This is a genomic window from Pseudomonas pharyngis (assembly GCF_021602345.1).
GTDB lineage: Bacteria > Pseudomonadota > Gammaproteobacteria > Pseudomonadales > Pseudomonadaceae > Aquipseudomonas > Aquipseudomonas pharyngis.
Genome location: NZ_BQID01000003.1, coordinates 114,983 through 230,325 on the forward strand (window position 1 = coordinate 114,983; position 115,343 = coordinate 230,325).

Below are 115,343 nucleotides of genomic sequence, written 5' to 3' on the forward strand. Positions count from 1 at the left end.
TAAACGTGGCTGCCCGGGTACGGGTAGTTACCGGCGATGGAACCGAGGTTGATGATGCCGGCCCCACGACCGTGGGCGATCAGGCGAGGCAGCAACAGGCGAGTGCTGTACATCAGACCTTTGACGTTGGTGTCGACCATGGTGTCCCAATCGTCGAGGTCGCACTTCGGTGCAGGGTCCACGCCCAGCGCCAGGCCGGCGTTGTTGATCAGGCCGCGCAGCTTGGCGAACGATGGCGGCAGATTGGCAATCGCCTCCTCCATCGCCTTGCGATCACGCACGTCAAGCACCAGGCCATGTACTTCGGTTTGTTTCGACAGCTCGGCGCACAGCGCATTGAGGCGTTCTTCACGACGACCGGTCAGCACCAGTTTCCAGCCGGCCTCGGCAAAACGACGGGCACAGGCTTCACCAAAACCGGAGGTCGCGCCGGTGATAAACAGGGTGTTGGACATCGTGTTCTCCTTGCTTCGGCCGCCCGGGCAGCCATTGGAATAGAAAATCAGCGGGCAGCATGCCCGGCCCCGCTTTAACCGGCAACCATCGAATCCTGCTCATTAATTGATCAACGGCCGCTACGCCATATGCGCCGTGGCCTGGAGCCATGTGCACGCACGTTATCCACAAGCCCTTCCACAGTTTCCGGGGGCAAGTGGAAAAGCGCAAAGCCGCGCCACACAAGGCTTTGCGGGTGATCTGGAAAGTTTTTTGCTTGACCCTGAACAACCAGTTGTGCCGGGCAGGGCATTTTGCACGACCGGCCGGTCATGCCCATGATTGCGCGAGGCCAGCAATTACGGCCCTCAGCCGAGTCTTTCCAGAGTTTAATCACAGACTTATCCACAGGATTGACCACAACGATCTGCACCTTTTTGTACCCTATAAAAAAGGTTGACAAACAGGCCTGCCCTTCAGCAAAAACGCACTGCTCAAAAAACAACCACACCCCTGAAAGCCTCGGTTTACAAGGCTTTCAGCGAGCTACACCCACGTTATTCACAGCCAGCTCCACAGCAAACGGGGACAAGTCAAAACTGTGGAAAAACAGCCATTTGCAGCGTCTATATGTCGCGCTTTGGCAGGTTGGCGATTTTGTTTTCCACAATTTCCCGAATGTGTCTGTCTTCGGTGAACAGGCAGGCGCAAAAAAGCCCCGACACTTTCGCATCGGGGCTTGTGGACAACTTCAACCGATCAGTGACCGCCGAGGTAAGCGTTACGCACCTCCTCGTTCACCAGCAGTTCCTGGCCGGTACCCGTCAGGCGGATCTCGCCGTTGACCATCACGTACGCCCGGTCGGACAGTTTCAACGCATGGTTGGCATTCTGCTCGACGAGGAAAATGGTCATGCCGGTTTTCGCCAGTTCCCGCAGGGTGGCGAAGATCTGTTTCACCACGATCGGCGCCAGACCGAGGCTCGGCTCGTCCAGCAGCAACAGCTTGGGCCGGCTCATGAGCGCCCGGGCGATGGCGAGCATCTGCTGCTCGCCGCCGGACATGGTCATGGCCCGCTGATTACGGCGCTCCTCGAGCCGCGGGAACAGCTCGAACATGCGCTGCATGTCTTCCTTGGCGTACTTGTCGCCGATCGGAATGGTGCCCATCAGCAGGTTTTCCTCGACGGTCATGTCGGGGAACACCCGCCGCCCTTCCGGCGATTGCGCGATGCCGTTGGAAGCGATGTAGTGCGATGACTTGTGGGTAATGTCCACGCCCTGATAAAGGATCTGCCCGCCCGCCGCCCGTGGCTGGCCGAAGATCGACATCAGCAGCGTGGATTTGCCGGCACCGTTGGAGCCGATCAGGCTGACGGTTTCCCCTTCGTTGATCTGCAGCGAAACACCTTTGAGGGCCTGGATCGGGCCGTAGAACACGTCCAGATCCTTGAGTTCGAGGATGGGTTGCGTCATACGACTTCCTCTTCGTCGGCGCCCAGGTAAGCGGCGATCACTTTCGGATCGTTACGAATGGCATCCGGTCCGCCCTCGGCGATGACGATGCCGTGGTCCAGCACCACGATGTGATCGGAAATGCTCATTACCATGCCCATGTCGTGTTCGATCAGCACCACGGTCAGATCGTGCTCGTCGCGCAGCAGCCGGATCATCGCGCTCAGCGCTTCGGTTTCCTGAGGGTTGAGGCCGGCGGCCGGTTCGTCGAGGCAGATGATCTGCGGCCGCGTGCACATGGCCCGGGCGATTTCCAGACGGCGTTGCTGGCCGTAGGAAAGCTCACCGGCCAGACGGTTGGCGCAGTCCACCAGATCCACCACTTCCAGCCAGTAGAACGCGCAGTCCAGCGCGTCGCTTTCGGCCTTGCGGTAGCCCTTGGTGTTGAGGATGCCGGCCAGCATGTTGCGGTTGACCCACATGTGCTGGGCCACCAGCAGGTTTTCCAGCACCGACATTTCCTTGAACAGACGAATGTTCTGAAACGTCCGGGCCAGGCCCGCGCGGTTCACCAGGTGGGTGCCGCCGAACATCTTGTAATACAGGCGACTGGCAAAGTTTTTCGGCGAGACGAAGTCGGTCGGCTTGAACGATTCGCCCAGCAGCTGAATGACGTTGGTCTGCCGGCCGCGCACGTTGAGTTCAATCTTGCCGCCGGAGGCCTTGTAGAACCCGGTCAGGCAGTTGAACACCGTGGTCTTGCCGGCGCCGTTGGGGCCGATCAGGGCGAAGATCGAGTTGCGCTTGACCTTCAGGCTGACGTCGCTCAAGGCCTTGATGCCACCGAAGTGCATCATCAGTTTTTCAACAGAGAGTACGACTTCACTCATGGCGCAGTCCTCTCATAGTGAATGGCACCTTTGCGTGGAGTGACCCCGGTGCGGCTGATGCGGATCAGCCCGCGAGGTCGCCAGATCATCATCAACACCATCAGGATGCCGAACAGCAGCACGCGGTATTCGGCGAAGCCGCGCAGCAGTTCCGGAGCAACCGTCAGCACGAACGCTGCAATCACCACACCGATGGTCGAGCCCATGCCACCGAGCACAACGATGGCGAGGATCAGCGCCGATTCGAAGAAGGTGAACGAGGTCGGGTTGACGAAACCTTGATAGGTGGCGAAGAACACACCCGCCAGACCTGCCGTGGACGCACCGATGGTGAACGCCGAGAGCTTGACCAGCACGTGGTTGAGGCCCATCGAGCGGCAGGCGATCTCGTCTTCACGCAGGGCTTCCCAGGCGCGGCCGACCGGCATCTTCACCAGACGATGCTTGATGTACAGCACGGCCAGTACCACCAGGAACAGCACCGCATAGATGAAGTAGTACTTCACGTCCGGGTTGTAGGCGATGCCGAAGAACTCGTGGAACGGCACCCCGCCATCCTTCGCCCGCTTGCCGAACTCCAGACCGAAGAAGGTCGGCAGTGGCGCCGGCATGCCGTTCGGGCCGCCGGTCAGGGACAGCCAGTTGTTGAGCACCAGACGGATGATTTCACCGAAGCCCAGGGTCACGATCGCCAGGTAGTCGCCGTGCAGGCGCAGCACCGGGAAACCGAGGATGCAACCGGCAAGGCCAGCGGTGATCGCCGCCAGTGGCAGCACGGTCCAGAAGCCCAGCCCGAGATACTGATACCCGAGCGCCAGACCATAGGCGCCGATGGCGTAGAACGCCACGTAACCCAGGTCGAGCAGGCCGGCCAGGCCTACCACGATGTTCAGTCCCAGCCCCAGCAGCACGTAGATCAAACCGAGGATGACCACGCCCAGCAGGTAGGAGTTGGAGAAGAACGGCAACGCCACGGCGATGGCGATCATCAGCGGGATGATCCAGCGCAGGCGCGATTTGTAGTCCGGGGCCAGCACATGTACGCCGGAACCGGTGCTCTCGAATCCGTCGAGAATGCGCAGGCCCTTCGGGGTTTGCAGGAACAGACTGAGGGCAAACCGGCCGGCCATGACGATGGCAATGATCCACGCCACGCGGGTCGGTTCGAGGTTGAAGCTGTAGCCGTCGAGTACGACGCCGACAATCGGCCCGAACACGATCAGGGCAATCAGACCGGCGAGAATCGCCTCAACCAGGCTTTTTTTGACATCAATGGATTTTGCAGTGGTTGAAGACATCGCTTACACCTTCGACACAAGAGGACGGCCCAGCAGGCCCTGAGGCCGGAAGACCAGAACAAGTACGAGCAGCGAGAAGCTGAACACGTCTTTGTAGTCGGAGTTGACCAGGCCCGAGAACAGCGACTCGGAGATCCCGAGGATGATCCCGCCGAGCATGGCGCCAGGCAGCGAACCGATCCCGCCCAGTACTGCCGCGGTAAATGCCTTGATGCCGATGATGAAGCCGGCATAGAAGTCGAAGGTGCCGTAGTTCATGGTGATCAGCACGCCGGCCAACGCCGCCATGGCCGCACCGATGATGAACACGTAGGAAATCACTCGGTCGGTGTTGATGCCGAGGATCGAAGCCATCTTGCGGTCCTGCTGGGTCGCACGGCACATGCGCCCGAGCTTGGTGTACTTGATGACATAGGTCAGCAGGCCCATGCCGACGAATGCGGCCACCAGGATGAAGACTTTGGTGTAGGTCAGCTGCACGAAGCCGGTACCGACTTCGACTCGCCATGCTCCGGTCAGCAGGGTGGGAACGCCCTGTTGTTTGGCGCCTTGGGCGATCTGTGCGTAGTTCTGCAGGATCAGGGAGATGCCGATGGCGCTGATCAACGGTGCCAGTCGGGTGGAATTGCGCAGGGGTTTGTAAGCGACTCGCTCGATGACCCAGCCATACACCGCCGTGATCACGATGGTGAATACCAGGGTGCCGAGCATCAGCAGCGGGAAGGATTCAATACCGAAGTAAGCCAGCAGAGCCAGACTGATTGCCGCCAGGTAAGCAGAAATCATGTAAACCTCGCCGTGGGCGAAGTTGATCATGCCGATGATGCCGTAGACCATTGTGTAGCCGATGGCGATCAGGCCATAGACCGACCCGAGGGTCAGGCCGTTGACCAGTTGCTGCAGGAAAATACCATCCATAACGCAATCTCACGCAGTGAGAACCTGCACACCCTGAGGCGCGCGGTTCTTCTAGGAAAAATACAGATTTACGTCGGAGCAATGTCAGAGCGCATTCAGCCCGACCACCACAGGATCCTGTGGGAGCGAGCCTGCTCGCGAAAGCGGTTGATCATTCAACAGCGATGTTGCCTGTCAGTCCGTCTTCGCGAGCAGGCTCGCTCCCACATGGAACAGTGGAGGTCAGCCGATCGCGTCAGCCCTTACTTCTGTTTTTCCAGCTGGTGATATTTGCCGTCCTTGTCCCACTGGTAGACCACGTAGTCGGAGACCTTAAGGTCGCCTTTGGAATCCCAGGTCTTCTCGCCCATGACGGTCTTGACCGGGTTCTTCTTCAGCCAGGCAGCGGCCTCCTCGCCCTTGTTCGACTTGGCGCCGTTGAAGGCGGCGGCCAGGGTCTGAACCGATGCATAGGCGTACAGGGTGTAGCCTTCAGGCTCGGTGCCAGCCTTGCGGAATGCATCTACCACGGTCTTGCTGTCTGGCAGCAGGCGTGGGTCGGCACCGAAGGTCATCAGCACGCCGTCGACGAACTGCGGGCCACCGGCGGTGGTCACCAGTTCGTCGGTCACGATGCCGTCGTCGGACATGAACTTGACGTCTTTCAGGCCTTGTTCACGCAGTTGGCGAACCAGCGGGCCGGCTTCCGGGTGCAGGCCGCCGAAGTAGACGACATCGGCACCGGCGCCACGGATCTTGGTGACGATGGTGCTGAAATCTTTTTCGCCACGGGTCAGGCCTTCGTACAGCACTGGTTTCACGCCGCGTTTTTCCAGCTGAGCCTTGGTGGCATCGGCCAGGCCCTGACCGTAGGTGTCCTTGTCGTGCAGCACGACGACTTTCTTGCCCTTGAGCACGTCGACGATGTAGTCGCCGGCGACGATGCCTTGCTGGTCGTCACGGCCGCACATACGGAACATGGCGCTCAGGCCGCGCTCGGTCACTTGCGGGTTGGTGGAACCCGGCGTGATGGCGATGATCCCGGCTTCGTCGTAGATCTCGGACGCAGGAATGGTGGAGGACGAGCAGAAGTGGCCGACCACACCGGCGACTTTCTGGTTGGTAAGGTCCTTGGCGACCGTCACCGCCTGTTTCGGCTCGCAAGCGTCATCGCCCTTGACCAGGACGATCTTCTCCCCGTTGACGCCGCCCGCCGCGTTGACCGCGTCGGCCGCCGCTTGTGCCCCTTTCATGTATTGCTCGCCAAATGCCGCGTTGGCGCCCGTCATCGGACCCGCCACACCGATTTTCACATCAGCTTGTGCAAACGCAGAAACACCCAGCGCAGTAGCCACTGCGAGGGCCAGAAAGCCTTTCTTGTAAAACGTCTGGGACATGAGGTGGTGCTCCAAGGTTTTTTTTAGTTGGCACTGCGACTTCACTTGAATGCTCAGAGCAAGGGCCGTGCCATCGGTTTTTTATTCTTCAAAAAGTCGCTGCTTTCTTGTTATTTCGACTGTTTCGTTCCCATTTTCATTGGGCGTGCAACCGTCTAAACCGCGGAAGGTGAAACCATTTATTTTTTCAGGCGCAACCCGCACGCGCCATCATTGCAACCGCGGCGCCAAACGACGTGCAACCAGCCTGTAACAGCCCGCGTCACCGAACTGCACACTGCTGGTGCGGGACTGCTACAACCCGCACCATTACAGGCTAGTCGCTACATCGAAAAGCGCCGCTTCCGGCAACATATTTCAACACTCAGATGACGATCCGCAGGCACTGGCCCGCGTGATACAGCGAGAACCCGGCCTCGTACAGACAACTGCGCAAGCCAACTCCCGCCAGCGGCTGCATCGGTGCGAAGGGAATCGGCAATGCCTGAGGATTTCCGTTACACAGGTAATCGGCGAAGGCCTTGCCGACCACGGTGCCGGTAGTCACGCCCCGGCCGTTGTAACCGGTGACGGCCACCAGTCCCGGCGCCGGTTCGAACAGGCGCATCAAATGATCAGGGGTGAACGCGATGCGCCCGGTCCAGGTGCATTCCCACTCCACGGGTTTCAGATTGGGGAAGTAATGCTGCTGCACCCGGTCGGCCCAGGCCTTGAGGAACCAGGTCGGTTTCTGATTGCCGTTGCCGAGGCTGCCCAGCAACAAACGCCCGTCCTTGTCGCGGCGGATGCTGCTCAGCACCTGGCGGGTATCCCACGAGCCCTGCCCGCCCGGGAGGATTTCCTGGGCGGCGTCTTCGGTGAGCGGCACCGAAGCGACCTGATAGTAGTAACCGGGGAAGAAATTGCGCTTGAGTTCGGTCCAGTCGCCTTCGGTGTAGGCGTTGGAGGCGATCACAACTTGTTCGGCCAGCACCGAACCCTGCTCGGTCTGCACCGACCATTTCTGCCCTTGCCGTTCAAGACGCGCGACCGGGGAGTGATCGAACATCTGCCCGCCAAGGCTGATGACAGCGTTGGCCAGGCCGGTAACGTAGGCCATCGGATTGAGCGTACCGGCGCGCCGGTCGAGCAGCGCGGCGGCGATTTTTTGCGTACCGGTCGCCTGCTCGCAGGCCTTGCCGGTCAGCAGTTCGACCGGCGCACCGCGGCGCTTCCATTGTTCTTCGCGACTGCGCAGATCCGCCTCACCCTTGGCGTTATGTGCCATGTGCAGGGTGCCTTCGCGGCGCAACTGGCAATCGATGTTGTATTTATCCACAAGGCTGAACACCAGCGCCGGCGCCGCCCCGAGCATGCGGTTGAGCTGACTGCCGACCGCCTCGCCGAACCCGGCCTCGATCTCGTCCGGCGCAATCCACATCCCGGCGTTGACCAGCCCGACGTTGCGTCCGGAGCCGCCATGCCCCGCGCGATGGGCTTCGAGCACACAGACGCTCTTGCCCTTTTCCAACAGATGCAGCGCCGCCGACAGCCCGGTAAACCCGGCGCCGATCACGCAGACATCGACTTTGACCTCGCCCCTGAGCGCCGTGTTATCCGGTCGTTGCGGCGTGAGTTTTTCCCACAGACATTCTTCGCGTAACGGCATTGCCAGACTCCAACAGAAACCTAACAAACACTGCATACCCTGTGGGAGCGGGCTTGCCCGCGATTGCGTCAGTCCAGTCAGGGGTTAGTTGGCTGAAAGATTGCTATCGCGGGCAAGCCCGCTCCCACAGGTTTCTTCGTCGCATCGATTACTCTGTCAATCGAACGTAATGCCCTGCGCCAGCGGCAACTCCAGCGAGTAGTTCACGGTATTGGTCTGCCGGCGCATGTACGCGCGCCATGCATCCGAGCCCGACTCACGACCACCGCCCGTCTCTTTCTCGCCACCAAACGCGCCGCCGATTTCCGCGCCGCTCGGGCCGATGTTAACGTTGGCGATGCCGCAGTCGCTGCCGACCGCCGACATGAATTTCTCGGCCTCGCGCACATCGGTGGTGAAGATGCACGACGACAACCCTTGCGGCACGGCGTTGTTCAGACGCAGCGCCTCTTCGAAATCGCTGTAGCCGACCACGTACAGGATCGGTGCGAAGGTCTCGCTGCAAACCACGTCGCTCTGCTCCGGCATTTCAACGATGGCCGGCGACACGTAGTAGGCGTTAGGGAATTGGTCTTCCAGTTGGCGCTTGCCGCCGAACACCCGACCGCCCTCGCTCAGCGCCTGCTCCAGCGCATCCTGCATGTTTTCGAAGCTGTGCTTGTCGATCAGCGGCCCGATCAGATTGCCTTCCAGCGGGTGACCGATACGGACTTTGGAGTACGCGGCTTTGAGGCGGGTGACGATTTCTTCTTTCACCGATTCATGGGCGATCAGGCGCCGCAACGTGGTGCAACGCTGACCGGCGGTGCCGACGGCGCTGAACAGAATGGCGCGCACGGCCATGTCCAGATCGGCGCTCGGGCCGAGGATCATCGCGTTGTTGCCGCCCAGTTCGAGAATGCTGCGAGCGAAGCGTGCGGCAACTTTCGGCGCCACTTCGCGGCCCATGCGGGTGCTGCCGGTGGCGCTGATCAGCGCGACACGCGGGTCATCCACCAGCGCTTCGCCGGCATCGCGACCGCCGATGATCACCTGGCTCAGGTGCGCCGGGGCATCGCTGAAGTTCTTCAGTACGCGCTCGAACAGCGCCTGACAGGCCAGTGCGGTCAGCGGGGTTTTCTCCGAGGGCTTCCACACCACCGGGTTGCCGCAGACCAGCGCCAGCGTGGTGTTCCACGCCCACACCGCCACCGGGAAGTTGAACGCACTGATCACGCCGACCACGCCCAGCGGGTGCCAGGTTTCACGCATGTGGTGGCCCGGGCGCTCGGAGGCGATGGTCAAACCGTACAACTGGCGGGACAGGCCGACGGCGAAATCGCAGATGTCGATCATCTCCTGCACTTCACCGAGGCCTTCCTGGGTGATCTTGCCCGCTTCCCAGGACACCAGCTCACCGAGTTCGGTCTTGTATTCACGCAGCACTTCGCCGAACTGACGCACCAGTTCGCCACGACGCGGGGCCGGCACCTTGCGCCAATGTTCGAACGCATGATCGGCGCGACTGATGTGCTGCTCGACTTCGGCCGGGCCTTCCCAGTTCACGGCGCCGATGCGGCTGCCGTCGATGGGCGAATGCACCGGCACTTTGCCGTTCTGGTACAGGGCCGGGTCCACACCTAGACGATCAAGCAATGCAGCAACCATGGGTCACTCCTCAAGCAAAAAACTGAATGTGTGCGGGCGCGTTTTCACGACCGGGCAGACCTTTAGTTGTAGCGTCAGGAAGGCTGTGCAACAAACGACCTTTACGCGAGATATCATTCCGTTTATTCATGCTGCGCAGAAAGACAAGAAAAGGATCGCCCATGCTGAACAAACGCCACTTGCCGTCGATCACCGCGTTGCAGTGCTTCGAGGCCGTGACCCGGCACCTGAGTTTCACTCGGGCCGCCGAGGAACTGAACCTGACCCAGAGCGCTGTCAGCAAGCAGGTGGCGCAGCTCGAAGAATTGCTGCAGCACTTGTTGTTCCGCCGGGTACGCCGGCGTTTGCAGATGACCCCGGCCGGCGATCTGTACCTGGTGGAAGTCAGAAAAATCCTGACCCAGGTCGAGATGTCGACCCATTACCTGCGTTCCTACGGCGGCGAAACCGAAGTCCTGCGCGTCTCCACGCCCTCGACCTTCGGCGCCCGCTGGCTGGTGCCGCGCCTCAAGGGCTGGCGCCTGCGTCACCCGTCGATTCACCTGGACCTGTGCAACGAGCAGGAGGCCGATGACCTGCTGCAAGGGCGCAGCGACCTGGCGTTCTATTTCGGCCAGGGTTCACGCCCCGGCACCGAATGCCTGAAGCTGTTCGGCGAAGAGCTGGTGCCAGTCTGCGCGCCGAGCAGCCTCCCAGGCATTCCGTTGACTGATCCAACGCAACTCACCGATCTGGTCCTGCTGCAGAATGCTTCGCGCCCGCAAGCGTGGCACGACTGGTTCGACAGCCAGGGCTACCAGACCGAACACAGCTACCACGGCCCGCGCTTCGAAACCTTTTATATGTGCATCCGCGCCGCCCAGGTCGGCTGCGGCGTCGCCCTGCTGCCGAGGTTTCTGGTGGAAGAGGAATTGGCCGACGGCAAACTGGTCATTCCCTGGCAGCATGCGATGCCCAGCACCGATGCGTATTACCTGGCTTATCCGGAACACGCGGCGGAAGTGCCCAAGGTACGGGATTTCGTGAAGTGGATGCTGGAGCAGATCGACAGTACTAATGCCGACTGACCTGAGTGAAAACGCGTTGTATTGCGCCGGCTCGGCGAATCGTCACGCAATTACAAACAGGCCATCAACAAACTTGGTTTGAGTGAGTCGCGCGCGCAGGTCGTCATCGATAACCGGATCATCAACGTCATAAAGTCGCACCCGGCGATAAGCATCGATCCGATTGATTTCCGGTCCAAGATACTCCCAAACGACCCGCGAACAAGCCGGAGCACGATGGTCAGCGGCGGACACACCCATTTTCAGACCGTTGAGCCGTGTGATGCAGCTTTTGAAGCTTGGTATGAGAATAGTTTGGCTGATCTCGTTCGAGGTCAGCGACTCGTAGTCGATAAGAAACAAGCGATCTCTCAGGTAGTAAGCGAACCCAACGTATTGATACCGTTCAAATTCGCCTTCGGTACCCGTGATCTGTAAGCGCTCGTTTCGCTCATAGACAATGTCTGACCCATCTTCTCGGACGTGCACCAGTGAACACAAAATCGAGCCAGGCTCCGTCATAGCGTGGTAATACTCATAGTAATACCCGATGTGCGCCTTGAGCTCCGGCGAGGACCGTTGACGCAAGTGTCCTAGCATTCTCTGCGGTGCCGTTTGTTCATCGACGGTGCTGGTTTTCCTGGATTTCACGCCAATCAGTGTGATGAATTGCTCGGTTGGAAGAGCGATTTCAAACTCTTCAACCCCGAAAAAATCGCAGATTCTTTTCAGGTTGAAGGCTGTAGGAATGCTGTTACCGCAAAGATACTTATTGAATTGCCCACGATTAATCGGAATCCTCCTACAGACTTCCGCGACAGATCTGTAGTGACTGCACAAAAGCCTTAAGTTAGCTGGAAGAGACTCCCACATAAATATCCTTGAAACTGTTTTAGAAGGCGCAACCATAGCAGCAACTCGCATCACTTTTAAGCAAGTTGCGAAATTGCGCCCGGCGAAATATGGCTGGATATTACGAGCCCTGAAAGGTTTCAGGACTTGACCAGCTAATAAAAAACGCCAGCACTTTCAATAGCAAGGAGCTTTGAATGCTAGACATCATCAACGACTTTCTTACGGGAAAGGTTTTGATCCCTGTAGTCCTTGGACTGGGTAGCTATTTCACCATCCGATCACGGTTTGTCCAGTTCAGATACTTCATGCACATGTTTACCGTTCTACTGGGCAGTTGGCGCAGCGGCAGCCACCATCTGAGTTCGTTTCAGGCATTGACCCTCAGCCTCGCTGGGCGGGTGGGCACGGGGAATATCGTCGGGGTCGGAATTGCTGTGAGCATGGGAGGCCCAGGCGCAGTGTTCTGGATGTGGATGACAGCCTTGCTCGGCATGTCGAGTAGCTTCTTCGAATGCACACTGGGCCAACTCTACAAACGTAGCGATGGGAATGGCCTGTTCCGAGGCGGCCCCTCCTGGTACATCGAGCACGGTCTGGACAAACGCTGGCTCGGAACAATTGCAGCGCTTCTACTGCTAGTGACGTTTGGCTTTGCAATCAATGGTCTCGAATCGCATGCAGTCTCACATTCGCTGAAAGACGCTTTCGGTCTGGCGCCCATGTGGTCAGGACTCACATTGTCCCTGCTGCTCGGGGCAGTTTTTATTGGTGGGATAAAACGAATAGCTGCCGTAGCCGACTTGTTGGTGCCGTTGAAGGTTCTCGCTTACGTCGGCGTGACGAGTTACGTGATCGTGCTGCAGTTCGATCAGGTTCCACCAATGCTGATGACTATCATCCAAAGCGCGTTCGGTCTGGATCAAGCCTTTGGTGGATTGATCGGCAGCGCAATCGTCATGGGTGTGAGACGTGGTGTGTTTTCCAATGAAGCGGGCCTGGGCAGCGCTCCCAATGTCGCGTCAGTGGCGAAAATCGACCATCCGGTGGCCCAAGGCGTCGTGCAGGCATTCAGCGTTTTCATCGATACGTTCGTGATTTGTACCTGCACGGCACTACTCATTTTGCTTTCGGGTTTCTACGCGCCGGGATTTGAGGGCGACGGCGTTGCGCTGGCACAAAACTCGTTGGCAGCCGTGGTCGGTGAATGGGGGCGAATGTTCATCAGCGTGGTGCTGGCGCTGTTCGTCTTCACGGCGATGCTCTACAACTACTACCTGGGGGAAAACAGCCTTCGGTTCATGTTTGGCGAACCCCGAAAAACGCTGTTTTTCTACCGTTCGCTGGTATTGGTTTTGGTGTTCTGGGGGGCGGTAGAGGACCTTTCGACCGTGCTTGCTTTCGCCGACATCACCATGACGTTGCTGGCGCTGGTCAACCTTGTAGCCATGGCAATGCTGTTTAAAGTTTGTCTCCGGATCTTGCGAGATTACGACGAGCAGCGTCGTGTCGGAATCAATACGCCCATTTTCGATTCCAGCAAGTTTCTTGATCTTGATCTCGACCCGTTGGCTTGGCCGCCGCAACCAAGAGAACTACAAACGATGAATCGCAGTTTGTCATCGGTAGCCAACGAAGCAACTACACAATCAGCTTAAATAATTAAGCCGAGCGCTGAGCCATTCGACCCCGCAATGGCTCAGCAAACCAATACTTAAGCCCCCACCAAATTGGCTGGAAAAACAAACAGCTCTTCTACTAATTAAGCCAAAAACAATTATCAGGACGCGTCCGATGAATCGTTATTCCCCACTTAAAGCCAATGCGACCAACAGTCCAACTTACTTAATAGACACACACGCCGCACCCAGCCAGTTGTTCGAAGATGCCTGCTTCAGAATCCGCGCTGCTGTCAGCCTTCTGGAGACCCTGACATCCGTAACCATCAAGGACATCAATGACTCAGATCTGTACCGACTGATACTTCCCGTTTATGTATTACTTCAAGATGGCGTTGACACACTCGACCAGGTTTCCTTCAAGGGAGACTTCACTCATGGCTGAAAAAGCAACCTATGCAATGCTCAGGGCAGCAATGATCAAAGCGGTTGAAACCAACCTCATCCCTAGACATTCGCGTCTCGCAGAGTACATAAAAAGTTGGGAACGACTTGAGCTGGTCATTCAAGCCTCCCTCGATGTGTATCCCGAACAAAAAGCTGCTGCAGGAAAAAAAAAGCAAAAGCCGTCAAAAACAAAAGCAGGCCACCGAACAAAAAATCTCTAGCAATCTTCATCCAGGATATGCGCCACTAGCGCCATTGATTGATACCGCGCCCACCGCGCGGTCCGCCTGGAGACCCCTTTATGAGCGAGAGTGTGTTTGCCGATCGCATCGTGCAGAACCTGCTCGACACCGACTTCTACAAACTGACGATGATGCAGGCGGTGCTGCACAACTACCCCAACGTCGAAGTCGAATGGGAGTTCCGTTGCCGTAACAGTGAGGATCTGCGCCCTTATCTGGCGGAGATCCGCTTCCAGGTCGAGCGTCTGGCCGAGTTGAGCCTGAGCGCCGATCAGTTGAGTTTTCTCGAGCGCATCTCGTTCCTCAAGCCGGATTTCCTGCGGTTCCTCGGTCTGTTCCGTTTCAACCTGCGCTACCTGCACACCGGCATCGAGAACGGCGAGCTGTTCATCCGCCTGCGCGGGCCGTGGCTGCATGTGATTCTGTTTGAAGTGCCGCTGCTGGCGATCGTCAGCGAAGTGCGCAACCGCTATCGCTACCGCGAAACGGTGCTGGAACAGGCCCGCGAACAGCTGTATCGCAAGTTCGACTGGCTGACCGCCAATGCCTCGGCCGAAGAACTTTCGCAATTGCAGGTCGCCGATTTCGGCACACGCCGCAGGTTTTCCTACCGCGTGCAGGAAGAAGTGGTAAACGTGCTCAAACACGATTTCCCCGGACGCTTCGTCGGCACCAGCAACGTGCATCTGTCCCGCGAACTGGACATGAAACCGCTGGGCACCATGGCCCACGAATGGATCATGGCCCACCAGCAACTCGGCCCGCGACTGATCGACAGCCAGATCGCCGCCCTCGATTGCTGGGTCCGCGAGTACCGCGGCTTGTTGGGGATCGCCCTCACGGACTGCATCACCACCGACGCGTTCCTCGGCGATTTCGATCTGTTCTTCGCCAAGCTGTTCGACGGTCTGCGCCACGACTCCGGGGACCCGGTGCTGTGGGGCGAAAAATGCATCGCCCACTATCACAAGCTCGGCATCGACCCGATGAGCAAGACGTTGGTGTTCTCCGACAGCCTGACCCTGCCCAAGTCGCTGGAGATCTTCCGGGCCCTGTGCGGCCGGATCAACGTCAGCTTCGGCATCGGCACCAACCTGACCTGTGACATTCCGGGTGTCGAACCGATGAGCATCGTGCTTAAAATGACCGCCTGCAACGGCCAACCGGTGGCGAAGATCTCCGACGAGCCGGGCAAGACCCACTGCAAAGACCCGAATTTCGTCGCCTACTTGCGACACGTTTTCCAGGTTCCTGCCGTTTCCAGCCTTTCCAGCAAGGAGTGAATTCATGCAAGCCGTACAGCGTGAGATTGCTGAACAGCTCAACGTTCAGCCGCCGTTCGCCGATTACCAGGCCCTCGAAGCGGAAGTCGCCCGCCGCATCACCTTCATCCAGGATTGCCTGACCAGTTCCGGACTCAAGACCCTGGTGCTGGGCATCAGCGGCGGGGTCGATTCGCTGACCGCCGGCCTTTTGGCCCAGCGCGCCATGCGTGAACTGCGCGAGCGCACCGGTGACGAGGCCTACAAGTTCATCGCCGTGCGCCTGCCGTACGACGTGCAGTTCGACGAACACGACGCCCAGGCTTCGGTGGACTTCATCGCCCCGGACGAGCGCCACACCGTCAACATCGGCCCGGCAGTAAAGTCCCTGGCCAGCGAAGTCGCAGCCTTCGAAGGCAAGCACGCGGTGTCGGTGGATTTCGTGCTCGGCAACACCAAGGCGCGGATGCGCATGGTCGCCCAGTACACCATCGCCGGCGCGGCCCACGGCCTGGTGATCGGCACCGACCACGCGGCGGAAGCGGTGATGGGTTTCTTCACCAAGTTCGGTGACGGCGCCTGCGACCTGGCCCCACTCAGCGGTCTGGTGAAAAACCAGGTCCGGGCCATCGCCCGCAGCTTTGGCGCACCGGAATCGCTGGTGGAAAAAGTGCCGACGGCGGATCTGGAAGACCTGTCGCCGGGCAAGCCGGATGAAGCCTCCCACGGCGTGACCTACGCCGAAATCGACGCTTTCCTGCACGGCGAGCCGGTGCGTCAGGAAGCGTTCGACATCATCGTCAACACCTACAAAAAGACTCATCACAAACGCGTGATGCCGTTTGCGCCTTGAATCCAGGGCATAAAAAAAGCGTCCTTCGGGACGCTTTTTTTGACCGTGTGTTGCTTACTTCAGGGTCACGGTGCCTTTCATCATCGAGATGTGGCCCGGGAACGAGCAGAAGAAGCCGTACTTCTCGTCAGCCTTGAGCTTGGACACGTCGAAGGTCACCGAGTCGGTTTCCTTGGCGCCGATGATCTTGGTGTGAGCGATGACGCGCTCGTCACCGTCCTTCAGGTAGTTCTTGTCGATGCCGGCGGCCAGGCCGTCGGTGGCGATCGGCTGCATGTCGGCTTCTTTGCTGATTACCAGGTTATGGCCCATGACGTTCTTCGGCAGGCTGCCGGAGTGGGTCAGCTCGACGGTGAAGGTCTTGCAGCTCTTGTCGATTTCGATGGCCTTGGTGTTGAAGGACATCTGGTCGGTGGAATCAACGGTGGTTTTGCACTCGGCAGCCATCAATTGGCTGCTGGCCAGCGCCAGCAGGGATACCGCAACAACTTTGGAAAACATGGTGAATCTCCAAGGCAGGGTTAACAAAACACGAATGGTTGGAAGACTGCCTGAAATCTTCGCAAGTTCCTATGACTTGAGTCAAAAATTGTATACAACTTTCAGGCTATGACACTCATCGAAACAATCTAACAGCCAGACGTTTGGCCGGGCCGTATCTTCAGGGCTCGACACTCATCTGGAGCATCCGTCATGTCCTTCAACAGCCTGTTGTGCAGTCTGCTCTCTGCTTACGCCTGTGGCGCCAGCGGTACCTGTGAAACCCCGAAACGCGAAGTCTAGCCCTTGGATCAAGACGTGCCAGCCATTACCCTGTGACCGATTGACCCAGGAGGAAGGCATGTCTCTCACATCCGTTTGTGTATTTTGCGGTGCCAACGCCGGCACCACTCCGGCGTACACCGAAGCCGCCATCGCCCTCGGCACAGCTATCGCCGAGCGTAAGCTGACGCTGGTCTACGGCGGTGGCGCTGTCGGCCTGATGGGGATTGTCGCCGACGCTGCACTGGCGGCCGGTGGCGAAGTGATCGGCATCATCCCGCAGAGCCTGATGGACAAGGAAATCGGTCACAAGAGCCTGACGCGCCTGGAAGTGGTCGACGGCATGCACGCCCGCAAGGCGCGAATGGCCGAACTCAGCGATGCGTTCATCGCCCTGCCCGGTGGCCTCGGCACCCTGGAAGAGTTGTTCGAAGTCTGGACCTGGGGCCAGCTCGGCTACCACGGCAAGCCGCTGGGCCTGCTGGAAGTGAACGGTTTCTACAGCAAACTCACTGCATTTCTCGATCACATCGTCGGCGAAGGCTTCGTTCGTGCGCCGCACCGTGACATGCTGCAAGTGAGTGAATCGCCGCAAACGCTGCTCGAGGCTCTCGACCACTGGAAGCCCACCGTCACGCCCAAGTGGGTCGACCAGAAACCCGATTAACCGCCGGGCACCGATACAGGGCAGAATACGCGCCGCTCAACCTCACCTTCGACCCCAGAGGATCGCCCATGGCCAAACCCAATTACTCCTTCGCCAAACGTCAACGTGACTTGGCCAAGGAACAGAAGAAAGAGGAAAAGCTTCAGCGCAAGAAACAGATGGCTGAAGAGGCGGCACTGAACCCTGACGGTGAAGTGGCGACTGAAGATGATGATGTTGAGACACCGAAAGACCCGGCGCCCGACGCCTGAGCAAATTGCTGAAACCTTGAACACAATCCCTGTGGGAGCGGGCATGCTCGCGAAAGCGTCGTGACATTCACTATGGATGTGACTGAAAAATTGCTTTCGCGAGCAAGCCCGCTCCCACATTTGATCTTCACTCCTCCAGTGGCAACACGGTGACGCGGACTTCCGGGTCGTGATTGCCACCACCCAGAATCACCCCGCGCAACGGCGAGACATCGGAGAAATCCCGGCCCCAGGCCAGGGTGATGTGCTCCAGTGCCGGCTGCACATTGTTTGTCGGATCGAAATCCACCCAGCCCAGTACCGGGCAAAACACCGAGACCCAGGCATGGGACGCATCGGCGCCGATCAACCGTGGCTGCCCCGGCGGCGGCTGGGTCAGCAGGTAGCCGCTGACGTAACGCGCCGCCAGCCCGCGTGATCGCACACAGGCGAGCATCAGGTGCGCGAAGTCCTGACAGACCCCGCGCCGGCGCTCCAGCACTTCCACCAGCGGCGTCGCGACTTGCGTCGCTTCGGCATCGAAGGTGAATTCGCTGAAGATCTTCTGCATCAGGGCCTGCACACCCAGCATCAACGGTCTGCCGGCCGGGAAACAGCTCTCCGAAAACTCGACGAAGCTGCGTTTGAGATGCACGTAGGGCGACTGAAATCGATAGCGACAGACTTCCAGCAACGAAGCGGACAGCGGCTGGCTGCTGTAGGTCAGCGCGTTGCGGGTCAGTTCCCAGGCCGGCGACTGCTGGAAATCCACCACGGGCCGCGCCAGCACTTCGACCGTCAGCCGTGCGTTGACCTGCAATTCATCGTGGGGCCGTTCGAAGGCCAGGCGGGTCAGCGGATTGCCGAACACATCCTGCTCGTCACGGCGGGTGGTCGGCTGCGGGCTGATCAGCAATTGCTGCTCGGTGCAGCGCTGCCAGTCGCACTCGCGCGGCCACAGATGCGCCAGTTGCTGGGCCAGGGATACCGGGCTGTCGTAGCGATAGCAGGTGTCGTGAAAGATCTGGTAATGGGCGCTCATCAGACGGACACCGTACGCTGGCTGACATCATCGACATGGGCGAAATGGCGCAGGGCCAGACGGTCCGACACCTGACTGCTGGCGTCGGCGATCTCCTGCAGCAAATCCGCCAGTCCGTCGAGGGCCGCACGCACGCTGGACTCGCCGAACAGGGGATTTTCCAGACAGCTCAGGTCGAAGCGCGCCAGACGCTCGACCAGCGGCGGCAATCCTGCCTCCCTCGGCATACCGAAGTCATCATTCAGCCGCTTGAGGGTGCGGGTCACCAGCTTCAACTGGAACAGCACCGCATGGGGGTTCTGCTCGTCCAGCAGCAACAGGTCGAGCACCGGAATCAACTGCGCCACCGCCAGATAACGCGAGCGATAGGTGATGCTGCTGTTGCCCAGCTCCAGCAACCACTCAAGCCCGGCCTGATCGAACGCCCCGGCGCCCCGCAGGAAACCCGCGAGACTGCCGCTGAGAAATTGCAGGCGTTCGATGCGCCGGCCGATCATCAGGAAGCGCCAGCCTTCGTCACGGGTCATGTCGTCGAGGGCAAACCCGGACAGCGCCGCCAGCGACATCACCAACCGGTTGAGAAAATCCAGCAGCTCGCCGAAGTCAGGTTCGTCGGTGTCCAGCTCCGAAGCCTCGCGTTGCAGCTCCACCAGCGCCTGCCAGTTTTCCCGGGACAACTTGCCGCGCACTTGCGATGCCGCCCACTGCAAGCGCTGCAGGTTGGAGCGCAGGCTGAACGACCAGTCCTCGCCGAGCAGCGCCGCAAGCAAGCGTTCCGGCAGTTCACCTTCGTCCGGCAGCAGCATCAGTCGCTCGCCCAGATCCACAGCGGCCTGCAAGGCTTGCGGGTCATCGCCGTCGACGTAGCGCGCGAGCATGATCCGCAGCAGCCGCGCGCTGTCGTCGCAGCGCTCGCAGTAACGGCCGAACCAGAACAGGTTTTCCACCACCCGCGACGGCAGGTACGGATCGCGGCGCACCAGATCGGGCACGCCGATATTGCGCTGGGCTTTCCACTGTTCCCCGCTCGGCGGCCGATCCCCCAGCACCCAGGTGTCCTTGCTCGCACCACCGCGCTGCATCGACACCACTTCGGCATCGGCTTCGGCCGCGACCCGGGTCAGGCCACCGGGCAACACCCGATAACCGTCGTGACTGGCCACCGCGTACATGCGCATGCCGATTGCCCGGGGTTGCAGTTGCCCGTCCTCGGGCTGCCAGATCGGCGCCTGGGACAGCTGCGCGAGTTCTTGCGCGACATAGGCATAAGGGCGGGCCTGCATGCGCGCGGCGAGACTTTCACGCTGTTTTTCGCTCAGATCCCGGCCAAAAACCGGAGGGAAGCTTTGCGAGGGGAACGCCGGCTTGATCAGCAGCTCCGGCAGTTTCTCCAGGGCCTGGGCCAACACCGGCGCTTCGCCGCACCACCACGTGGCAATGGACGGCAGAATCAGATCTTCGCCGAACAGGTACTGATTGATCTTCGGCAGAAAACCGAGCAGCCCCGGCGACTCCAGTACGCCACTGCCCAGTGCATTGGCCACCAGCACCCGGCCCTGACGCACCGCGTCCAGCAATCCGGGAACGCCGAGCGCGGAATCGGTGCGCAATTCCAGCGGATCGCAGAAGTCATCGTCGAGCCGGCGCAGGATCGCGTGCACCCGGCGCAGGCCACTGAGGGTTTTCAGGTAGACCGTGGCATCACGCACCGTCAGGTCACCGCCCTCCACCAGCGGATAACCGAGCTGGCGGGCAAGATAAAGATGTTCGAAATAGCTCTCGTTGAAGCGCCCCGGGGTCAGCAACACCACCAGCGGCGCGTCATCGTCGCAGGGAGCCTGACGGGCGAGGGTTTCCTGCAGGGTGCGGAAGAATCCGGCCAGATGCTGCACTTTCAGATCCCGATACAACTCGGGGAAGGCGCGGGACACGATAGTGCGGTTTTCCAGCGCATAACCGGCGCCGGATGGCGCCTGGGTACGATCCGCCGTCACCCACCAGCGTCCGTCCGGCGTGCGCGCCAGATCCACGGCATACAGGTGCAGAAAGGCCCCGTCCGGCGGCGCAATGCCCTGACAGGGCCAGAGGAAGTTGTTGTGGCCGAACACCAGCTCCGCTGGCAGCAGCCCTTCGCTGATCAGCCGCTGCGGGCCGTACAGATCCGCCAGCACCGCATTGAGCAGCCGCGCGCGCTGGGCGATTCCGGCGGACAGTTGCTGCCACTCGTCAGCAGCGATCACGTGGGGCAGCAGATCCAGCTCCCACGGACGATCCGCGCCTTTCGGATCCGCATAGACGTTGTAGGTCACGCCGTTTTCCTGAATCTGCCGGGTCAGCAATGCCTGACGCTGCACCAGGTGCGCTGGGGTGCTGCGCTGCAAATGGTCGACCAGTCGCCGCCAGTGCGGGCGCACCGCCCCGCTGTCGTCGAGCAGTTCGTGATAGGTGCCCGCAGTCAGCGGGTAGCGGTCAAGCAGGTCAGGCATGGAAAGCTCGGCAGCCGGCAGGGAACGGTCAGACTAACGCAGGCACATGACACCCGGATATACGAAAAATCCGGGCGTCGTGTACGAATCAAAAACGTCGTAAATCGAGAGTCATCGGCAGTTCGTCGGAGATAGTCAGGTTCGGTACAGGAAGTTTCCCCGGCGTGTGTCCGATGCGGAAGAACCGCGCCATGCGCCGGCTCTCCGCTTCGTTGGCGTTGACCGGCAGCGTCTCGTAATTGCGCCCGCCCGGATGGGCGACGTGGTACTGACAGCCGCCCAGCGAACGCTGCATCCAGGTATCGAGCAAGTCGAACACCAGCGGCGCATGCACCGGGATCGTCGGTTGCAGGCAGTTGGCCGGTTGCCACGCGCGAAAACGTACGCCGGCGACAAACTCGCCAACCCGTCCGGTCGGTTGCAGCGGCACCGGGATGCCATTGCAGGTCAGCAGATAGCGCTGCGGCGGCAGCCCCGTAAGCTTGACCTGCAAACGCTCCAGCGATGAATCGACGTAGCGCACCGTGCCGCCCGCCGCGCCCTCCTCTCCCAGCACGTGCCAGGGTTCGAGAGCCTGGCGCAATTCCAGCTCGATACCGTTGACGGCGTAATCGCCGACCTTGGGGAAACGGAACTCAAGATGCGCCGCAAACCATTCCGCACGCAGGGGGTAACCGGCATTGTTGAGTTCGACGATGACGTCGGCGAAGTCCTGTTCGATGAAGTGCGGCAACATGAAGCGGTCGTGCAGCTCCGTACCCCAGCGCGCCAGTTTCGGCGGCGCATAGGGCTCGCGCCAGAACCGCGCCACCAGCGCTCGCAACAACAGCTGCTGCGCCAGGCTCATGCGCGCATGGGGTGGCATTTCGAAACCACGCAACTCCAGCAAGCCGAGGCGCCCGGTGGCGCCGTCCGGTGAATACAGCTTGTCGATGCAGAACTCGGCGCGGTGGGTGTTGCCGGTGACGTCGATCAGCAAATTGCGCAACAGGCGATCGACCAGCCACGGCGGGCATTCCTCTCCCGGCGCCGGCATTTGTGCGAAAGCGATTTCCAGTTCATACAGCGCGTCGTTGCGCGCTTCGTCGACCCGCGGCGCCTGGGAGGTCGGGCCGATGAACAGACCGGAAAACAGGTACGACAGTGAAGGATGGTTATGCCAGTAACTGATCAGGCTACGCAGCAGGTCCGGACGGCGCAGAAACGGTGAGTCGCCCGGTGTCGCGCCGCCGAGCACGAAATGGTTACCACCGCCGGTGCCGGTGTGCCGCCCGTCGACCATGAATTTCTCGGTGGACAGTCGGGTCTGGCGCGCTTCTTCGTACAGAAACTCGGTGCGTTCGACCAACTCGTCCCACGTCGCGGACGGCTGCACGTTGACCTCAATCACGCCGGGATCCGGGGTGATGCGGAAATTGCTCAGGCGCGGATCGCTCGGCGGCTCGTAGCCTTCCAGCAACACCGGACAATGCAGCTCTTCGGCGGTGGCTTCGATGGCCGCGACCAGTTCCAGATAATCCTCGACCCGCTCCAGCGGCGGCATGAACAGGTACAACCGGCCTTCCCGGGCCTCGGCGCACAAGGCGGTGCGGGTCAGCCAGTCGGCGGACTCATCGATCTTCGGTACACGCTCGTCTGCCGGAGCCGGCTCACGGTGATCGTTGAGCTGCGCTGTTTCGGGCAGCTCGGGGAAATCCTGGTTCGGATCGTTCGGATGAATGAACGGATACTCCGCTGCCTTCACCCAGGGCTGCGAGCCCAGCGGCAGGCGATAGCCCAGCGGTGAATCCCCCGGCACCAAGCGACAATGCTCATCGCGCAGATACCAGCGCCCGCTCTGCCACTGATCGCCCTTGGCGGTGCGCGCCAGCGGCAACACCTGGCCGATGATCTTGTCCAGCCCCTGACTGAACACCTTGCGCAGTCGCGCACGTTCCAGCGGCTCCTCCAGACGCGAGTCTTCGGCGCTGACGTTGCTCGGCAAGGCGCCCTCGCGCCAGAGGTAATAGAAGTTGTCTTCGTAGGCCGGGAACACGAAGCGTGTCGGCACTTTCAGGCGCTCGGCGACACTCGCCAGAAAGCGCCCGGCCAGCTCACCCGTAGCGCCGTAATCCTGCTGCTCATCGGCGATCAGTGCGTTGTTGTGCCAGATCGGCACACCGTCGCGGCGCCAGTAACAATTCAGTGACCAGCGCGGCAGTTGCTCGCCTGGATACCATTTGCCCTGGCCAAAATGCACCAGCCCCTTGGGCGCGTAATGCTTGCGCATGCGCTGGAACAGTTCGGCGGAGAGCCGGCGCTTGTCCGGACCCAGCGCGGCGGTGTTCCACTCGGCGCCGTCGGGGTCGTCGATGGACACGAAGGTGGGTTCGCCGCCCATGGTCAGGCGCACATCACCTTCCAGCAGATCGGCATCGATTTGCCGGCCCAGCGCCTGGATCGCCAGCCATTGCTCATCGGTGTAGGGCTTGGTGACCCGGGGTGCTTCCCAGATCCGCTCTACGGACATTTCGTGGCTGAACTCGCACTCGCAAGGCTCCACCAGACCACTGATCGGCGCCGCCGAGGACGGATCGGGACTGCAGGCCAACGGGATGTGCCCTTCCCCGGCGAACAGTCCGGACGTCGCATCAAGACCAATCCAGCCTGCGCCGGGCAGGTACACCTCGCACCATGCGTGCAGGTCGGTGAAGTCCACTTCGGTGCCGGACGGGCCGTCGAGGCTTTTCACGTCGGCGGTCAATTGAATCAGGTAGCCGGAGACGAAACGCGCCGCCAGCCCGAGGTTGCGCAGCAGTTGCACCAGCAACCACGCCGAATCACGGCAGGAACCGGAGGCATGTTCGAGGGTGTGCTCCGGGGTCTGCACACCCGGTTCCATGCGAATCAGGTAATTGATGTCTTCGCTCAGACGCTGGTTGAGCGCCACCAGGAAATCCACGGCCGGCAACGGCGTGCGGTCGATGGCGTCCAGATAGGCCTTGAATGTCGGCGTCAGCGGCAGGGTTTCGAGGTACGGCGCCAGTTCCTTGCGCTCATCGGCGGCGTAGGCGAAGGGGATTTTCTCGGCGTAGGGCTCGAGGAAAAAGTCGAACGGGTTGAACACCGCCATCTCGGCCAGCAGATCGACCTCGATCCGCAGTTCGGCGGTTTTCTCGGGGAACACCAGCCGGGCGAGGTAGTTGCCCTGAGGGTCCTGCTGCCAGTTGATGAAGTGCTGCTCGGGCGAGACTTTCAGTGAATAGGACAGAATCCGCGTACGGCTGTGGGCAGCCGGACGCAGACGCACGATCTGCGGGCCGAGTTCGACAGCGCGGTCGTAGCGGTAATGCGTGACGTGATGCAATGCGACATGAATCGACACGGCGTGCCTCCTGCGAGCCCAAGCGTATTCGAAAGCGCGCAAGACTTATGCCATGCAGAGGCTTGGGCGCTTTCCCGGAATGCTTAGGGCAGTACAGCACCAAAATCGGGCGATGCGGTGAAATGGTTTGGCACAGTTGCACGCAAATGTTGCGAGGCACAACGCAAAACGCCAACCCGAAGGTTGGCGTTCTGTTCAGCTCAAGTGCGTTTCAGCGCGGTACGACCGGCTTGCGTGCCGGTTTCGGGCCTTTGCCTTTCGCCGCTTCCTTGCGCTCCTTGGCGGCCTGCTGGTTGCGGGCGAATGCCGCGGCCTTGGCCTGTTCACGCTTGTCCCAAGGATTGCCGCCGTCACTGGCGCGCGGAGGCAGACCGGTGTGCTGCGTGAGGATCTTGGTGGTCTTCTCTTTCGCGACCTTGTGGCTGCCGGCCGGTGTCGAGTTTTTGCGACGGGCACTCTGATAGCTGTCGGTGGCCGGCTGGTGCAGCGGGATCAACTGGTTCTTGCCCGGCCCGATCAGGTCGGCACGGCCCATGCGGGTCAGCGCTTCACGCAGCATCGGCCAGCCTTTCGGGTCGTGATAACGCAGGAACGCCTTGTGCAGACGACGCTGCTCTTCGCTCTTGACGATGGTCACGCCGTCGCTCTTGTAGGTGACCTTGCGCAGCGGGTTCTTGCCCGAGTGGTACATCGCGGTGGCGGTGGCCATCGGCGACGGATAGAACGCCTGCACCTGATCGGCGCGGAAGCCGTTGCCCTTGAGCCACAGGGCCAGGTTCATCATGTCTTCGTCGGTGGTGCCCGGGTGCGCGGCGATGAAGTACGGGATCAGGTACTGCTCTTTCCCCGCCTCCTTGGTGTACTTCTCGAACATGCGCTTGAAGCGATCGTAGGTGCCGATCCCCGGTTTCATCATCTGGTTGAGCGGACCTTCCTCGGTGTGTTCCGGGGCGATCTTCAGGTAACCGCCGACGTGGTGGGTCACCAGCTCCTTGACGTATTCCGGCGACTCGACCGCGAGGTCGTAACGCAGGCCGGAGGCGATCAGGATCTTCTTCACACCCGGCAACGCACGGGCGCTGCGGTACAGCTGAATCAGCGACGAGTGGTCGGTGTTCAGGTTCGGGCAGATGCCCGGGAACACGCAGGACGGCTTGCGGCACGCGGATTCGATTTCCGGGCTCTTGCAGGCGATGCGGTACATGTTCGCGGTCGGGCCGCCGAGGTCGGAGATGACGCCGGTGAAGCCCGGCACCTTGTCGCGGATCTCTTCGATTTCGCGAATGATCGACTCTTCGGAACGGTTCTGGATGATCCGGCCTTCGTGCTCGGTGATCGAGCAGAAGGTGCAGCCACCGAAGCAGCCACGCATGATGTTCACCGAGAAACGGATCATGTCGTAGGCAGGGATTTTTTCCTTGCCGTACGCAGGGTGCGGAACACGTGCGTAAGGCATGCCGAACACGTAGTCCATTTCTTCAGTGGTCATCGGAATCGGCGGCGGGTTGAACCAGACGTCGATCTCGCCATGCTTCTGCACCAGCGCACGGGCGTTGCCCGGGTTGGTTTCCAGGTGCAGCACGCGGTTGGCGTGGGCGTACAGAACCGGGTCGTTACGCACCTTTTCCATCGACGGCAGGCGGATCACGGTCTTGTCGCGGGTCATTTTCGGGCTGGCCAGGATCTGTACGACCTTGGCTTCTTCCGGGTCTTCAACCGGGCCCTTCTCCTGCTCGATCGCGCAAGCCTGAGTGTCCTGGGTGTTGACGTACGGGTTGATGATCTTGTCGATCTTGCCCGGACGGTCGATGCGCGTGGAGTCGACTTCGTACCAGCCCGCGGGTGTGTCGCGACGGATGAACGCGGTGCCGCGCACATCGGTGATGTCTTCGATCTTGTGACCGTAGGACAGACGCTGGGCGACTTCGACAATCGCCCGCTCGGCGTTGCCGTACAGCAGGATGTCGGCGCTGGCGTCGATCAGGATCGAGTTGCGCACGCGATCCTGCCAGTAGTCGTAGTGGGCGATGCGGCGCAGGGAGGCTTCGATACCGCCGAGCACGATCGGCACGTGCTTGTAGGCTTCCTTGCAGCGCTGGCTGTAAACCAGGCTCGCGCGATCGGGACGTTTGCCGGCCATGCCGCCCGGGGTGTAGGCGTCGTCGGAACGGATTTTCTTGTCCGCGGTGTAACGGTTGATCATCGAGTCCATGTTGCCGGCCGCGACGCCGAAGAACAGGTTCGGCTCGCCGAGCTTCATGAAGTCGTCTTTGGACTGCCAGTTAGGCTGCGCGATGATCCCGACGCGGAAGCCTTGCGACTCCAGCAGCCGGCCGATGATCGCCATGCCGAACGACGGGTGATCGACGTAGGCATCTCCCGTAACAATGATGATGTCGCAGGAATCCCAGCCAAGCTGATCCATCTCCTCCCTGCTCATCGGCAGGAACGGCGCTGGCCCGAAACATTCGGCCCAATATTTTGGATAGTCAAATAACGGCTTGGCTGCTTGCATGTCGATAACCGGTGTTGGCTTTCATTGAATTCGCGGGCGCGGAATATAGCACAAATTTTGACCAATTCCGACGACTGTGGTCGGTTTCTCTCAGCCTCGTCCACGGCCAAGCACTTTGTTCAACAAATGGGTTCACGACTTATTCAAGGATGAATACACATGCCTGTAAAACCACCCTCCAGAGGCGTCACCACCGTCGAAGTTCACAATCCACCTTCGACTTCAGCGACCAACCGTTCACCACAGACCCCCGCTTCGCCTCTGATTCCCCCGGTCGTACGCCGCCCCCCTTCTCAACCTGCACCGGACAGGACTCCGGCATTTGCAGACCCGGACACAATCTCTCCCGCACCAGCCGTGACCTTCGACGAAATCCATTCCTCCCCGAGGGCAACACCGGTACGTCCTTCGTTTGATACCTATCGCATCCGTTTCGGGTCGCAACTGCCAGAGGCCGATGCGCAAGGCTTCAGAAACTTCAAGGGGCGGCTGTTCGTCGATGCGTACGATGGCAGCGTCCTGCAGGTTGGCCTGGACCCTGACAGCCGACTTTACCGGGCAAGGCTGAGCAGTGAATTGAATCCCTCGGGCCCTGTTCTCGTTCAGGATCCCCAAAACAAGCGATGGCATCCGGTGGATGATTTCGAGGCTGAACCCATTGCGTTGACTTCCAGTCGACTGGAAGCGTTCAGGACGCCTCTGAATTTCGTCGGTGTCGCGCCGGACAGTGACGGTCTGCACAGCTTCGAAGGTAAGCGCTACGTGATCATCGACAGCCAGGCCTATCAAGTAATGCAGGATGTCGATGCATCCTCTCCCGCACACAAGGTCTGGCGGGTGGTCAAGCCGAAAGATCCTGTCGCCACTGACAGCGAAAACATCTACCGCGCCAGTCGGGGCGGTGAAACGCTGGCCATTGCCCGCACGTCCGACGGTTTTTGGGGGTTCAGTCTCGACGGACTAAAGGGTGGCATGCGTCGCAACGCGCAAGCTCAGGACAGCAAAGCCTATCTGCTTCAACGGCATGAATTCATCAGGAACGCCTTCGATGCCCTGGCCGCATCCAACAGGCGCTATGGCGAACTCTGGGCCAGCGCCGAACACCTGCCTGAGGGAAGTGACGCCGAGAAAGCCGCGCTGATCGAACTCGAAGTGCATTTGATCAAATACACAAGAATGCAGGCCGATTACGTCAAATCACTGATCGATAACAAGGACTGGTTGCTACTGCTCAAGGCTGGCGGGCTCTACAAAACCGAGCTTCATGCTCAGCAGATCAACAGAATCGACTACCTCAACAAATTGATTGCTGTCATGGATCGCAGGGTTCTGCCAACCCTGGATGTGATTACCGTCGAGTCGCTGAAGCGCAACCTTGTCCATCTCAACAAAAAGCTGAAGATCATGGACGATCGCCAGGCTGTGATGGATCAGATTCTAAAAGCTGATCGTAGCGCCCAAGGGGAGCTGGATGACATGAATCGCGGAATCCCCACTGTTGACCAGATCAACACCAGTAAATACAACATTTTCCTGCGCCTGATTTCCGACGATCCACAAAACCCGTCAAATCATGGCATGCGCACTGCCATGTCGATGCACTTGCTCAAACATGACCTGAACGAAGTTTCCGGATATCCCGAACCTCTCGCGCTGCAACTGGCGATCGAGAGCATCAAAAGCGACAGGGCCGGATTGTTGGCATTGATCACTTCGACACCCCCTACAAAGGCAGAGTACGTCAATCAGGCACTGTCACTGATGGATACCTTCGAATCGAAAATCGAAACCCGGCTGAATGAAATCTATGATCGGGTTGGCAGCAACAACGAACTGCCTGGCGACGATCATGATATCGACTTCGACTTCCTCCCGGCGCAACCTTCAGGAGCCGCCGAAATCGCAGCGCCGCGAAAGTTGTTCCGAACCCGTCAACATGGCACCTACCGGGTACTGGTGGGCGTTCAGGACACCGCTGCGGACGGCAGTGTCACGCTCAATGTTCCCGACATCTTCAAACCGAACGATCCACCTCAACGGTACGAGAAGAGAGAGGGTGAATGGCGGCCAGTGCGCCCCGCCCCGGCACCGGTTCCCAAACCTCAGCTGATGAACGAAGCCACAGCACGCCTTGGCAATGTGGAGGCGCATCTTGCCCAGGCAAGGATGATGGAAAACCGAAGGGACAACCCGACCACCATTGTCGAATACCTGGGGGCCGAGGTGGATCGACTCACAGATCTGGCGAAACGCCTCGAGACCCTCGATCAAATGGCAGTAGACGCTGAAACCACAGGTTTGATCGGGCGTCTGAAAGCTGCCGGTGACTCAATGGACGCCGAAGGCCAGGACATTCTGATACGGATGTATAAAAACAAGGATGTGCTGGACGTCCCGCGCCTGAGCTTCCTGCTCGATCACGCCCAGCTCAAGGTGGTCAAAACGGTGGCGCGCAAGCAACTGGGCAAGGGCAAAGACAGGTCATTTCTCGACGTCTATTCGATCATGGACCGCTCGGACAACACACCATTGTGGGAGGCCCACTTTCATTACGACAGGCAAGACCGCGCTGCGCTGGATTACACCGTCAAGGGTGCACATCTGAAAACGCTGGAGCAGCGCCTGCTCGGCAGCTCGTTTCAACAGCGCGAAGAACAGGCTGGGCGGCCCCACCAACGGATCTGGCGAGAACTCATCAGCCCAAGGGTTGCCCAGAAACTGTTTGATCATCTGGCGTGATCAATTGCGTTACTCGTCGTCGTCGAAGTTGTAACTGCCCGGCGCGAGGTTTTCGAAACGCGTGTACTTGCCGATGAAGGCCAGGCGGATGAAGCCGATCGGGCCGTTCCGCTGCTTGCCGATGATGATTTCGGCGATGCCCTTGTGTTCGGTTTCCGGGTGATACACCTCGTCCCGGTACACGAACATGATCACGTCGGCGTCTTGCTCGATCGCTCCGGATTCCCGCAAGTCGGAGTTCACCGGGCGCTTGTTGGGACGTTGTTCCAGGGAGCGGTTGAGCTGCGACAGAGCAACTACCGGGCAGTTGAATTCCTTGGCCAGGGCTTTCAGGGATCGGGAGATCTCGGAAATCTCGTTGGTCCGGTTGTCGCCGCTGGAACCCGGGATCTGCATCAGCTGCAGGTAGTCGATCATGATCAGGCCGATGTCGCCGTGCTCGCGCACCAGACGCCGGGTCCGGGCACGCATCTCCGACGGGCTGATGCCGGCGGTGTCATCGATGAACAGCTTGCGGTCGTTGAGCAGGTTGACCGCCGAGGTCAGGCGCGGCCAGTCGTCGTCTTCCAGCTGGCCGGAACGCACCTTGGTCTGGTCGATACGACCGAGGGACGACAGCATACGCATGATCAGCGATTCGCCTGGCATCTCGAGGGAGTACACCAGCACGACCTTGTCGCTGCGCAACACGGCGTTTTCCACCAGGTTCATCGCGAAAGTCGTCTTACCCATCGAAGGACGGCCGGCGACGATGATCAAGTCGGCCGGTTGCAGTCCGCTGGTTTTCTCGTCGAGGTCGGTGTAGCCGGTGGACAGGCCGGTGATCGAGTCGGCGGTGTTGAACAGGGTATCGATGCGGTCGATGGCCTTGGTCAACAGGTCATTCACCCCCACCGGGCCGCCGGTTTTTGGCCGGGCTTCGGCAATCGCGAAGATCTGCCGCTCGGCTTCGTCGAGGATTTCCTCGGCGGTGCGACCTTCAGGGTTGAAGGCGCTGTCGGCAATTTCCGTGCTGATACCGATCAACTGACGCAACGTCGCACGCTGGCGGACGATCTGCGCATAGGCCTTGATGTTGGCGACGGACGGCGTGTTTTTCGCCAGTTCGCCCAGGTAACCGAGGCCGCCGACTTGCGAGGTCTGTCCTTCCTTGTCCAGTTGCTCGGCAAGGGTCACGACGTCGATCGGCAAGTTCTGATCGGCCAGTTTGGCGATCGCACGGAAAATCAGACGGTGGTCATGTCGGTAGAAATCGCCGTCGGAGACTTGATCGAGCACGCGTTCCCAGGCGTTGTTGTCCAGCATCAGACCACCGAGCACGGCCTGTTCGGCCTCGATGGAATGCGGCGGCACCTTCAGCGCAGCGGTTTGCAGATCGTATTGCTCGGGAGCGGAGATTTCGTTCATGGCCACTTTTTAATCAGGAAAAGCAGGGAGTGCAGAAAGACAAAGGGCACGACCTGTAAACAGGATCGTGCCCGATGTTAACCGTCTGACGGACAGGCCGCCAGTCGATCAGGGTGTTGCTTAAGCTGCTACCACGACAACGCGCACGGTGGCTTCAACTTCGGCGTGCAGGTGCACAGCCACGTCGAATTCACCCACGTTGCGGATGGTGCCGTTCGGCAGACGAACTTCGCTTTTCGCCACTTCAACGCCGGAGGCGGTCAGTGCGTCAGCGATGTCGTGAGTACCGATCGAACCGAACAGCTTGCCTTCGTCGCCAGCGGTGGCAGTGATGGTCACTTCCAGCTCGGCCAGTTGGGCAGCACGGCTTTCAGCCGATGCTTTACGGTCTGCGGCGGCTTTTTCCAGCTCAGCGCGACGCTCTTCGAACGCAGCCAGGTTGGCAGCGGTCGCAGCGGTGGCTTTGCCGAAAGGCAGCAGGTAGTTACGGCCGTAACCGGCCTTAACGTTTACTTTGTCGCCCAGGTTGCCCAGGTTGGCGATTTTTTCCAGAAGGATCAGTTGCATGTGGAAATCCTCTTAACTTTTAACCTTCACCGTTCGCGTTATCGGTGTCTTTCGACACCCGACCGCGAAAATCAATCAGGCTGTCGACAATGGCCAGAACCACGAGCAACGGATAGATCAGCTGCATGAACAGCAACAGCGTCACGTACAACCCCACCAGCCAGAAACCGGCCAGTCGCCTTTGCGCCACCAGCCCGTGAATCAGGGCCAGCCCGGCGAACACCAGCGGCACACTGCACAACGGCGTCAACATGGCCATCTGTGCACCGAGATTCGGGCCCAGAAGCATCAACGCCAGCAGCAACATCGCCGGTCCCAGCGGGATCCGGATGGCGCGAAACTCGCGACCAAAACCACCCGGGTTGTACAACAACGCCTGCCAATAACGCCCGACAATCAGGCTCAGCACGCTGACGATCTGCAACAAGGCCGCAATCAGGCCGGTCAGGACCGGTGCGATCAGCGACGCGAAACGCGCCTGCTCGTCTACCGACAATTGTTGGTAGGCATCACCGAGAAGCGCGGGCATGACCTTTACCAAGGCCTGCGCCAGCATCTCGATCTGGGGCGCGAACGCCGCCCCGAGCACCACTGAAAACACCAGCCCCATGGCTACGCTGACCAGCAGCGTACGGACCCAGGACTCGCTTGCGCGCAACACCAGCGCAAGCCCCGAAGACCCCAGCAGCACCAGAAGTGCCCGTGGGTCATCGGCATACAACCACCAGATCAATGCCGGCAGCAGTCCCAGCGACACGACGCCCAGGGCGTCGGCCAATCCGCGCCGCAGAAGCACCAGGCTCCCGGCGGCAGCACCCAACCAATACAACAACGGCAATGTTGCACACCCGGCCACTACGAGAGTGGCCTGCATACGGCCGCGCATGATGAACTCAGCTAAGGCACGCATGCATTCAATCCTTTGCTACTTGTCGACTGCCCGGTCTCAGCGGCCGTGGCTGTCGGTGTAGGCCAGCAGGGCCAGGAAGCGGGCGCGCTTGATAGCGGTGGCCAGCTGACGCTGATAACGAGCTTTGGTACCGGTGATGCGGCTTGGAACGATTTTGCCGGTCTCGGATACGTAGGCTTTCAGAGTGTTGAGATCTTTGTAGTCGATCTCCTTCACGTCTTCAGCGGTGAAGCGGCAGAATTTACGACGACGGAAGAAACGTGCCATTTGATAGGCTCCTTAAAAGGTCCGTGGATTACTCGTCAGCGTTATCGCTGTTGTCGCTGTCGCTATCGCTGTCATCGCCATCGGCGCTGCCATCGTGCTCAGGACGTTCGCGACGCTCACGGCGCTCACTGCGGTTTTCTTCAGCCTTGAGCATCTCGGACTGGCCGGTAACGGCTTCGTCGCGACGGATGACCAGGTTACGGATCACAGCATCGTTGTAGCGGAAGTTGTCTTCCAGCTCGGCCAGGGCCTTGCCGGTGCACTCAACGTTCAGCATCACGTAGTGAGCCTTGTGAACATTGTTGATTGCGTAGGCCAGTTGACGACGGCCCCAGTCTTCCAGACGGTGGATTTTGCCGCCGTCTTCTTCGATCAGCTTGGTGTAACGCTCAACCATGCCGCCGACTTGCTCGCTCTGGTCAGGGTGGACCAGAAAGATGATTTCGTAATGACGCATGAATGCTCCTTACGGGTTGTAGCCTGCCGCTCAAAAACGGTCAGACAAGGAGTGAATGACACTTATGGACTTGCTGGCGCGGGGCACATGCATGCCTGCCGCCACAGCAAGGGGCGCAATTGTAGAGAAGGGACTGAAGAGGTGCAAGGCAATTGGTGATTATTTGAACAGCCACACTTTCTGCCACACCAGAAAACACTGTGGGAGCGAGCCTGCTCGCGATGAAGGCTTAACATTCGACATTTATGCTGAATGTTTCACCACTATCGCGAGCAGGCTCGCTCCCACATTTATGACGCCGTGAGGCTTAAGCCTTTTTGGCAGCCGCCTTGGCCTTGGCACCGCGCTGACGCTGGGCTTCGAACAGGCACACGCCGGTCGCAACCGAGACATTGAGACTGCTGACGCTACCGGCCATCGGCAAGTGCACCAGGTAATCGCAATGCTCGCGGGTCAGGCGGCGCATGCCTTTGCCTTCGGCACCCATGATCAGGATGGTTGGGCCGGTCAGGTCCTGGTCATAGATGCTGACTTCGGCCTCACCCGCCGTGCCGACAACCCACAGACCACGCTGCTGAAGCTTTTCCAGGGTGCGCGCAAGGTTGGTGACGGCCACCAGCGGAATCACTTCCGCCGCGCCGCAAGCCACTTTACGTACGACAGGCGTCAGGGTGGCCGACTTGTCTTTCGGCACGATGACCGCCAGCGCACCGGCAGCGTCCGCCGAACGCAGGCAGGCGCCGAGGTTGTGCGGGTCGGTCACGCCGTCGAGCACCAGCAACAGCGGCGCGCCTTCGGTGCGATCGAGCAGCTCGTCGAGCATCGCCTCGCCCCAGACCTGGCTCGGACTGACGTCCGCCACCACGCCCTGGTGCACGCCTTCAACCCAGGCGTCCATTTCGCGGCGCTCGGCCTGACCGATCTGGACCCGGTTTTCGTTGGCCAACTCGATCAGCGTTTGCACGCGCGGATCGTTGCGACTCTCGGCCAGCCAGATCTGCTTGACGCGTTTAGGGTGGTGACGCAGCAACGCTTCTACCGCGTGAACGCCGTAGATTTTTTCCAACTGACTCATGACTTCGCCTTCGGTTTACGCGCCCCGCCACTTTTGGCTGGAGCGGAACCCGCTTTCGGCGGGCCTTTACGGTGTTTGCTCGGTTTGGCTGGCTTGCCGCCGGAAGCCTTGTCAGGCGCCGACCGTCCGGCCTTTCCCCCGGACGCCGCTTTACCACCGTTTTTGGCATCGGCCAGCAAGGCCTTCTTCAATTCACGGCTTTTGCGCAGCTCGGCGTTTTTCGCCACGGCATCGCTCGGACGATAGGCCTCGACAGCCTTCTCCTTGGCCGGACGACGGCTGGCGGTTTTTGCCGGAGCCTTTTCTTCCACAACCTTGGCTGCAGGAGTGGTCGTCTCGGCGCCACGCTTCTTGCGGCCGATCGGCGCGCTGATGGTTTTTTCAGCCATCTCGAAGTCGATCTTGCGCTCGTCGAGATCGACGCGCATGACGCGCACTTCAACGGTATCGCCAAGACGGAAGCTGCGACCGGTACGCTCGCCCGCCAGGCGGTGGTGCACAGGGTCGAAGTGGTAGTAGTCGCCCGGCAGTGCGGTGACGTGCACCAGACCTTCGACGTAGATATCGGTCAGCTCGACGAACAGCCCGAAACCGGTCACGGCAGTGATCACGCCCGGGAACGATTCGCCCACGCGGTCTTTCATGAACTCGCACTTGAGCCAGTTCACCACGTCGCGGGTCGCTTCGTCGGCACGGCGCTCGCTCATCGAGCACTGCTCGCCGAGTTGCTCCAGCGCTGCTTCGTCGTACGGATAGATGCGCGCCTTCGGAATGGTCATCGCACCGGCACGACGAACGTGCGGGGTGTCCTGTTTCGAATGGATCACGCTGCGGATCGCCCGGTGCGTGAGCAGGTCCGGGTAACGACGGATCGGCGAGGTGAAGTGGGTATAGGCTTCGTAATTCAGGCCGAAGTGGCCTTCGTTCTGGGCGCTGTACACCGCCTGGCTCAGGGAGCGCAGCATCACGGTCTGGATCAGGTGGAAATCCGGACGATCCTTGATGCTGGCCAACAGTGCCTGATAGTCCTTCGGCGACGGGCCATCCTTGCCTTTGTGCAGGGACAGACCGAGTTCACCCAAGAACGCGCGCAGTTTTTCCAGACGCTCCGGTGGCGGGCCGTCGTGGACACGGTACAGCGCAGGGATCTCGTGCTTCTTCAGGAATTCGGCGGTGGCCACGTTGGCCGCCAGCATGCATTCCTCGATCAGCTTGTGCGCGTCGTTACGGGTGGTCGGACGGATTTCGGCAATCTTGCGCTCGGAACCGAAGATGATCCGGGTTTCCTGCGTTTCGAAATCGATCGCGCCACGCACATGACGGGCAGCCAGCAATACCTTGTACAGCGCGTAGAGTTGCTTGAGGTGCGGCAAGACATCGGTGTATTCACCGCGCAGCTTGCGCCCTTCTGTCGCTTTCGGCGTTTCCAGCATCGCGCTGACCTTGTTATAGGTCAGACGGGCGTGGGAATGGATCACTGCTTCATAGAAGCAGTAGTCGGTCATTTCGCCGGACTTGGAGATGGTCATCTCGCAAACCATGGCCAGACGATCGACATGCGGATTCAGCGAGCACAGGCCGTTGGAGAGCTGCTCCGGAAGCATCGGCACCACGCGCTCGGGGAAGTACACCGAGTTGCCGCGCACCTGGGCTTCGTTGTCCAGAGCCGAACCAATCTTCACATAGCTGGAAACGTCGGCAATCGCCACGTACAACTTCCAGCCGCCGGAGAACAGCCGCAGTTTGCCCGGCTTGGCTTCGCAGTAGACCGCGTCGTCGAAGTCGCGGGCATCTTCGCCGTCGATGGTGACGAACGGCAGATGGCGCAGGTCGACGCGTTTCTCTTTGTCTTTTTCTTCGACTTCCGGCTTGAGCTTGCCGGCTTCCTTCAGAACGGCTTCAGGCCAGACGTGCGGAATGTCGTAGGTGCGCAGGGCGACATCGATTTCCATGCCCGGCGCCATGTAGTTGCCGACCACTTCGATCACATCACCTTGCGGCTGGAAGCGCGGCGTCGGCCAGTGAGTGATTTTCACCTCGACGAACTGACCGATCTGGGCGTTGGCGTTACGGCCCGGCGTCACCAGCACTTCCTGCTGGATCTTCGGGTTGTCCGCGACGACGAAGCCGATACCGCCTTCTTCGAAGTAGCGGCCGACGATGCTTTCGTGGGCACGGGACACCACTTCGACGATCACGCCTTCGCGACGACCGCGACGGTCCAGGCCGGAGACACGGGCCAGGGCACGGTCGCCGTCGAACACCAGACGCATTTGCGCCGGGCTCATGAACAGGTCGTCGGAGCCATCATCCGGCACCAGGAAGCCGAAGCCGTCGCGGTGACCGCTGATGCGACCGAGGATCAGGTCGAGCTTGTCGACCGGTGCATACGTGCCGCGGCGGGTATAGATCAGTTGAGCATCGCGCTCCATGGCGCGCAGGCGGCGGCGCAGGGCTTCAATCTGGTCTTCTGTGGTCAGACCAAACTCTTCGACCAGTTGCTCGCGGGCAGCAGGCGAACCTCGATCAGCAAGGTGCTGAAGGATCAGTTCGCGGCTGGGAATAGGGTTTTCATATTTTTCCGCTTCACGAGCGGCCTCGGGATCGAGGGACTGCCAATCGGCCATTAGAGAGTTTTCACCTTGTCTATATGCGGGTTAGTTTGGCATAGGCGCCATCAAACGGGAAATTTCAGACTATAAAGGCCTTTCTAAAGCCCTCTATCGACGTTCGAAAGCCGTTTTGAACACCGCTGGTAAAAAAAATCATTTTTTTTGCCGGCAGGGGTTTACAGTTAAAAAGTCGCTCCGTATAGTGCGCGCCATCGACGACGTACACACGTTGACGAGATGCCCAGGTGGTGAAATTGGTAGACACGCCAGCTTCAGGTGCTGGTGACCTTACGGTCGTGGAAGTTCGAGTCTTCTCCTGGGCACCAATTTCGAGTTTGAGACTAGATCAGTTTCAAGACTCACACAAAAACCCGCGAAAGCGGGTTTTTTGCATTCTGCGCCCCGCTTTTTCTGAAATTGATTTATTAAAATCAAATCAGGGGTTTACAGATCAAAAGGCGCTCCGTATAGTGCGCCACATCAACAGCGGCGACGCTGAAGATGAAGCCCAGATGGTGAAATTGGTAGACACGCCAGCTTCAGGTGCTGGTGACCTTACGGTCGTGGAAGTTCGAGTCTTCTTCTGGGCACCAATTCAAATTCAAGGTCACGATCTTGAATCTCACAAAAACCCGCGAAAGCGGGTTTTTGCGTTTCCGGGGTTTGGAAAACCTGAATCCCAACGCCTATCAGACCCACCCCTCCCCTGCAAGGCGCACTTGAGAAACAATATCGTTTATCATTGTTGCAAGTTTTTGCAATGCGACAGTGAGGAACCCTGCGAATGATGTTTCGAAATACCCTGCGCCGCGGCTTGACCTTCACCCTGCTCGGCCTGGCCCTCGCCACTCCCCTCGCCCAGGCTGCCGACACGGTTTCCCTGACGCTCTACAACGGTCAACACAAGGAAGTCGGCGACGCGATCGCCAAAGCTTTCGAAGCCAAGACCGGCATTCACGTCAATGTGCGCAAGGGTAGCAGCAACCAGCTCGCCAGCCAGATCATCGAAGAAGGCGACCGCTCACCTGCCGACGTCATCTACACCGAAGAATCCCCGCCGCTGAACAACCTCGGCGAGCAAGGCCTGCTGGCCAAGGCTGACGATGCGACCCTGGCCGTTCTGCCGAAAAAATACGTCGCCGGCAACGGCACCTGGATCGGCGTCACCGCCCGGGTTCGCGTGGTGGCCTTCAACCCGAAACTGATCGACGAAAAAGATCTGCCCAAATCGGTGCTGGATTTCGCCGATCCGCAGTGGCAAGGCAAGGTCGGCTTCGTCCCGACCAGCGGCGCGTTCCAGGAACAGGCCGTGGCCATCATCAAAAAGCACGGTCGCGAAGCCGCCGAAGAATGGCTGACCGGCCTGCGCGCCTTCGGCAAGACCTACAGCAACAACATGGTCGCCCTCAAGGCGGTGGAAAACGGCGAAGTCGCCACCGTGCTGGTGAACAACTACTACTGGTTCGCCCTGCAGCGGGAGAAAGGCAAGCTTGATTCCAAACTGCATTACTTCACCGGCGGCGATGTCGGCGGCCTGATCACCGTGTCCAGCGCAGCCGTGCTGAAATCCAGCAAACACCCAAAAGAAGCCCAGCAATTTCTCGCCTACATGGCCAGCGAAGAAGGCCAGCGCGTGATCACCCAGACCACCGCCGAATACCCGCTGCACAAAGGCATGGAGTCGGATCGCGGCCTCAAGCCGTTCAGCGAACTGGAAGCGCCGGATGTCACGCCTGCCGATCTGGGTAATGCCGAAGAGGCGCTGGAGCTGGAACGCGAAGTTGGCCTGAACTGATGACCGCATCGTTATCCGCCACCGCTACACGCGGGGGTTACGTACCACGGCGCAAACGGCCGTCGATCTGGCTGGTGCTGCCGGTTTTGCTGCTGGTGGTCATGAGCCTGTTGCCGCTGGCCTACGTCGGGCTCAAAGCCTGGCAGGCGGGCTGGACCGAAGCGCTGCATTTACTGTGGCGCCCCTATGTGTTCGGCCTGCTGCGCAACACGCTGGCGCTGATGGTTGGCGTAACCGTAACTTGCGGCGTGATCGGCCTGTCGCTGGCGTGGCTGCTGGAGCGCAGCAACTTGCCGGGCCGACGACTGTGGGGCGTGATTCTTTGCCTGCCGTTCGCAGTGCCAGCGTTTGTCAGCAGCTTCACCTGGGTGTCGCTGAGCGCACAGTTTGAAGGCCTTGGTGGAGCGATCCTTGTGATGAGCCTGTCGAAGTACCCGCTGATCTTTCTGCCGGTAGCCGCCACGCTGCGCAATCTTGATCCTTCTCTTGAGGAGTCCGCTCGCACCCTGGGACAGAATCGCTGGGGCGTGTTTTTCCGCGTCACCCTGCCGCTGCTCTGGCCTTCCTTGCTGGCCGGTTCGCTGCTGATTGCGCTGCACATGCTGGTGGAATTCGGCGCACTGTCGATCATCGGCCTGCAAACTTTCACCACCGCGATCTATCAGCAATTCGAACTGGAATTCAGCAATGCCAACGCGGCGATGCTGTCGGCGGTATTGCTGGCGCTGTGCCTGATGCTGTTGTGGCTGGAGTTGCGGGTGCGCGGCAAGGGACGACATGTACGTACCGGCCAAGGTGCGGCGCGTCGAGCTGAACAAGTGCGACTGGGCCCTTGGGCGATCGCCGGTCAGCTGTATTGCCTGATGCTGGCGATTGTCGGCAGCGGGATTCCGCTAGGCATGCTGGCCTACTGGCTCGCCGTGGGATCGTCAGCGGCATTCCCGGTTGCGGCGATCACTGAAGCTTTGCTGTCTTCATTGGCGCTATCGCTGGGTGGCGCTGGATTGTGTCTGGTGCTGGCAGTGCCGGTCGGGTTGCTGGTGGTGCGCTACAAGGGCCAACTGGCGATCTGGGCCGAGCGCCTGCCCTATCTGCTGCACGCCCTGCCGGGATTGGTGATCGCGTTGACGCTGGTGTATTTCGCCCTGCATTACGTGCCGGCGCTGTACCAGACCTCCGCGCTATTGCTGATCGCCTATGCCCTGCTGTTTCTGCCGCTGGCTCAGGCGCCGATCCGCACGGCGTTGAACAAGGCCGCGCCGCAACTCGAAGAAGCCGCCCGCACCCTCGGCGCCTCTTCGTTCACGGCGTTCTGCCGGGTGACTTTACCGATCATCTTCCCGGCACTGGGCGCAGCCTTTGCGCTGGTGTTTCTGGATGCCATGAAAGAACTGACGGCTACATTGCTGCTGAGTCCGACCGGGCTCAACACATTGGCGACTGAAGTCTGGGCGCATACCGCAAATGTCGAGTTCGCAGCCGCAGCGCCTTATGCGGCGTTGTTGATTGTGGTGTCGGGATTGCCCGTCTACCTGCTGACAACCCGGATGTATTTGAGCCGATAAAAAAATCGCAGCCGAAGCTGCGATTTTTTTTGCCCGCACTATCAGGCCCGGAACTGCCCCAGACTGGCCTTGAGCTGCGCCGCCAGACCATCCAGCACCTTGCCGCTGGCCGTGGTCTCGACCACCGCCTGTGCAGCTTTTTCGGCCTGGGCATGAATCGTTTCGACCCGCCCACGCACAGCCTGCGCGCCCTGCGCCTGATGCGCCGCTGCCTGAGTCGCCAGGCCAATCGCCGCATGCACCTGCTCGACCGACGCCTGCACCGACTGCTGCAGTCGCGCGCTGTCACGCAGCACCAGCAAACCTTCGCTCGCTTGACGCCCGGCCTGACCAATCGCCTCCACCGCCTCACGGGCGCCCTGCTGCAGGGCCACGATGTGCGCCTGAATGTCGCCGGTGGAGCTTTGGGTCTTGCTCGCCAGCGCCCGCACCTCATCCGCTACTACCGCAAACCCGCGGCCGGTTTCGCCGGCCCGGGCCGCTTCGATGGCCGCGTTGAGCGCCAGCAGGTTGGTCTGCTCGGCGATGCCGTGAATCACGGTCAGCACCACTTCAATCTGCTCGCTCTGCTGCGCCAGCCGTTCGATGACTTTCGCCCCGGTATCGACCTGCCCCGCCAGCGCCTCGATCAAGCTGCCGACCCTGGCCGAGGTGCGAGTGTTCTCGTCGGTGGCCTGACGAATATCCACCACCTGCTTCAACGCCGCCTGCATCGCATGGCTTTCCGACTGAGCCTCATCGGCCATTTGCGACAGCGCTCGCAGGCTTTCGGCCACTTCATCACGCTGCATCCCGGCCGCTGCGTCGGCCCCGGCGTTGCGCAGGGTCATAGCGCCGATTTCCACACCGGTGCGCTGAGCCACATCCCCGGCCTCGCGCACGATCGGCTGCAACTTGTCCACAAAGCGGTTGACCGCCGAGGCCATGTCGCCGATTTCGTCCTTGCTGTTGATCTGTACGCGTTTGGTCAGATCGCCCTCGCCCGCTGCCAGATCATCCATGGCGGCGTTGAGCATTTTCAGGCGATTGACGACCCGATGACCGAGCACCACCGCCAGCAGCAACAGCACCCCGGCCCCCACCAGCGCCAGGCCCATGCCGATACGCCAGCGCAGCGTTGCAGCAGCATCCTGCACGGTACTGGTGGTGTTGGCTTTCATCTCGGCAGCTGTGGACTGCGCCGATTGCAGGCGAGCCTGCATGGCGGTGGCGCTGTCGGCAGCGGCGCCCTTGAGGCTGTCACCGACCAGTTGATCGCTGCTGGCAATCAACGCCGAGAAGCGCTGGTCGAGGGCCGCCAGATCGGTTTCAACCGAAGCGGTCGAGACCCCCATCAGCACCTTGCCGATTTCCACGCCATTGGGGTTGATCGAGGCTTCCAGGTAGTAGACCGACGGATCGTTCTTCGCCGCATCCAGCACCTTGTCCAGCGCCCGCTCGCCCTGGCCTTTTTCCAAAAGGGCCTTGTTGATCGGGTTTTCGCGGTTGAGGTAGCGGGTCAGATGCTGGCCAGTGGCGTCGTCATACACCACGAACAGCACGTTGGGATTGCGCTGGGCCCGGCGGGCGAATTCGGACAGGGTCGGCACGTCGCTGTCCCACATGGCACGGGGCGCCACGGAGGCCAGCAGTTGGGCCATGTCATTGGCCGAATCCTTCAGGTCTTTTTCCAGAGTCGCACGCAGTTGCGCCTGCTCTTCCTTCAGACGCGAGGAAAGACCGGCGGTAAGGCGCTGACGGGTACTTGAGGAAAGGTTGTCGAGACTCGACGTGACTTCACGTCCGGCCTGCTCCAGCTCACCGGACAACTTCTGGCTGTCGGCGCCCAGGCGAGTGCCAAGATCGGCTTCCAGCGCGGTGACGGTGCTCCGCGTCAGGGCGACGGCCACCAGCACTTGCACCAAAAGGGCGATACCGAGGGTAACGAACACGGGCCGCAACAGACGGCTTTGTAACAGTGAGAGAACGGCTGACACTTTGAATCCCTCTACTTCTGACGCCATTAATTTGATGGCACTCTTGTAGACAGAATCACAGCAAAGGTCATGCCGTCCAACAGGCATAAACGACAAAGGCCCCGATGAAGGGGCCTTTGTGTTTTTACATCAACGACTTATCAAGCGAACGGATGACGCAGAACGATGGTTTCGTTGCGGTCCGGACCCGTCGAAATAATGTCGATCGGCGCGCCGATCAACTCTTCAACGCGTTTGATGTAGGCACGAGCGTTAGCCGGCAGCTCTTCCAGGGTCTTGGCGCCCACGGTCGATTCGCTCCAGCCTGGCACTTCTTCGTACACAGGCTGCAGACCCACGTAGCTGTCAGCGTCAGTCGGAGCAACGGCATTGCCTTGCGCGTCTTTGTAGCCGGTGCAGATGTTGATGGTTTCCAGGCCGTCGAGTACGTCCAGCTTGGTCAGGCAGATGCCCGAGATGCTGTTCACATCAATAGCACGACGCAGGATAACGGCGTCGAACCAGCCGCAACGACGGGCACGGCCGGTGGTAGCGCCGAACTCGTGACCTTGCTTGGCCAGGTGCGCACCGACTTCGTCGAACAGCTCAGTCGGGAATGGGCCCGAACCTACGCGAGTGGTGTAAGCCTTGGTGATGCCCAGGATGTAGTCCAGGAACATCGGACCAACGCCCGAACCGGTCGCCACGCCACCCGCGGTGGTGTTGGAGCTGGTCACGTACGGATAGGTGCCGTGATCGATGTCGAGCAACGAACCCTGGGCGCCTTCGAACATGATGTCTTTGCCGGCGCGACGCAGGTCGTGCAGCTCGGCAGTCACGTCCAGCATCAGCGGCTTGAGCAGCTCGGCGTATTCCTTGCACTCGGCCAGAGTCTTTTCGTACTCGATGGCAGGCTCTTTGTAGTAACCGACCAGCATGAAGTTGTGGTAGTCCACCAGTTCACGCAGCTTGTCTTCAAAGCGCGGCATGTTGAGCAGATCGCCAACACGCAAGCCACGACGTGCAACCTTGTCTTCGTAAGCCGGGCCGATGCCGCGACCGGTCGTACCGATCTTCAGCTCGCCGCGGGCCTTTTCACGGGCCTGGTCCAGCGCCACGTGGAAGGACAGGATCAGCGGGCAGGAAGGGCTGATGCGCAGGCGCTCGCGCACCGGTACACCCTTCTCTTCCAGCTTGGTGATCTCGCGCAGCAGGGCGTCAGGTGCAACCACCACGCCGTTGCCGATCAGGCACTGCACGCCTTCGCGCAGCACGCCCGACGGGATCAGGTGCAAGACGGTTTTTTCACCGTCGATCACCAGAGTGTGACCGGCGTTGTGGCCACCCTGGTAGCGCACTACGGCGGCAGCATGTTCGGTCAGCAGATCAACGATCTTGCCTTTGCCCTCATCACCCCATTGGGTGCCCAGGACTACGACATTCTTACCCATAACACTTGTCCTCATTCGCGCAAACTTGGTGCCGGCGTCAGCCGGCAGGAAAACTCAAGAAGCCAGTGGCGATACTTGCCAAAGCCCGTTCTGCTGGATCAATTGCCGGTCGCAGTCCGCATCACGGGCGGCGGCCAAAGGTTGTCCAGGCAACGCCTGAACGACACGCTGACCCTCACTGCGCAACTGGCAAACCTGCTGCCAGAGTGCCGCATCCGTACTGTCAGGCATCCAGATACCGCCAGACGGTAGCTCGATCTCAGCACGCCCCAGGGTCACCAGGGTTTTCAAATCGGTGGAGAAGCCCGTGGCCGGACGGGCGCGACCGAAGTCGGCGCCGATGTCGTCGTAGCGACCGCCCTGGGCGATGGACTGGCCAACACCCGGCACGAATACCGCAAACACCACACCGGTGTGGTAGTGATAACCGCGCAGTTCGCCCAGATCGAAGTACAGCGGCAGCTCCGGGAAGCGCACCGACAGACGCTCGGCGATCGCCAGCAAATCTTCCAGCGCCGCCAGTACCGGCGCTGGCGCATTGGCCAGACGCTCGCGGGCAGCGCTCAGCACTTCACGGCCGCCGCACAGGTCGACCAGCGCGCGCAACATGCCGGACAGATCGGCCGGCAGGCCTTCGGTCAAGGTAATGACCTCGTCGATGGCCTTGCGTTGCAATGCATCGAACAACTGCTGCTCGACTTCACCCGACAGACCGGCCGCCTGGGCCAGACCGCGGTAGATGCCGACATGCCCGAGGTCCATGTGCACGTCCGGCACGTCGGCCAGTTGCAGCATGGCCAGCATCAGGCTGATGACTTCAACGTCGCTGCTCGGGCTGGCATCGCCGTACAACTCGGCGCCCAGTTGGATCGGGCTGCGCGAGGACGACAAGGCACGCGGCTGGGCATGCAGCACGCTGCCGGCGTAGCACAGACGGCTCGGGCCTTCGCGCCGCAGGGTGTGCGCATCGATGCGCGCCACTTGCGGCGTGATGTCGGCACGGAAACCCATCTGCCGGCCCGATTGCGGGTCGATGACCTTGAAGGTACGCAGATCCAGGTCCTGGCCCGCGCCGGTCAGCAGGGATTCCAGGTACTCGATATGGGGAGTCACGACAAACTCGTAACCCCAGCTCTGGAACAGATCCAACACCTGACGACGCGCGACTTCAATGCGCGCCGCTTCCGGTGGCAGTACTTCTTCGATGCCATCTGGCAGCAGCCAGCGGTCTACCGTTGCCATTACGCCATTCCCCTTAGATCCGGGCGGCCAGCCCGAGGGCGAGCCTTGAGTGAAGCAGAAAATGACCGGCCCGTTCAAAACGCACGCGCATGAACGACGCGGCGAAAGGCCTGTTACCGGCTTCGCCCATCACTTTCCTCGAAAAACTGTCGGGCCATTCAACCCGATCTTCTGCAACAAAAACAGCAATCAAACGTGCAGACGCAAAAAAGCCGGGAATTTCCCGGCTGCCGCATCATACACACGTTTTCCCAAAGGATCACCCCGCCCGAGGTATTAGCCGCCGGGCGGAATGATTCAGGTCAACGTCGTATCAAGGCTTGGACTTTTCCAGATAACGGAAGAAGTCACTGCTTGGGTCGAGGACCAGGACGTCGGATTTGTTCGCGAAGCTTTCACGGTAGGCACGCAGGCTACGGTAGAAACCGTAGAATTCCTGATCCTGGCCGTAGGCCTTGGAGTAGATCGCAGCGGCCTGGGCATCACCGTCACCGCGAATCTCTTCGGATTCACGATAGGCTTCAGCCAGCAGCACACGGCGTTGACGATCGGCGTCGGCACGGATGCCTTCGGCCAGCTCGTTACCCTTGGCGCGGTGCTCGCGAGCTTCACGCTCACGCTCGGTGCTCATACGTTCGAACACGCTGCGGTTCACTTCTTTCGGCAGATCGATGGCCTTGACCCGGACATCAACCACTTCGATACCCAGCTCTTTTTCCGCCATCTTGTTCAGCGACGCGGTGATGTCAGCCATCAGCGCATCGCGCTCACCCGACACCACTTCGTGCAGGGTGCGCTTACCGAACTGGTCACGCAGACCCGATTCCAGACGACGGGACAGACGCTCGTCAGCGATCTGCTTGAGGCCGGACGTTGCGGTGTAGAAGCGCTCGGCATCTTTCACGCGCCACTTGGCATACGCATCGACCATCACGGCTTTCTTTTCCAGCGTCAGGAAGCGCTGTGTCGGTGCATCCAGCGTCATCAGACGTGCGTCGAATTTACGCACCTGGTTAACGTAAGGCACTTTCACATGCAGACCTGGCTGAACATCAGCCTGAACCACGCGACCGAACTGCAGCAACACCGCACGCTCGGTCTGAGCCACGATGTAGAAACAGTTCCAGCCAACCAGTACCACGACAACGCCAACGATCAGGGCGATCAGCGATTTATTGCTCATCAGCGGGTCTCCCTTGTACGCGACTGCGGCACGTCAGTGACATGCGGCGTGACGTCCGTGTTGTTGCTGGCGGCAGCCGAACCGGTGACCGGTGCATTGCTGCCCGAACTGTTCTGAATCATCTTGTCCAGCGGCAGGTAAAGCAGGTTGCTCTGGCCGTTCTTGTTGCCGGTCACGAGTACCTTGCTGGTGCTGCTGAAGACTTCCTGCATGGTGTCCAGGTACAGACGCTGGCGAGTGACCTCGGGCGCCTTGCGATACTCGGCAACCAGTTTGGTGAAGCGATCTGCCTCACCCTTGGCGCGCGAGACCGTTTCGTCACGGTAACCGTTGGCATCTTCGAGGATGCGCTGGGCCTGACCACGGGCTTCCGGCACCACGCCGTTGGCGTAGGTTTCAGCCTGGTTGCGCGAACGCTGCTCGTCTTCACGGGCGCGGATCACGTCATCGAAGGCTTCCTGCACTTCACGCGGTGCCGCTGCGCTTTGTACGTTGACCTGGGTAACGGTGATACCGGTGCGATAGGTATCGAGGAAACGTTGCAGACGCTCCTTGATCTCGCTGGCCATCAGCTCACGACCTTCGGTCAGCACCTGGTCCATCGCGGTGGAACCCACCACATGGCGCAGCGCACTGTCGGTCGCATGTTGCAGGCTGATTTCCGGCTGGTCGACGTTCAGCACGAAGTCCTGCAGGTTGCTGATCTTGTACTGCACGGTCAGCGGCACTTCGACGATGTTCTCGTCTTCGGTCAGCATCTGGCCCTGCTTGGTGTAGGCACGCTCACGCGTGACGTTCTCCATGTACTTCTTGTCGATCGGCGGGAAGTAGATGTTCAGGCCGGGACCGACAGTCTCGTAGTACTTGCCGAAGCGCAGCACCACGGCCTGCTCCTGCTCGTCCACAACGTACACCGCGCTGTACAGCCAGACGGCCGCCAGCACGACAAGGCCGATGCCGAGCAGGCCGCCGAAGCCGCCGCTCTTGCCCGAGCCACCACCGTCATCACCGCGTTTCTTTCCACCACCGAACAACCCGTTCAGGCTTTCCTGCAGCTTTCGGAAGGCCTCGTCGAGATCCGGCGGTCCCTTGCGGTCGCCGTTGTTGCGACGCTTGCCACCCCAAGGATCCTGATTGTTCGAGTTGCCACCCGGCTCATTCCAAGCCATAGCGCTCTCCATCTGATAAAGCAAAGACGCACCCACGGCGCGCCGACCAATGCTACAGAATGCCTGCCGTTGCGGCACAACCGCTTTGCCAGGCTTTTATTGCAAAGTGTGTTGCTCGATGAACTCCGTCGGCACAACGCCTTCACGACTGACCAGTCGATTGAGCTCCGAGCGTGGCAATCGAACGGCCAGCAAGCTGACCCCTTCTTCGTCGTGTTCTTCTTTCTGTACCGCGCCCAGTTCGAAGAACTGTGCACGCAGACGCGCGAACCGCTGAGGCAGGCGCAAGGTTCCCACGAACAGGTCACTGCCCAACAACTCGGCAATCGCCTGCTCGAGCAATTCCAGACCGGTGCCATCACGCGCCGACAGCCAGACCCGCTGGGGCTTGCCGTTTTCATCGCGCTGGATTTGTGGCTCAACGCCTTCAAGCAAATCGAGTTTGTTATAGACCTCGAGGATCGGCAAGTCCTGGGCACCGATCTCGCCCAGCACCACCATCACCTGCTCGATCTGCAACATGCGATCCGGTTCGGCCGCATCGATCACGTGCAACAGCAGGTCGGAGTTGCTCGACTCTTCGAGCGTAGACCGAAATGCCTCGACCAGTTTGTGCGGCAAGTGGCGGATGAAGCCCACGGTGTCGGCCAGGACAATCGGCCCCAGGTCGTCCAGATCCAGACGGCGCAGGGTCGGATCGAGCGTGGCGAACAGCTGGTCAGCAGCGTACACGTCGGACTTGGTCACGTTATTGAACAGCGTGGATTTACCGGCGTTGGTGTATCCCACCAGAGATACGGTAGGGATATCCGCACGCGAGCGGCCGCGACGCGACTGTTCGCGCTGGCTGCGCACTTTCTCCAGCCGACCCTTGATCTGGCGCAGGCGAACCCGCAGCAGTCGCCGGTCGGTTTCGAGCTGGGTTTCACCCGGGCCGCGCATGCCGATACCGCCACCCTGACGCTCAAGGTGAGTCCAGCCGCGAACCAGCCGGGTGCTCATGTGGTCAAGCTGGGCCAGTTCGACCTGGAGCTTGCCCTCATGGGTACGGGCGCGTTGGGCGAAAATATCGAGAATCAGACCGGTACGGTCGATCACGCGACACTCGAAAACACGTTCGAGGTTACGTTCCTGACTGGGTGTAAGGGTGTGATTGAAGATAACCAGATCGGCTTCTTCGGCGTGGACCAGGTCGCGCAGTTCCTCGACCTTGCCGCTGCCAATCAGGTATTTGGCGGTTGGCCGATGACGCGGCACGTTAAAAAACGCAACGGTCTCGGCGCCAGCCGAATTTGCCAGTTCCTGAAACTCCTGCGGATCTTCGCGCGCCTCAGGGTCCTGTCCATCCAAGTGAACGAGGATGACTCGTTCACCACCACCGTGGCGCTCAAAGAACAAAGGAGACTCCTATCAGGCGTTACCTGGCTCAGCGTCACCTGCTTCGGATTCGGTTGCGCTTGGCAGACGAATTGGACGAACCGGCACGACTGTAGAGATAGCGTGTTTGTAAACCATCTGGCTGACGGTGTTCTTCAGCAGGATAACGAACTGGTCGAACGACTCGATCGTGCCTTGCAGTTTGATCCCGTTCACCAGGTAGATGGAAACCCCCACTTTCTCTTTACGTAAAGTATTCAAGTAAGGGTCTTGTAGCGAATGCCCTTTTGACATGTGCCGCACTCCTTTAAGGATTCAATATAAAAAATAGGTAAACAAATGGCTTTTGCCGCCACACCCCCAAGGATAGACGGCAATTGCAAGGACTCAGCTCAATATGGAGATCGTCCCAAGGTATTTCAAGGCGCGTGGCAGATTGTCGCAATCCAGACTGTCGAGCCAGTGTAAATCTTTCCAGCTGCGCAGCCAGGTGAACTGGCGTTTGGCCAATTGGCGCGTGGCGATGATGCCCCGTTCCTGCATCTCGGCCGACGTCAGCTTGCCATCCAGGTAGTCCCAGACCTGGCGGTAGCCTACCGCACGTATAGACGGCAACCCGGCATGCAGGTCACTTCTATTACGCAGGGCTACGACCTCGTCGATGAATCCCTGTTCCAGCATATTTGTGAATCTTTGTTTAATGCGCTCGTGCAATACCTGCCGATTAGTTGGAGCAATCGCCAGGTTCGCGACAGTATAGGGCAATTGTTGCAGTCCCGATGCGGACGCTTCAGCACTTTGCGCAGATTGTTGCAGGCGCAGCGCAGTCATGCTCTGACCGCTGACCCGGTAAACTTCCAGCGCACGACTCAGTCGTTGTGGATCGTTCGGATGGATGCGTGCTGCAGACTCCGGATCGATGACCGCCAACTGATCGTGCAGGGCCTGCCAGCCAAGGCGTGCAGCCTCTTCTTCGATCTGCGCGCGAACCTCGGGATCGGCCGCCGGCATGTCCGCCAGACCTTCGATCAAAGCCTTGTAATAGAGCATCGTGCCGCCCACCAGCAGCGGAATTTTTCCACGTGCGGTGATCTCGGCCATGGCCTCCAGCGCATCGCGACGGAAATCCGCTGCCGAATAAGCTTCGGCCGGATCGAGAATGTCGATCAGTCGATGAGGGAATTCGGCCAGCAGTTCTTTGGAAGGCTTGGCGGTGCCGATGTCCATGCCGCGATAAACCAGCGCCGAATCGACACTGATCAGCTCGCACGGCAGCACCTTGGTCAGCTCGATGGCCAGATCGGTCTTACCCGCAGCGGTCGGGCCCATCAGGAAAATCGCTGGAGGAAGCTGGCTCATCAACGACCGCGCAGGAACAGTTTGTCCAGATCGTCCAGGCCCAGTTGGGTCCAGGTCGGTCGGCCATGGTTGCACTGACCGCTGCGCTCGGTATTTTCCATGTCGCGCAGCAGGCCGTTCATTTCCGGCAAGGCCAGGCGGCGGTTGGCGCGGATCGCGCCGTGGCAGGCCATGGTGCCGAGCAGTTCGTTCAAATGTGCCTGGATCCGGTCGCTGGTACCGTATTCCATCAAGTCCGACAGGACATCACCGACCAGTCGGTTGGCTTCGGCCTGCTTGAGCAGGGCGGGGATCTGCCGGATCGCAAGGGTTTCCGGGCCAAGGCGCTGCAATTCAAAACCAAGGCGCTGGAACCACGCCGCATGCTCTTCAGCGCAGTCGGCCTCGCGCTGACTGACCGCCAGCGATTCCGGCACCAGCAGCGGCTGACCGCTCAGGCCTTCGCTGGCCATGGCGATCTTCAGGCGCTCATACATGATCCGCTCGTGAGCGGCGTGCATGTCCACCAAAACCAGGCCTTGGGCGTTCTCGGACAGAATATAAATGCCCTTGAGCTGAGCCAGCGCGTAGCCAAGCGGCGGAATGTCTTCCTGACCGGCTGGCAATGCATTGGCATTGGCCTCGGGCAGCGGCGCAAAAAACTCGCGGTACGCGGCCTGGGCCTCGGCTACCGGCACGGTCGATTGCGGACGTGGCGTGTATTGATACTGATAAGCGCCGCCAGCGCTGGCGCCCGACGAGGTATTGAACGCCGGTTGCGCCTGCGGTTGCTCCAGCAACGCATTGGCCGCCAGACGCATTTCGCCCTGCGGCCCGAATTCACCAGCTTCAAGGCCGGTCGGCCGGACGATCGCGGTGGTGACCGAACCGGCAAGCTGATCTTCCGGCCGCACATCGCCGAGGGCACGGTGCAAGGTGCCATACAGGAAGTCATGCACCATGCGCCCGTCACGGAAGCGCACTTCGTGCTTGGTCGGGTGCACGTTGACGTCGACCGCTGCCGGGTCGACCTCGAAAAACAGCGCGAACGTCGGGTGCCGGCCGTTGAACAGCACATCGCGATAAGCCTGGCGCACCGCGTGGGCCACTAGTTTGTCGCGCACCGCACGGCCGTTGACGAAGAAATACTGCAAGTCCGCCTGACTGCGGTTGAAGGTCGGCAGACCGACCCAGCCCCACAAATGCAGGCCATTGCGTTCGATCTCGATCGGCAGCGCCTGCTCAAGGAAGCCCGAACCGCAGATCGCCGCCACACGCCGGGCGCGGGCCGCATCATCGTGGGCTTCGTGCAGGCTGAGGATGGTCTTGCCGTTGTGGCGCAAATGGAAAGCCACGTCGAAACGCGCCAGCGCCAGACGCTTGATCACTTCTTGCAGGTGATCGAATTCAGTTTTTTCGGTCTTGAGGAATTTGCGTCGCGCCGGGGTGTTGAAGAACAGGTCACGGACTTCCACCGAAGTGCCGACCGGGTGCGCCGCCGGCTGCACGCGGGGCGCCATGTCGCGGCCTTCGGTCTCGACCTGCCAGGCCTGATCGGCGTCGCGGGTGCGCGAGGTCAGGGTCAGACGCGCCACGGAGCTGATCGAAGCCAAAGCCTCGCCCCGGAAACCCAGGCTCATCACCTGTTCGAGGTCTTCCAGGTTACGGATCTTGCTGGTGGCGTGACGGGCCAGGGCCAGCGGCAGGTCATCGGCGGAAATACCGCTGCCGTCGTCGCGCACTCGCAGCAGTTTGACACCGCCCTGCTCGACATCAACGTCGATACGCTTGGCGCCGGAGTCGAGGCTGTTTTCCAGCAGCTCCTTGATCACCGAGGCCGGGCGTTCGACCACCTCACCGGCGGCGATCTGGTTCGCCAGCCGCGGGCTGAGCAGTTCAATGCGGGCAGCGTTCAGGACCTGATTCATTCTTTGGACGCCAGTTCGGTGCCGGGAATGGTCAGGTGCTGGCCGACTTTCAGATCATCGCTTTTCAGATTGTTGGCGCTACGCAGTGTGGCCGGCGAAATCTGATAACGCACGGCAATCATCGCCACGGTCTCACCCGGACCTACCCGGTGATCACGCGGCCCTTGAGCGATCTTGCCCGAATCACGCAGCCAGGCGATGTAAGTGCCCGGTGGCGGATTCTGCTGGAAGAACTGACGCACGCCGCTGCTGATCGAACGCGCCAGCGCCTGCTGGTGGCTCGCTGCCGAGAGTTTGTTCGCTTCGTTGGCGTTGGAGATGAAGCCGGTTTCCACCAGGATCGACGGGATGTCCGGCGATTTCAGCACCATGAACCCGGCCTGTTCCACGCGCTGCTTGTGCAGCGGGGTGACCCGGCCAATATTGGTCAGAACCTTCTGGCCGACGTTGAGGCTGGAGGTCAGCGAGGCGGTCATCGACAGGTCGAGCAGAACGCCGGCCAGCATGCGGTCCTTGTCGTCGAGGCTGACGTTGCCGGCACCGCCGATCAGGTCGGAACGGTTTTCACTGTCGGCCAGCCAACGGGCGGTTTCCGAGGTGGCGCCACGATCGGACAGGGCGAACACCGACGCACCAAACGCGGCCGCAGAAGGCGCGGCGTCGGCGTGGATCGAGACAAACAGATCGGCGCCCTTCTTGCGGGCAATCTCGGTACGGCCGCGCAGCGGGATGAAGTAGTCGCCGGTACGGGTCAGTTCGGCGCGGAAGCCTTTCATGCCGTTGACCTGACGCTGCAACTCGCGGGCGATCTGCAGTACCACGTCTTTTTCGCGCTGGCCGCGAGAACCCGATGCGCCCGGGTCTTCACCGCCGTGACCGGCGTCGATGACCACGATGATGTCGCGCTTTCCGGCCGGGGCCGGTGGCAGTTTGATCGCAGGTTCAGCCGGCGTGACAGGCACCGCCGGTACGGTAGCGACCGACGGCGTCGGCGCAGGCGGTGGCGCCGCGTCTGCCGGGTTGTCGAACAGATCGACCACCAGACGGTTGCCATACTGGGCGTTCGGCGCCAGCGAGAAGCTTTTCGGGGTGACCGCTTTTTTCAGGTCGATGACCACCCGCAGGTCGGTCGGCGTGCGCTGGGCCGAACGCATCGCAGTGATCGGCGTGTTGGCGGTCTGCACATTCAGCGGCGCGCCGAGGGTGGCGCCGTTGATGTCGATCACCAGACGATCCGGCGCGGTCAGCGTGAAGACGCTGTGCTGCACCGGGCCTGTCAGGTCGAACACCAGTCGCGTGTTGTCCGGCGCCCGCCACAGGCGCACGCTGTTGACCTTCGTCTCGGCCACAGCGTTGACGGTTACTGCCATCAACATCAGTCCAACGGCAGCCACCAACGCGCGAAAGCGCATACCTAACCCCATCATTCAATTGGTTTCCAATGCCAAAGCGGCACACCAGGCCTCGCCGCGCGAGCCCTGGGATAAAATGGTCAGCGAACGTCCGCTGTCTTGCGGGCTAATGGTAATGGTCAGGTCAGGCTTTGGCAAAAAGCCTGCACCTTTATCGGGCCATTCGATCAGGCACAGGGCGTCGTCTTCGAAATAGTCGCGGATGCCGAGAAACTCCAGTTCCTCCGGATCGACCAGACGATACAGGTCGAAGTGAAACGCGCGAACGTCACCGATCTCGTAGGGCTCGACCAGCGTGAAGGTCGGACTTTTCACCGCTCCCACATGCCCCAGACCGCGAATGATGCCCCGCGACAGCGTGGTTTTGCCCATCCCGAGGTTGCCTTCGAGAAAGATCAGGCCATGGCCCTGGGTGATACGGGCGATGCGTGCGCCAAAGTCGCTCATGGCCTGTTCATCGGCCAGGTACAGGGTTACTTCAGACACGGTGCATGCTCCTCCAACAACTGACGAATGGCTGGAATCAGATCACTGGCCGCCAGCCCACGGCCGAATTTACCTTGGTGCAGACCGGCGTTGGCGTGCAGCCAGACTGCCAGACTCGCGGCGTCAAAACCGTCCATGCCCTGGGCCAGCAGCGCGCCGATCAGGCCAGCCAGCACATCGCCGAGCCCGGCAGTGGCCATCGCCGGATGGCCTTGATGACACAGCGCCAGACGACCATCGGGATGAGCAATCAAAGTGCCCGCCCCCTTGAGCACCACCACCGCTGTGTATTTTTTGCTCAATGCCAGCGCCGCCGCCGGACGATCAGCCTGCACTTCGGCGGTACTGATCCCCAATAAACGTGCTGCTTCCCCCGGATGCGGCGTGATCACGCAATCCTTGGGCAAACTGACAAAACCTGAGGCCAGCAGGTTCAGCGCATCGGCATCCCACACCTGCGGCAGCGCCGCATTGGCGGCGGCCGACAAGAGTGCCCGCCCCCAAGCGGCCTGGCCCAGCCCCGGCCCGACGACCAGCACCGACACCTTTTCCAGCAGCCCCATCAATTGATTGGCCGAAGAGGCGCCCAACGCCATGGCTTCCGGCACCCGGCTCAATGCCGCTGGTACATGTTCCGGGCGAGTCGCCAGCGATACCATCCCGGCGCCACTGCGCAGCGCGCTTTCGGTGCTCAACAGGATCGCCCCGCCAAAACCATGATCGCCGCCGATCAGCAGCACATGACCGAAACGCCCCTTGTGCGCAGTCGGCGCACGGGCCGCCAGACGCGGCAGGTTAACCGCATTGAGCCGTTGAGCGGCGGCAGGAATGTCACTGAAGTTTTCGGCCGTGGCCTGCAGATCGTTAAACAGCAGTTCCCCGACATGATCCGCCGCCGAGCCCGTAAACAGCCCGAGCTTCAGGCCGATGAAGGTCACGGTGAGGTCAGCGCGCACCGCATGACCTAACGCATGACCGGTGTCGGCGCACAACCCGGAAGGGATATCGACCGCCACCACCGGCAATCCACTGGCATTGATTGCCGCAATCGCAGCGGCGTAAGGCTCACGCACTTCACCGCTCAGACCGGTACCGAGCAACCCGTCAACGACGATTCCGCGCAACTCGCAGGAAGGATGCCAGGGGGCTATCACCACGCCTTCGGCCACGGCATCGGCATGCGCTACGGCCGCATCACCCTGCAATCGCTGCGGATCGCCCACGGCCACTACCCGAACCTGCCAACCGGCCCGATGGGCCAGCGCTGCCACCAGGTATCCGTCACCCGCGTTGTTGCCGTGCCCTGCCAGCACCGTCAATTCGTTAGCAGATGGCCAATGTCGAACCAGCGCGCGCCATGTGGCATGGGCCGCTCGCTGCATCAATTCGAAGCCCGGAGTGCCGGCAGCGATCAGCCGCGCATCGAGTGCCCGCACCTGCGTGGCGCGGTACAGCGCGTCGGGTAATTGATCTTTAGTGTGCGGCATGCGTCTTCGGGCTCCGATGTCTGGCAGAATTATACGCACCTCAGCTCCGGTTTCTCTCGCCTCATGTCCGCCATCACCACAGATCTGCCCGCCCTCGCCCAATCCATCAAGGACTGGGGCCGCGAGCTGGGCTTCCAGCAAGTCGGCATCAGCGGTCTGGACCTGGCCGAGCACGAACAGCACCTGCAACGCTGGCTCGAGGCCGGCTACCACGGCGAAATGGATTACATGGGCGCCCATGGCAGCAAACGCTCGCACCCTGAGGAGCTGGTGCCGGGCACCTTGCGCGTGGTGTCGCTGCGCATGGACTACCTGCCGGGCGACACACAAATGGCGCAATTGCTGGGCAAACCGGAAAAAGCCTACATCTCGCGTTATGCCTTGGGCCGCGATTATCACAAATTGATCCGTAAACGCGTTCAACAACTGGCGGACAGGATTCAGTCCGAAATCGGTCCGTTCGGTTTCCGAGCCTTCGTCGACAGCGCTCCGGTGCTGGAAAAAGCCATCGCCGAGCAGGCGGGGCTGGGCTGGATCGGCAAGAACACTCTGGTGCTCAATCGCAAGGCCGGCAGTTATTTCTTTCTCAGCGAACTGTTCGTCGATCTGCCGTTGCCGGTGGATGAACCGCATAGCACCGAACATTGCGGCCGCTGCACCGCATGCCTCGACATCTGCCCGACCAACGCTTTCGTAGGCCCCTACGTGCTGGACGCGCGACGTTGCATTTCCTACCTGACCATTGAGCTGAAAAATGCCATTCCCGAAGACCTGCGGCCGCTGATCGGCAACCGCGTGTTCGGCTGCGACGACTGCCAGATCTGCTGCCCGTGGAACCGCTTCGCCCGCCCGTCCGGCGAAAGCGACTTCAAGCCACGGCACAATCTGGACAACGCAGAACTGGCCGAACTGTTTCTGTGGGATGAGGACAAATTCCTCAGCAGCACCGAAGGTTCGCCGCTGCGTCGGGCCGGTTACGAGCGTTGGCTGCGCAATCTTGCGGTGGGGCTGGGGAATGCACCGTCAAGCATTCCGGTACTGGAGGCGCTCAAGGCACGGCGCGAATACCCGTCAGAACTGGTGCGTGAACATGTGGAATGGGCGTTGAAACAACACGCCGACCGCCTTGAGTAGCGTAGCCACCGAAGATCAGCGAATTTCAAGCCAGCTTCTTCCTCCATTTGGCACTGCGCCCGTTGCCCGTAGACTCAATCAGCCCCTCTGCTTTGAGCGTGCGCAGTACCATTCGAACCGTATCGCGACTGACTCCAGGACAGGACTGTTCAATATCCGAGATGGAAAAAGGCAAGTTGCGCTTGAGCACCTCGTTTCTCACCCGATCACTTTTACTCCCTCGACGGTTATCGATCGTACCTACACGTTCCTCAAACTCTTTGTACGCTCGAAGCATCGCACCCCAAAAATAATCAAGCCATGGCTGAGCATCATGCGTCCCCTCATGCCAGCCTTTCGAGCTCAGTTCAAGCGTCTCGTAGTAACTCTCCTTTGATTCCTCGAACACCCGCTCAAGACTGATAAATCGCCCGACTCGATAATCGAACTGATAAAGCAACATTAGCGTCAACAGTCGCGCAACTCGCCCGTTACCATCTGAAAAGGGGTGAATGCATAGGAAGTCGAGCACGAGAAGCGGGACCAACACCAAGGGATCCGCCAGACTCTGACTCACCGCTCGCCGGTACTGGGTGACCATCTCAGTAATTGCGATAGGGGTCAGATGAGCCGCTATGGGACGAAAGCGAACGCGCGTGGTGCCGTCCAGGTGGCGCTCGACAATATCATTATTGGTCGCTTTCCAGCGCCCGCCGTCCTGAGGGAGATATCGATAAAGGACTGTATGTAGCTGCTGCAGAATGCCTTCTGAAAAGAACATCTCCTCTCCAGACTCATGGATGAGCGAAAGCGCGTCCCGATACCCGGCAATCTCCTGCTCGGATCTACTCTTGGGCTCCGAGCTTCCATTTACCAAGGATTTCAACCTGGCAGGAGCGACGGTTACGCCCTCCAAGCGGTTGGAAGACTCCGTAGACTCAATCACTGCAAGCTCTTTCAGATCATGGAGAATTTGAGGTGACTGAGCGACAAATAACTGCTGCTTACCCCGATACTCTCCAAGCGCCCGCAAGGTACTGAGCTGTAACCCATTGAAGCGCAGGTCAGTGAGAAAATCAGAAGTGAGCGAACGCATACCATGTTCCTTTAAATGGGGTAATCGACCACAAATAGGGTAATTAAGCTCTCCATTACCCCATTTAATGTTCTTTTTACCCCATTCAGTGCCCGCCGCACATCAAGCAAGCTCAACAGGATGTTTCACGTCGCAAGAATCAAGACGCGTCGTTATAGACGAACTTCGGCATTTCCCAATGGAAGCGAATCGCCAACAGCCTTAACAGAAAGCCACCGAACAACGTGATCAGAATCGCCTGCTCGCTCGGCACATTCAAGAACAGACAGAGCATGTAGCACCACGCGGCAGCGAACGAAACGCTGGCGTACAGTTCGCGGCGGAAGATCAGCGGGATATCGTTGCAGAAGATGTCACGCAGGATGCCGCCGAACACACCGGTGATCACGCCGCTGACCGAAGCCACCAGCATGCCGTGGCCCATTTCCAAAGCGGTCATGCAGCCGATCAGGGTAAATGCCACCAGACCGACCGCGTCGAGCACCAGAAACAGCGAGCGCAGGTGACGCATCCAGCGTGCGGTAAACACGGTGATCATCGCCGCGACCGTGGTCAGCACCAGGTATTCCGGGTGTTTGACCCAGGTCAGCGGGTAGTGCCCGAGCAGCACGTCACGCACCGAACCGCCGCCCAATGCCGTGACGCAGGCGATCAGCACCACGCCGAACCAGTCCATGCCGCGACGGCCCGCAGACAGGGCGCCGGTCATGGCTTCGGCAGTAATGGCGACGAGGTAGAGCATCAGCAACATGGTGGCGATCCTGGCAGGAAGGCGCGCAGTCTACTCACTTCACCGAGGCACCAAAAGAGGGCGCCTCGGCGTGGGTGCCGATCTCAGAACTTGATGAAATGCTTGCGGTAGTGCTGCAGCTCGGCGATGGATTCGCGGATGTCGTCCAGCGCCAGGTGAGTGCTGCCCTTCTTGAAGCTGTCACGCACGTCCGGCGCCCAGCGCGCGGCCAGCTCCTTGAGCGTGGAGACGTCCAGGTTGCGGTAGTGGAAGTAGCTTTCCAACGACTTCATGTGGGTATAAAGGAAGCGGCGATCCTGGCAGATGCTGTTGCCACAGATCGGCGACTTGCCCTTCGGCACCCACTTTTCGAGGAAGGCGATGGTTTCAGCCTCGGCCTCGGCCATGCTGATGCGGCTGTCGCGTACGCGCTGGGTCAGGCCGGAGTTGCCGTGGGTGCGGGTATTCCACTCATCCATGCGGGCGAGGACTTCGTCGCTGTGGTGGATGGCGATCACCGGGCCCTCGGCCAGGGTGTTCAGGTCACTGTCGGTGACGATGGTGGCCATTTCGATGATGACGTCGTTTTCCGGATCCAGACCGGTCATTTCGAGGTCGATCCAGATCAGATTCTGCGGGTTTTGCATTTTTCGGCTCCTGAGCAATGCTGCGCAGTTTAGCCTAGGCAGCCTGCCGGGCGTGCTAAACTCGCGGCCGTTTTACCTAATCGCTGCATTCTTCAGACGGAACACCCATGGCCAAACGCCAACTCAATCGTCGTCAAAACTGGCGCATCGAAAAGATTCAGGGCGAGCGCGCCGCCCGCGCCGCCAAACGCGAGTCCTCGGCCGTCGAGGCGCTCGAAGGCGGCGACCTCGGCCCGGAACAGCACGGCCTGGTGATCGCCCACTTCGGTGTGCAGGTCGAGGTCGAGGCCGTTGACGGTGAGCTGGCCGGCCAGGTCTTCCGCTGCCACCTGCGGGCCAACCTGCCGGCGCTGGTGACGGGCGACCAGGTGGTCTGGCGTGCCGGCAACCAGGGCATCGGCGTGATCGTCGCGCAACTGCCGCGCAGCACCGAGCTGTGCCGTCCGGACAGCCGTGGCCAGCTCAAACCGGTGGCTGCCAACGTCGACATGATCGTCATCGTCTTCGCCCCGCTGCCCGAGCCCCACGCGAACCTGATCGACCGCTATCTGGTCGCCGCCGAACACGCCGGCATCCGCCCGCTACTGCTGCTGAACAAGTTCGACCTGATCGACGAGCAGAACGCCCCGGCGCTGAATGCCCTGCTGGCGGTCTACCGCACGCTGGGTTATCCGGTGCTGGAAGTCTCGGCGCACCACGGCAACGGCATGGAGCAATTGCAGAAGCAGCTCGACGGGCGCATCAGCGTGTTCGTCGGCCAGTCCGGTGTCGGCAAGTCGTCGCTGGTCAACAGTCTGCTGCCGGAAGTAGAAACCCGCGTCGGCCCGCTGTCCGAGCTGTCCGGCCAGGGCACGCACACCACGACCACTGCGCGCCTGTTCCACTTCCCTGGCGGTGGCGAGTTGATCGACTCCCCGGGCATCCGTGAATTCGGCCTCGGCCACGTCAGCCGCGCCGACGTCGAAGCCGGTTTCATCGAGTTCAACGACCTGCTCGGCACCTGCCGCTTCCGCGACTGCAAGCACGATCGCGAACCCGGTTGCGCACTGCTCAAGGCCTTGGAAGACGGCCGCGTGCAGCAGCAGCGAATGAACAGCTACCGCTCGATCATCGCCAGTTTGCCGGAAAACGGTTACTAGACTTTCAAGTAACCAGACACAAAAAAGCCGCGATCATCTCGCGGCTTTTTTGTGGGTCACTGTTTCGGCGCGGGGGCCGGTGCAGGCGCCGGAGCTGGTGCCGCTGCGCCCGGCTCGGTCGGTTTCGGCAGCGGGTCGTCGAACAGGTTCAGCCGTTCGCGCAACTCGTGGGCCGGTACCGGTTGCTGATCCGCCGGCAAGGCGTTCGGGTCGACCGGGGTAGCCGGCGCGGCGCCGTTCTGGCCTTGATCTGCCGGTTTCGACGGGTCGGCGCCTTGCGCACCTTCGATGGCCGCCTGGGCTTTCTTCGTCAGCACCACGATGTCGATGCGGCGGTTGACCGGGTTGAACGGGTTCTCCTTGTCGAACAGTGCCGACGAGGCGTAACCCACCACACGCGCCACTTGCGAGTCCGGGTAACTGCCCGCCACCAGCGCACGCCGGGCGGCGTTGGCACGGTTGGCCGAAAGCTCCCAGTTGCCGAAGTCGCCATTGCCTACATAAGGCTTGGCATCGGTGTGGCCGCTGATACTGATCTTGTTCGGCACCGCTTTGATCGTGTCGGCCATGGCCAGCAGGATGTCTTCGAAGTACGGCTTCAGCCGTGCGGAACCTGAGTCGAACATCGGCCGGTTCTCGGCGTCCATGATCTGGATGCGCAAGCCGTTCGGCGTGATCTCGAAGAGGATCTGGTCCTTGAACTTCTGCAGTTGCGGGTTCTCGTCGACCTTGTTCTGCAGTTCTTGCAGCAGCAGTTCCAAGCGTTCCTTCTCGACCTGCTCGGCCATGCCTTCAACCTGTTCGGTGTCGACCGTGACCTTGTCCGGCTGCGGCTGCGACTTCACTTCAGGGTTGAGGGTGTTTTCCGGCGCCAGGGTGGGCGTGCCGCCCAGGTCGATGATGTACGGCGTGCCGCTCTCGGAGAAACCGACCGGGTCCTTGAAGTAACCGGCGATGGCGATCTTCTGTTCCGGGGTCGCGGTGGACAGCAGCCACAACACCAGGAAGAACGCCATCATCGCCGTCGCGAAGTCGGCGAAGGCGATCTTCCACGCCCCGCCGTGATGCCCGCCGGCGATGCGCTTGACGCGCTTGATGATTATCGGCTGGTTATTTTCCATGACTTAGCGACCGCGAACGGCTTGTTCCAGCTCGGCAAAGCTTGGACGGTGAGCCGGGTACAGCACCTTTCGACCGAACTCGACAGCCAGCGACGGCGGCATGCCGGAAGCCGAAGCCACCAGCGAGGCCTTGATGGCTTCGTAGACGTTCAGCTCTTCCTTGGCATCGTGGGCCAAGGAGTGCGCCAGCGGGCCGAAGAAACCGTATGCCGCGAGAATACCGAAGAAGGTACCTACCAGTGCCGCACCTACGTGCAGACCGATGGATTTCTGATCGCCTTCACCCAGGGAGGCCATGGTCACCACGATACCCAGTACCGCCGCGACGATACCGAAACCCGGCATGGCGTCGGCAATGCCGTTCACCGCGTGGGACGGATGCTCGAGGTCTTCCTTCAGGCTGTACAGTTCCATGTCGAACAGGCCTTCCAGCTCGTGGGGAGCCATGTTGCCGGACGACATGATGCGCAGGTAATCGCAGATGAACGCAGTCATGCGTTCGTCTTTCAGTACCGCCGGGTACTTGGCGAAGATCGGGCTCGCGGCCGCGTCTTCGATGTCGCCTTCGATGGCCATCATGCCTTCGCGGCGGCTCTTGTTGAGGATCTCGTAGATCAGGCCCAGCACTTCCAGATAGAACGTGTGGCTGAAACGCGAACTGAACATGCTCAGGGATTTCTTGAGCACGTGCATCGTCATGTAGCCGGGGTTGGCCTGGAGGAATGCTCCGAGTGCCGCACCGCCGATGATCATTACCTCGAAAGGCTGGATCAGGGCGGCAATCTTGCCGTGGGAGAGCACGTATCCGCCGAGCACGCTCGCGAATACGACGATGATGCCGATAATTTTAGCCATAGGTAGAAAGGTACTTGTTTAAGTCGGGTTCAAGGTCATATTCGGAAGTTAAAAAATCTCTTCTTCTACTTATCGGCAAAACTGCGCCAGACTATAGCCAGTTCAGGCGAAAAGCCAATTTAGCCCATGCCGGGCGCGTCTACAGTCAGTGAAGATCTCGTCCAGACATGGCTAATGAAACGAACGTCCCACACGTGAAACCGACCACACTCGATGGTTGGATGAAGCTGCTCGACAGCGTTCGCCTGCCGGTGCCGCAAGACGCCCATGACCGGGTCTGCCGGGCGATTCGCGATGACCGCAGCTCGCTGCGAGACATCGCCGACCTGATGCAGGACAGCCCGGCGCTGGCCCTGAGCATCATCCGCGAAGCCAACCGCCACACCCACGGCAACATGAGCGCGCCTGCGGAAAACCTCGAAGTGGCGATCAATCGTCTCGGCCTTGCCCGCACCGAAGAACTGCTGGCTCGCCTGCCCGCCGAACCTGCCGCACAGATCCCCCAGGCCCTGCGCCAGTTGCAGATGATCAGCCAGCACGCCACGCAACAGGCCAACGGTTTTTTCGCCGGTCGCCTGGCGCGACTGTGGCAGGACATTCATTGGGGCAGCCTGTTGTTTCTGTCGCCGCTGTGGCCATTGGCGCTGACCTTTCCCAAACTGCTTGAAGAGTGGGAAGTACGGGTTATCCACAAGGGCGAATCGGCCTGCGATGTCGAGAAACAATTGTTCGGCGTGCGCTTGCTGAAAATCGGCGAAGCGCTGGTGGAAGCCTGGCGTTTGCCGATCTGGGTCCAGCAAGGCTATCGGCTGCTGCTGACCGAACAGCGCGAACTGGTCAAAGTCCTGCGCATTGCCCGCGATGTGGATCATCCGTTGCGCCAGCAAAACCGCCTCGACGACGACCCGACCCTGCGCCGCTGGCTCAATCAGCCGGCCAACACCGTGTTGCTGGCCAACGGCCTGGCACTCTCGGCGCAACAAGCCTGGGACAGTCCGCACAGTGAGCGCTGGCAGTACCTGACCAGCCTCTACCTGCAAATCTCGATGGACGAGGTACAACAACAGTTGCACCAGCAGGCCGCCGTCAGCGCTCGTCATCATTTCATGCCCGACCTCTGGCACCCGGCGGTTTCGCTGCTGTGGCCGTGGGGCACCCGTCGCCTGCCCGCCGGAATGCTGCCGGCTGCGGCGCCGTCCGCTGACGACCTGAGCCAGTGGCGCCGGCAATGCGCCGAGCTGCTGGCCGTGCCAAGCCGCTTCACCAACGCCATGAGCCTGACCGTCGCCGCCCGCGATGCGCTGGTCGCCAGCGGCATGCGTCGGGTAATGATCCTGATGGCTGACCGCAGCCACGCCAATCTGCGCGTCCATCAAACCTCGGGGTTGCCGAAGGAAGCCGCTGCGCTGAATTTCGTCGTCAGCCAGAGTTCGGTGCTGCAGCGCTTGCTCGCGCAGCAGGCGCAAGTGCGCATCACCCCGGAAAACAACGCCCAGTTTTCCGCCCTGTTGCCGCCCTCGCTGCGCACGCTGTTTCGCGGCGAACACCTGTTCCTGCGTTCACTGGTGAACAACGGCCGGGTGATCATGATCGTGGTCGCCGACCAGGGTGGCGGGCCGTTCGCCGACATCACTGTGCAAGCCTTCGGCAAAACCGCGCAGTGCATCGAGAAAGCCCTGCACAGTTTTAGCCAGCGCGGCCAATGACAGCTACAATCCTTCCCCTTTGTGCTCTGGAGACCTCACATGTCTGATTTCTCTGGCCTGGCCCTGGTGATCGAGCCGAGCGACCTGCTGCCGCGCCTCGAATCCCGCGATCTGATTCTGGTGGATCTGACCAGTGCCGCCCGCTACGCCGAGGGACACATTCCCGGCGCACGCTTCGTCGATCCGAAACGCACCCAGCTGGGTCAGGCGCCGGCTCCGGGGCTGTTGCCGAGCAAGGAAAAACTCGAAGAACTGTTCGGTGAGCTGGGTCATCGCAAGGATGCGGTCTACGTGGTCTATGACGACGAAGGCGGCGGCTGGGCCGGGCGCTTCATCTGGCTGCTCGACGTGATCGGTCACGACAAGTACCACTACCTCGACGGCGGTCTGCCGGCGTGGCTGGCGGAAGGTTCGCCGATGTCGATCCAGATTCCTCCGGCGGCGGGCGGCCCGGTTGCCCTGACCCTGCACGAGGAACCGACCGCCACCCGCGAATACCTGCAAAGCCGTCTTGGCGCCGCTGACCTGGCCATCTGGGACGCTCGCGGGCCGCTGGAGTATTCCGGAGAGAAGGTGCTGGCGGCCAAGGGTGGACACATCCCCGGCGCGGTCAATTTCGAATGGACGGCGGGCATGGATCAGGCGCGCCAGCTGCGCATCCGTACCGACATGCCGCAGATCCTGGAAAGCCTCGGGATCACCAAAGACAAAGAAATCATTACCCACTGCCAGACCCATCACCGGTCCGGTTTCACTTATCTGGTGGCCAAGGCCCTCGGTTATCCGCGGGTCAAGGGCTACGCCGGTTCCTGGGGCGAATGGGGCAACCACCCCGACACCCCCGTCGAGCTTTAAGGATTTTTAAGGACAGTCATGAAAGAGCGTTTGTTTATCATCAGCCAGTACCTGCTGCCCCATCACTTGCTGTCGCGCCTGGCCGGCTGCGTCGCCGAGTGCCGCGTGCGCTGGTTCAAGAATGCCTTCACCACCTGGTTCGCCAAGCGTTATCAAGTGGACATGTCGCAGGCACTGGTTGAAGACGTGACCGCTTACGAGCATTTCAACGCCTTCTTCACCCGCGCGCTGAAAGACGGCGCACGTCCACTGGACCAGACCCCGGGCGCGATCCTCAGCCCGGCCGACGGTGCGATCAGCCAGCTCGGCCCGATCGAACACGGCCGCATCTTCCAGGCCAAGGGCCACAGCTTCAGCGTGCTGGAACTGCTGGGCGGCGATGCGGCCAATGCGGCGCCGTTCATGGGCGGTGAATTCGCGACTGTTTACCTGTCGCCGAAGGACTACCACCGCGTGCACATGCCGCTGGCCGGCACCCTGCGCGAAATGGTCTACATTCCGGGCCGAATCTTCTCGGTCAACCAAACCACCGCTGAAAACGTTCCGGAACTGTTCGCCCGCAACGAGCGCGTAGCGTGCATCTTCGACACCGAGCGCGGGCCGATGGCCGTGGTGCTGGTGGGCGCGATGATCGTGGCGTCGATTGAAACCGTGTGGGCCGGTCTGGTCACGCCACCGAAGCGCGAACTGAAAACCTTCCGTTACGACGAAGCCGCCCGTGCGCCGATTCATCTGGAAAAAGGTGCGGAACTGGGGCGCTTCAAACTGGGTTCGACCGCAATCGTGCTGTTCGGGCCGGATCAGGTTAAATGGGTTGAAGAATTGAAAGCCGGCTCGCCGGTACAGATGGGTCAGGCCTTGGCAATGTCGAACGCCTGAACCGGTTGATCCGCCCTTTCGCACGTCTGCGAAGGGGCGGACACGACCTGGGTGGCGCCGTTACTCTATCTGCCCACGGAAGCCGATCGGCCCTTCGTTGGCGTAGGTATTGGTGCCGCTGAGGTTTTTCCCGCCGTCACTCGACGTGACGCTCAACGCGATAACGTTCTGGTTATCCCGCCCGCCGATCACCCACTTGCCACCTGGATGCCAGGGGGCATCGTTGCCACCCCACTGGTTTTCGACGTTGTACTGGTTCTGGCCAGTGCGCTGAGCCTTGAAGCCAATAGGGCCTTCACCAGCGTACGTCATGGTGCCGGTAAAGGTTTTGCCACCGTCGCCGGACTTGATCTCGATCGCGACGACGTTCTGGTTGTCCCGCGCGCCCAGCACCCAGGTTCCACCCGGATGCCAAGGTGCCGAACTACCGCCCCATTGATTTGCCACTGCGTATTTAGACATGAACCTCATCTCCTTGAAGTTTCGGGAGACCTGCCCCGACGTTGACGGCAGGCCGTGCAACCGTGCGTTTCCGATCGCACGCCTGAGAGACTAGTAGCGCCTGCGGGAATGGCACCAGGCCAGCAGACCAACGGTAAAAAACCCTGACAAACACCTGCGAAACAGACCACAACTGCTAGAGTTTTTGGCATTGCCCTATTCGCCGCCGGAGCTTGTCACGGCATGAGTGAGCCACGATCCCGACCACCACTGAGCGCCCCGACGCCCACACAGTTGCGCCTGTCCTTCTGTGAAGCCACCCCGCGCGACCTCAAACGCTGGATCGCCGACCTGCCCAAGGCCAACATCGGCGAAACCGCGCGCCTGCTGTATCAAGGCCTCGGCGAACTCAATCAACTGCTGACCCCCAGCGACAACCGCCTGCATCTGTTGGAGCTTCTGCGGCCCGAGGTGTATTTCGTCTGCCAGCATCTGGAGCGGCATTTTCTGCATCAGGCGATCATGCTCGATGAGCGCTCACGCAAGATCAGCAATCTGTGCCAGGCCCTGCAAAGTCAGCTGGCCATCGGTTACAAACACATCATTCTGCGGATCGCGCCCAAGTACTCCCGGGATCGCGCAGCCCTGGTGAGCGAAGCGCTACAGCGGGCGGCCCACGCGCTGAAAGGGCAACTGGTTCGCGCCACGCAGCTGTACAGCCCGGCGCCGGAACAGCTGTGGTTCGAACTGCATCAATTGTTTCGCTGCGCCTGCGAGCTGCAACTGCAGCATCGCCGGGTACGCGACGACCTCGCCAGCCTGACCGGCGAGTTGAGTGTCGAACAGACCTACCTCGCGGCCCTGTTGCTGGGCAGTGCCCGCTGCAATCAGTTGCGCCAGAACCAGATCGCGCGCCTGGCCCAAGTGGTCGAGCCCTGGAGCGCGTGGCTGAAGCTGCAGCCCGCCAATCCGGGCGCGGGCTTGTTCGCGGTCTCGGCAGACATCGACGCCGGCCCGCGTTACCGCTCGCAGTTTCGCAGCGAGCAACAGGCAGGGTTGCTCGGTTTCGATCCGCAACCGTTGGTGAATGCCATCGAGGCCCACCTTCAGCATCAGGACACAACGACGCCGCTGCCCGTGCCGGCCGGCCTGACCTTCGACACCCTGCAACACCTGCACGCGACCTGGGGCGAAGCCGCCGAGCGCAGCTTTCAGCGCACCGTCGGCCAGGGCAACCTGACCGTGTGCGTCGGCATGAGCGCCCTGCACTTTTACCTCGGCGGCGAACGCACTTTCAGCGAATTGCTCAAGCACCCCGGCACCCGGGCGGCAAATTTCAGCCGCGCAGTGGTTCAGGGCGAAAAGGACAGCTGGAGCCAGGCGTTCGATGCCGCGCCACAGGGCACGTCCGACGAATTGTTGCCCTACGAAGAAATCCGCTACGAACCGCTGGCCGACGACGAAAGCGGCACCGACAGCCCGCCGCATTATCCGACCTATGCCTTGCCCGTCATCAACCACAGCCCCGGCGGTTACTGCCTGGCCTGGCCAAAGGAAGTACCTGCCGAATTGCAGGCCGGGGAAATGGTCGGGATTCAGGACAGCCTCAATCAGGGCTGGAGCATTGCCGTCGTACGCTGGATACGCCAGGTGCGCGGCGCGGGGACGCAGATGGGTATCGAACTGGTGGCGCCACACGCTCAGCCCTGCGGCTTGCAGCTGGTGCGCACGCGGGATGATCACAGTCATTACCTGCGAGGGTTGTTATTGCCGGAAATCAGTGCGATCGACTTGCCGGCGACGTTACTAGCGCCACGGCTGCCGTTTCAGGAGGGCAATAAAGTGCTGATCAACACCCAGGGTGAAGAGCACCGCGCCGGGCTGGATCGGCGGGTGGCCAGCACCCACAGCTTCAATCAGTTTGCCTATCGCTCGCTGGAGGCCGCGCAGAATGGCGGGAGCGAGGAGGATTTCGACTCGTTGTGGAAATCCCTTTGAGTGGAATCGGATAATCCTGGGCGCCCCTTTCGCGAGCAAGCCCGCTCCCACATTTGAAATGCATTCCACTGTGGGAGCGGGCTTGCTCGTGAAGGGGTCAGCTCAGGCGACAGAGCTTTCAGAGCTGTCCGTCGCGATCGCGGAAGCCCAGCAGGTACAGAACGCCATCCAGCCCGAGGGTGGAGATCGCCTGCTTCGCCGACTGTTTGACCAGCGGTTTGGCGCGGAACGCCACGCCCAGACCGGCAATCGCCAGCATCGGCAGGTCGTTGGCGCCGTCGCCCACGGCGATGGTCTGCTCCAGACGCAAACCTTCTTTTTCAGCCAGCTGTTTCAGCAGATCGGCCTTGCGCTGGGCATCGACGATCGGCTCGATCGCCACGCCGGTGCACTTGCCGTCGACCACTTCCAGTTCGTTGGCGAACACGTAGTCGATGCCGAGTTTGGCCTGCAATTGCTTGGCGAAGTAGGTGAAACCGCCCGACAGAATCGCGGTCTTGTAGCCCAGGCGCTTGAGTTCGGCGAACAGGGTTTCGGCGCCCTCGGTCAGGCGCAGCGAGGCGCCGATCGAATCGAGCACGCTGACATCCAGGCCCTTGAGCAGCGCCAGACGCTCCTTGAAGCTGGCGCGGAAGTCCAGCTCGCCGGCCATCGCCCGCTCGGTGATTTGCGAAACCTGGTCGCCAACGCCGGCGGCCTTGGCCAGTTCGTCGATGACCTCGGCTTCGATCAGGGTCGAGTCCATGTCGAACACCGCCAGACGACGGTTGCGACGGAACAGCGAATCTTCCTGGAAGGCGATGTCGACGTTCAGCTCCTGAGCCACGCTGAGGAACTCGGCGCGCAGGGCCTGCGGATCGGCGGCTTCGCCACGCACGGAGAACTCGATGCAGCCCTTGCCCTTGTCCGCCGGAGTGTCCAGCGGCATGCGACCCGACAGACGGTCGATATGGTCGATGTTCAGGCCGTATTTGGCGGTGATCGAGCTCACGGCCTGCAACTGGCCGGCGGTGACCTTGCGAGTCAGCAGGGTAACGATGTGGCGTTTCTTGCCCTGATTGCCCACCCATTGCTGGTAATCCTCTTCGGACACCGGGGTGAAGCGCACCTGCTGGTCGAGCTCATAGCCCTTGAACAGGATGTCCTTGAGCACCGACTTGCCCTGCTCGGAGTCGGGGATTTCCACAAGGATGCCGAACGACAGCATGTCGTGGATCACCGCCTGACCGATGTCGAGGATATTCACACCACCCTGGGCCAGAACACCGGTAATGGCCGCTGTCAGACCCGGACGGTCGACTCCCGTGATGTTAATCAGGACGATTTCGCGCAACGCGCACCCCCGCAACTGGAAAAAAACCGCATTCTACCCACTTTCAGTGACCATCGGGCACCGCCAGCGCTTTGCCGGTCTAGGGCCTGTCGCTATACTGCGCGTCAACTTCACGGACAAAAGAGCCGAGCTCAGTGAACCGGCCCACGCCAGTTAAAACCGATAACTTCTTTCTGCTGATCTTCCGTGCACTGCGCCACCGCCGTGTACCGATTGCATTGCGCATCGCCAGCCATAACGTGATCCTGGTCGCACTGGCCCTGGTGATCTATGCCTGCGTGATGGGCCTGCAGTTCAAGCAGGCCATGCACGAGCAGGCCGATGCGCTGGGCGAAAGCCTGACTACGCAGACCGCCACCTCTGCCACCGAACTGCTGGTGTCCAACGACATCCTCAGCCTCAACGTGCTGCTCAACAACCTGACCAAGAACAAGCTGGTGGCCCACGCCGCCATCTACAGCGTGGACAACCGCATCCTCGCCGAGTCCGGCCAGCGGCCCAAGCACGGCCTGCTGGGCGAGGCCGAGGGCATGTACGAGAGCAAGATCACCTTTCAGGACGTGACCGCCGGACAACTGCGCATCAGCCTGGACATGGATCAGTTCCAGCAGCCGATGACCATCAGCCTGCAAAGCATGGGCATCCTGAGTGCGATCCTGCTGGCACTGTCCCTGGCCCTGAGCCTGCGTCTGGGCCGGCACATCTCTACACCGCTGCTGCAATTGCGCGTGTGGCTGCGCCGTATCGACGAATACACGCCGGGTATCGAGCGTCAGGACGAGATCGGCGATCTTGCCCGCCAGTTGCACGCCAACTACGCCCCGGAGCCAGCCGAACCGGAGCCCGAGCCGGAGCCGGAGTTCGAGGACGACGAGCCGGAATTCGAAGTGCGCAACCTGCGTGATCCGAGTTTCGACGAAAGCCGCCCGATGGCTGCGCAGAAGCCTGCGCCACGCCATGTGGTCAGCACCGTTGAAGACGACGATGACGAAGACCCGTTCGCCGACCTGCGTGACGAATCGCTGAGCGATACCGCGCAACCGGCCGTGCGCCGACCGACCTCGAGCGTGCCGCAACACACGGCGGTGCTGGCGGTGCAATTGGGCTCGCAGGAACAACTGCGCCGTTTACCGCGTGCACGTCTGGAAGAGTTGCAGGATCGCTACCGCGACTGTCTGGAGCAGGCCGCTTCGCTGTATCAGGGCGAAATCGAAACCCTGAACGACGGCAGCACCCTGATGCTGTTCCACACTGAAGACAGCGGCGACGATTACCTGACCAACGCCATCTGCTGCGGCGAGCTGCTGCGGGCGCTGGGCCACCAGTTGCAGATCGAAGTCGCCGACAGCGGCATCACCCTGCAATTGCAGCTGGGCCTGACACTCGGCGACGAACTGTTCGGCCTGAGCCAGATCGACCTGTTGCTGACCGATTCCGCCCAGGACGCCCTGGCCCTGTCGCAACACAGCCGCAACCTGCTGCTGGTGGAGCGCAAGGTCGGTGACGACGCGCTGATTCGCCAGCGCGCACGAATCCGGCCGATTGCCAGCCCTGAGGGGGCTTGCTGTGTGGAGCGGTTGATGGAGCCTTATCCGTCAATGCTTGAGCGGCAACTGGCGCGGATGCATGAGCGCCGGGCTTAAGCCTTAAGCCAGTTACAAAGAAGCCCGCAGACGAGTGATTGTCTGCGGGCTTTTTTGTGCGTGGGGTTTTCGTGATTGCGCCAGGCTTTGGAGCCCCCTCACCCTAGCCCTCTCCCAGAGGGAGAGGGGACTGATAGGGGAATATTGGGTATCTACACCGACCTGAACGTGCCGTGCCGAATCCACAATCGTAAGACCGCACTGCGCCAAATCCATAATCGCCAAGATCTTTCAGGTCGATGGATAACGCCAGACACCTCGGTCGGCTCCCTCTCCCTCCGGGAGAGGGCGGGGGTGAGGGGCTTTTGACTTTTCACAGCTCTAGACACAACAAAGCCCGCACAAGGCGGGCTCTGTCCTGACTCGTTCTAGCCTTAGAAGCGGAACACTTCCATATCCGTACGAATCGGCGAAGCCATCGGTATCTTCGGCTGCTTTTCGGCTTCCGCCGCCGGCGCTGCCGGTTTCGGTGCCGACTTGCGTGGCGCCTCGGCGACCGGTGGCTGATTGGCCAACGGTTTGAGCGCTACCGACAATTGCTCGGCCAGACGCTGCAACAACACGCCCTGCGCCTGCACCTGTGCGGCGGTGGTACCGGCATGTTGCTCCTGCAGATGGACGATGCGGTTGTCACGCACCTGGCCACGGCGGTCGATCAGGCGCCATTGCGCGTCCAGAATCGCCGGTTGCTTGGCACCGGAATCCAGACGAGTGATGGTCAACAGCACCTGCACATCCGGGGTGAAGCCCAGGGTCGCTGGCGCCAGCACCACGCGCTGACTGTCCAGATGCCCGGCAACCTGACGCAACAGCAACTGATCGATGTCAGATGAAAGGCTACCGGCCCAGCGACCATCGGTCGAGGCCTGCAGGCTGCCGTCCGGCTGACGCTGCAACAGGGTTTCCCGTTGCAGGTAATCGGCAACGATCACAGGGCCCAGCAAAACTGCCATGCCCGCGCTTTGCGCAGGCTGGGCCGGACTTCCGCTGTCCAGCTGATACAGCGACACCGGCTGGTGAACGCTGCAACCCGCCAAGCCAAGAACGCCGGCGAGCAGGAAAATAAGGGGGCGCAGAGAAGTCATCATCCCGTCCAGGTGGCCGCCACAAGGCTGACCACAGTGAAAATACTCAATAAATATGAATAACGCTCGGCCACGCCGGCGCTTGGAAAGGCCATATCATCCGTGAATATGCGTTCCGACTCCAGCGCCAAAGCGCCGATCTACGGGTTAAATCGTAGATCGGACGCTCTAGAGAGGCGTTCTCGGTCATTTTCTCCGAAGGAGAAATGAGTGCGACCGCTTCCTGGCCGCTTAATTGAGGTTTTCGACGAGCAGCGCATCCACCCGCTGGAAGCCACGTGGCAGTTTGTTACCACGGCGACCACGCTCACCTTTGTAGTGTTCGAGGTCATCGGCCTTCAGCGACAAGGTGCGTTTTCCGGCCTGCAGCACCAAGGTGGCGCCCTCCGGAAGAACGGCGATGTCCGTGACATATTCTTCGCGACTGGCCACACGCTCACCGGAAATACCGATGATCTTGTTGCCTTTGCCCTTCCCTAATTGTGGCAGATCGCTGATCTTGAAGATCAGCAGGCGACCCTCGGTCGTTACCGAAGCCAGCCAGTTGTGCTCGCGGTCGGCGACCGGACGCGGCGCAATCACCTTGGCGTTGTTCGGCAGGCTCAACAGCGCCTTGCCGGCTTTGTTCTTGGCTTGCAGGTCTTCGCCTTTCACCACGAAACCGTAGCCGGCGTCGGAGGCGATCACGTACAGCGAGTCCTCTTCAGGCATCAGCACGCATTCGAACGTTGCGCCCGGCGGTGGCGTCAGACGGCCGGTCAACGGCTCGCCCTGACCCCGTGCCGATGGCAGGGTGTGGGTGGCCAGCGAGTAACTGCGGCCCGTGGAGTCGATGACCACGGCCGACTGGTTCGAACGCCCCGCCGCCGAAGTCTTGAAGCCGTCCCCGGCCTTGTACGACAGGCCGGTGGCGTCGATATCGTGGCCCTTGGCCGAACGGATCCAGCCTTTTTCCGACAGCACGACGGTGACTTTCTCGTTCGGCAGCAGATCGTGCTCGGTCAGCGCCTTGGCTTCGGCACGTTCAACGATTGGCGACCGACGGTCATCGCCGTAAGTTTCGGCATCTTTCAACAGTTCGCTGCGCACAAGTTTCTTCAACTTGGCTTCGCTGCCCAGCAGGGCTTGCAGCTTGGCCTGTTCCTTGAGCAGTTCGTCCTGCTCGTCGCGCAGCTTCATCTCTTCCAGTCGCGCCAACTGACGCAGACGGGTGTCGAGGATGTAGTCGGCCTGGATTTCGCTGAGGGCAAAACGCTCGATCAGTTTGGCTTTCGGATGTTCCTCGGTGCGGATGATGTGGATCACTTCATCCAGGTTGAGGTAGGCAATCAGCAAACCGTCCAACAGGTGCAGGCGACGCTCGACCTTGTCGAGGCGGAATTGCAAGCGGCGACGCACGGTCAGCACGCGGAATTCCAGCCACTCCACCAGCAACGCACGGAGGTTTTTCAGCTGCGGCTTGCCGTCCAGACCGATGATGTTGACGTTGACCCGGTAGGTCGACTCCAGCTCGGTGCTGGCAAACAGGTGCTGCATTAGCGCTTCATGATCGACACGGCTGTTGACCGGGATGATCACGATACGGCACGGGTTTTCGTGGTCGGATTCGTCGCGAAGATCGGCGATCTGCGGCGCTTTCGACGGTTTGGCCTGCATCAGCGCGGCGATCTGCTCCAGCACCTTGGCCCCGGAGACCTGGTGCGGCAGCGCGGTAACGATGATGTCGCCGTCCTCGACGTGGTACACGGCGCGCATGCGCACCGAGCCCTTGCCGGTTTCGTACATTTTCAGCAGGTCGGCGCGCGGGGTGATGATTTCCGCTTCGGTCGGATAGTCCGGGCCCTGAATGTGTTCGCAGAGCTGTTCGACCGTGGCTTTCGGTTCATCGAGCAGACGCACGCACGCAGTGGCGACTTCGCGCAGGTTGTGCGGCGGCACGTCGGTGGCCATGCCCACGGCGATCCCGGTGGTGCCGTTGAGCAGGATGTTCGGCAAACGTGCCGGCAACACCAGAGGTTCCTGCAGGGTGCCGTCGAAGTTCGGGCCCCAGTCTGCGGTGCCCTGGCCCAGCTCGCTGAGCAGCACTTCGGAGTAACGCGACAGCCGCGCTTCGGTGTAACGCATGGCGGCGAAGGATTTCGGATCGTCCGGAGCACCCCAGTTGCCCTGGCCGTCCACCAGCGTGTAGCGATAGCTGAACGGCTGGGCCATCAGCACCATCGCTTCGTAGCACGCCGAGTCGCCGTGCGGGTGGAATTTGCCGAGCACGTCGCCGACGGTACGCGCCGACTTCTTGTGCTTGGAATCGGCATCCAGCCCCAGCTCGCTCATGGCGTAGACGATACGCCGCTGTACCGGTTTCAGGCCGTCGCCGATATGCGGCAGGGCGCGGTCCATGATCACGTACATGGAGTAGTTGAGGTAGGCATTTTCGGTGAAGTCAGCCAGCGAGCGGCGTTCTACACCGTCCAGGCTGAGATCAAGGGAGTCGCTCATGCGGGCCTCATCGGTTCGTTGTCTGGCGCAGCAGCATGGTGCCACCGCGCTGGGTAAATTCAAGTTTGTTCAGGGCGCTCATGCCGAGCAGCACCTGATCGCCATGCAGGCCGGGCGCCACCAGTGCGCGGACATCCCGCAACACGATGTCGCCCAGTTGCAGGCGGTCGATACGGGTGCGATAGCCCTGGCTCAGGCCATTGGCCGTGCTCAAGGTCACACCGAAACCTTCTTCCAGCCTGAGGTCTTTCGCCACCTCGGCCGGGATTGCCACATCGGTCGCGCCGGTGTCGAGCATGAACTCCACCGGCCGACCGTTGATCAGGCCGCTGGCGACAAAATGTCCCTGGGCGTTGCCGATCAGTTTCACTTCTATAAAGCCGTTACCCTGCTGCGAAGCCACTTCCACATTGGGATTGCGCTGGCGCTCTTCCCACTGGCCGAAAAACCGCGTGGCCAGAAACAGCGCCGCGCACCAGGCCAGAATCATCAGCACCCGACCGGCGCGTTTGCCCGGCGGTTGCTGGCTCATGGCTTGGCGCTCCAGCCACCCTCGGGCGCGGCGAAGCGCCAGATGATCGGGCGAACCTCGCCATCGGCGCGCGGGCCGAAATTGTTGTCGACGCCGATCCAGGCACCTTGAGCATCGACGACCAGCGCCTCTTCCAGCCCGAAATTCTGCGAATAACGCCGATTGGCCTGCAACAGCTCGGCCGCATACGACCAGCAGAGCTCAACCTTGGCCGTCTGCGCATCGCGTCGACAGATCTGGTACGCGTTGCGCTCAAGGGTAAACAGCTTGCCGTTGAACAGGGAAATATCGGAAAAATCCCGATTGACCGGACGGGCTTTCGGGAACTGCGGCGGTTGCATTTCCATGCCGCCTTCGCTGAGCAACACGCAGCGGCCGTCACAATCCCACACCGTCTGCTGGCGCTTGATCAGCAACAAGCCACGGCTTTGCCGCTCGGCGGCCAGCCACATCTGATCGCCCGCCGGATTGATCGCCAGGCCTTCGAAGATCGCGTTGAATTGCAGCAGCATCCCACTGGCCCGCGCTTCGCGTACCATCATCGGCGAGATTTTCAGCCACGACGACGGCCCCTGCGGCGGCACTTGCAGCACGGCCGCGTGAGCTTCGCTGACGATGTAGCGGTTGCCGGCGCTGTCACAGCTGATGCCTTCGAAATCCAGATCGCCGCCCCGAATGAACGACGCCGCCCAGGTGCGCGAACTGATGCCCCACGGCAAGCCGCTGTCCGGCACTTTCGGCGGATCGATGCGCACGGCCGTGGCCTGCCAGACCCGGTCGCGGATATCGAGACGGTAGATCTGATCATCGTCGCGGTCCGAAACCGTCCACAGGTCATTGCCGCACAAGGCCAGCCCCGACAGGTTGCCGCCGCGCATGCCTTCGACCGGGTGTTCGGCGAGCACGCGCAGCTCTTGCACAGGCTCTGCCGACACCGTCATCGAACCCAGCAGCAATGCACCCGCCAAGGCCCAGCCAAACCGCATCAGGCCAGAACCTCGGCGAGGTTACCCTTGGATTCGAGCCAGGTCTTGCGGTCGCCGGCGCGCTTTTTCGCCAGCAACATGTCCATCATTTCCGAGGTCTGTGCGAAGTCGTCCCCGAGGGTCAACTGCACCAGGCGCCGGGTGTTCGGGTCCATGGTGGTTTCGCGCAGTTGCGGCGGGTTCATTTCACCCAGACCTTTGAATCGGGTGACCTGCGGCTTGCCGCGCTTCTTCTCGGCCACCAGACGGTCGAGGATCCCGTCGCGCTCGGCTTCGTCGAGGGCGTAGTAGATTTCTTTGCCCAGATCGATGCGGTACAGCGGCGGCATTGCCACGTAGACATGACCGGCATCCACCAGCGGGCGGAAATGCTGGACGAACAAGGCGCAGAGCAAGGTTGCGATGTGCAGACCGTCGGAGTCGGCGTCGGCGAGGATGCAGATCTTGCCGTAGCGCAGCTGGCTCATGTCCTCGGCGCCCGGATCGACACCGATGGCCACGGCGATGTTGTGCACTTCCTGGCTGGCCAGCACTTCGCTGCCGTCCACTTCCCAGGTGTTGAGGATCTTGCCGCGCAACGGCAGGATCGCCTGGAATTCCTTGTCTCGCGCCTGCTTGGCCGAACCGCCGGCGGAATCACCTTCCACCAGGAACAGCTCGGAACGCATCGGGTCCTGCCCGGCGCAATCGGCCAGTTTGCCCGGCAGTGCCGGGCCCTGAGTGATGCGCTTGCGCTCGACTTTCTTGCTGGCTTTCAAGCGCCGGCCAGCGTTGCTGATCGCCAGTTCCGCCAGGGCCAGACCGGTTTCCGGGTTGGCGTTGAGCCACAGGCTGAACGCGTCCTTGACCACACCGGAGACAAACGCGGCCGCCTCACGGGACGACAGGCGTTCCTTGGTCTGACCGGAGAATTGCGGTTCCTGCATCTTCATCGACAGGACGAAAGCGATGCGTTCCCAGACGTCTTCCGGTGCCAGCTTCACGCCGCGCGGCAGCAGGCTGCGGAATTCGCAGAACTCGCGCATTGCGTCGAGCAAGCCCTGACGCAGGCCGTTGACGTGGGTGCCGCCCTGCTCCGTCGGGATCAGGTTGACGTAGCTTTCGGTGACCGAAGTGCCGCCTTCCGGCAGCCAAAGCAGGGCCCACTCGACCGCTTCCTTGGTGCCGGCCAGATTGCCGCAGAACGGCGCATCCGGCAGGCGCTCGAATTCGCTGACCGCATCCACCAGGTAGGAACGCAGGCCATCTTCGTAGTGCCACTCGACCTTCTCGCCAGTGCCTTTGTCTTCGAAGCTGATCAGCAGCCCCGGGCACAGAACGGCCTTGGCCTTGAGCACGTGCTTGAGGCGGCTGATGGAGAATTTTGGCGAATCGAAGTATTTCGGGTCCGGCGCGAAGTACACGCTGGTCCCGGTATTGCGCTTGCCGACGGTGCCGATCACTTGCAGATCGGTGGCCTTGAAGCCGTCGGCAAAGGTCATTTCATATTCGTTGCCGTCACGCTTGACCCGCACCCGCACTTGGGTCGACAAGGCGTTGACCACGGAAATACCCACCCCGTGCAGACCGCCGGAGAACTGGTAGTTCTTGTTGGAAAACTTGCCGCCCGCATGGAGCTTGGTGAGGATCAGTTCGACGCCCGACACACCCTCTTCCGGGTGAATGTCGACCGGCATGCCACGACCGTCGTCGCAGACTTCCAGCGAGTGATCGGCATGGAGGATGACCTGGATCGATTTGGCGTGGCCGGCCAGGGCTTCGTCGACACTGTTGTCGATGACTTCCTGGGCGAGGTGGTTCGGCCGACTGGTGTCGGTGTACATGCCGGGGCGTTTGCGCACCGGGTCGAGGCCCGAGAGGACTTCGATGGCGTCGGCGTTATAGGAGCTAGCGCTGGGAGTGGCCATAGGGTCTCGTCGTCAGTGATTCAATGAAAATGGGGCAAGACTTCACAGTGCGGTGAAATCGATTGCCTGATAGGTATCGGCGCCAATCCCGGCAAAGCTGAGCAATGCCGGCAATTGTGTAACAAATCCCTGGAAACTGTGGTCGCCGCCGGCCTGAATGCGCAAGGCACAGGCCCGGTAATACTGCTGGGCAAGGCGATAATCCAGCGTTTCATCCCCGGTCTGCAACCATACCTGATATCGCTGCGGATCCTGCGGCGCCGGCACTTCCAGCTCGGCCAGGGCCGTCACGTGGTCGTGGGTCAGCTCCCAGGTTTCGTCGGTGTACAGGTTTTTCTGGGTGCCCAGGTATCCGTCGAACATCCGGTGCGGGCTGACGGCCGGGTTGACCAGCAGGGCTTTCAGGCCATGGCGCTCGGCCAGGTGAGTCGCATAGTAGCCGCCGAGCGAGCTTCCCACCAGCAATGGCCGGCCGAGTTCGGCGATTGCCTGTTCCAGCTGACCGATGGCTTCGCGCGGGTGGTGATGCAGCGCCGGCACACGCAGTTGATCGCTCAGACCCAGCCGTTCCATCACCTCGACCAGCTGACAGGCCTTCTTCGAGGCCGGCGCGCTGTTGAAACCATGGATATAGAGAATCGAACCGGACATTTGAGCTCCCTGGGCGTCGGCTTAAGAAAGCGGAGTTTACAGGGAGTCAGGGGGTCGTGGGTGTCTGTAAGGACGCCTTCGCGAGCAGGCTCGCTGCCACAAGGGATCTGTGCCGTTGGCAAATCCATGGTGGGAGCGAGCTTGCTCGCGAAGGACGCGGCTCGGTTTTCAGTAGCCTTCAGAGCCGTAATCGACGGTGAACTCGAAGTCGGTGACGCGCTCGACGCCAGTCTCCAGACGTCCATCCGGCAACAAGCGCAACCAGCGATACCCCGGTGCCTGCTCGCCGACCTTGAAGTCTTCACTGCCCGGCTCGAACTGGATGCAGGTCGACGGCGAGGCAATCAGCCGTACGCCGTTGCGCTCACGGTCGATTTCCTGATGCACATGCCCCCACAGCACGGCGCGGGCCTGCGGGAACCGATCGAGCACCTCAAAAAAGGCTTCCGGATTGCGCAAGCCGATCGGCTCCATCCAGGGGCAGCCGATCGACACCGGATGGTGGTGGAAGCACACCAGATGATGGCGATCTGGCGCTTCACTCAGAGAGCGGGCGAGCAATTGCAGTTGATCATCCTGCAAATACCCCGGCACCGATCCGGGCACCGCTGAATCGAGCAGGGTCACGCGCCAGTTGCCGACATCCACCACGGACTCCAGCAACGCGCTCTTCACAGTCGCTTGAGCCATGATCTGCGGTTCGTCGTGATTGCCGGGGATCCAGCGGGCCGGTGCGTCGATCTGCGCCGTCATCTGCCGGAATTGCTGGTAGGACTCCAGCGTACCGTCCTGGGACAGGTCGCCGCTGGCAACGATCAGGTCGATCCGCGGTTGCTGTTCGAGCACCAGCTCAATGACTTTTTGCAGACTCTCGCGGGTGTTCATGCCCAGCAGCGTTCCGTCCGCCTCGGCGAACAGATGGCTGTCAGAGAGTTGTACCAGCAACGCCGTGTCGGCGGTGGTCAAAGTCGATACGCTCGGCAAGGCGTTCTCCCCGGGGATCACGGGACTGGATAGGAGCGGCAATTATGCGGGGGGACACCACAAAGAGAAACCGGCGAACCGGACGCAGTTCACAACTTGCGCTGGTTATCGGACCGCCGCGTATTCGTGTCCGCACGCCAGGCAATGACTCAGCCATTCGCCCAGGAACAGATTGAGTTGGGCTTTTTCGTCCGGCTGGTGCATGGCCGCATTCGGGTAAGGATAGACGCCGCGAAAACGTCGCGCATGCTCGGCGCTGATCACCTCGGCCATGCGTGCGTCGTGATAGACCTGCACTTCCAGTTGCGGCACCGGCAGCCACGGCAGGCTGTGTTCCTGGCGCACCTGCAGGGTCGTGGTGTACGGACAGGCCTGCAACACTTCCAGCGTCAGCACGCCGAGCATCTGGTCACCCTGGGTCACCGCGATGCGCCGCGCTTCGGGGTCGCTGCGCATGTCTGGCAACAGTCGCATCAGGCGCGCGTAGTTCGCCTCGCAGGCGGCTTGCAGCCCTGCGAGGTCGACGCGGTAGCGATCGCGCAACTTGTTTACGACCATAGCCCCCTCACTTCGGCGCGATTGAGCGCCAGCCACTGCAAGGCGATGATGCTCGCCGCATTGGCAATCCGTCCGTCACGTACGGCCTGCAAGGCATCTTCAAAGGCCCAGACCGTGACGCGAATATCTTCAGCTTCTTCCTCCAGCCCATGCAGGCCGCCCGCGCCTTCGGTGCTGCAACGCCCCAGATACAGATGCACGAATTCGTTGCTGCCGCCCGGCGACGGAAAGTATTTGGTCATCGGCCACAGGGCCCTGATGTCCAGCCCAGCTTCCTCCTGTGCCTCGCGGTGAGCAACTTCTTCCGGCTGTTCGTCCTTGTCGATCAGACCGGCGACCAGTTCCACCAGCCACGGGTTCTCCGCCTTGCCCAGAGCCCCGACGCGAAACTGCTCGATCAGTACCACTTCATCGCGCTGCGGATCGTAGGGCAGCATGCACACGGCATCGTGGCGCACGAACACTTCACGATTGATTTCGCGGCTCATGCCACCGGCGAACAGTTCGTGGCGCAAGTGCAGACGGTCGAGCTTGTAGAAGCCCTTGTAGCACTGCTCGCGTCGCACGATATCGACGGCGCTCGGAATGGCTTTGGCAAAATCGGTCATGAGCATCCTCTTTACTGCAAATCCAACACGAGGCGCCTTCTTGCGACCTCGACTTCGCGCCATCCTAACGCGCCCGTGACGTTTGATGCAGCCCCTTTACTGTCAGCGGGATGGACGGTGGAGGCGAAACCCACTCTAATTAGCTTAGTGGCGAACTGACCGCTTCGTTGAGAGTCGAAGCGGTAACTTTTTGCCTTCCCCTGCTTCAGAAAGGACGCCCATGTCGCTTTTCAAAATTGCCTCCGTGGCCGCCATCGCCCTGACCCTGGGCGCCTGCGCCAGCCTGTTCCAGCCCAACTATCGCACGCCGCTGGAAACCACCCGCGACGCCTCGGAAACGCTGAAACCCGGCTGTTCCAACCAGGACTGTCCGCTGGTGAACATCGATACGTTGCGCTTCCCGGCAGAACCGGCGCTGGACGGCATCATCGAAAAACGCTTGCTGCAAATGACCCGCACCGCGCCGAACGCCCCGGTAGCACCAACGCTGGCAGCGTATCGCGAGCAGTTCCTGGCCAACGCCGGCCCGCGCAACAGCAGCTATCTGCAGGCGAAAGTACGCGAGCAGCATGACGGTCTGGTGATCATCGAAACCTCGAGCTACCTGGACACTGGCGGTGCACACGGTACGCCGGGACGCGGTTTCATCAACTATTCGCGTCAGCAGCACAAGGTGCTGACCCTGGCGGACATGCTGCTGCCGGGTCAGGAAGAGGCGTTCTGGAAAGCGGCGCAAGTGGCGCACAACAGCTGGCTGATCAGCACCAAGCTCGATCAGGAACCGGAATTCGTGAAGAGTTGGCCGTTCGTCAAAACCCCGAACGTGGCGCTGACCTACGGCGGCGTGATCCTCAAGTACGACGTGACCACCATCGCGCCTTATGCGCTGGGCCACGTCGAACTGAAGATCCCTTACCCGCGCCTGAACGGCATTCTCAAGCCCGAGCTGTTTCCCGGCCGTAACTGAAAGCCCGGCCGAGCACGAGTTGCAGCAGCCCTGCCAGCACCAGCGCCGGCAGGGTCGCGCCGACATCCGGATACAGATTGGCCAGCAAGTGATAGGTGCTGATGCCACCCAGCCAGGCCAATAGTGCCGGCCAGCGCAACGCGGCCGACGCCACCTGAGCACTGCGCTTGCGCAGGATGAAGTGATCCACCAGCACCACGCCGAACAGCGGCGCGAACACCGAGCCGATCAGCAACAGGAAGTTCTGGTACTGCGCCAACGGCGCGAGCAAGGCGATCAGGGTGCAGATCACGCCGATGGCCAGCGCCAGATGCTCGACTTTCAGACGCAACAGAATCCCGCTGGAAACCGCTGCCGAGTGAATGTCGGCGAAAGCGTTTTCCGACTCGTCCAGCAGAATCAGCAGCAGCGGAATGCCCAGACCGGCGCCGGCCAGTGCCAGCAGCAGCGCGTTGACTTCACCGCTTGGCGCAAAGGCCAGGGTGTAGGCGACGCCAAGACTCATCAGCCAGAAATTGCCGATGAAGAAACCGATGGCGGTGCCACCGAACACACTCTTCGCCCGTTTGCCGAAACGCGAGTAGTCGGCAATCAGCGGCAGCCACGACAGCGGCATCGCGATGGCGATGTCGAAACCCACGGCGAGCGGCATCGAGCCATCCCCGGCCTGTGCCCACAAGGCGGCGAGGTCGGCCTTGGCGAGCAGGTTCCAGGTCAGCCAGATGCACGCGGCCAGAATCAGCCAGATGCCCCACTTGCGCAGAATCTTGCGCACGAATGTCAACGGCCCGCTGACCGCGAGCAATGTCGCCAATGCGCCGAAGCACAGCGTCCACAGCATCGGACTGGCCCACAGCGAACCTTCGCTGAACGCACGGGTGCCGAGCAGGCTGGCCGCATCGCGCATGACGATGATTTCGAACGAACCCCAACCGATCAGTTGCAGCAGATTAAGCAGCGCCGGCAGGTTCGCGCCTTTGCTGCCGAGGCTGAGTTTCAGCGCGGCCATCGACGACAGGCCGGTGTCACTGCCTATCACGCCGACGGCGGCCAGCAACAGGACGCCGACCAGGGTGCCGAGGAAAATCGCCAGCAGCGATCCCGACAGGCCCAGCCCCGGCGCCAGCAACGCGCCGGTCTGCAACACCATCAGGCCGATGCCGAGGGAAAACCACAGGGAAAACAGATCGCGACCGCCGAACACACGCTGGTTGGCGGGCACGGCGAGGTCGGGGGAATAAGTACCGGGTTGAATGCTCAAGGGTGTTATCTCAGAGGGACATTTGTTGTTGTGCTGACCCGTTGTGATCGTTCCCACGTCGAGGCGTCGAACCGTCCGCGTGGGAATGCAGCCCGTGACGCTCCGCGTCACTGGACGCGGAGCGTCCCTAGAGGCATTCCCACGCATAGCGTGGGAACGATCAGTGCGGGATCAAACTTTTTTGTACAGCTGACTGCCTTCCTTCTTGAACCGCTCGGCCTGTTCCGCCAGGCCCTGGGCGACGTCCACGTCGACCGCGTCGATCCGCTGGTTGGCCGCGTATTCGCGGACTTCCTGAGTGATCTTCATAGAGCAGAATTTCGGCCCGCACATCGAGCAGAAATGCGCGACCTTCGCCGAGTCCTTCGGCAGGGTTTCATCGTGATACGAACGGGCGGTGTCCGGGTCCAGACCGAGGTTGAACTGGTCTTCCCAGCGGAATTCGAAACGCGCCTTGCTCAAGGCGTTGTCGCGGATCTGCGCGCCCGGGTGCCCTTTGGCCAAATCCGCCGCATGGGCCGCGATCTTGTAGGTGATGATCCCGGTCTTCACGTCATCCTTGTTCGGCAGACCCAAGTGTTCCTTCGGCGTCACGTAGCAGAGCATCGCGCAACCGAACCAGCCGATCATCGCCGCACCGATACCCGAGGTGATGTGGTCGTAACCCGGTGCGATGTCGGTGGTCAGCGGGCCGAGGGTGTAGAACGGCGCCTCGTCGCAGCACTCCAGCTGCTTGTCCATGTTCTCTTTGATCAACTGCATCGGCACGTGGCCGGGGCCTTCGATCATGCATTGCACGTCGTGCTTCCAGGCGATCTTGGTCAGCTCGCCGAGGGTCTCCAGTTCGCCGAACTGCGCTTCGTCGTTGGCGTCGGCAATCGAGCCCGGACGCAGACCGTCGCCCAGCGAGAAGCTGACGTCGTAGGCCTTCATGATTTCGCAGATTTCGTCGAAGTGGGTGTAGAGGAAGTTCTCTTTGTGGTGCGCCAGGCACCACTTGGCCATGATCGAACCGCCACGGGACACGATGCCGGTCACGCGTTTGGCGGTCAGCGGCACGTAGCGCAGCAACACGCCGGCGTGGATGGTGAAGTAGTCGACGCCCTGCTCCGCCTGCTCGATCAGTGTGTCGCGGAACAGCTCCCAGGTCAGGTCTTCGGCGACGCCATTCACTTTTTCCAGTGCCTGATAAATCGGCACGGTGCCGATCGGAACCGGCGAGTTGCGGATGATCCACTCGCGGGTTTCGTGAATGTGTTTGCCGGTGGACAAGTCCATCACGGTGTCCGAGCCCCAGCGAATGCCCCAGGTCAGTTTCGCCACTTCTTCTTCGATGGACGAACCCAGCGCGCTGTTGCCGATGTTGCCGTTGATCTTCACCAGGAAGTTGCGGCCAATGATCATCGGCTCGAGTTCGACGTGGTTGATGTTGGCCGGAATGATTGCGCGACCACGGGCGATTTCTTCGCGCACGAACTCAGGGGTGATTTCTTTCGGAATGCTCGCGCCGAAGCTGTGGCCGGCGTGCTGCTGCTTCAACAGACCGGCGGCGCGGGCCTCTTGCAGCTTCATGTTTTCGCGGATGGCGACGTATTCCATCTCGGCAGTGATGATGCCTTTGCGCGCGTAGTGCATCTGGCTGACGTTGGCCCCGGCCTTGGCGCGGCGCGGGTTGTTGACGTGGGCGAAACGCAGCTTGGTCAGCTCTGGATCGGCCAGGCGTTCCTGACCGAAATTCGAACTCAGGCCTGGCAGACGCTCGGTGTCGCCACGGTCGTCGATCCACGCCGAACGCACGTCGCCCAGACCTTTGCGCACGTCGATCACCACATTCGGATCGGTGTACGGGCCGGAGGTGTCGTAGACGGTGACCGGCGCATTGATTTCGCCGCCGAAGTCGGTCGGGGTCACATCGAGGGTGATTTCGCGCATCGGCACGCGGATGTCCGGGCGGGAGCCCTGAACGTAGACTTTTTGCGAACGGGTGAACGGTTGAACCGACTGCTCGTCGACCTTGGCCGAGTCACTCAGGTTGATCGCGTTTTTAGATTTTGTAGTCATCACGGGCTCTCCAGACAGCATCCAGGCAGTGGATTGTCGGAGCAGAACCTGAAAGGCACGGACGCACCAGGACTGGTGCTGTGCATCGTCGTCGAGCGTTCGATTGTCGAACAATATCCCGGACGAAGCACAAGAGGACTCGCCGGGTGACGAGAAATCTTGTTCCCTACGCAGGCGCTAACCTGATCAGGTTCAACGGGATCCGAAATTATTCGATCTCAGCCTCATAGCAAGGCACCCCGACAAGAACCCGGCCAGTCTAGACACAACCGGCAAAGAACGCCAACACCGTGGCAAACACCATGATGAATGGCGCAATTGGCAGATTGTTGCCTGCCGTCGGCGCTACTACACTCGCTACGCCATGCCGCGCCTTGACGCTGCATGGGCCGCGCCTTACCTTTGGCGCCCGGATTATTTCCATAATATTCATGCTAGGGATCGCCTCATGCTGCGCAAACTCTCACTGGCTGTCGCCGTGTCTTGTGCGTCCACCGCAACGGCCTGGGCAGCAGAAGCGCCTTTATCGACCAGGACCGATCTGGTCAGCGTCTACCAGGAAGCGGTCGACAACAACGCCGACCTGGCCGCCGCCCGCGCTCAGTACGGTGCGCAGAAAGAAGTGGTGCCCCAGGCCCGCGCCGGGCTGCTGCCGAACCTGTCCGGCGGCGCTGAAGTCGCCAACGTGCGCACTTCGATCGACCAGCCCTCGGCCATTGCCAATCGCAGCGCGCACTCCTATCAGGCGACGCTGGCGCAACCGCTGTTCCGCGCCGATCGCTGGTTCCAGTACCAGGCCGCCAAGGACGTCAACGAGCAGGCCGCGCTGCAACTTTCGGCCACCGAGCAGAACCTGATCCTGCAAACCGCCGAAAGCTACTTCAACGTGCTGCGCAGCCAGGACAACCTGGCCTCGACCAAGGCCGAGGAAGCCGCGTTCAAGCGCCAGCTCGACCAGTCCAACGAGCGCTTCGACGTGGGCCTGTCGGACAAGACCGACGTGCTGCAATCGCAAGCCAGTTACGACACCGCACGGGCCAACCGGATCGTCGCCCAGCGTCAGGTCGATGATGCGTTCCAAGCGCTGATCACCCTGACCAACCGCCAGTACAACTCGATCCAGGGCATCGTCCACACGTTGCCGATCCTGCCGCCGGCGCCGAACGACGCCAAGGCCTGGGTCGATACCGCCGCGAAACAGAACCTCAATCTGCTGGCCAGCAACTACGCGGTCAGCTCCGCCGAACAGACCCTGAAACAGCGCAAGGCCGGCCACCTGCCGACCCTCGACGCGGTGGCCAAATACGAGAAAGGCGACAACGACGCCCTCGGCTTCTCCAACCCGAACGCGTTCGGTACGCCGTACAGTGGCAACGTCGAGCAGAGCACCGTGGGCCTGCAACTGAACATCCCGATCTACAGCGGCGGATTGACCAGCTCGCAAGTGCGCGAGTCGTACTCACGGCTGGACCAGACCGAGCAGCAGCGTGAAGGCCTGCGCCGGCAAGTGGTGGAGAACACCCGCAACCTGCACCGCGCGGTGAACACCGACGTCGAGCAGGTGCAGGCGCGCCGCCAGTCGATCATCTCCAACCAGAGCGCGGTGGAAGCCACGGAAATCGGTTACCAGGTGGGGACGCGCAACATCGTCGATGTGCTCGACGCCCAGCGTCAGCTCTACACCTCGGTGCGCAACTACAACAACACCCGCTACGACTACATCCTCGACAACCTGCGCTTGAAGCAGGCAGCGGGGACGTTGAACCCGGGTGACTTGCAGGATCTGACGCGTTATCTGAAAGCCGACTACAACCCGGACAAGGATTTCCTGCCGCCGGATCTGGCCAAGGCTGCCGAAGCCCAGCTAAAGGCCCGGCCTTGAACAAAAAAACGCAGCCCTGAGGCTGCGTTTTTTATGGGCGGTCGATCAACCTTCCCAGTCCATCGAGCAAACGCTGCAACGCGCCCTGATTGCGGCGCATCACGCTCAGCCCGGCGTCGGCCATGCGCTGTGCGTCGCGCGGCAGTTCGAACAGACGCTGCACCTCTGTCGCCAGACCTTCGGCGTCATCCACCTCGGCCAAGGCCCCGGCGCTGCGCAGTTGCGCGGCGATGTCGAGGAAATTGAACAGATGCGGGCCGCTGATCACCGGTTTCGCCAGCGCTGCCGGCTCCAGCAGGTTGTGCCCGCCGTTGGCTACCAGACTGCCGCCGACGAACGCGCTGTCGGCTAATGCGTATAGAAACAGCAGCTCACCCATGGTGTCGCCGAGCAGCACCGAAGTCTGCGCATCGACGCTCGCGCCAGTGGAACGACGCACCGTGGCAAAACCTTCACGCTGGCACAACTCGAACACCGAGTTGAAACGCTCCGGATGGCGCGGCACCAGAATCAGCAGCGCATCGGGATGGTTGGCCAGCAGGCGCCGATGGGCGTTCAGCACCACCTCGTCTTCGCCTTCATGGGTGCTGGCGGCGATCCACACCGGGCGCTCCAGCGCCTGCCATTGGCCGCGCAGTTCAGCGGCGCGTTGCAGCAGTTGCGGGTCGATGGTCAGGTCGAACTTGATCGAGCCGGTGACTTCGACTGTCTCCGGGCGCGCACCGAGATCGCGGAAGCGCTGGGCTTCGGCTTCGGTCTGCACGGCGAACAGACTCATTTCGGCGAGCATCGGCGCGGTCAGCTTGCTGAACCGGCCATAGCCTTTGGCCGAACGCTCGGACAGGCGTCCGTTGGCCAATGCCACCGGAATCCCGCGTTTGGCGCATTGGTGAATGTGGTTGGGCCAGAGTTCGGTTTCCATGATCACTGCCAGTTTCGGCTGCACGCGATCCAGAAAACGCGCCGCCGCGCAGGGCAAGTCATACGGCAAATAGCAGTGCTGGATGCGTGGCTCGTTGGCGAACATTGCGTGAATGCGTTCCGAACCGGTCGGCGTCATGCAGGTCACGGTGATCGGCAGCTGTGGATAACGTTGCAGCAGCGCGCGAATCATCGGCGCGGCGGCGATGCTTTCGCCCACCGACACGGCGTGAACCCAAATACCTCCGGGCTGCAAGGTCGGCAGGCCATAGGAGAAACGTTCGCCAATCCGCTTGGCATACGCCGGCGCCTTGCGCGAACGCAGCCACAGCCGAATCGCCACCAATGGCAGCCCCAGGTAAAACAGCGCGGTGTAGAGAGTTCTATTCATGGCGGCGGAGTTTATCGGCTTTTGCCGCCGATCGCCCGCAGGTGTATGGCAAATCGCTCCGCCAGCCAGCGCGCCGCCGGTCCAAGCGGTTCATCACGGCGCCAGACCAGTTCCACCACCAGCGCCGGCGGCGTCCATTCGCTGTCCAGTTCCACCATCAGGCCCTGATACGCCGAGTACTGCACCACGTGGCGCGGCAGCCAGGCCCAGCCGAGGTCACGCACCAGCCATTCGGCCATCACGTAGAAACTGTCAGCGCGCCATACCTGCGGACTGGCCGGTTCGTTGCCGGGATAAATGCTGGTCTGGGTCGACATCAACAACTGCCGATGCTGCGCCAGTTGCTGGCAGGTGACGTAAGCCTGCGCTGCCAAGGGATGGTTGACGCCGCAGACCGTGACCATTTCCACACTGCCCAGCACCCGGCGCTCCAGCGCTTCAGGGATTTCATCGTGATAGAACAGCAGCCCGAGATCGGCCCGGCGCTCCACCAGTTTGCGTGAAACCTCACCTTGGGCGGCGCTGGTCAGTTGGACTTCCAGACTGGGAAACTGCTCGGCCAGGGCGGCGAAGCTTTCCACCAGCGCCTGATAGGGCATCGCCTCATCCTGGGCCACCCGCAACTGCGCTTCCTGCCCGCGCATCATGGCCACGGCCCGGCCGTTCAGGCGCTCGCACTGGCGCAACACTTCACGCGCCTCCTCCAGCAACGCCTCCCCTGCTTCGGTAAGAATCGGCTGGCGACCACTGCTACGCTCGAACAGGCTGACACCGAGGTCGTCCTCGAGCATGGCAATCGCGCTGCTGATCGCCGACTGCGCCTTGCGCTGCTGACGCGCCACGGCGGAAAACGAGCGCTGTTCGGCCACCGCGACGAACACCCGCAACTGCTCCAGATTCCACTGCATGCTCATCGGCCAACCCATCTTGTAAACAGATAGGTAATGACTTTACCCCATCTGGGGAGTCACTAGAATGCCGCCTCAGAAAGCAACGCTACACACGAGGACTTGAACATGAACGCTTACGTCTATCTGGCCATCGCCATCTGCGCCGAGGTGATCGCGACCGTTTCGATGAAAGCCGTCAAAGGCTTCAGCACGCCTTTGCCGCTGGTGCTGGTCATCGTCGGCTACGCCATCGCGTTCTGGATGCTGACTCTGGTGGTGCGCAGCGTGCCGGTGGGCGTGGCCTACGCGGTATGGGCCGGCATGGGCATCGTGATGGTCAGTGTTGCGGCGCTGTTCATCTACGGGCAGAAGCTGGATATCCCGGCGATGCTCGGAATGGCGCTGATCGTGCTCGGTGTGGTGGTGATTCAACTGTTCTCGAAAACCGCCGGCCACTGAGCATCAACCTCTACTCCTGTGGGAGCGAGCCTGCTCGCGAAGGCTATAGTCGACTCAACTACCAAGTCGCCTGAACCACCGCTATCGCGAGCAGGCTCGCTCCCACATTTGGTTTCGCATTCCTCCGTTGATCATCGACAAATCCCCTTTTCCCCGAGTCTGTATACTGCGCCCTCGTCTTGAACACTGAGGTCGTTGCATGCCATCTCCAATTTCCACCGACGTGCTGATTGTCGGCGCGGGTGTCGCCGGTCTCTGGCTGAACGCGCGCCTGCGTCGCCAGGGTTTCTCGACCGTGCTGGTGGAAAGTGCCAGCCTCGGCGGCGGGCAGAGTGTGAAGTCCCAGGGCATCATCCACGGCGGCGCCAAGTACGCGCTGCACGGTGCGCTGACCGGCGCCTCGGAAGCCATCGCCGATATGCCGCGCCGCTGGCGTGAAGCCCTGGCCGGCAACGGCGAACTGGACCTGACCGGCGTGCGCCTGTTGTCCGAAGCCCATTACCTTTGGTCGCCGGGCACACTGGCCGGCAATCTGACCAGTTTCTTCGCCAGCAAAGCGGTGCGTGGCCGGGTCGATCAGGTCAAGGGCGATCAACTGCCGCCGGCCCTGCAGGACAAGCGTTTCAAGGGCAAGGTCTACCGCCTCGCCGAACTGGTGATCGACGTGCCGAGCCTGATTCAGCGTCTGGCGGATTTGTCGGGCGACGGTCTGCTCGCCGGCCACGGCATCGAGCCGTTACTGGAAAGCGGTGTGCTGGTCGGTCTGAAAGTCGATGGCCGTGAGATTCGTGCCCAGCGCATCGTCCTCAGCGCCGGCGCCGGTACTGCCGACCTGCTGACTGCCTTGGGCCTGACTCATCCGGCGATGCAACGCCGGCCGCTGCACATGATCATCGCCAAGGGCCCTGGCCTGAAGCCGCTGTACGCGCACTGCCTCGGTGGCGGCACCAAGCCGCGTATTACCGTGACCACCCACCCGGCCGCCGACGGTCAGTGGGTCTGGTATCTGGGCGGCGACATTGCCGAATCCGAAGGCGTGGCCCGTGAGCCCGCCGAGCAGATCGCCACTGCACAAAAGGAAATCGCACAGCTGCTGCCCTGGATCGACCTGAGCACCGTGCAATGGGCGACCCTGCGCGTCGATCGTGCCGAACCGTTGCAAACCGGCCTGACCCGTCCGGACAACGCGTTCCTCGCCGAAGAAGGTCGCCTGCTGGTCGGCTGGCCAACCAAACTGGCCCTGGCCCCGGACTTCGCTGACCGGGTGATCGCGTCCCTGGAACGCGACGGCATCCAGCCAAGCCACGCTGCTCCCCTGCCCGAGCTGCCAAAACCACCGATGGGCGTTCCCGCCTGGGAGCAACTGCTGCCATGAGCCTGCCGACCCTGCACGATTTGCATCGCCCGCTGGGCAGCACCGGGCTGCTGGTCTCGCCGCTGGGCCTGGGCACCGTCAAACTTGGCCGCGACCAGGGCGTGAAATATCCCAACGGCTTCCAGATCCCCGACGACGACGCCGCGCGTATGTTGCTCAAGCAGGCGCGCCAGCTGGGTATCAACCTGATCGATACTGCGCCAGCCTATGGCCGCAGCGAAGAACGCCTCGGCCCGCTGCTGCGCGGCGAGCGTCAGGACTGGGTGATCGTCAGCAAGGTCGGCGAAGAATTTGTCGACGGCCAATCGACCCACGATTTCAGCGCCGCTCACACCCGGATGTCGGTGGAGCGCAGCCTGCAACGTCTTGAAACCGATTTTATCGACCTGGTGCTGGTGCACTCCGACGGCAACGATCTGGCGATTCTCAACGACAGCGAAGTCTACGCAACCCTCGCCGCACTGAAGGCCGAGGGCAAGATCCGCGGCTTCGGTTTCTCCGGCAAGACGGTCGATGGTGGTTTGAAAGCACTGGAGCAAGGCGACTGCGCGATGGTCACCTACAATCTGAACGAACAAAACGAGAAGGCGGTCATTGACTATGCTGCTGCCCACGGTAAAGCCATTCTGGTGAAGAAGGCCCTGGCCAGCGGTCATGTGTGCCTGAGTTCCGGCGTGGACCCGGTGCGTGCCAGCTTCGAGTTGCTGTTCGCCCAGCCCGGTGTGGCCAGTGCCATCGTCGGGACCATCAATCCGCTGCACCTCGCCCACAACGTTGCGACCGTTGCCCAGGTCCTACGTGGACAATGACGCCGCCTCGCGGCCTTAAGCAGGAGCCGACATGCCGCGTACGCTCATCAGAAAGAACCCGAGCAACTTCAAGACGCTGCCGCTGTTCGTCGAAGCCACCCCGGAAGGCCTGACCTACCAGAGCGTGGGCATGCCGCTGAATTTCGCCCAGACCCTGCAGCGGCGCAAACCGGTGAGCGTGGCCGATGCCGAGCGTTTTGCGCTGGAACTGGCCAACCTCGGCGTCTCGGTGCGCCTGACCCTGCACTGGCAGAATCGCGATTATTGGGTGCTGGTACGCCAGCGCCGGCAGGATCGCGGCGACGTGGTGCTCAAACTGATTTCCGGCTACGTGCCAGCCCATGAGCTGAATATCCCACTGCACACGGCGATTCAGGAAATCGCCGAGGAGTGCCTGCTGGAAACCCCGGAAGGCTGGCTCGGCGGGCGTTTCAACGACACCTGGCTGCCGGCGCCGTACGCATCGGCGCTGCATTATCGCGAGGCCCTGCCCTTTCGCCTGACGCCGTTGTCCGGCTCGGCGCGGCCGGTGCGCTGCGCCAATCTGCAATTGCTCGAACGGCCACGGGCCTACGTGCACTTGCCGACCGCGTCCCTGCAATTGATCTACGACTTGCGGCTGGACGTGCCCAAGGAGGCAAAATCCCTGAGCCTGTTCCACGTCGACGAGCGTCTGGAGGGAGATCAACTGGTGGCTCGGCTCGACCGCAAGCGCCCCGATCTCTACCTGATGCCGCTCAAGGACGGCGCGCCCTTGGCCGAGCTGTATACCCTCAAGCGCGACAAGCTCCTGCCGGCCAGCACCCGCGGGCTATATCTGGCCGAAAGCTTTGCGACCCAGACGGGCTGGGTCGTGCGTGAAGAGCGGATTCGCTGGAAAGATTGGGTCGTGCAACAGGGCCTGCAACCGGCGAAGCCCCCTCGCGCGGGACTCAAGCAATTGAGTCTGAAGGCGCTGCGTCTGGTTGGTATTGGCAAGAAACGCGCGAGCAAATAGCCGATTAGCGCCGACGATCGATCCAGGTGCGCAAGGTCGCGAAGAAATGGAAATAACGGTTTTCACGCTTGCCCATGCCGCGCTTGGGCGAAAACGACTCTTCGGCAAAAGCGCCGGTGATTCGCACCCGAGAGGCTTGGGTCGGTAGCGTGCAGACTTTGGCACCGGTCTGCTGTAGCGCGTACTTGAGCAAGCGCTCGGAGTGCAGCTTTCTTCCCGTCGCTTTGCAGAATTGGAAAATGCGCTCGATCCGCTTGCCATAGGCGACATAGGTATCGCGCCCGCAAATGGCAAAGCGGTCGTTCAACCCGCCCCACCACTGCCAGTCCGGAATGTAGGCAGAGTGCCTCCGAGCCTCTGGATGATTGAAGACATAGGCGGGCAGCGGGTTGTGGAAGAAAATGTCCGGGCGCACGAACACGACGAAATCGGGATTGAAGGTTTCGATCATGCTGGTCACGGTGTGCAGTGAATTGAGCTGATAGATCAGGTTGCGCAGCGACGCATAGTCATCGGCCCAGGTATCGCCCTGCGCTTTGACCTGCTCGAAATCCCAACGCTCCAGCACCCCGTCAGTCGAAGTCAGGGCCCCGATCATCGATTCGAACGGCTGATAGTTGTCAGCCGCCAACTCGCCTTTTTCGCCTGAGCGCAAGTTCTGTACTTCATCGATTTTGTACAAATGATAGAAGCACTGTACGTCGCTGCCCGCCGGAAACTGCGCCAGAACGTTCTGTTCAATGGAAGGGAAGCAAATCTGCGAATTTCTCGGGATCCCGAAAAAAGCGACGGCAATTTTCAACACTCAACAGCACCTTTTATTTTTGGCGAAAGAGCTTTTGCCACCAGCGACGGGGTTGCAAAGGCACCACAATGACGTCCGACTGCTGCAGCCAGTCGCGCTCGTAATCCCAGGCATGCCCACCCCACAGTTTCCCCGATTCGTTGGAAAACCCCAGGGTCATGAGCTGATAGGAATAACCGGCGTGACCGCGCAACCAGTCTAATACCACCAGCGTATTGAAACCGGTCGAAGGCCCAACGTAGCGCTTGCCGCCCGGACGGTCGACCGGATAGTTCCACAGGGGCGGCAGCGGGATGCGATCCCAATACATGGCCACCCGTGGCAACGGACACATCGGTGCGGCGCAGCCGACCAGCATGGTGAAACACCGCTCGCCCGCATGCTCGAACAACCGTTGCACGTCCGGGCCGTAAGGCAGACCAAAAAAATAGGCGTCCGGCGCGTTATAGCCATGCACGAAGACGTTCAAGCTTTGCTCGTTGAGCAGCGGCGCCTTGATGCAGGTGTTGAAACTGACGACGACGTCATTGGCGCTGATATTCAGTGCCTGAAAATCCGCCGCCGTGATGGCCGGGTTATTCGCGATCAGGACGACCCGGTGCGCGCGGCTCAGGCATTCGCGCAATGGCTCGGGCAACGCGCCCAGCACCGACTGGTTACCGCCGGGGAGCGCATCCAGCGCCATGTGTTCATCCTTCATTCAGACCGGCACCTTCATGCCGAAACGCAGTTTCACCCAGAACCGCGTGAATGCTGACGGCGGCTGCCATGGGCGCATCTCGCGCTGTATTTCAGTGGCGAGGGCCTGGCCGACACGGGCGAAGGAATAGCGACTTTCTGCAAAGGCCTGACCATTGCTGGCGATACGCTGCGACAGCTCCGGATCGCCCTGCAACAGTTTGATCTTTTCCACCGCCTCGTCTTCGCTGCGATAGAACACGGTGTTGTGCATGTCTTCGAAACCGAGCAACTTGTCTTCTTCGCCCTGACTCCAGGCCAGCAGCACACAACCGCAGGCCATGGCTTCGTAATTCTTGATCATGAACTCGTTCATGCCGATATCGGCGCTGACGAAAATCTTGATGCGATTGAGCGTTTCCAGGTATTCGGAGCCGGAGCGGGTGCGGGTCACCAGCATACCGGTACGCTGCGCCAGCGATTCGAGCAGAGCCTTGCGCTGGGCGTACTCGGTGCTCTTCAGGCTGCCGAGAAAACCGATGGGAATGTCGCGCTCGGACCCGGTGTTGCGCAGCATCTGCTCGTCATAACCCTTGGAGACGAACACCGTGTCGATGCCTTCAGCAAGCATCTTGCGTGCGACCACCGCCCCGGATACCAGCGCCCGGCAACTCGGCAGGCGCCTGTAGAGACGCGAATAAACGCCACGATATTTACTGGCGGGCATGTAGTTCTGGTAGGCGTCGTGTTCGAGAAAGACCAGTCCGGGGATGCACTTGAGCACCCGCAACTGCGGGACCAGGCGCTTGACCCTGGAGAAGATCACGACACGATCAAAGGTCTGGTAATCAACCGAGGCCAAAAAAGGCCCCAGGTTCATCTGTTGCTGTTTGCTGAGTCGATAGATGACGCATTCATCACAGTTCTGCTGCACGATGTCGTAGAGCCGGTCGAGAATGACCCGCTGTTCGTTCATCACCAGGAGCATGACTTTCATAGGTTAAATGACCACACGACGTAAGCAGGCAAGCGCAGCGGATTCAAACCTGCCAACATCAACGGAAACGGTTAGATCCCCAAGGCAAAATCCGTTCACACGCAGTACAAAACGATAAGGATCCATCTATCAACGACTGCGGATTTTTTCGACAATCGCGGTCGTCGAACTGTTTTCCACCAGTCCCAGCACTTTCACGGTGCCGCCATAAGCCGTCACGATGTCGGCGCCGACCACCTGGTCAATCCCATAATCCCCGCCCTTGACCAGCACGTCCGGCTTGACCTCGCGCAGCAGGTTTTCTGGCGTGCCTTCAGGGAAACTGATGACCCAGTCCACCGCCCCAAGCCCCGCCAGCACAGCCATGCGCCGGTCGACGCTGTTGATCGGACGGCCAGGCCCCTTGAGGCGGCTGACCGAAGCATCGTCGTTGACCGCGACAATCAAACGATCGCCTTGAGCCCGCGCCTGCTCCAGGTAGGTCACATGACCGGCATGCAGGATGTCGAAGCAGCCATTGGTGAAAACGATTTTTTCGTTGTGTGCACGGGCATCGGCCACCGCGAGCAGCAACTGCTCCAGGCCCAACACACCGCGCTCGGAACCTTCTTCACGCTGAATGGCGCGACGCAGTTCCGGGGCGCTGATCGCCGCCGTACCCAACTTGCCGACCACGATGCCCGCCGCCAGGTTGGCCAGCGCTACCGCGTGCGGCAGTTCTTCGCCAGCGGCAATCGCGGCCGCCAGGGTGGAAATCACCGTGTCGCCGGCACCGGTCACGTCGAACACTTCACGGGCCCGCGCAGGCAAATGCAGCGCCGGATGATCCGGACGCAACAGGGTCATGCCGTGTTCGCCACGGGTGACCAGCAGCGCGCCGAGATCCAGGTCATGCATCAGCGTCGCGCCCTTGGCCACCAGCTCGTGCTCATCGGCGCAACCGCCGACGATGGCTTCGAATTCGCTGAGGTTCGGGGTGATCAGGCTCGCGCCACGGTAGATCGAGAAATCCTTGCCCTTCGGGTCGGCCAGCACCGGAATGCCTTTGGCACGCGCAGCCTGGATCAGCGCCTGATGGTTTTTCAGGGCACCTTTGCCGTAGTCGGACAGCACCAGCACCTTGATGCCTTCCAGCAGGTCGTCGACCTGCGCGCCAAGGGCCAGTGCGTCGGTGGCGAACGGTTCTTCGAAGTCGATACGCAGCAATTGCTGGTGCCGGCTCATGACCCGCAGCTTGACGATGGTCGGCTGGTGCGCGATGCGTTGGAACAAGGCTCGCACGCCCGCACCCTTGAGGCTGTTGCTCAGGCTGTCGGCGGCTTCGTCGTCACCGGTCACACCGACCAGCGACGCCGGCGCACCCAGCGCGGCAATGTTCAAGGCAACGTTGGCGGCACCGCCCGGGCGGTCTTCGATTTGCTCGACTTTAACGACAGGAACCGGCGCCTCAGGGGAAATCCGTGAGGTACCACCATGCCAGTAACGGTCGAGCATGACATCGCCGACCACCAAGACAGGGGCTTGATCGAATCGCGGCATGGACAACTTCATGGAGCAACCCACATACAAAATGAACAGGGGCGCGATATTAACACAGGGTTGGCGAAGGCTTGTGCGGCGGCTGCAACAGGATTAAACCACTGGCCTTTTTGTGCATTTTTTAAGCAAGGAGGCTCTCAACCGACGACAGACCGGTGCAGCGAGAAAAAATGCCGGACGCATATTGCGCGCCCGGCGTTATCGAGGCCGGATCAGGCGATGTCTTCGGCCGGAGCGTCGAGACCCATGGCGTTGAGACGCGCGTAGTAGCCGTTCTGTGCCAGCAGGTTGTCGTGGGTGCCGCGCTCGACGATCCGGCCCTGGTCCATGACCAGAATCAGGTCGGCCTTCTCGATGGTCGACAGGCGATGAGCGATCACCAGCGTGGTGCGGCCCTTCATCACTTGATCCAGCGCCGCCTGAATGTGTCGCTCGGACTCGGTGTCGAGGGCCGAGGTGGCCTCGTCGAGAATCAGCAACGGCGCGTTCTTGAGCAAGGCACGGGCAATCGCCAGACGCTGGCGCTGGCCGCCGGAAAGCAGCACGCCGTTTTCGCCGACCTGAGTATCCAGGCCTTCAGGCAGCTGAGAAATGAAGTCCATCGCGTAGGCATCACGCGCGGCTTTCTCGATGTCTTCGCGCGGCGCCCCGGCCAGATCGCCATAGGCGATGTTGTTGGCTACGGTGTCGCTGAACAGCGTGACATGCTGGGTGACCTGGGCAATATGGCGGCGCAGGTTCAGCAGCTTGTACTGTTCGACTTCCACGCCGTCGATCAGGATTTCGCCCTTGTCGTGGTGATAGAAGCGCGGAATCAGGTTGGCCAGGGTCGACTTGCCGCTGCCCGAACGCCCCACCAGCGCCACCATTTGCCCCGGCTCGACCGAGAAACTGATGTCATCGAGCACCTGCCGCTCGGTGCCCGGGTAGGTGAAGCTCAGGTTGCGTACATCGAGGCGACCGCTGACCGAGTCGCGCTCGACCGTGCCGGTATCGACTTCCGGCTCGACGTCCAGTTGCTCGAAAATGCTTTCGGCCCCGGCCACACCTTTCTGGATGGTCGAACTGACTTCGGACAACTGACGGATCGGTTTGGGCAGCAGGCCCGCGAGCGTGATGTAGGCGACCATATCACCGGCCGATGCGTCGCCGCGAAGGTACAGCACGAGGAACATCAGGATCGCCATGGCGCTGTAGATCACCAGTTGCAGCAGCGGCGTATAGATGGCCCCGGTGCGGGTCATGCGCAACTGCTTGTCGGTATTGCCCTGGCTGGCATCGAGGAAGCGCTTTTCCTCGTAGGCTTCGCCGCCAAAGCTGCGTACCACGCGATAGCCCTGGATGGTTTCCGACGCCACGTGCGTCACGTCGCCCATGGCCAGCTGGATTTTCTTGCTCTGCTTGCGGAATTTCTTGCTCGCGGTACGCACCATGACGGCAATCAGCGGCAGAATCGCAACCATCACCAGCGTCAGCTTCCAGTTCATGAACAGCAGGGAGGCGAACAGGAAGATCACCGTCATGCCTTCACGGATTACGACCTTGATCGCATCTGTTGCCGCCCCCGTGACCATCGTCACGTTGAAGGTGATACGCGAAATCAGATGACCGGAGTTATGCTTGTCGAAATACCGGTTCGGCAGCACCAGCAAGTTGTTGAACAACTGCACCCGCAGATCGTGCACCAGGCCCAGCGAAACCTTGGCCAGGAAATAGTTGCCCAGATAGGATCCCAGCCCCTGCCACGCGGCGATCAGGATGATCAGCAGCGGTACGGCCTGCAACAGTTGCAGATCCCGCAGGTAAGGCACGGTGGGAAACAGCACCGCCTCGGGATTGGACAGACCGTCGACAAAGTACTTGAGGATGTAGCCGAGCATCGGCTGGGTCGAGGCGAAAATCAGAAAACCGACGATGCTGATCAGGAACAGACTGATGTACGGCCGGACGTAGCCGAGCAGGCGGAAGTAGATTTTCAAGCTCGAAGGGCTTGCGGCGGGACTGGAGTCGGTCATATCACGCGAAAGTCGATAAAAAGGACGCTGACTTTAGCACAGCTTCTTCAGGGTTCTGGCAATCGGCCAAAGGCTGTTATTGTTAGGCGTCTTTTTCTGCGTCAAATAGCCATCATCGAAATGGCCGATCAACTTCAGGATTGAATCTCTCAGCATGCAACTTCGCGGCTTCAGCAGTACGTCCAATCGAATTTTCGACTTCATCAGCCTGTGGATACTTCCCGTCGGCTACTTCCTGCTCTTGTGCGCGCTGTTTTTCCTGCCGGGTCGCAGTGTTCATCACAAGCTGTTTTACGGCTTGTTCAGCATTCCGACGCTGATTGCACTGTGCCTGCGCCCGCGGGAACTCAAGGAAATGCTGCGTGAGCCGGTGTTCATTGCGTTGCTGCTGTTTGCCGCCTGGGCACTGCTGAGCCTTTGCTGGGGGCCGCAGGGCGAGCCGATAGGCGGCATGTTCAAACCTCCGCTGCATACCCTGATGCTGTTCGCCGGGTGTTTCCTGCTGGTTCGTTACCGCAGCGACATTCTTTCGCCATTGCTGTTCGGCGCCGCGCTGGTGGCCCTGGTCGCAACGATCAGTTTCCTGATTCCATTCGTGCTCCACTCTGAACCCGGCGAGCGCCTGATCGGTGGTGGCGCGTTCGACAACCCTTTGCTCAGCTCCCATCTGTTCGGATTTTTCTGCGCCTATTGGCTCAGTCTGAGCATGACCTGCAAGAATCGCCGGCTGTACTGGCTCAGCATTCCCGCGATGCTGATCATGTTCATGGCCGTGATCGGAACCGGCTCGCGCACCCCGCTGGTGGCGCTGACCATGGCGGCATTGTGGCTGAGCCTGATTTGCTGGAACCGTCGCTCGCTGGTGCTGCTGGGGACATTGGCGGTCGGCGGCGCAACCATGTCGGTGCTGTTCTCGAAGATGATCATCGAACGCGGTGACTCCTACCGTTTCGAAATCTGGCAGCAAGCCCTGGAAAAAATCGCCGAACACCCATGGATCGGCCACGGCTACAACGCCACACTGGCGATTGACCCGGGTGTCGGTTACAACTTCCAGGAACCCCACAGCTTTGCGCTGGGCGTGCTTTATTACGTCGGCATACTCGGCATGCTGCCGTGGCTGTTCTTTCAGGCCTGGGGCTTGCTGAGCAGTTGGCGCCAGCGCGTGCAGCCGCTGCTGATCATCGCCTCGACCTGGCTGGTGTTCGGCATCGGTGCCGGGCTGACCGAGGGTGGCGGGATCATTTCGCGCCCCAAGGAGCACTGGTTCCTGCTGTGGATTCCTTTGGCGCTGATTGCAGCCCTGAGCATCAATCAACGGGCCCGACGTCTTTTGACAATGCCGGTACAGAAGCTTTCGGCATCCGCTCTGCAACAGCTCGGCAACGGCGCCCAGGTCATCGAGGAAGACGGACTCGGGCCGAAGGTCCTGCGCCTGGCCGATGGCAGCTTTCTCAAGCTGTTTCGCCGCCGCCGCTGGTACACCTCGGGCAGTTTCAATCCGTATTCCGAGCGGTTTGCCGTCAACAGCGAGCAATTGCGCCGAATGGGCATTCCCACGCCCCAGGTGCTGAACCTGTATCGCCTCGACGACGGCAGCAGCGCCGTGCATTACACGCCGCTGCCGGGCCACACCCTGCGCCAGGTCTTGCAGGGAATCACCGCGCCAGCCGTGCGACAGGCGCTGGTGGAACGTTTCGGCAAATTCATGGCCGGCCTGCATGAGCAAGGCGTGTATTTCCGCTCGCTGCACCTGGGCAATGTGCTGGTGCTGGAGGATGGCGAGTTCGGGCTGATCGATCTGGCCGACCTGCGGATCTACCCTTCGCCCCTCAGCCTGTCACTGCGTCAGCGTAATCTGCGCCACATGCAACGCTACACCGTCGACAAGCGCTGGCTGTTCGAGGATCACCTCGAGGCGCTGCTCCAGGGGTACGCCGTAACAGCGTCGAAATCCGCCGTAGAGAATCTGCACAAGCAAGTGCTGGCCGGCAACGCGCCGGCTCGGGTTCATTGATGATTCAGACCAGTCCGTTCATTACGCTGGCCGCCTCTGCCGGCCATCGTCACCGCCTCTGTTTCTGCTGTCGCTGTTTTTCGTGATCGTGGCTTCTGACAACACTTTGTTCGGTGCCTTGAAACCACGCAGCATCCGCTGGCTGAGGGAAATCAGCTACAGCACCTATCTGCTCCATGGCTTCGTGCAAGTAACTGGCGGAAAAAGTCGCTCGCCGAGTGCGAGCGACAACGACCTCAGTCTTTTTCCAGCGGCAAAAACAGTAACCGGCCCAGCCCGCGCCAGGTCTTCTTGTTCCAGGCCTTGAAAGGAATCTGCGCCAGCAGCTCCCGCGCCAGTTTGCGGTCGCGGTTGGCGGTCTTCAGAAACATCGAATTGAGCGACTTGTAGCGCACTTCGTCGTACAGCGGATGATCGCTGAACCGCGCGTAGGTGCGCAGGATGTTTTCGATCATGAAACGGTGGTTCTTGTAGGAGTTGGTGGCGTGCTTGCGATAGCGCGCCATCACCACGTTCAACCCATCGATGAAGTACCCGGCGCGGGTCACTTTCAGTTCGATGTACAGATCTTCCAGACGAATCGTCGGATCGAACCCGCCCACCTTGTCCAGTGCTTCGCGGCGGATCATCAGGGTCGGCGCCGGCGGGTACGGCTTGCGCTCCAGAAACATGTCATCGAAATCCAGGCGCCGGAACGGCACGTCCCGGCGCTGACGCTTCTCCGGATAGAGATTGCCGTCGGCATCCATCAACTCGATGTTGCCGGCGCAGATGCCCACTTCCGGCTTGCCGTCCATGTAGGCGACCTGTGTCGCGATCCGGTCCGGGTACATGATGTCGTCGGAACCGAACGGCACGATCAGGCTGCCCTTGGCCCGCGCGATCGCGCCATTGAGCGTATTGGTCAGGCCCTGGTTCTGCTGCACCCGGAAATCGAAGCCGTGCTTTTCCTGCAAGGCCTTGATGCGCTCGACGCTGTCGTCCTTCGAACCGTCGTCGATCACCAGCAGCTCGATGTTCCGGTAGCTCTGGTTGATGACGCTGAGGATGCTTTCCTCGATGTACGGCCCATGGTTATAGGACGCGATGATAACGGTGACGAGGGGTTGCGCATCGCTCATCGCTGCTGACTCGCTCATGGCTCTTTCTTCGCTCATGGCTGTTCCTTGCGGGCCTGCTCCAGGCCGGAGTCGATCAGGTTCAGGTATTCCTGGCGGAAGACCTCGATGTCGTGCTGTTCCTGCAAGTAGCGGTAAGCCTGCTCGCCCTTGGCCTTGAGCTCGACATCCGACAGCGCGAGGTAGGTGTCCAGTGCCGCCACCAGGCTCGGCACGTCCTTGGGCGTGATCGACAGGCCACCGGCACCTTCGATCAGCGGCAGCATGGCCGGCACGTTCGAGGCGATCACCGGCAGGTGCCCGCTCATGCCTTCCAGCAAGGCCAGACCGAGGCCTTCGGCCAGCGACGGCATGGTCCAGATATCGAACGCGCGCACGTATTGCAGTGCGTTTTCCTTGAAGCCCAGCAGATGCGCCCGGCCAGTCAGGCCCAACTGTTCGATCTCGGCCGCCAGCGGCGCCTGCAGGCGTCCGGCACCGATGATTGCCAGTTGGGTGTTCGGGTATTTGTCTTTGAGTTGGGCGAAAGCCTGCAACAGGTAAGTGTGGCCCTTGACCGACACCAGCCGCCCCAGTGCCCCGATCAGGCGCACCGCCGGGTCGATCCCCAGCATTTCGCGCGCGCGTTCGCGGCTGTGCTGCAAACCCTCGGCCTGCTCGATGTCGATGGCGTTGGTGATCGCGTACGTGTTCTGGTCAGTGAAACCGCAATCGCAGTCCAGCAGGTACTGTTTGACCGCCGGCGACACGCCGACGAAACGCCAGTGCCGATCAATCAGGCGCTGAGTCTGGCGACGACGGTAGAAGCGGTCGTACTCGCCGAAGCCGTGGGAAATACCGATGCACAACGGCACCTTCAACCAGCGGTTGAGCGTCAGCATCATGTTCACCGGTTTGAAGCGGTTGCAGATCACCACGTCGAATTTTTCCCGGCGGCAGAACTTGTACAGCTGCCACATCGCCCGCAGGCGCATGCCCTTGAGGGACTTGTCGGAAAACTCGAAATACACCGAACGGTCGGCACGGCTGACCGCCTCGCCCGGTCCGGGTTTGCCGCGCAGGAAGGCGGCGGTCACTTCGTAACGGTCGGTCGGCAGCGCCTTGACGATCTGTTCGGCGAGGTCGGCGAAATCATGGGATTTGACGTTGTAATCGGGCTGCAGCTGCAGCACCTTTGCGCGTTGACTCATACCTCTCCCCGGTGCGATGCCGTCGCCCCTGTTTCGCTCTGCTTCAGTACCCAGAACAACTCCTGGCGTCTGATTGCTTTGCGGAAAAATTCGTTCTCGCCATAAACCGACGGACGCCGACCGGCCAGCAGTCGCTGAAACAACCGGCGCAGGCGACGCTTGAACGGGGCCGGTGGCTGCAGGTCATGCATCATGCCCAGCGCCATGGCCTTGTCCCGCTGCAATTCGAGCGACAGCGGCAGGCACAGCGGCTGCATCGCGAGGGTCGCATCGAACGTCGGCGGCAGGGCAATGCCCTGCCCGCTGTCGCCCATCGGCCATCGGTCGTTGTCGTGCAAGTGGTTGGCGTAACCGAGCAGCGTCGGTTGGTAATCGAGACCGCGCAAGGCTTCCAGCACCGCCTCTTGGGCGCAGATGTGATCGGGATGCGGATCCAGTGTCGGGTGCGGCAGCACAATCACATCCGGGCGCGCGCGGGACAGCACGTCACGCAGGTCGGCCAGCAGATTGTTCCAGGTCGGTGCGCCGTCGGCATCGCCGGGCAAGGCAAACGGATTCAACTGACGGAACATTCGCGTGTCGCTCAGATCCGCTTCCCGCGAACCAATGGGCTGATTCGGCGCAGCCTGCATCGCCGCCAGTTGCAGGCAGAAATACCCGAGCTGCACGCAATGTTCCTGCGGCACACCGGCCCAGCGCGGTACGGCCAGGCTGTCCCAGGCACGCAAGCGGCCCTTGAGCCGCGCCGCCTCGACCTTGTTCAGGCCCATCTGTTGATAGTGTTCGGCTTCGATCTCGCCAGCGGTCAGGGTCACGATCCAGGCTTCTTTGGCCTGGCTGTAGAGACCGTAGGCGGCCAGCTCGGCATCGTCGGCGTGCGGGGCGATCACCATCACCCGCTGCTGGCGGTAGTCCGGTTGCTCCAGCGCCCACAGCAGCGGCTCGCCGGACACCCGGCAAAAGCGCCCGCGCAGACGCAAGTGGCCTTGCGACAGCGCCTGCGCCTGTCCACTGAGGTTCAGATAACGCAGACCGTTGACGCCGCGCTCGAACGTCTGCACGTCGGGATGGGGGCCACCGGCCAACTCGACCCGAGGATCAAAGAAGCGTCCCAGGAAGCTGCTTTTAACCTTCACGGCGAGGATCAGCGTGGCGTCGTCCACCAGCATCACGCCCTCGTCAAGGCGCAATTGCTCACCGCTCAAATGCACTTTTGGCTGCGGGGTGAACGGCGGAAAACTGTATTGGTAATCGTCTTTCGGCGAATAGAACAGGTGATCGGCGAACCACGCCTCATGGGCAATCCAGCCAATGACCGCCAGCACCAGCGGCAGCCACCAGGCCACCAGCAAGCCAAGGGCGATCAACACGACCAGTGCGATCAGCAGGCCGATTCGTTTATTGCGCCGGTGACGCTTGAGCAGTTGCTGTTTGCGGCTCATGGGTTGACTCATACAGTGAAGACCGGCACAGGATTGCACCAGCGATCCTTGTATTCACGGTCGGCGCGACCGAAGGAAAAGCGCAGCGGCTTGTTCAGGGCCCGGGCATGTTCCCAGGCAGATTGCGTATTGAGGAAACTCAGAACGCTGCCAGGGCTGAACTCGCGGGTTTCAGGGTCGACGCCGCCGTTGATGTACTCGACGCTGATCCACTCCGGGGCTTCGACGCGGTACACCAGTTGGATGGCGATCGGCGCGTCGTTGAGGAAGATCACCGAGCCGATCAACAACTCGCGCAGCAGTTCGATGACTTCGGCCATGCACGCCGCACCTGTGGCCGGGAAACCCCAGCGGCGCTGGAACAGGTCGCAGTAGATCGCCGCCAGTTCGGCACTGCAGAAGTCGCTGACCGGCCGCACCACGCCGCCCGCCTCTTCCAGCAGGCGCAGTTCACGGCGCTGGTTGTAGCGAAACTTCTTCGACAGTTCTTCGGGCGTACGGGCCATGGCCAGTTGCTCGGTCTGCAACTTGAGGCCACTGAAGCGGTTTTCGTTAAGCGCCGACAGGTAGCGCCCACGATGGCGCAGCGGGGCCTGGGCATCGGCGGCGGCCGGCAGGATCAGCTCGGCGTTGCCCAGGTCGAACAGGCCTTTCTTGCCGTTGCGCTTGAGCACGTCCTTGGACAAGGCCAGGTCGCGGCCCCAGGTCGGGATCGCGGCTTTGACTTCGCCCTGTTGCTCCCAGGCCAGATAACGCACGGGGATGCCGGCCAGATTCGCCAGACGCTCGACCACCATGGGATGAGTCGCGACGCTGCCGCCGAAACGTTGCCAGGCCCGTGCATAAGTTGAGGCGTCAACGGGCGACCAGCCACGTTCGCGCCAGCCTTGAAATCGGTTGAGCATCAGCCCCTCGGTGCCAGATCGATAACTTGCGGCAAATGCCAGAAGGTGTCGCGTACGGCGCGGTCGGAGAAGCGCTCGCGCAGGCGGTCGAACATCATCTCGGCGCACTGACGACGCTGCTGCTCGTCCATGCCGGCCAGATGTTTCAGGCCTTGGGCCAGATGCTCGGCGTCGCCCAGCGGAAACAGGATCCCGACGCCTTCGACCACTTCCTTCGCCCCGCCGCACGCCGTGGCCAGCAACGGCACGCCGGCGGCCATGGCCTCCAGCAGCACCATGCCAAACGGCTCATTGTCGGAACTCAGGGCAAACACATCGAACGCCCTGAAGTAATTGCGCGCGTCCGGCACCTGGCCCAGAAACAGCACCCGATCCCCGACGCCCAGCTCACGGGCAAGTGTCTTGAGTTCATCTTCAAGCCGCCCCTCGCCAAGAATCACCAGTTGGCTGTTGGCCGGCAGACCGGGCAGCGCCGCGGCAAAACCGTGCAGCAGCGTGGCCTGATCCTTGTCCGGGTGCAGACGACCGACATTGCCGACAATGAAGGCATCCGCCGACAGACCAAGGGTCTCGCGAGCTTCACGGGCGGAAACCTGACTCATCTGCAACGCGGAGATATCGATGCGGTTGTAGAGGGTCTGGATGCGCGCTGCCGGCCATTTCGGCAGGCAACGGCGCATGTCGTCGCGCACCGCATCGGACACGCCGAGCAGGCTCAGACGCTTGCGGAAAATGTGCGCAAAGAGTTTGCGCGTGCCGCGTTGGTAATCGCCAAACGCGTGATGCACGCCAATCACCGGCAGGGAAGTACCGAGCAAGGCGATGTAGATCGGCTTGAAACGATGGGCGATGCAGAAACTGAAATTGCGGGAAGCGGCGATCTTGCGCAGATCGCCGATGGCGCCCAGCTTCAGGCCACGAATGGCCTTGGAGCTGTATTCCATGAACAACACTTCATCGGAGGCGCAGGCTGCGGCCACCTCGCTATCGGCCGCCCCGGTCAGAAAGACCGTGGTGACCCGATAACCGGTGCCTGCGAACAGGCTGGCGTACTGCCGCGCGCAGTCCAAGAACGGGCCATCATAGCCGTGGGAGAACTGCAGCACATGGCGTTCAGCCGAGCGTGTCATAAGCGTTTGCGCCTTCTTTGACCACCAGGATGTCTTCCATGATCAGGTACTGCAGATCCGAGCCGAAAAACATGTTCAGTGCGTCGGTCGGCGAGCAGATCATCGGTTCGCCACGGCGGTTGAGCGAGGTGTTCAGGGACACGCCGTTGCCGGTCAGCACTTCCAGCGCCTTCATCATGTCATAGTAGCGCGGGTTGTATTCGCGCTTGAGCACCTGGGCCCGGGACGTGCCGTCTTCGTGGACGACTTCCGGCACGCGGGTTTTCCACTCTTCCGCCACTTCGAAGGTGAAGGTCATGAACGGCGCCGGGTGATCGATCTTGATCATCTGTGGCGCAACGGTGTCGAGCATCGACGGGCAGAAAGGCCTCCAGCGCTCGCGGAACTTGATCTGGTGGTTGATGCGGTCAGCCACGCCAGCCACGCTCGGGCAACCGATGATCGAACGACCGCCCAGCGCGCGCGGACCGAACTCCATGCGGCCCTGGAACCAGGCCACCGGGTTGCCATCGACCATGATTTTGGCGATCTGCTCCGGCATGTTGTCGAGCTTGCGCCAGGTCGGCTTGTTCTCGTGACGGGCACATGCGGCGATCACGTCTTCGTTGCTGTACGACGGGCCGAGGTAGACGTGTTCCATCTTCTCGACCGGCACGCCACGGGCGTTGGACACATAGGCCGCTGCGCCGACTGCGGTGCCGGCATCGCCGGAGGCAGGCTGCACGAACAGTTCCTTGACGTCGTCGCGGGCGATGATTTTCTGGTTGAGCTTGACGTTCAACGCACAGCCACCGGCATAGGCCAGCTTGCCGGTTTCCTTAAGCACGTCGCCCAGGTAGTAGTCGATCATCTGCAGCGCGATTTTTTCGAACAGCGCCTGAATGCTGGCGGCGTAGTGGATGTACGGCTCGTCGGCGATGTCGCCTTCGCGCTTCGGACCCAGCCACTCGATCAGCTTCGGCGAGAAGTAGTAACCCTTGCCCTTCTCTTTATAGCGACGCAGGCCGATCACGTTGGCGTAGTCGGTGTTGATCACCAGCTCGCCGTTTTCGAATGAAGCCAGGCGCGAGAAATCGTATTTGCTGGCGTCGCCGTACGGCGCCATGCCCATGACCTTGAACTCGCCGTCGAGCATGTCGAAACCGAGGAACTCGGTGATCGCGCCGTACAGGCCGCCGAGGGAGTCCGGATCGAAGAATTCCTTGATCTTGTGGATCTTGCCGTTCTCGCCATAACCGAAGAAGGTCGTGGCGTACTCGCCCTTGCCGTCGATGCCGAGGATCGCGGTTTTCTCTTTGAAACCCGAGCAGTGGTAGGCGCTGGAAGCGTGGGCCAGGTGGTGTTCAACCGGCTCGATCTTGATTTTCTTCGGATCGAAGCCCAGTTGCTCCAGACACCAGACGATCTTGTTGCGATAGCGCTTGTAGCGACGGTTGCCCATCAGGATCGCGTCGAGTGCACGGTCCGGGGCGTACCAGTAACGCTTGGCGTACTGCCAGCGGGCCTTGCCGAAAATGCTGATCGGAGCGAACGGAATCGCGACCACGTCTACGTCGGACGGTTTGATGCCTGCCTGCTCCAGGCAGAACTTCGCCGATTCGTAGGGCATGCGGTTCTTTGCATGTTTATCGCGCACGAAGCGCTCTTCCTCAGCCGCCGCGACCAGCTTGCCGTCGATGTACAAGGCTGCTGAAGGATCATGGCTAAGGGCGCCGGACAGGCCAAGAATCGTCAATGCCACAGGGGTCTAGCCTCTTTAGTCTGCATTCAGGCGCGATGCGCCTGGAAAAATGATGTGCCCTCGCACCGGGCGAGAGACAGCTAAAGGGCGGGATTATAGCTTAAAAGCGCCGACAAACCTCTAGCGGAACTGGCCGGCCGGTGCGTTGACGCAACAGAAGCTTCAACTTAGACTCCCCTGCAAACGGACTGGGAGATCCCGGTCGGCGTTGATGCCTCGGTGAGATCACCGGGGCTTTTCGCTTTCTGGAAGCCGCAAAAGTTTTAAAAGCCTCACCCGCGGCTTGATCGCCAATAAACACTGATATTCCCGTCCACCGCCTGGCGATAGATCGTGTACGGCAGGAAAGCCGTGTCGAAGACGCCGGACAGGGTCAGGTCGAGCAGGACGACCGGCACCAGAATGCCAGTAGGGTCGGGCGGCGCGTGCAGCAGGCAGAAATCATGGGCGAGTCCGCTGTAGATGCGCGGAATCGACTGACAGTAGGTCTTCTGTTTGCGCAGGCCGCGCGTGGCATCTTCATCGTCCTGCAACACCGTGACGGCGGTGCCGCAGCCGGACAGTGCCAGGGAAAATGCGCCGATCGTGATAGCGTTTTTGATGGTCAAGATTTGCCCTCCGGGAACGTCGGGGCAAACTAACATCGGGGTTTTGCGAGGGGCAGTTCATGGGTTCCGGGAAGGCCGTAGGACAAGTCACAAGGATTTGTCGCCACATGCCTCACCCGGATCCAACTGCAGAAACGTCTTACGCGCTGGCGAAAATAATCACGCAGTGCCCGCTACATCCCTGGGCAAGCGCTGATCAATCACCTGATACAGCGCACTGCTTTCAGGCCAGTTGCGCATGAACCGCGCACGGTCCCGGGCATAAGCCGGGGCGAAGCTGCCCACCGAGCCGTGCTGACACATCGAGTCCAGATCGATCAGCGCCCAGCGGTCTTCCTGCCAGAACAGGTTGTGCCCCTTGAAGTCGCCATGGCTGATGCGTTCGGCGATCAGCCGTGCAAACAGCCGGTCCAGTGCCTGCAACTCGTTTTCCGGCGCCGCGCCGCTTTCGACATAAGGCGCAAAGCGCTCGATGATGTCCGGCCCGGCCAGGTACTCGGTGATCAGATAAGCCTTGCTGCGCAACCAGAAAAACCGGGTTTCCAGCACCGCCAGCGGTTTTGGCGTGGCGATGCCGAGGAACGCCAGGCGATTGCCTTCGCGCCAGGAGTGCCAGGCACGGCTCGGACGCCAGAAGCGCTTGAGCCAATGGGCAAAATTCTTGATGTTGTAGCGTTTGATCACCAGCGCACGCCCCGCGACCTCGACCTTGCCGACACTGGCCGCGCCGCCGGTCTTGTACAGATGTCCTTGATCGAGCAGGGCATCCGCCTGCTCCAGCACCGGCAGCATCGCGGACTCTTCCTCGCGGCGAATCGACCGCAGAGCAAATGCACCACGCTTGACGCTGAACAGCGTGCATTCACGACCGACCTTGATCAGGTAATCCTTCAAGCGCCAGGCGCGCACCTTGTCGATCTGTTTTTGCAGGGCTTCCAGCGGCAATGCGTGCTCGCTGTTGCTCAGCAGGTAATACACCAGCAATTCTTCGGTGAACGGCTCGAGCGATTTGGGCAACTGGGCGAAAAACACCCCGAGGTTTTCCAGCACTTTTTGCCGGGACAATGGCTGGCCGGCAGTTTCCACACGGATACCGGCGCCGTCGATCAGATAAAGTTGGCCGCCGTGGCGCAGCAGGTTGTCCAGGTGCAGGTCTTCCTGCCACAGGCCTTTGCCGTGCAATTGACCGATGGCGCCGAGCGCTTCGGCCAGCACCGCCGATTGTTCGTCGGCCAGCACCGGCAGGGATTCGACCTTGCTCCAGGCATCGCCCAGACTCTCGGCGCCTTCAAGGAACTCGAACAGCAACCAGCCGCCTTCGCCATCCTTCAGACCATCAGCCAGCAGCAACGGCGTGGTCATGCCTTGGGCGGCGAGCAGTTTCACGCCCTCCAGTTCACGCTGAAAATGTCGCGCTGCCTTGTTGCCGACCAGTAACTTGGCCAGCACCGGACGCCCGCGCCACACACCGGCACCGACATAACGCTGCCCCGGCAACACGCGCAACAGACTCAACAATTGCAAGTCCGCAGGACCGGCCGCATCGGCGAGGGCTACCGACAGTGGCAGTGGCGGGGTTCGCCCGACACCGGTCAGCTCGGACAGCTGCATCAGCGGGTCTCCTTGTGACTACGTCGTGCGGTCAGCCGGGCGAGCCAGCTGTCGATCAGCGAGCTGTCGGCGGGCTGATCGAGGTAAGCCGCCAGCAACTCACGCAATTGCGCGTCGCTCCACTCCGGTGCGCGGCGTTGCAGCGGCTCCAGGTCCTTGATCCGGTCACGCATGCCGAACAATAACGGTCGGGTTTTTTCCAGGTCGATCAGTTGCGCCTGGTACTCGTCACCGTTGGCCCGCAGAAAAATGTGCTTGGGATAGAAACAGCCGTGCACCTGGCGTACGCCGTGCAGATGCCGAGCCAGCAGCCCGCAGGCCTTGAGGATCGCCGTTTGTTGCGTTGCACCGAGTTGCGACCAGCGCGCCAGCAGCGACTCAAGGTCGCTCCAGCCATCCAGCGCGCGCGTCAGCAGGATCGCGCGGATTTCGCCGTCGACTTTGCGCTCACCGAAAAAAGCTGCTTGCAGCGCAGGAATGCCGAGTTTGCGATATCGGCTGATATTGCGAAATTCGCGGGCGAAACTGGGTTCGCCGAACGGCGCATGCAAGGTGCGGGTCAGGTAATTGCTCTGGCGCTTGAGGTAGTAACCCTGGCCTTCCAGCTCCAGACGAAACACGCTGCTCCAGCCGCCACGGGCGGTGTTGGGTTCATCTACAGCCTCAAGCTGCTTGGCCCACAGGGCGTCAAAAGTACCTAGACCGTGGCGCTCAAGCAGTGCACGGTCTTCTTCGGCGAGAAAATCAGTCATTCACGTCCCTCGAAAAATCTCACCACGTGGCGAATCCGTTGCTTGTCGGCGGCATTCAGCCGGTCACGCTGGCGGTATTGCAGGTAGAAGCGCAGGCGCTGGGTGTTCGACAGGTGATACTTGGCCACCTTGTCGAGGCAGGCCAGATCCTTGGTGATCCGGTACTTGAGCCAGAAACCGCGCCAGAAATCGCCGTTCGGGCAGTCGATCAGATACAACTGCGCCTGATCGTCGATCAGCAGGTTGCGCCACTTCAGATCGTTATGGGTAAAGCGGTGGTCGTGCATCACACGCGTATAACCGGCCAGTTGCCGGCTGACGCCGTCGACCCAGGCACGATCCCTGAGCTTGGGATCGTTGCGCTCGGCCAGTGCCGACAGGTCTTCGGTGCGCGGCAGTTCACGGGTGATCATCGCCCCGCGATCGTAGGCCATGCCGTTGCGCTCCAGCCCCCACGCCACCACTTCGGCGGTGGGAATGCCCCACTTGGCGAAGCGCTTGAGGTTCTGCCATTCCATCTTCACCCGGGGCTTGCCCAGATAACGCCGCAGGCCCTTGCCGGCACCGCTGTAGCGCTTCACGTAATAGTTGACGCCGCTGAGCTGCACGCGAATGACTTCGGACAAGGGATCGCGGGTCAGGCGCTCGCCCTGAAGGGCGAATACCGCTTCGAGGCTACCGAAATACTGCGCAAGTTCACTGTACTCAGGCTCCAGATTCCAACCCGCCATCAGAGCGCATCCCCGTAACGTTGCTTGCGCGCGTAGAGCTTGTTGGCCTTGCCTTCGAGCCAGCTCAGCAACGGCGCTTCTTCAGCCAGGATCTGGCGCAGCGGTTGCTGGAAGTAGCCTTTGAGGAAGCGCAATTTGTCGCGGCGGGTCAGGCCGATGTCCAGCGCTGAGAAGTACAGCGCCGCCAGATCCTTGTTACGCCAGCGCTGGGTGATCGCCGCACGGGTCTGGGCACGGTGCAGGTCGATCACCGAGAGTTTGAAATCTTCCGGGGTGACCGGTTTGTCGGTGTGCAGCAGAAAGTGGCAGATGTAGCAGTCGCGGTGGTTGACCCCGGCGCGGTGCATCATGCCGGTCATGCGCGCGACCTCGGCGATCAGCGCTCGCTTGAGTCTTGGCTGCGGCGGTTGCTTGACCCAGTCGATGCTGAAGTCTTCGAGGCTGATGGTCGGCGCCAGCTCTTCGGTGACGATGAACGAATGCTGATCCGCCGGGTTGCTGCCCTTCTCGCCGTACGCGACGGCGGTCATGGTCGGCACGCCGACTTCCTGCAAGCGCTGGATGGCTTTCCATTCCTGGCCCGCGCCGAGCACCGGCAGCTTGGCAGTCAGCAGGTTCTTGAAGATCTCGCCCCAACCGATACCGCGGTGAATCTTGACGAAAAAGCCATTGCCGTCGACTTCCGTGCGCAACGTCCGGCGGGCTTCCAGCTCGCGGTACACCTCGCCCTGCAAGCCCTCGACCTCGGCGAACGGGTCACGTCCGGCCCACAGGCTCTTGAACGGTTCAGCCAGCATCAACTTCATTTAAGCGTGCTCCGCCAGAATCACATCGGCCGCGTGCTGCGGCATGCTGTAGAGGTCGGCCGTCTCGGCGAAGGCCAGACCGTTGCGGCTCCAGGCCGCCCGCGCAGCGTCGTCGTTCAACATGTCGGTCAGGTATTGCGTCAGTTGCGCCTGATCGAACGGTTCGTCCAGCACTCGCCCGGCGTCGGCCTCGGCGATGTAATGGGCATAACCGCAGACCGCGCTGACCAGTACCGGCAACCCGGCGACCAGCGCTTCAAGCAGCACCGTACCGGTGTTTTCGTTGTACGCCGGGTGGATCAACAGGTCGGCGCCGAGCAGGAAACGCGGGATATCGCTGCGCCCCTTGAGGAACGTCACGTTGTCGCCCAGGCCCAGCGTCGCACTCTGCATCTGGAACAATTTGGGGTCATCCTGGCCGATTACAAACAGCCGGGTGCGTTTCTTCAGCTCGGCGGGCAGTGCGGCCAGCGCTTTCAGGCTGCGATCGACGCCCTTGGTCTTGAATCCGGAGCCGATCTGCACCAGCAGCAGTTCGTCGTCCTTCAGATTGAATTCGGCGCGGAAACCGGCGCGAATCCGGTCGGCATCCGCCGGACGGCGACGATCCTGGGCGATGCCCGGCGGCAGCAGGTGGAAGCGCTCCAGCGGTGTGTCGTAATACTTGATGAACAGCGGCTGCTGCACTTCGGAAATCATCAGCACTTCGGTCTTCGCATCCTTGGCGAACACCGCGCGCTCGTATTCAGCGAAGTGGCGGTAGCGGCCCCAGCGGCGATACAGCGAATGGCGCAGGTTCTGCGCCTTGTCTTCGAAGCAGCCGTCGGCGGCGTAGTAGACGTCCAGCCCCGGCATCTTGTTGAAGCCGATCAGGCGATCCACCGGGCGCTTGGCCAGGTCCGCTTCCATCCACGCGCTGAGCTTTTCGTTGCGGCGGTGATTGAAGAACGCCTTGACCGGCGCCACCAGCACTTCGAAACCGGGCGGCACGTCACCTTCCCAGATCAGGGTGTAGACGCGGATCTGGTGCCCGCGCTTCTGGCATTCGAGGGCGATGCGCATGAAATCGCGCTGCAAGCCACCAAACGGGAAATATTTGTACAGGACAAAAGCCAATTGCATCAGCGCAGCTCCTCAGCCATCAACAACGTGCTCAGTCGGCTGGCAACACGCTCGGGATTCAGACGCGTGAAGCACAGGGGCCACTCGCGTTTCAGGTCAAACTGACGGGCATCCTGCGCGGTCGGTTGATACGTACATTTCTTTTGCAGGCACGGCGCGCACGGGAAATCGCTGCCGAGGTGAACCTGCAGCTTGCCGTAGGCGCCGGTCAGGCCCGGATTGGTCGGACCGAACAGGGAAATCGTCGGCACATCCAAAGCGGCGGCAAGGTGACCAAGACCGGTGTCCACCGCGACGCAGGCCTGGGCGCCGGCCAATACCTTGCCGACCCCGGCCAGGTTCAGCTTCGGCAGCACTTCGGCGTGTTTGAAACCGGCGGCGATGCGCTCGGCCCGAGCCTTCTCCAGCGGATTGCCCCACGGCAGCTTGATCCCGACGCCGAGGTAGCCGACCCGTTCGGTGAGCTCGCGCCAGTAGGCTTCCGGCCAGTGTTTGGTGTCCCAGGTGGTGCCATGCAGGAACACCACGTAGGCATTCTTGCGCGGCAGTTCGACCAGACGCTCGACGTTAAGGCCGTAATCGCCCAGGCCTTTGGGCAAGTCGTAACCCAAAGCAATGGCGAACAACTGGCGCACACGTTCGACGGCGTGCTGCCCAAGGGCCACCGCCAGTTTGCGGTCATAAAAGCGCGCGGCGATCGGCTCGCGGGCCGAGCCCTTGTCGAGACCGGCCACCGGGGCTTTGACATAGCGGGTCAGCCAGGCGCTTTTCAGCAGGCCCTGAGCGTCGATCACCAGGTCATATTTGTTCGCCCGAACGGATTGCTTGAAGCGCTTCCACTCGCCGCTGGTGATGGTTTTCCAGACATTTTTGCGCCAGCGGCGGATCGCCACCGGAATCACCTTGCCCACCGCCGGGTGCCAGGTCGGAATCTCGGCGAAGCCTTCTTCCACCACCCAGTCGAACTTGATCCCGGGAATGGCCCGGGCGGCGTCGGTCAGCGCCGGCAACGCGTGAATCACGTCGCCCAGCGATGAAGTCTTGATCAGCAATACCCGCAAGTTAATGGACCTCGACCACAGAGCCCTGCAAACGCTGCAAGGCATCGTTGACCGCGTCCGGCATCAGCTGGCGCAGGCAGTTGTAATGGCCGAAACGGCAGGTGCGATCGAAGCAAGGGCTGCAATCGAGACCCAGGCGGACGATTTCCACATGCTCGGCCAACGGCGGAGTGAAACCCGGCGAGGTCGACCCGTAGACCGCCACCAACGGGCGATTCAACGC

At 61.1% G+C, this 115,343-nt stretch carries 97 protein-coding genes, 2 tRNA genes, 1 pseudogene and 1 riboswitch (2 of these 101 running past the window's edge); of the genes and pseudogenes, 28 read left to right on the plus strand and 72 right to left on the minus strand.

Annotated features, from left to right (window positions below; genetic code table 11):
- The 8 genes from L6D74_RS07460 to amaB form a co-directional block, all read right to left on the minus strand.
- Positions 1-455, minus strand: the 5' portion of a protein-coding gene (locus tag L6D74_RS07460) for an SDR family oxidoreductase (protein ID WP_011332209.1). Its footprint begins 310 nt before the window's first position; only the first 455 of its 765 coding nucleotides appear in the window; its start codon is at positions 453-455; the stop codon falls past the left edge of the window.
- A gap of 739 nt (positions 456-1,194) precedes the next feature.
- Positions 1,195-1,911 (minus strand): ABC transporter ATP-binding protein, encoded by a 717-nt coding sequence (locus L6D74_RS07465; protein WP_011332208.1) that lies wholly within the window; start codon positions 1,909-1,911, stop codon positions 1,195-1,197.
- Positions 1,908-2,780 carry an ATP-binding cassette domain-containing protein gene (locus L6D74_RS07470; protein ID WP_064593137.1) on the minus strand — a complete coding sequence of 291 codons (873 nt, stop codon included), beginning with the start codon at positions 2,778-2,780 and terminating at the stop codon, positions 1,908-1,910. Before L6D74_RS07470 ends, L6D74_RS07465 begins: the two co-directional genes overlap by 4 nt.
- Positions 2,777-4,078: a high-affinity branched-chain amino acid ABC transporter permease LivM gene (livM, locus tag L6D74_RS07475; RefSeq protein WP_064593135.1), complete on the minus strand. Its 1,302-nt coding sequence runs from the start codon at positions 4,076-4,078 to the stop codon at positions 2,777-2,779. Before livM ends, L6D74_RS07470 begins: the two co-directional genes overlap by 4 nt.
- Positions 4,079-4,081: 3 nt before the next feature.
- Positions 4,082-4,996 carry an ABC transporter permease subunit gene (locus L6D74_RS07480; protein WP_039766704.1) on the minus strand — a complete coding sequence of 305 codons (915 nt, stop codon included), beginning with the start codon at positions 4,994-4,996 and terminating at the stop codon, positions 4,082-4,084.
- Between the two features lie 242 nt (positions 4,997-5,238).
- Complete coding sequence (locus tag L6D74_RS07485; RefSeq protein WP_039766703.1) at positions 5,239-6,372, minus strand: ABC transporter substrate-binding protein; 1,134 nt, start codon at positions 6,370-6,372, stop codon at positions 5,239-5,241.
- A 364-nt stretch (positions 6,373-6,736) separates the two neighbouring features.
- Positions 6,737-8,020, minus strand: a complete 1,284-nt coding sequence (amaA, locus tag L6D74_RS07490) for an L-pipecolate oxidase (protein ID WP_236188559.1) — start codon at positions 8,018-8,020, stop codon at positions 6,737-6,739.
- Between the two features lie 156 nt (positions 8,021-8,176).
- A complete protein-coding gene (gene amaB / locus L6D74_RS07495) occupies positions 8,177-9,667 on the minus strand; it encodes an L-piperidine-6-carboxylate dehydrogenase (protein WP_236188561.1) in 1,491 nt (496 codons plus the stop codon).
- A gap of 161 nt (positions 9,668-9,828) precedes the next feature.
- Here amaB and L6D74_RS07500 point away from each other — a divergent pair, with 161 nt between their 5' ends.
- A complete protein-coding gene (locus L6D74_RS07500) occupies positions 9,829-10,734 on the plus strand; it encodes a LysR family transcriptional regulator (protein ID WP_236188563.1) in 906 nt (301 codons plus the stop codon).
- A 42-nt stretch (positions 10,735-10,776) separates the two neighbouring features.
- On the opposite strand, the gene L6D74_RS07505 is transcribed toward L6D74_RS07500, so the two are convergent.
- The gene (locus L6D74_RS07505) at positions 10,777-11,586 is read right to left on the minus strand and encodes an XRE family transcriptional regulator (RefSeq protein WP_236188875.1); all 810 of its coding nucleotides are present in this window, start codon (positions 11,584-11,586) and stop codon (positions 10,777-10,779) included.
- 176 nt (positions 11,587-11,762) lie between these two features.
- Between L6D74_RS07505 and L6D74_RS07510 the strand changes: the two genes are divergently transcribed.
- From L6D74_RS07510 to nadE, 5 genes are all read left to right on the plus strand, one after another.
- Positions 11,763-13,223 (plus strand): alanine/glycine:cation symporter family protein, encoded by a 1,461-nt coding sequence (locus L6D74_RS07510; protein ID WP_236188565.1) that lies wholly within the window; start codon positions 11,763-11,765, stop codon positions 13,221-13,223.
- 136 nt (positions 13,224-13,359) lie between these two features.
- The gene (locus tag L6D74_RS07515) at positions 13,360-13,629 is read left to right on the plus strand and encodes a hypothetical protein (protein WP_039766693.1); all 270 of its coding nucleotides are present in this window, start codon (positions 13,360-13,362) and stop codon (positions 13,627-13,629) included.
- Positions 13,622-13,852, plus strand: a complete 231-nt coding sequence (locus tag L6D74_RS07520) for a hypothetical protein (RefSeq protein WP_236188566.1) — start codon at positions 13,622-13,624, stop codon at positions 13,850-13,852. The genes L6D74_RS07515 and L6D74_RS07520 overlap by 8 nt, the downstream gene beginning before the upstream one ends.
- 80 nt (positions 13,853-13,932) lie before the next feature.
- Entirely contained in the window at positions 13,933-15,156 is a 1,224-nt protein-coding gene (pncB, locus tag L6D74_RS07525) for a nicotinate phosphoribosyltransferase (protein WP_236188567.1), read from the plus strand.
- A gap of 4 nt (positions 15,157-15,160) precedes the next feature.
- Positions 15,161-15,988 (plus strand): ammonia-dependent NAD(+) synthetase, encoded by an 828-nt coding sequence (gene nadE / locus L6D74_RS07530; protein ID WP_007950678.1) that lies wholly within the window; start codon positions 15,161-15,163, stop codon positions 15,986-15,988.
- 54 nt (positions 15,989-16,042) lie between these two features.
- Here the strand turns inward: nadE and azu are convergent, their stop codons facing one another.
- Positions 16,043-16,489, minus strand: a complete 447-nt coding sequence (azu, locus tag L6D74_RS07535) for an azurin (RefSeq protein ID WP_064593127.1) — start codon at positions 16,487-16,489, stop codon at positions 16,043-16,045.
- A gap of 340 nt (positions 16,490-16,829) precedes the next feature.
- Here azu and L6D74_RS07540 point away from each other — a divergent pair, with 340 nt between their 5' ends.
- A complete protein-coding gene (locus L6D74_RS07540; protein WP_064593125.1) occupies positions 16,830-17,417 on the plus strand; it encodes an LOG family protein in 588 nt (195 codons plus the stop codon).
- A gap of 68 nt (positions 17,418-17,485) precedes the next feature.
- Positions 17,486-17,668: a hypothetical protein gene (locus tag L6D74_RS07545; RefSeq protein WP_064593122.1), complete on the plus strand. Its 183-nt coding sequence runs from the start codon at positions 17,486-17,488 to the stop codon at positions 17,666-17,668.
- Between the two features lie 127 nt (positions 17,669-17,795).
- On the opposite strand, the gene L6D74_RS07550 is transcribed toward L6D74_RS07545, so the two are convergent.
- From L6D74_RS07550 to L6D74_RS07565, 4 genes are all read right to left on the minus strand, one after another.
- Positions 17,796-18,689 carry a transglutaminase family protein gene (locus tag L6D74_RS07550; protein WP_085648077.1) on the minus strand — a complete coding sequence of 298 codons (894 nt, stop codon included), beginning with the start codon at positions 18,687-18,689 and terminating at the stop codon, positions 17,796-17,798.
- Entirely contained in the window at positions 18,689-21,175 is a 2,487-nt protein-coding gene (locus L6D74_RS07555; protein ID WP_085611053.1) for a circularly permuted type 2 ATP-grasp protein, read from the minus strand. Before L6D74_RS07555 ends, L6D74_RS07550 begins: the two co-directional genes overlap by 1 nt.
- An 88-nt stretch (positions 21,176-21,263) precedes the next feature.
- On the minus strand, positions 21,264-24,539 hold the full coding sequence (locus tag L6D74_RS07560; protein WP_236188568.1) for a transglutaminase family protein: 3,276 nt from the start codon (positions 24,537-24,539) through the stop codon (positions 21,264-21,266).
- Positions 24,540-24,750: 211 nt separating this feature from the next.
- A complete protein-coding gene (locus L6D74_RS07565; protein ID WP_007950699.1) occupies positions 24,751-27,054 on the minus strand; it encodes a YgiQ family radical SAM protein in 2,304 nt (767 codons plus the stop codon).
- A 159-nt stretch (positions 27,055-27,213) separates the two neighbouring features.
- Between L6D74_RS07565 and L6D74_RS07570 the strand changes: the two genes are divergently transcribed.
- Positions 27,214-29,793 (plus strand): hypothetical protein, encoded by a 2,580-nt coding sequence (locus L6D74_RS07570; RefSeq protein ID WP_236188569.1) that lies wholly within the window; start codon positions 27,214-27,216, stop codon positions 29,791-29,793.
- Positions 29,794-29,802: 9 nt separating this feature from the next.
- Here the strand turns inward: L6D74_RS07570 and dnaB are convergent, their stop codons facing one another.
- From dnaB to rnr, 7 genes are all read right to left on the minus strand, one after another.
- Positions 29,803-31,200 (minus strand): replicative DNA helicase, encoded by a 1,398-nt coding sequence (dnaB, locus tag L6D74_RS07575; RefSeq protein WP_011332193.1) that lies wholly within the window; start codon positions 31,198-31,200, stop codon positions 29,803-29,805.
- Positions 31,201-31,320: 120 nt separating this feature from the next.
- The gene (gene rplI / locus L6D74_RS07580; protein WP_003186385.1) at positions 31,321-31,767 is read right to left on the minus strand and encodes a 50S ribosomal protein L9; all 447 of its coding nucleotides are present in this window, start codon (positions 31,765-31,767) and stop codon (positions 31,321-31,323) included.
- A 19-nt stretch (positions 31,768-31,786) separates the two neighbouring features.
- Positions 31,787-32,677 (minus strand): YybS family protein, encoded by an 891-nt coding sequence (locus L6D74_RS07585; protein ID WP_085611056.1) that lies wholly within the window; start codon positions 32,675-32,677, stop codon positions 31,787-31,789.
- 36 nt (positions 32,678-32,713) lie between these two features.
- Positions 32,714-32,944: a 30S ribosomal protein S18 gene (gene rpsR / locus L6D74_RS07590; protein WP_002551829.1), complete on the minus strand. Its 231-nt coding sequence runs from the start codon at positions 32,942-32,944 to the stop codon at positions 32,714-32,716.
- A gap of 28 nt (positions 32,945-32,972) precedes the next feature.
- Positions 32,973-33,401: a 30S ribosomal protein S6 gene (gene rpsF / locus L6D74_RS07595; RefSeq protein WP_007950702.1), complete on the minus strand. Its 429-nt coding sequence runs from the start codon at positions 33,399-33,401 to the stop codon at positions 32,973-32,975.
- 307 nt (positions 33,402-33,708) lie between these two features.
- The gene (gene rlmB / locus L6D74_RS07600; RefSeq protein ID WP_085611057.1) at positions 33,709-34,476 is read right to left on the minus strand and encodes a 23S rRNA (guanosine(2251)-2'-O)-methyltransferase RlmB; all 768 of its coding nucleotides are present in this window, start codon (positions 34,474-34,476) and stop codon (positions 33,709-33,711) included.
- Positions 34,473-37,103, minus strand: coding sequence for a ribonuclease R (rnr, locus tag L6D74_RS07605; RefSeq protein ID WP_064593109.1), 2,631 nt, complete (start codon positions 37,101-37,103; stop codon positions 34,473-34,475). The genes rlmB and rnr overlap by 4 nt, the downstream gene beginning before the upstream one ends.
- Before the next feature lie 224 nt (positions 37,104-37,327).
- On the opposite strand from rnr, the gene L6D74_RS07610 reads away from it, so the two are divergent.
- From L6D74_RS07610 to L6D74_RS07625, 4 genes are all read left to right on the plus strand, one after another.
- Positions 37,328-37,414 (plus strand) — tRNA-Leu (locus tag L6D74_RS07610).
- Positions 37,415-37,594: 180 nt separating this feature from the next.
- Positions 37,595-37,681 (plus strand) — tRNA-Leu (locus L6D74_RS07615).
- A 191-nt stretch (positions 37,682-37,872) separates the two neighbouring features.
- Complete coding sequence (locus tag L6D74_RS07620) at positions 37,873-38,883, plus strand: extracellular solute-binding protein (protein ID WP_221398579.1); 1,011 nt, start codon at positions 37,873-37,875, stop codon at positions 38,881-38,883.
- Positions 38,883-40,448, plus strand: a complete 1,566-nt coding sequence (locus L6D74_RS07625; protein WP_236188570.1) for an ABC transporter permease — start codon at positions 38,883-38,885, stop codon at positions 40,446-40,448. The genes L6D74_RS07620 and L6D74_RS07625 overlap by 1 nt, the downstream gene beginning before the upstream one ends.
- Before the next feature lie 41 nt (positions 40,449-40,489).
- Here L6D74_RS07625 and L6D74_RS07630 read toward each other — a convergent pair whose 3' ends face one another.
- The 12 genes from L6D74_RS07630 to L6D74_RS07685 form a co-directional block, all read right to left on the minus strand.
- The gene (locus tag L6D74_RS07630; protein ID WP_236188572.1) at positions 40,490-42,424 is read right to left on the minus strand and encodes a methyl-accepting chemotaxis protein; all 1,935 of its coding nucleotides are present in this window, start codon (positions 42,422-42,424) and stop codon (positions 40,490-40,492) included.
- Between the two features lie 140 nt (positions 42,425-42,564).
- Entirely contained in the window at positions 42,565-43,854 is a 1,290-nt protein-coding gene (locus L6D74_RS07635) for an adenylosuccinate synthase (RefSeq protein ID WP_064379102.1), read from the minus strand.
- A 54-nt stretch (positions 43,855-43,908) separates the two neighbouring features.
- Positions 43,909-45,096: an ATP phosphoribosyltransferase regulatory subunit gene (locus L6D74_RS07640; protein WP_011332186.1), complete on the minus strand. Its 1,188-nt coding sequence runs from the start codon at positions 45,094-45,096 to the stop codon at positions 43,909-43,911.
- A 313-nt stretch (positions 45,097-45,409) separates the two neighbouring features.
- Positions 45,410-46,279, minus strand: coding sequence for a protease modulator HflC (gene hflC, locus L6D74_RS07645; protein ID WP_007950723.1), 870 nt, complete (start codon positions 46,277-46,279; stop codon positions 45,410-45,412).
- A complete protein-coding gene (gene hflK, locus L6D74_RS07650; RefSeq protein ID WP_039766653.1) occupies positions 46,279-47,448 on the minus strand; it encodes an FtsH protease activity modulator HflK in 1,170 nt (389 codons plus the stop codon). Before hflK ends, hflC begins: the two co-directional genes overlap by 1 nt.
- Before the next feature lie 96 nt (positions 47,449-47,544).
- Positions 47,545-48,846: a ribosome rescue GTPase HflX gene (gene hflX, locus L6D74_RS07655; protein WP_064593103.1), complete on the minus strand. Its 1,302-nt coding sequence runs from the start codon at positions 48,844-48,846 to the stop codon at positions 47,545-47,547.
- 12 nt (positions 48,847-48,858) lie between these two features.
- Entirely contained in the window at positions 48,859-49,119 is a 261-nt protein-coding gene (hfq, locus tag L6D74_RS07660; RefSeq protein ID WP_007902656.1) for an RNA chaperone Hfq, read from the minus strand.
- A 93-nt stretch (positions 49,120-49,212) separates the two neighbouring features.
- Positions 49,213-50,184 (minus strand): tRNA (adenosine(37)-N6)-dimethylallyltransferase MiaA, encoded by a 972-nt coding sequence (gene miaA / locus L6D74_RS07665; protein WP_085648069.1) that lies wholly within the window; start codon positions 50,182-50,184, stop codon positions 49,213-49,215.
- Positions 50,184-52,091 (minus strand): DNA mismatch repair endonuclease MutL, encoded by a 1,908-nt coding sequence (mutL, locus tag L6D74_RS07670; RefSeq protein ID WP_039766643.1) that lies wholly within the window; start codon positions 52,089-52,091, stop codon positions 50,184-50,186. Before mutL ends, miaA begins: the two co-directional genes overlap by 1 nt.
- The gene (locus L6D74_RS07675) at positions 52,088-53,467 is read right to left on the minus strand and encodes an N-acetylmuramoyl-L-alanine amidase (protein WP_371857703.1); all 1,380 of its coding nucleotides are present in this window, start codon (positions 53,465-53,467) and stop codon (positions 52,088-52,090) included. The genes mutL and L6D74_RS07675 overlap by 4 nt, the downstream gene beginning before the upstream one ends.
- A gap of 51 nt (positions 53,468-53,518) precedes the next feature.
- Entirely contained in the window at positions 53,519-53,989 is a 471-nt protein-coding gene (gene tsaE, locus L6D74_RS07680; protein ID WP_007950729.1) for a tRNA (adenosine(37)-N6)-threonylcarbamoyltransferase complex ATPase subunit type 1 TsaE, read from the minus strand.
- Positions 53,977-55,476 carry an NAD(P)H-hydrate dehydratase gene (locus tag L6D74_RS07685; protein WP_236188573.1) on the minus strand — a complete coding sequence of 500 codons (1,500 nt, stop codon included), beginning with the start codon at positions 55,474-55,476 and terminating at the stop codon, positions 53,977-53,979. Before L6D74_RS07685 ends, tsaE begins: the two co-directional genes overlap by 13 nt.
- Positions 55,477-55,539: 63 nt before the next feature.
- On the opposite strand from L6D74_RS07685, the gene queG reads away from it, so the two are divergent.
- Positions 55,540-56,610 (plus strand): tRNA epoxyqueuosine(34) reductase QueG, encoded by a 1,071-nt coding sequence (gene queG, locus L6D74_RS07690; protein WP_236188574.1) that lies wholly within the window; start codon positions 55,540-55,542, stop codon positions 56,608-56,610.
- 25 nt (positions 56,611-56,635) lie between these two features.
- On the opposite strand, the gene L6D74_RS07695 is transcribed toward queG, so the two are convergent.
- From L6D74_RS07695 to orn, 3 genes are all read right to left on the minus strand, one after another.
- Complete coding sequence (locus tag L6D74_RS07695; protein WP_236188575.1) at positions 56,636-57,685, minus strand: Fic family protein; 1,050 nt, start codon at positions 57,683-57,685, stop codon at positions 56,636-56,638.
- Positions 57,686-57,824: 139 nt separating this feature from the next.
- Positions 57,825-58,436, minus strand: coding sequence for a trimeric intracellular cation channel family protein (locus L6D74_RS07700; RefSeq protein WP_236188576.1), 612 nt, complete (start codon positions 58,434-58,436; stop codon positions 57,825-57,827).
- An 83-nt stretch (positions 58,437-58,519) separates the two neighbouring features.
- Positions 58,520-59,062: an oligoribonuclease gene (gene orn / locus L6D74_RS07705; RefSeq protein ID WP_064593092.1), complete on the minus strand. Its 543-nt coding sequence runs from the start codon at positions 59,060-59,062 to the stop codon at positions 58,520-58,522.
- A 107-nt stretch (positions 59,063-59,169) separates the two neighbouring features.
- Here orn and rsgA point away from each other — a divergent pair, with 107 nt between their 5' ends.
- Positions 59,170-60,201 carry a small ribosomal subunit biogenesis GTPase RsgA gene (gene rsgA / locus L6D74_RS07710; RefSeq protein WP_236188578.1) on the plus strand — a complete coding sequence of 344 codons (1,032 nt, stop codon included), beginning with the start codon at positions 59,170-59,172 and terminating at the stop codon, positions 60,199-60,201.
- 56 nt (positions 60,202-60,257) lie between these two features.
- Here rsgA and motB read toward each other — a convergent pair whose 3' ends face one another.
- Positions 60,258-61,322: a flagellar motor protein MotB gene (gene motB, locus L6D74_RS07715; RefSeq protein WP_039766626.1), complete on the minus strand. Its 1,065-nt coding sequence runs from the start codon at positions 61,320-61,322 to the stop codon at positions 60,258-60,260.
- 3 nt (positions 61,323-61,325) lie between these two features.
- Entirely contained in the window at positions 61,326-62,177 is an 852-nt protein-coding gene (gene motA / locus L6D74_RS07720) for a flagellar motor stator protein MotA (protein ID WP_007952169.1), read from the minus strand.
- 167 nt (positions 62,178-62,344) lie between these two features.
- Between motA and L6D74_RS07725 the strand changes: the two genes are divergently transcribed.
- From L6D74_RS07725 to asd, 3 genes are read left to right on the plus strand one after another with little or no spacing between them, the layout of a single operon-like run.
- Positions 62,345-63,883, plus strand: coding sequence for an HDOD domain-containing protein (locus L6D74_RS07725; RefSeq protein ID WP_236188580.1), 1,539 nt, complete (start codon positions 62,345-62,347; stop codon positions 63,881-63,883).
- A gap of 39 nt (positions 63,884-63,922) precedes the next feature.
- Positions 63,923-64,738: a rhodanese-like domain-containing protein gene (locus L6D74_RS07730; protein ID WP_039766622.1), complete on the plus strand. Its 816-nt coding sequence runs from the start codon at positions 63,923-63,925 to the stop codon at positions 64,736-64,738.
- Positions 64,739-64,756: 18 nt separating this feature from the next.
- Entirely contained in the window at positions 64,757-65,617 is an 861-nt protein-coding gene (gene asd, locus L6D74_RS07735) for an archaetidylserine decarboxylase (RefSeq protein ID WP_074689626.1), read from the plus strand.
- Positions 65,618-65,677: 60 nt separating this feature from the next.
- On the opposite strand, the gene L6D74_RS07740 is transcribed toward asd, so the two are convergent.
- Positions 65,678-66,079 (minus strand): lectin OAA family protein, encoded by a 402-nt coding sequence (locus L6D74_RS07740; RefSeq protein WP_039766619.1) that lies wholly within the window; start codon positions 66,077-66,079, stop codon positions 65,678-65,680.
- A 222-nt stretch (positions 66,080-66,301) separates the two neighbouring features.
- On the opposite strand from L6D74_RS07740, the gene L6D74_RS07745 reads away from it, so the two are divergent.
- Positions 66,302-68,056 carry a molecular chaperone gene (locus tag L6D74_RS07745; RefSeq protein WP_236188582.1) on the plus strand — a complete coding sequence of 585 codons (1,755 nt, stop codon included), beginning with the start codon at positions 66,302-66,304 and terminating at the stop codon, positions 68,054-68,056.
- 118 nt (positions 68,057-68,174) lie between these two features.
- Here L6D74_RS07745 and serB read toward each other — a convergent pair whose 3' ends face one another.
- Positions 68,175-69,389 carry a phosphoserine phosphatase SerB gene (gene serB, locus L6D74_RS07750; protein WP_039766615.1) on the minus strand — a complete coding sequence of 405 codons (1,215 nt, stop codon included), beginning with the start codon at positions 69,387-69,389 and terminating at the stop codon, positions 68,175-68,177.
- A gap of 134 nt (positions 69,390-69,523) precedes the next feature.
- On the opposite strand from serB, the gene L6D74_RS07755 reads away from it, so the two are divergent.
- Positions 69,524-71,032, plus strand: coding sequence for an AhpA/YtjB family protein (locus tag L6D74_RS07755; protein WP_236188584.1), 1,509 nt, complete (start codon positions 69,524-69,526; stop codon positions 71,030-71,032).
- Between the two features lie 374 nt (positions 71,033-71,406).
- Here the strand turns inward: L6D74_RS07755 and L6D74_RS07760 are convergent, their stop codons facing one another.
- The 9 genes from L6D74_RS07760 to L6D74_RS07800 form a co-directional block, all read right to left on the minus strand.
- On the minus strand, positions 71,407-72,117 hold the full coding sequence (locus L6D74_RS07760; protein WP_039766610.1) for a PqiC family protein: 711 nt from the start codon (positions 72,115-72,117) through the stop codon (positions 71,407-71,409).
- Positions 72,118-72,348: 231 nt separating this feature from the next.
- Positions 72,349-74,613, minus strand: a complete 2,265-nt coding sequence (parC, locus tag L6D74_RS07765) for a DNA topoisomerase IV subunit A (protein WP_039766608.1) — start codon at positions 74,611-74,613, stop codon at positions 72,349-72,351.
- 7 nt (positions 74,614-74,620) lie between these two features.
- Positions 74,621-75,145 (minus strand): retropepsin-like aspartic protease family protein, encoded by a 525-nt coding sequence (locus tag L6D74_RS07770; protein WP_085648065.1) that lies wholly within the window; start codon positions 75,143-75,145, stop codon positions 74,621-74,623.
- Entirely contained in the window at positions 75,142-76,131 is a 990-nt protein-coding gene (locus tag L6D74_RS07775) for an esterase-like activity of phytase family protein (protein ID WP_127796738.1), read from the minus strand. Before L6D74_RS07775 ends, L6D74_RS07770 begins: the two co-directional genes overlap by 4 nt.
- On the minus strand, positions 76,131-78,038 hold the full coding sequence (parE, locus tag L6D74_RS07780) for a DNA topoisomerase IV subunit B (protein ID WP_039766602.1): 1,908 nt from the start codon (positions 78,036-78,038) through the stop codon (positions 76,131-76,133). Before parE ends, L6D74_RS07775 begins: the two co-directional genes overlap by 1 nt.
- A gap of 42 nt (positions 78,039-78,080) precedes the next feature.
- The gene (locus tag L6D74_RS07785) at positions 78,081-78,689 is read right to left on the minus strand and encodes a YqiA/YcfP family alpha/beta fold hydrolase (protein ID WP_064382909.1); all 609 of its coding nucleotides are present in this window, start codon (positions 78,687-78,689) and stop codon (positions 78,081-78,083) included.
- Between the two features lie 168 nt (positions 78,690-78,857).
- Complete coding sequence (gene cpdA / locus L6D74_RS07790; RefSeq protein WP_085648062.1) at positions 78,858-79,673, minus strand: 3',5'-cyclic-AMP phosphodiesterase; 816 nt, start codon at positions 79,671-79,673, stop codon at positions 78,858-78,860.
- A 105-nt stretch (positions 79,674-79,778) separates the two neighbouring features.
- Positions 79,779-80,231, minus strand: a complete 453-nt coding sequence (locus L6D74_RS07795; RefSeq protein ID WP_039766596.1) for a DUF1249 domain-containing protein — start codon at positions 80,229-80,231, stop codon at positions 79,779-79,781.
- The gene (locus tag L6D74_RS07800; protein ID WP_236188586.1) at positions 80,222-80,839 is read right to left on the minus strand and encodes an NUDIX domain-containing protein; all 618 of its coding nucleotides are present in this window, start codon (positions 80,837-80,839) and stop codon (positions 80,222-80,224) included. The genes L6D74_RS07795 and L6D74_RS07800 overlap by 10 nt, the downstream gene beginning before the upstream one ends.
- A gap of 220 nt (positions 80,840-81,059) precedes the next feature.
- On the opposite strand from L6D74_RS07800, the gene L6D74_RS07805 reads away from it, so the two are divergent.
- Positions 81,060-81,806: an RsiV family protein gene (locus tag L6D74_RS07805; RefSeq protein ID WP_011332159.1), complete on the plus strand. Its 747-nt coding sequence runs from the start codon at positions 81,060-81,062 to the stop codon at positions 81,804-81,806.
- On the opposite strand, the gene cytX is transcribed toward L6D74_RS07805, so the two are convergent.
- Entirely contained in the window at positions 81,775-83,067 is a 1,293-nt protein-coding gene (gene cytX / locus L6D74_RS07810) for a putative hydroxymethylpyrimidine transporter CytX (RefSeq protein WP_236188597.1), read from the minus strand. The two genes, L6D74_RS07805 and cytX, sit on opposite strands and share 32 nt — an antisense overlap.
- A 171-nt stretch (positions 83,068-83,238) precedes the next feature.
- Positions 83,239-85,128 carry a phosphomethylpyrimidine synthase ThiC gene (thiC, locus tag L6D74_RS07815; protein WP_011332157.1) on the minus strand — a complete coding sequence of 630 codons (1,890 nt, stop codon included), beginning with the start codon at positions 85,126-85,128 and terminating at the stop codon, positions 83,239-83,241.
- A gap of 146 nt (positions 85,129-85,274) precedes the next feature.
- Positions 85,275-85,380, minus strand: a riboswitch (TPP riboswitch).
- Between the two features lie 196 nt (positions 85,381-85,576).
- On the opposite strand from thiC, the gene L6D74_RS07820 reads away from it, so the two are divergent.
- Entirely contained in the window at positions 85,577-87,010 is a 1,434-nt protein-coding gene (locus L6D74_RS07820) for a TolC family outer membrane protein (protein ID WP_039766588.1), read from the plus strand.
- 31 nt (positions 87,011-87,041) lie between these two features.
- Here the strand turns inward: L6D74_RS07820 and waaA are convergent, their stop codons facing one another.
- A complete protein-coding gene (gene waaA, locus L6D74_RS07825; protein ID WP_236188598.1) occupies positions 87,042-88,322 on the minus strand; it encodes a lipid IV(A) 3-deoxy-D-manno-octulosonic acid transferase in 1,281 nt (426 codons plus the stop codon).
- A gap of 11 nt (positions 88,323-88,333) precedes the next feature.
- Complete coding sequence (locus tag L6D74_RS07830) at positions 88,334-89,236, minus strand: LysR family transcriptional regulator (protein WP_236188599.1); 903 nt, start codon at positions 89,234-89,236, stop codon at positions 88,334-88,336.
- A gap of 102 nt (positions 89,237-89,338) precedes the next feature.
- On the opposite strand from L6D74_RS07830, the gene L6D74_RS07835 reads away from it, so the two are divergent.
- From L6D74_RS07835 to L6D74_RS07850, 4 genes are all read left to right on the plus strand, one after another.
- Complete coding sequence (locus L6D74_RS07835; RefSeq protein ID WP_007952237.1) at positions 89,339-89,671, plus strand: DMT family transporter; 333 nt, start codon at positions 89,339-89,341, stop codon at positions 89,669-89,671.
- A 199-nt stretch (positions 89,672-89,870) separates the two neighbouring features.
- The gene (locus tag L6D74_RS07840; protein ID WP_085611085.1) at positions 89,871-91,046 is read left to right on the plus strand and encodes an NAD(P)/FAD-dependent oxidoreductase; all 1,176 of its coding nucleotides are present in this window, start codon (positions 89,871-89,873) and stop codon (positions 91,044-91,046) included.
- Positions 91,043-91,855, plus strand: a complete 813-nt coding sequence (locus L6D74_RS07845) for an aldo/keto reductase (RefSeq protein ID WP_085648057.1) — start codon at positions 91,043-91,045, stop codon at positions 91,853-91,855. The genes L6D74_RS07840 and L6D74_RS07845 overlap by 4 nt, the downstream gene beginning before the upstream one ends.
- 31 nt (positions 91,856-91,886) lie before the next feature.
- Entirely contained in the window at positions 91,887-92,852 is a 966-nt protein-coding gene (locus tag L6D74_RS07850) for a hypothetical protein (RefSeq protein ID WP_064593054.1), read from the plus strand.
- Between the two features lie 4 nt (positions 92,853-92,856).
- On the opposite strand, the gene L6D74_RS07855 is transcribed toward L6D74_RS07850, so the two are convergent.
- The 5 genes from L6D74_RS07855 to msbA form a co-directional block, all read right to left on the minus strand.
- A complete protein-coding gene (locus tag L6D74_RS07855; protein WP_085648056.1) occupies positions 92,857-93,657 on the minus strand; it encodes a hypothetical protein in 801 nt (266 codons plus the stop codon).
- 13 nt (positions 93,658-93,670) lie between these two features.
- Entirely contained in the window at positions 93,671-94,342 is a 672-nt protein-coding gene (locus L6D74_RS07860) for a hypothetical protein (RefSeq protein ID WP_236188600.1), read from the minus strand.
- Between the two features lie 15 nt (positions 94,343-94,357).
- Entirely contained in the window at positions 94,358-95,332 is a 975-nt protein-coding gene (locus tag L6D74_RS07865; RefSeq protein WP_064593047.1) for a glycosyltransferase family protein, read from the minus strand.
- A 129-nt stretch (positions 95,333-95,461) separates the two neighbouring features.
- The gene (gene hldE, locus L6D74_RS07870; RefSeq protein WP_064593041.1) at positions 95,462-96,883 is read right to left on the minus strand and encodes a bifunctional D-glycero-beta-D-manno-heptose-7-phosphate kinase/D-glycero-beta-D-manno-heptose 1-phosphate adenylyltransferase HldE; all 1,422 of its coding nucleotides are present in this window, start codon (positions 96,881-96,883) and stop codon (positions 95,462-95,464) included.
- Between the two features lie 200 nt (positions 96,884-97,083).
- Entirely contained in the window at positions 97,084-98,886 is a 1,803-nt protein-coding gene (gene msbA, locus L6D74_RS07875; RefSeq protein ID WP_064593039.1) for a lipid A export permease/ATP-binding protein MsbA, read from the minus strand.
- Positions 98,887-99,040: 154 nt separating this feature from the next.
- Here msbA and L6D74_RS07880 point away from each other — a divergent pair, with 154 nt between their 5' ends.
- Both L6D74_RS07880 and L6D74_RS07885 read left to right on the plus strand, forming a co-directional pair.
- The gene (locus L6D74_RS07880; protein ID WP_236188601.1) at positions 99,041-100,903 is read left to right on the plus strand and encodes a bifunctional O-antigen ligase/aminoglycoside phosphotransferase family protein; all 1,863 of its coding nucleotides are present in this window, start codon (positions 99,041-99,043) and stop codon (positions 100,901-100,903) included.
- Between the two features lie 58 nt (positions 100,904-100,961).
- Positions 100,962-101,090, plus strand: a pseudogene (locus tag L6D74_RS07885) (acyltransferase family protein); the annotation flags it as partial.
- 49 nt (positions 101,091-101,139) lie between these two features.
- On the opposite strand, the gene L6D74_RS07890 reads toward L6D74_RS07885, so the two are convergent.
- The 14 genes from L6D74_RS07890 to waaF all read right to left on the minus strand — a co-directional run.
- Positions 101,140-102,024: a glycosyltransferase gene (locus L6D74_RS07890; RefSeq protein ID WP_064600654.1), complete on the minus strand. Its 885-nt coding sequence runs from the start codon at positions 102,022-102,024 to the stop codon at positions 101,140-101,142.
- A gap of 32 nt (positions 102,025-102,056) precedes the next feature.
- Positions 102,057-103,211: a glycosyltransferase gene (locus L6D74_RS07895; RefSeq protein ID WP_064593035.1), complete on the minus strand. Its 1,155-nt coding sequence runs from the start codon at positions 103,209-103,211 to the stop codon at positions 102,057-102,059.
- Positions 103,208-104,653 (minus strand): PIG-L family deacetylase, encoded by a 1,446-nt coding sequence (locus L6D74_RS07900; protein ID WP_085648053.1) that lies wholly within the window; start codon positions 104,651-104,653, stop codon positions 103,208-103,210. Before L6D74_RS07900 ends, L6D74_RS07895 begins: the two co-directional genes overlap by 4 nt.
- 8 nt (positions 104,654-104,661) lie before the next feature.
- Positions 104,662-105,558: an antimicrobial resistance protein Mig-14 gene (locus tag L6D74_RS07905; protein WP_236188602.1), complete on the minus strand. Its 897-nt coding sequence runs from the start codon at positions 105,556-105,558 to the stop codon at positions 104,662-104,664.
- Positions 105,558-106,688: a glycosyltransferase gene (locus L6D74_RS07910; RefSeq protein WP_064593022.1), complete on the minus strand. Its 1,131-nt coding sequence runs from the start codon at positions 106,686-106,688 to the stop codon at positions 105,558-105,560. Before L6D74_RS07910 ends, L6D74_RS07905 begins: the two co-directional genes overlap by 1 nt.
- Positions 106,672-108,429: a carbamoyltransferase family protein gene (locus L6D74_RS07915; protein WP_007952261.1), complete on the minus strand. Its 1,758-nt coding sequence runs from the start codon at positions 108,427-108,429 to the stop codon at positions 106,672-106,674. The genes L6D74_RS07910 and L6D74_RS07915 overlap by 17 nt, the downstream gene beginning before the upstream one ends.
- Positions 108,430-108,701: 272 nt before the next feature.
- A complete protein-coding gene (locus L6D74_RS07920; protein WP_064593018.1) occupies positions 108,702-109,037 on the minus strand; it encodes a YceK/YidQ family lipoprotein in 336 nt (111 codons plus the stop codon).
- A gap of 159 nt (positions 109,038-109,196) precedes the next feature.
- Entirely contained in the window at positions 109,197-110,648 is a 1,452-nt protein-coding gene (locus L6D74_RS07925; protein WP_085611098.1) for a lipopolysaccharide kinase InaA family protein, read from the minus strand.
- Entirely contained in the window at positions 110,648-111,400 is a 753-nt protein-coding gene (locus L6D74_RS07930; protein WP_236188606.1) for a lipopolysaccharide kinase InaA family protein, read from the minus strand. The genes L6D74_RS07925 and L6D74_RS07930 overlap by 1 nt, the downstream gene beginning before the upstream one ends.
- Positions 111,397-112,131 carry a lipopolysaccharide kinase InaA family protein gene (locus tag L6D74_RS07935; protein WP_064593006.1) on the minus strand — a complete coding sequence of 245 codons (735 nt, stop codon included), beginning with the start codon at positions 112,129-112,131 and terminating at the stop codon, positions 111,397-111,399. Before L6D74_RS07935 ends, L6D74_RS07930 begins: the two co-directional genes overlap by 4 nt.
- Positions 112,131-112,937: a lipopolysaccharide core heptose(I) kinase RfaP gene (gene rfaP / locus L6D74_RS07940; protein ID WP_064593004.1), complete on the minus strand. Its 807-nt coding sequence runs from the start codon at positions 112,935-112,937 to the stop codon at positions 112,131-112,133. The genes L6D74_RS07935 and rfaP overlap by 1 nt, the downstream gene beginning before the upstream one ends.
- Positions 112,938-114,059, minus strand: a complete 1,122-nt coding sequence (locus L6D74_RS07945; RefSeq protein ID WP_064593003.1) for a glycosyltransferase family 4 protein — start codon at positions 114,057-114,059, stop codon at positions 112,938-112,940. It abuts the gene before it with no gap.
- A complete protein-coding gene (waaC, locus tag L6D74_RS07950) occupies positions 114,059-115,120 on the minus strand; it encodes a lipopolysaccharide heptosyltransferase I (RefSeq protein ID WP_236188615.1) in 1,062 nt (353 codons plus the stop codon). The genes L6D74_RS07945 and waaC overlap by 1 nt, the downstream gene beginning before the upstream one ends.
- A 1-nt stretch (position 115,121) precedes the next feature.
- Positions 115,122-115,343, minus strand: the final stretch of a protein-coding gene (gene waaF, locus L6D74_RS07955) for a lipopolysaccharide heptosyltransferase II (protein WP_039766536.1). The gene runs 813 nt beyond the window's last position; 222 of the gene's 1,035 nt are visible here — the last part of the coding sequence; its start codon lies off the right edge, out of view; its stop codon occupies positions 115,122-115,124.

What these genes read in the sequence shown, in the direction of transcription:
- L6D74_RS07465 (WP_011332208.1), bottom strand. Translation starts at nt 1,911, where the DNA reads ATGACGCAACCCATCCTCGAACTCAAGGATCTGGACGTGTTCTACGGC.
- L6D74_RS07470 (WP_064593137.1), bottom strand. Translation starts at nt 2,780, where the DNA reads ATGAGTGAAGTCGTACTCTCTGTTGAAAAACTGATGATGCACTTCGGT.
- livM (WP_064593135.1), bottom strand. Translation starts at nt 4,078, where the DNA reads ATGTCTTCAACCACTGCAAAATCCATTGATGTCAAAAAAAGCCTGGTT.
- L6D74_RS07480 (WP_039766704.1), bottom strand. Translation starts at nt 4,996, where the DNA reads ATGGATGGTATTTTCCTGCAGCAACTGGTCAACGGCCTGACCCTCGGG.
- L6D74_RS07485 (WP_039766703.1), bottom strand. Translation starts at nt 6,372, where the DNA reads ATGTCCCAGACGTTTTACAAGAAAGGCTTTCTGGCCCTCGCAGTGGCT.
- amaA (WP_236188559.1), bottom strand. Translation starts at nt 8,020, where the DNA reads ATGCCGTTACGCGAAGAATGTCTGTGGGAAAAACTCACGCCGCAACGA.
- amaB (WP_236188561.1), bottom strand. Translation starts at nt 9,667, where the DNA reads ATGGTTGCTGCATTGCTTGATCGTCTAGGTGTGGACCCGGCCCTGTAC.
- L6D74_RS07500 (WP_236188563.1), top strand. Translation starts at nt 9,829, where the DNA reads ATGCTGAACAAACGCCACTTGCCGTCGATCACCGCGTTGCAGTGCTTC.
- L6D74_RS07505 (WP_236188875.1), bottom strand. Translation starts at nt 11,586, where the DNA reads ATGTGGGAGTCTCTTCCAGCTAACTTAAGGCTTTTGTGCAGTCACTAC.
- L6D74_RS07510 (WP_236188565.1), top strand. Translation starts at nt 11,763, where the DNA reads ATGCTAGACATCATCAACGACTTTCTTACGGGAAAGGTTTTGATCCCT.
- L6D74_RS07515 (WP_039766693.1), top strand. Translation starts at nt 13,360, where the DNA reads ATGAATCGTTATTCCCCACTTAAAGCCAATGCGACCAACAGTCCAACT.
- L6D74_RS07520 (WP_236188566.1), top strand. Translation starts at nt 13,622, where the DNA reads ATGGCTGAAAAAGCAACCTATGCAATGCTCAGGGCAGCAATGATCAAA.
- pncB (WP_236188567.1), top strand. Translation starts at nt 13,933, where the DNA reads ATGAGCGAGAGTGTGTTTGCCGATCGCATCGTGCAGAACCTGCTCGAC.
- nadE (WP_007950678.1), top strand. Translation starts at nt 15,161, where the DNA reads ATGCAAGCCGTACAGCGTGAGATTGCTGAACAGCTCAACGTTCAGCCG.
- azu (WP_064593127.1), bottom strand. Translation starts at nt 16,489, where the DNA reads ATGTTTTCCAAAGTTGTTGCGGTATCCCTGCTGGCGCTGGCCAGCAGC.
- L6D74_RS07540 (WP_064593125.1), top strand. Translation starts at nt 16,830, where the DNA reads ATGTCTCTCACATCCGTTTGTGTATTTTGCGGTGCCAACGCCGGCACC.
- L6D74_RS07545 (WP_064593122.1), top strand. Translation starts at nt 17,486, where the DNA reads ATGGCCAAACCCAATTACTCCTTCGCCAAACGTCAACGTGACTTGGCC.
- L6D74_RS07550 (WP_085648077.1), bottom strand. Translation starts at nt 18,689, where the DNA reads ATGAGCGCCCATTACCAGATCTTTCACGACACCTGCTATCGCTACGAC.
- L6D74_RS07555 (WP_085611053.1), bottom strand. Translation starts at nt 21,175, where the DNA reads ATGCCTGACCTGCTTGACCGCTACCCGCTGACTGCGGGCACCTATCAC.
- L6D74_RS07565 (WP_007950699.1), bottom strand. Translation starts at nt 27,054, where the DNA reads ATGCAAGCAGCCAAGCCGTTATTTGACTATCCAAAATATTGGGCCGAA.
- L6D74_RS07570 (WP_236188569.1), top strand. Translation starts at nt 27,214, where the DNA reads ATGCCTGTAAAACCACCCTCCAGAGGCGTCACCACCGTCGAAGTTCAC.
- dnaB (WP_011332193.1), bottom strand. Translation starts at nt 31,200, where the DNA reads ATGAACGAAATCTCCGCTCCCGAGCAATACGATCTGCAAACCGCTGCG.
- rplI (WP_003186385.1), bottom strand. Translation starts at nt 31,767, where the DNA reads ATGCAACTGATCCTTCTGGAAAAAATCGCCAACCTGGGCAACCTGGGC.
- L6D74_RS07585 (WP_085611056.1), bottom strand. Translation starts at nt 32,677, where the DNA reads ATGCGTGCCTTAGCTGAGTTCATCATGCGCGGCCGTATGCAGGCCACT.
- rpsR (WP_002551829.1), bottom strand. Translation starts at nt 32,944, where the DNA reads ATGGCACGTTTCTTCCGTCGTCGTAAATTCTGCCGCTTCACCGCTGAA.
- rpsF (WP_007950702.1), bottom strand. Translation starts at nt 33,401, where the DNA reads ATGCGTCATTACGAAATCATCTTTCTGGTCCACCCTGACCAGAGCGAG.
- rlmB (WP_085611057.1), bottom strand. Translation starts at nt 34,476, where the DNA reads ATGAGTCAGTTGGAAAAAATCTACGGCGTTCACGCGGTAGAAGCGTTG.
- rnr (WP_064593109.1), bottom strand. Translation starts at nt 37,103, where the DNA reads ATGGCCGATTGGCAGTCCCTCGATCCCGAGGCCGCTCGTGAAGCGGAA.
- L6D74_RS07620 (WP_221398579.1), top strand. Translation starts at nt 37,873, where the DNA reads ATGATGTTTCGAAATACCCTGCGCCGCGGCTTGACCTTCACCCTGCTC.
- L6D74_RS07625 (WP_236188570.1), top strand. Translation starts at nt 38,883, where the DNA reads ATGACCGCATCGTTATCCGCCACCGCTACACGCGGGGGTTACGTACCA.
- L6D74_RS07635 (WP_064379102.1), bottom strand. Translation starts at nt 43,854, where the DNA reads ATGGGTAAGAATGTCGTAGTCCTGGGCACCCAATGGGGTGATGAGGGC.
- L6D74_RS07640 (WP_011332186.1), bottom strand. Translation starts at nt 45,096, where the DNA reads ATGGCAACGGTAGACCGCTGGCTGCTGCCAGATGGCATCGAAGAAGTA.
- hflC (WP_007950723.1), bottom strand. Translation starts at nt 46,279, where the DNA reads ATGAGCAATAAATCGCTGATCGCCCTGATCGTTGGCGTTGTCGTGGTA.
- hflK (WP_039766653.1), bottom strand. Translation starts at nt 47,448, where the DNA reads ATGGCTTGGAATGAGCCGGGTGGCAACTCGAACAATCAGGATCCTTGG.
- hfq (WP_007902656.1), bottom strand. Translation starts at nt 49,119, where the DNA reads ATGTCAAAAGGGCATTCGCTACAAGACCCTTACTTGAATACTTTACGT.
- miaA (WP_085648069.1), bottom strand. Translation starts at nt 50,184, where the DNA reads ATGAGCCAGCTTCCTCCAGCGATTTTCCTGATGGGCCCGACCGCTGCG.
- mutL (WP_039766643.1), bottom strand. Translation starts at nt 52,091, where the DNA reads ATGAATCAGGTCCTGAACGCTGCCCGCATTGAACTGCTCAGCCCGCGG.
- L6D74_RS07675 (WP_371857703.1), bottom strand. Translation starts at nt 53,467, where the DNA reads ATGTTGATGGCAGTAACCGTCAACGCTGTGGCCGAGACGAAGGTCAAC.
- L6D74_RS07685 (WP_236188573.1), bottom strand. Translation starts at nt 55,476, where the DNA reads ATGCCGCACACTAAAGATCAATTACCCGACGCGCTGTACCGCGCCACG.
- queG (WP_236188574.1), top strand. Translation starts at nt 55,540, where the DNA reads ATGTCCGCCATCACCACAGATCTGCCCGCCCTCGCCCAATCCATCAAG.
- L6D74_RS07695 (WP_236188575.1), bottom strand. Translation starts at nt 57,685, where the DNA reads ATGCGTTCGCTCACTTCTGATTTTCTCACTGACCTGCGCTTCAATGGG.
- L6D74_RS07700 (WP_236188576.1), bottom strand. Translation starts at nt 58,436, where the DNA reads ATGTTGCTGATGCTCTACCTCGTCGCCATTACTGCCGAAGCCATGACC.
- orn (WP_064593092.1), bottom strand. Translation starts at nt 59,062, where the DNA reads ATGCAAAACCCGCAGAATCTGATCTGGATCGACCTCGAAATGACCGGT.
- rsgA (WP_236188578.1), top strand. Translation starts at nt 59,170, where the DNA reads ATGGCCAAACGCCAACTCAATCGTCGTCAAAACTGGCGCATCGAAAAG.
- motB (WP_039766626.1), bottom strand. Translation starts at nt 61,322, where the DNA reads ATGGAAAATAACCAGCCGATAATCATCAAGCGCGTCAAGCGCATCGCC.
- motA (WP_007952169.1), bottom strand. Translation starts at nt 62,177, where the DNA reads ATGGCTAAAATTATCGGCATCATCGTCGTATTCGCGAGCGTGCTCGGC.
- L6D74_RS07725 (WP_236188580.1), top strand. Translation starts at nt 62,345, where the DNA reads ATGGCTAATGAAACGAACGTCCCACACGTGAAACCGACCACACTCGAT.
- L6D74_RS07730 (WP_039766622.1), top strand. Translation starts at nt 63,923, where the DNA reads ATGTCTGATTTCTCTGGCCTGGCCCTGGTGATCGAGCCGAGCGACCTG.
- asd (WP_074689626.1), top strand. Translation starts at nt 64,757, where the DNA reads ATGAAAGAGCGTTTGTTTATCATCAGCCAGTACCTGCTGCCCCATCAC.
- L6D74_RS07740 (WP_039766619.1), bottom strand. Translation starts at nt 66,079, where the DNA reads ATGTCTAAATACGCAGTGGCAAATCAATGGGGCGGTAGTTCGGCACCT.
- L6D74_RS07745 (WP_236188582.1), top strand. Translation starts at nt 66,302, where the DNA reads ATGAGTGAGCCACGATCCCGACCACCACTGAGCGCCCCGACGCCCACA.
- L6D74_RS07760 (WP_039766610.1), bottom strand. Translation starts at nt 72,117, where the DNA reads ATGACTTCTCTGCGCCCCCTTATTTTCCTGCTCGCCGGCGTTCTTGGC.
- parC (WP_039766608.1), bottom strand. Translation starts at nt 74,613, where the DNA reads ATGAGCGACTCCCTTGATCTCAGCCTGGACGGTGTAGAACGCCGCTCG.
- L6D74_RS07770 (WP_085648065.1), bottom strand. Translation starts at nt 75,145, where the DNA reads ATGAGCCAGCAACCGCCGGGCAAACGCGCCGGTCGGGTGCTGATGATT.
- L6D74_RS07775 (WP_127796738.1), bottom strand. Translation starts at nt 76,131, where the DNA reads ATGCGGTTTGGCTGGGCCTTGGCGGGTGCATTGCTGCTGGGTTCGATG.
- parE (WP_039766602.1), bottom strand. Translation starts at nt 78,038, where the DNA reads ATGGCCACTCCCAGCGCTAGCTCCTATAACGCCGACGCCATCGAAGTC.
- L6D74_RS07785 (WP_064382909.1), bottom strand. Translation starts at nt 78,689, where the DNA reads ATGTCCGGTTCGATTCTCTATATCCATGGTTTCAACAGCGCGCCGGCC.
- L6D74_RS07795 (WP_039766596.1), bottom strand. Translation starts at nt 80,231, where the DNA reads ATGGTCGTAAACAAGTTGCGCGATCGCTACCGCGTCGACCTCGCAGGG.
- L6D74_RS07800 (WP_236188586.1), bottom strand. Translation starts at nt 80,839, where the DNA reads ATGACCGATTTTGCCAAAGCCATTCCGAGCGCCGTCGATATCGTGCGA.
- L6D74_RS07805 (WP_011332159.1), top strand. Translation starts at nt 81,060, where the DNA reads ATGTCGCTTTTCAAAATTGCCTCCGTGGCCGCCATCGCCCTGACCCTG.
- thiC (WP_011332157.1), bottom strand. Translation starts at nt 85,128, where the DNA reads ATGACTACAAAATCTAAAAACGCGATCAACCTGAGTGACTCGGCCAAG.
- L6D74_RS07820 (WP_039766588.1), top strand. Translation starts at nt 85,577, where the DNA reads ATGCTGCGCAAACTCTCACTGGCTGTCGCCGTGTCTTGTGCGTCCACC.
- waaA (WP_236188598.1), bottom strand. Translation starts at nt 88,322, where the DNA reads ATGAATAGAACTCTCTACACCGCGCTGTTTTACCTGGGGCTGCCATTG.
- L6D74_RS07830 (WP_236188599.1), bottom strand. Translation starts at nt 89,236, where the DNA reads ATGAGCATGCAGTGGAATCTGGAGCAGTTGCGGGTGTTCGTCGCGGTG.
- L6D74_RS07835 (WP_007952237.1), top strand. Translation starts at nt 89,339, where the DNA reads ATGAACGCTTACGTCTATCTGGCCATCGCCATCTGCGCCGAGGTGATC.
- L6D74_RS07840 (WP_085611085.1), top strand. Translation starts at nt 89,871, where the DNA reads ATGCCATCTCCAATTTCCACCGACGTGCTGATTGTCGGCGCGGGTGTC.
- L6D74_RS07845 (WP_085648057.1), top strand. Translation starts at nt 91,043, where the DNA reads ATGAGCCTGCCGACCCTGCACGATTTGCATCGCCCGCTGGGCAGCACC.
- L6D74_RS07850 (WP_064593054.1), top strand. Translation starts at nt 91,887, where the DNA reads ATGCCGCGTACGCTCATCAGAAAGAACCCGAGCAACTTCAAGACGCTG.
- L6D74_RS07860 (WP_236188600.1), bottom strand. Translation starts at nt 94,342, where the DNA reads ATGGCGCTGGATGCGCTCCCCGGCGGTAACCAGTCGGTGCTGGGCGCG.
- L6D74_RS07865 (WP_064593047.1), bottom strand. Translation starts at nt 95,332, where the DNA reads ATGAAAGTCATGCTCCTGGTGATGAACGAACAGCGGGTCATTCTCGAC.
- hldE (WP_064593041.1), bottom strand. Translation starts at nt 96,883, where the DNA reads ATGAAGTTGTCCATGCCGCGATTCGATCAAGCCCCTGTCTTGGTGGTC.
- msbA (WP_064593039.1), bottom strand. Translation starts at nt 98,886, where the DNA reads ATGACCGACTCCAGTCCCGCCGCAAGCCCTTCGAGCTTGAAAATCTAC.
- L6D74_RS07880 (WP_236188601.1), top strand. Translation starts at nt 99,041, where the DNA reads ATGCAACTTCGCGGCTTCAGCAGTACGTCCAATCGAATTTTCGACTTC.
- L6D74_RS07890 (WP_064600654.1), bottom strand. Translation starts at nt 102,024, where the DNA reads ATGAGCGATGCGCAACCCCTCGTCACCGTTATCATCGCGTCCTATAAC.
- L6D74_RS07895 (WP_064593035.1), bottom strand. Translation starts at nt 103,211, where the DNA reads ATGAGTCAACGCGCAAAGGTGCTGCAGCTGCAGCCCGATTACAACGTC.
- L6D74_RS07900 (WP_085648053.1), bottom strand. Translation starts at nt 104,653, where the DNA reads ATGAGCCGCAAACAGCAACTGCTCAAGCGTCACCGGCGCAATAAACGA.
- L6D74_RS07905 (WP_236188602.1), bottom strand. Translation starts at nt 105,558, where the DNA reads ATGCTCAACCGATTTCAAGGCTGGCGCGAACGTGGCTGGTCGCCCGTT.
- L6D74_RS07910 (WP_064593022.1), bottom strand. Translation starts at nt 106,688, where the DNA reads ATGACACGCTCGGCTGAACGCCATGTGCTGCAGTTCTCCCACGGCTAT.
- L6D74_RS07925 (WP_085611098.1), bottom strand. Translation starts at nt 110,648, where the DNA reads ATGCAGCTGTCCGAGCTGACCGGTGTCGGGCGAACCCCGCCACTGCCA.
- L6D74_RS07930 (WP_236188606.1), bottom strand. Translation starts at nt 111,400, where the DNA reads ATGACTGATTTTCTCGCCGAAGAAGACCGTGCACTGCTTGAGCGCCAC.
- L6D74_RS07935 (WP_064593006.1), bottom strand. Translation starts at nt 112,131, where the DNA reads ATGGCGGGTTGGAATCTGGAGCCTGAGTACAGTGAACTTGCGCAGTAT.
- rfaP (WP_064593004.1), bottom strand. Translation starts at nt 112,937, where the DNA reads ATGAAGTTGATGCTGGCTGAACCGTTCAAGAGCCTGTGGGCCGGACGT.
- L6D74_RS07945 (WP_064593003.1), bottom strand. Translation starts at nt 114,059, where the DNA reads ATGCAATTGGCTTTTGTCCTGTACAAATATTTCCCGTTTGGTGGCTTG.